Genomic DNA, 110,910 nt, shown 5'->3' on the forward strand with positions numbered 1-110,910 from the left:
GGGCGGCTCCTCCGAGGGGGCGGAGGAGCGCGGTCGCCGAGGCTGTCACTCAAGCTAGGGGGTCTGCTTATGTGAATCCTTTGAGGATATTGGAGAGCTGCGTGGAGGAGCAGTGCTGAACGGATACACCCCTCAGTGCTTGACATCCCTGGACGGGGGCGCGATCGGGGCCCCGCGTAGGCTCGGAGCATGACCTCGGACGAGAACCCGACCCCGGAGGGGCGCCCCCTCCGGCGCCGCGCACTGGTGATCGGGGGAGTCGCCGTGGCCGCCGGAGTCGCTGCTGTCGGCGTGAACGCGGCACTCGGCGCCGGCCGCGCGAGAACTCCCGCCGCGTCCGCGACTCCGAGTGCCGTCCCGGGCGCGTCGGCGAGTGCCTCCGCCACGGCGAGCGCGGTGCCGGTCGAGACCCCGACCGAGACGCCCACGCCGACGCCGACCGCGACGCCCGGGATCGACCTCTCCGCGCACTCGAACGACGACCCGGCCAGCATCTGGGTGGTCGTCAACAAGCTCCGCACCCTGAACCCGGTCGACTACGTCCCCGCCGACCTCGTCTACCCGGACGTGTCCTACGTCAATCGCCAGCCGATGCGCCAGGCGACCGCGGACGCACTCGTGCCGATGTTCGCCGCGGCCTCGAGCGAGGCCGGCCTCTCGCTCGCGGTGCAGAGCGCCTACCGCTCCTACGACACCCAGGTCAGCGTCTACGCCGGCTGGGTGTCCTCGCGCGGCCAGGCCGGAGCGGACGCGACCAGCGCGCGCCCGGGGCACAGCGAGCACCAGACCGGCTGGGCCGTCGACGTCGTCGGCTCCTCGGGGACCTGCGCCCTCGAGATCTGCTGGGGCGACACCCCCGAGGGCCAGTGGGTCGGCGCGAACGCGCACCGCTTCGGCTTCCTCGTCCGCTACAAGCCCGACACCACGCCGATCACCGGCTACGAGTCCGAGCCGTACCACCTCCGCTACATCGGCGTGGAGCTCGCGCAGCACCTGCACGACGCCGGCATTCCGACGCTCGAGCGCCTGTTCGGGCTGCCGGACGCCCCCGACTACGCGCCGGGCACGGTCTCCTAGCGGCGCCCCCGGTCGGCTGATCGGCGGCTCGAGATCACCCCCTCGCGCCTCCTGGCGCGCCCTGTCGGGCGTCCCACGCCACGCCTTCCGTTCGAACGAGCGCGTCCCTAACCTCTCCTTCAAAGCGAGGCAGGCTCGCTTTCGATCGAAGGAGATCTCATGACATTCCCGCTGCTCGCCTCCTCGAGGCGCTCGTCCGCACTGTCCTTCACGGCCCTCGTGGCCGTCTCCGCACTCCTCGCCCCGGCGGCCATCGCCGCCGAGGATCCGGGCCCGCCGACGCTTGCGTCGGCGACGGTCGCCGAGGCCCTCGAGAACGTCGAGAGGGTCGATCCGACTCTCCTCCACGACGCTGTTCTCGAGGGTGCCGGGACGGCCGCCCTGGGCTCCGGCTCGGTCGTCGTGCCGTCCGATCCGTCCGCCGGTGTCCGGATCGGCGACGGCGCTCGGACCGTGATCGTCGATCTCCCTGCCGCGGAGAGCGCTGGTCCGGCTGCCGCCCTCGCGGACGGGGGAGTCGTGTACCCCGCGGCTCACAGTGCGACCTCCGTCGTGGTCGGCGATCGAGGCGTGCAGATGCTGACGACGATCGCGGATGCCCAGGCTCCGGCCGACTACTCCTACGACGTGACCCTCGCCGAGGGGCAGCGGCTCGAGCTGCTCGGCGACGGAGCGGCGGTCGTCGATGCCGACGGCGGCATCGCGCTGCTCATCGGAGCAGCGTGGGCGATCGACGCGGACGGGGACCGGATCCCGACGCACTACTCGGTGTCCGGTTCGACCCTCACGCAGACGGTCGATCACTCGGCGCCCGGAGTGGCGTACCCGGTCGTAGCCGATCCGGCGTGGCTGGCGCCCTTCGTGTTCAAGTGCCTCATCGGACTCGGAATCAACGGACCGCAGATCGTGTCGATCATGGCGTCGGGCGGGCCGGGATCGATCGGTGGAGGGCTGGCCGTGTCGATCATGGTCTGCCTCAGGGGAAAGTAGGGCCGGAGCGTGTTCCGCCGACGCTCACCTGAGCGCTTATCGCGTGAGCTCCGCTCGATCGATGACGCCATCGAAGCCCATCCCTTCAGGTCCGAGCCGATCACGCGCGCCTTCGCCGTCATCGAGGACGGCGACGGGGACAAGGAGCTGATCAGCGCGCGACTCCGTGAGCAGGGCCTGCCGGAACTTCAGACGATCGGAGCTTCCACGCTGCGGTACTCGCTCAGCTGGTGGTGGCTGCACAACCGGCGGCGCGCGGCCGTGCGGAGGATCGAGCGGCATCGGGGTTGAACCCGCTCGTCGTCCGTCGGTGAGCCTGCCCAGTGCTCGAACGGACTGGGGAGCTGTCGGCGCATCCGTTGGAGGGGTGACAAGCCTGTTGAGACGCGGGCGGGAGGGGTTCCCGCCCGCGTGGCCGAAAGGCGGAAGGGAAGCACGGTGCTTCGGAGACCGACGCGGGAGAAGCTGCAGCGCGAGCTGGAGGCGATCGACGCCGCGATCGCCGGACATCCGTTCTCCTCCGACGTGCTCGTTCGCCTCCAATCGGTCTTCGCCGAGAGCGACGGCAGTGGGAGGGACGGGCAGCGGATCAACGCGCGCCTGGCGGAGGAGGGTCTGCCGACCATCCCGGGAATCTGGATCTTCTATGCCCGGAACTTCTCCAGCTGGGGGTGGCTGCACAATCGGCGGCGTGCGGCCGTGCGGAGGATCGAGCGGCTCGGGGGCTGAACGCGTGTCCGTTCGGACATCCGGATGTGTCCGGAAATCGGTCCGCAAGGGCTTGCGGAGACGGCCGCGATCAGAAGCGGACGTGACAGACGGGCGTTGTTACCGTACCGTTACTCGGAGTGCTTTCGGAGGTCACCCTTAGGGGACTCCGACTCCCGCGTGGTGACATGGCCGCTTCCCCCTGAAATCCCGCACGCCCCCGCCCCCGTGCGCACCGACCCGTGAGTTCCCCTGTGCCCCACAGTTCCACCCGTTCCACCGTGCCCGCTGCCGCCGAGGTCGCCCCCGCCGACGCTCAGCTCGCACCGCCGCTGACCCGCCGTGAGGCGCGCGAGCGCGAGGGCCGCGTCCGCTCGACCCCGCCCGTCGTGACGCCGGCAGCCCCCGCCGTCGAGCTCCCCGCCTCCGCTGCCCCGGCCCCGGTCGTCCTCGCCCCCGTCGCGCTCGCGCCGGCCGCCGAGGGCATCCGCCCCTCCGCCGCCGCCCCGCTGCACCCCGCGAGCGGCGACGTCTTCCCCTCCCGCCGCGACCGCCGGGCCGCCGAGGGGCACCGCCAGCGCGTCGAGCCCGCTCGTCGCGGCTCGTCCTTCTTCCGCCCCTCGCGCCGGCACCTCGTGCTGGCGATGTCCGGCGGGCTCGTCCTCGTGGCCGCCGCCTCCGGTGTGAGCCTCACCGTCGGCGCCTCCACGGACGCCGAGTCGGCGACCGCCTCCACCGCCGCCCCGACGGCGACGGCCGCGCCCGTCACCGTCCTGCCGGCCACCACGGCCGACTCCCGCGTCGTGCTCAGCAGCGTCTCGACCACCACCGGCACCGTCGCCGGCGGCACGAGCGTCACCCTCGCCGGCTCGAACCTCGACTCCGTGGCGACCGTCCGCTTCGGCGACGCCGAGGGCAGCGTCACCGTCGACAACCCCGACCAGATCACCGTCACCGCGCCGCCCGCGAGCGGCGAGGCCGAGGGAGTCGTCCCCGTCGCCTTCTTCGACGCCGGGGGAGCGCCGATCACCTTCGACGCCGTCACCGACGCCGCGGCCGCGGTGACCGTCGACGGCACGCCGGTCGAGACGGTGCAGCCCGCCGTCGACGCGTCGACCGCGACCCAGGAGCCGCTGACGGCGACCGCCGCCACTCCGGCGGCCACTCCGACCGCCGCCGACGCGACCGCCGCGCCGACCGCCGCCCCGGCCGCCGCCGCGACAGACGCGCAGCCCGCCGAGCTCGTCGCCCCCGCCGCGACGGCCTCGCCCAGCCCGGCCGCCACCGGCGTGCTCGCGACCACCAAGGTCGTCGCCTCCGCGATCACCTTCGCCTACACGCCCGATCCGGCGATCGAGGCCGCGAAGGCCGCCGCCGCGCTCGAGGCCAGCCGCCTCGCTTCGCAGCTCGACTACCTGCAGACCTACTGGTCCGACTACAACTCCGCGCAGTACGGCGTGATCGGCGGCAACGACTGCGTCAACTTCACCTCGCAGTCGCTGATCGCCCGCGGCTGGGAGATGGACGGCGAGTGGAGCTACTCGCGGACCGGCGGCTACAGCTCGGCCTGGGCCTCCTCGACCGCGTTCAACTCCTACCTCTCCGCGCACCCGGAGCGGGCGACGCCCCTCACGAACGCGCAGCGCGCGGACGTGAAGCCCGGCGACGTCGTGCAGTTCGACTGGGACGGCTCGGGCGACTGGGACCACACCGGCGTCGTCACGAGCGTGAAGGGGAGCACGATCCTGTACTCCTCGCACACCGCCGACAACCTCGACCAGAGCATCGACTCGGCCTCGGCCGGGCGCATCATGTTCTGGAGCGTCTGAGCCGGAGCCCCGAAGCCCGGAGAGACACGGAAAGAGGCCGCCGTCGCATCAGCGACAGGCGGCCTCTTCGTCGTTCGGGAGAAGCGTCAGTTCTTGAAGACGTCCTTGACGTCCTCGCCGACCTTCTTGGTGTGGGCCTTCGTCTGGTCGGCCTGGCCCTCGGCCTCGAGCTTCTCGTTGTCGGTCAGCTTGCCGACCGCTTCCTTGGCCTTGCCGAGCAGGTTCTCGGCAGCGTTGCGGATCTTGTCGTCAGCACCCATGAGGGGCTCCTTCCGTTCGATTCGGTTCGTCCTCCGGCGACGGCCGCTGGAGGAAGTGGTGGGTGAGCGCGGGCGCTCGCGGGTCAGGCGACCCGGTCCTCCTTGGAGAACCCGGCTCGGGCGCTGGAGGCGACCTCGAGCACGACGGGCAGTCGTGCGCCGAGCAGGCGATCGAGCTCCAGGACCTCCTGGCGCACCGCGTCCACGACCGTGCGGGGCGAGACCCCACCGCGGGGCAGGACCCGGACCTTGAGCGCCGTCGACGAGCCGTGGCGGTAGGCCGCGACGGTCACGTCGATCAGATCGGTGCGGCCGGCCAGAGCGTTCTCGAGGACGTCCTCGGCGAAGCCGGTGGCGATCTCGACCTCTCCGGCCACGCCGCTAGACGAGCCCGCGTCGGTGAGGACGGTGCTCGTGCGGCCGTGGCCGTGCGCGGAGATCAGGACGATCGCGAGCACGATGCCCAGCAGGCAGATCCCGACGATCGCGTAGAGCGGCCACAGCACGGCCGCGTCGCTCCAGGCGGTGCCGTCCTCCGGTGAGATGCGGGAGACGAGGGCCGCGCCCTGGCCGTCCGCGACGTCGGCGACCGCGTCGCGGACCGGCTGCGAGACGGCGATCAGGACCAGGCCTGCCGTGACGGCGGCGAGGACGAGGCCGACCAGGAGGAGGATCAGGCGGTTCACGAACCGGTTGCTCGTGGTCATCAGATCCTCCCGGAGTCGGAGATGCGGACGGTGGCGCGGGGGGCGGGCGTCGCCGCGATGCGGCTCAGCTCGTCGTCGACGGCGGACTGCACGGAGTCGCGGTCGACGGTGATCCCCGAGGAGGGGGTCACCTCGATCACGGCGGTGCGGCGGCCGATCGAGGCACGGGTGTCCTCGCGGCGGGAGCGGGCGGCCGTGCGGGCCGACCGGGCCAGGGAGGACGCGATCACGCCGTCGTCGAGGACCACGGCGAGCCGGTCGTCCGCCACGGTGTGGCGGGCTCGGGCCCCCGGGGCGAGGGCGAGGACCAGCAGGATCAGCGCCAGCACCGCGGTGCCGACGGCGATGCCGATGATCGCGCCGGAGGCGAGATCCGTCACGCCGACGATCGCTCCGAGGAGCGCGGACGGCGCGAGCAGCAGGGGAGCGGCTCCGACGATCGCGAGCACCGCCTCCGTCCCGACGTACGCGGCGATCAGGATGATCAGCACGAGCACGACGATCTGGGCCGCGGAGCGCGAGCTGTGCGTCTCGCGGCGCAGGTAGCGGCGGTACCGCGCGTCCGGGGCCGCGTCGCGGGGGGTGGCTGCGGGGCTCATGCGATCCTCCTCGGGGTGCTGCTGGCAGTGCGGGTGCCGCTGACCCGGAGGTCGACGCGGCTGACGGTGCGCCCGGTGAGCGCCCCCATGCGGGAGGCGACGGCGGCGCGCTGGCGGTGCAGGCGGTCGAGGAGGCTCTCCCCGGCCGGGCCGGAGCCGTCCGTCACCACCGGGGCGGTGACGGCGAGCGCGAGGCCGCCGCTGTCGTCCGACAGCCGGACGCGGATCGCGGAGACCTCGACCCCCAGCTCCTCGTGGACGATCGCCACCGCCGTCCGCTCGAGGGAGCGGACGGAGATCGTGACGGTCCCCGGCTCCGTCCGAGCGGTCCGCTCGGCGGGACGCTGGTCGAGTGCGGTCATGGCGACTCCTAGCGGGAGGTGGTGCGGCCGCGGAACACGTCCACGAGGCTGCGCACGTCGAGCGAGCCGTCGAGTATCCGCGCGATCAGGACGCCGAGCGCCATGAAGACGGCGGTGAGGACGAAGCCCCAGAAGCCGAAGAGCAGGGCGGCGAAGGCGAGGATCGCGCCGACGACGAGGCCGAGCGTGGTGCTGCGGCCGGCCGGGGCGGGGGCGGGGATGCGGGGGTCGCTCATCGGACGCGGCTCTCGGTCTCGGTGTCGCCCTTGTCCTCGCCGGGGATGTGCACGTCGACGATCGCGACGTTGATCTCCGCGACGGACATGCCGACGAGCTCGGTGACGGCCTCGGACACCGCGGCGCGGACCTGGTCGGCGACCGACTGCATCGGCACCGGGTACTCGACGACGAGCGTGACATCGGCGGCGACCTGGGTCTCGCCTACCTCGACGCTGACGCCCTGGGCGTGGTCGTTGCCGCCGACGGCCGACCGGATCGCGCCGAAGGCACGGGCGGCGTTGTTGCCGAGGGCGAAGACGCCGGGCACCTGGCGCGCGGCGATGCCGGCGACCTTGGCGATGACGGCGTCGTCGATGACGGTGCGGCCCTGGGCCGTGCCGGAGACCGTGCTGCCGCCGAGGCTGGTGACGGTGTCGACCGAGGCCTTGTCGACGCGGGGGGCGGTGGGGGTGGCGGGGGTGCGCGTGCTGTCGCTCATGGTGACTCCTGTGCGTGTCGTCGGCCGCTCGTGGTGCGCGGCCGGGGTCGGGGAGTCCGGCGGGTTTCCCGTCGGGCTGTGCTTTCATGAGTGAGACGGAGCCCGACGGGCGTTCGTCACGGTGAAGGTCAGAGTTTTTGCTGAGTGTCACCTGATAGTCCATCCGGCTCCCGCCGGTGAGCGCTGAGGAGCGTCATGCCCGGTCTGGAGACGGCGAGCGATGCGCTCCTCGCCGAGCGCTCCGCCGAGGGCGACGTCCGGGCGTTCGAGGTGCTGGTCAAGCGGCACCAGTCGATCCTCCGCGCCTACGCCTGGCGGCTGACCGGCTCGCAGGCCGACGCGTCGGACGCGGTGCAGAACGCGCTGATCACCGTCTGGGCCCAGCTCCCGCAGCTGAAGGAGCCGGCGAGCGTCCGGAGCTGGATGATGCGGATCGTCAGCCGGTCCAGCGTCGACCTCCTCCGCCAGCGCAGACCGGTCGACGACGTCGACGCCGTCGAGCACCCGCCGGCCCGCGAGCCCGGTCCGTTCGAGTCGGTCGAGCAGAGCGACGCCATGCGCGCTCTCGCCCGGGCACTGGCCGACCTGCCCGAGACCCAGCGGCAGTGCTGGCTGCTCCGCGAGGTCGGCGGCGAGTCGTACAGTGAGATCGCCGATCACCTCGGCATCACCGCCACCGCCGTCCGCGGCAAGCTCGCTCGAGCACGGGAGTCGCTGGTCGTGGCGATGGAGGACTGGCGATGAGGGCCTGCGATGAAGGAGTCGGCGCGATGAAGGGATCGGCGCGATGACCCCGGACGAGACGCCCGGACGCCCGGACTCCGGCGAGGACGTCGTGCTGCCGCCCCTGAGCGCGCCGCTGGTCGATCCGGTCGAGGAGACCGACGCGACCGATGCGGAGACCGACGCCGGCGACGCCGTCGGCCTCGACGAGCTCAGCGACTACCTCGACCGCGGCCGCCTGCCCTACGACCCCGCGATCGAGGAGTCGCCGGAGCACCGCCGCACGCTCCGCGCCCTCGAGCGCGTCCGCGCCCTGTCCGGTGCGCTGATCGACGACGACGCCGCGCACCTCCCCGTGCCCACCGAGAACTGGTTCGGCTCGATCCTCACCCAGGTGCGGCGCGAGGCCCGGGCCGGCCGCGACATCCCGCTCGCGAGCACCGACCCCGACGTCGAGCTGACGATCACCGAGGGCGCCGTCCGCGGCATCGTCCGCGAGGCGGGCGACAGCGTCTCCGGAGTCCTCGTCGGCCGCTGCCGGCTGCAGGGCGACGTCGCCGACCCCGGCGCCGACATCGCGGTCGAGGTGACGATCTCGGTGTTCTGGGGCGTCCCGATCGCCGACGCGGCGCAGCAGGTGCGCGAGCGGATCCACTCCCGGCTGCTCACCCAGACCGAGCTGCGCGTCTCGACGATCGACGTGCGCGTCGAGGACGTCTACGTCCCGAACGGGGAGGAGGCGTGACCGGGTCCGAGCCGCGGCCCGTCGCGCCGATCGTGCTGGTGCCCGCGGTCGCTCCCGGCGAGCCCGCGCCCAGCGCGGCCGCCGTGCTCACCGCCGAGATCCGCGCCCTTGCGGGAGTGGCCATGCTCGTGCCGGCGCGCGGGCAGGTGCGCGACGTCCTCGCGCACGCCGCGGGCGCGCTGACGCCCTCCACGGTCGACGCCGCGGACGGGCCGCTCGGCGCGGTCTCCGGCGGCACCTTCGCCGAGCCGGTGCTCGTGCGCGTCCTCGGCGACGAGGTGTCGGTGTCCGCGGAGGTCTGCGTCGCCGCGGAGTCGTCGGCGCCGGATGTCGCCCGGACGGTCGGCTCCGTCGTGCGCGAGTGGTGCCGGCGCGAGCACCCCGGTCGCCGGGCGCGCGTCGCGATCCGGATCGCCTCCGTCGACTGACGCGGGGGAGCGCCGCCCCCGGTCGACTGCCCGGAGGGCGAGCCGTCTAGGCGCCGTGCTCGGCGAGGAACGCCTCCGTCTCGGCCGCCGTCGGCGTCGAGACCGCCGCGCCGGCCCGGGTGACCGAGATCGCCGCGGCCGCCGTCGCCCAGCGGACGAGCTCGACCAGCGCCGCCGGGTCGTCGAGCCGGTGGCCGCCGCCCGCGAGCCGTGCCGCGAAGACGCCGCAGAAGGTGTCGCCGGCGCCGGTCGTGTCGACTACGGCGACGCGGAACGCCGGCGCGCGCACCGGCTCGCGGTCGCGGACGGCGACCACCACGCCGTCCGAGCCCAGGGTGACCAGCACCAGCGGGACGAGCGCCGTCAGGCCGACGGCGAGGGCCGTGTCATCCGCCGCCGCGATGCCGCGCTCGGCGCCGAGCTCGCGCGCCTCGTGCTCGTTGACGATCAGCACGTCCAGCTCGGCGAGCAGCTCCTCGGGCAGCGGGCCGATCGGCGCCGCGTTGAGGACGGTGGTGGTCCCTGACGCACGGCCGGCCCGTGCCGCCGCCAGCACGGTCGGGACCGGGATCTCGAGCTGCAGCAGGAGCGCCGAGGCGCCGGCGATCAGCGCCTCCTCCTCCGCGGTCAGGTCGGTGAAGGCGGCGTTCGCGCCGGAGTCGACGACGATCGCGTTCTCGCCCGCGTCGTCCACTGTGATCTGCGCGGTGCCGGTGCGCTCGTCTCCGCGGCGCGCGTGCAGCTCGAGCGGCTCCTCCGCCAGCAGTCCCGCGAGCTCGTCGCCCGCGGCGTCGCGCCCGAGGCTCGTGACGAAGGCGCTGCCCGCGACCGTGCGGGCGGCGGCCACCGCCTGGTTGAGCCCCTTGCCGCCGGGGAAGGTGCGGGAGTCGAGGGCGAGAACGGTCTCGCCGGGCGCGGGGATGCGGGCCACCCGGTGGACGTGATCGAGATTGGCGCTTCCGAGGACGACGAGGCTCATGCTCCGACGGTAGGGCACGCGCAAGGGGCTGCTCGCATCCTCCGGCCGCACCTACGGTGGAGGCATGGAAACTCGAATCTTCGGCCGCACCGGTGCGCCCGTCTCCGTCGTCGGCCTCGGAACCTGGCAGCTCGGTGCCGACTGGGGGGACGTCGCGGAGAGCGACGCCCTCGCCATCCTCGACGCCGCGGCGGAGTCCGGCGTCACCCTCTTCGACACCGCCGATGTCTACGGCGACGGCCGCAGCGAGCGGACCATCGGCGCCTGGCGCGCCGCCCACCCCGACGCGGAGGTCTTCGTCGCGACGAAGATGGGCCGCCGCGTGGAGCAGATCCCCGCCAACTACGTGCTCGACAACTTCCGCGCCTGGACCGACCGCTCGCGCTCGAACCTCGGCGTCGACACGCTCGACCTGGTGCAGCTGCACTGCCCGCCGACCTCGGTCTACTCCGACGACGCGGTCTTCGACGCGCTCGACACCCTGGTCGACGAGGGCGCCATCGCGCACTACGGCGTCTCGGTCGAGCGCACGGACGAGGCGCTCACCGCCATCGCGCGGCCGAACGTCGCGAGCGTCCAGATCATCCTCAACGCGTTCCGCCTCAAGCCGCTCGACGCGGTGCTGCCCGCGGCCCGCGAGGCCGGCGTCGGCGTCCTGGCGCGCGTCCCGCTCGCCTCCGGCCTGCTCAGCGGCCGCTACACGACCGAGACGACCTTCGCGCCGGACGACCACCGGAACTACAACCGCGACGGCTCCGCCTTCGACGTCGGCGAGACCTTCTCGGGCGTCGACTTCGCGACCGGCGTCGAGGCCGCCCAGGAGTTCTCCCTCCTGGCCGCCGACCACGGCCTCGCGCCCGCCGCCGCCGCGCTCGCCTGGATCATCCAGCAGGACGGCGTGACCGCCGTCATCCCCGGTGCCCGCTCCGTCGAGCAGGCGAAGGCGAACGCCACCGCCGCGGACGCCGCCCCCCTCGGCCCCGCCTTCATGGAGGCCGTCAACGCCCTCTACGACACCCACTTCCGCCCCACGGTCCACCCCCGCTGGTAGGTCGCTCCGCGACGCCCCGGCCTGCGCGTGCTGATCGAGCAGCCCGCGCAGCGCCGCGTCTGCATGCTGATCGAGTAGCCCGCGCAGCGGGCGTATCGAGATCCACCACCGTGAGAACGCGAGTCTGCAGACCCGCCCTGCTGGTGGTGGCGGGTCTCGATACGCCCCTGCGGGGCTACTCGACCAGCATGACGCGGCGGCGCCGCGTCCTTTCCCTCACCACCGAGACGCGAAGCGGCTTCGCCGCTCAATACGCCCCTGCGGGCTACTCGACCAGCATGTGTGCGGGCGTCTCTTCCCAGTAGATCCCCCTCCACCGGAGTCCCGTCCTCACTCGCCCGAGAAGGCTCGTTTTCCACCCCGAGAACGAGCCTTCTCGGGCGAGTGAGCGGCGCCTGTGGACAACTTCGCGCACGGAAGGGCTAGAGGCGCCAGCATGGCGCGGTGAGTGGCGACGAGCCGGAGGGCGTCTTCAGCGTGGCGGAGGGGAGCGCCGCGGGGCTGTCGCGGGCGCGGATGCGGTCGGCGGAGTTCTCGTCGCCGGCCTACGGAGTCAGATCGTCGGCGCCGGCCGTCACGCTCGCGGATCGCTGCGCGGCGGTGCTGCATCGCCTCGGAGACAGCGTCTTCGTCTGCGGGCCGACCGCGGCGCTGCTCTGGGGCGCTCCGCTCGACCGGCGCTGGGAGCAGCGCACCATCGTGGACGTCGCCGTCGTCGCACCGGCCCGGGCGCCGCACGCGCGCGGACTCGCGGGTCGCAGTCTCACTCTCGACCGCGCCGTCGACGTCGTGACGGGGCGGAGGCGCGCTCTCACCACTCCTGAGCGCACCTGGTGCGACCTCGGCGCCGTCCTCGAGCTCGCGGACCTCGTGGCGGTCGGCGACGACCTCCTCCACCGACGTCTCGTCACCGAGGAGTCACTGCGTGCCGCGCTCGCGCGGTATCCGGGACGACGGGGCGTCTCACGCCTGCGTCGAGCCCTCGGGCTGCTCGATGGCCGCGCGGAGTCGCGTCCCGAGTCGCAGGTCCGCGTGGCGCTGGTGCTCGCGGGGATCACCGGGGCCGAGGCGAACGTCGAGATCCACGACGAGGCCGGCACCTTCCTCGGCCGGGTCGACCTCTGCCTCGCCCGGGCCCGCCTGATCATCGAGTACCACGGCGACTACCACCGCTCCGAGCCCGGCCAGTGGCGCAGGGACGTCGCCCGCGCGCGCCGCCTCCGCGCGGCCGGCTGGACCGTGATCGAGCTCACCGGCGACGACCTCGCCGACCTCGACTCCGTCGTCGCCCAGGTGCGCGCGGCGCTGCGCCACTGACTCGCCCGAGAAGGCTCGCTCCCGGGGCGGAGAACGAGCCTTCTCGGGCGACTCGGCGGCGTGCCGCGCGGGCTAGGAGCCCAGGGCCGCGTCGACGATGGTGCGGGCCTCGGCCTGCACCTCGTGCAGGTGGTCGAGGCCGCGGAAGGACTCGGCGTAGATCTTGTAGACGTCCTCGGTGCCGGAGGGGCGCGCGGCGAACCAGGCGTTCTCGGTGACGACCTTGACGCCGCCGACGGCCGCGTCGTTGCCGGGAGCCTTCGAGAGCTTGGCGACGATCTCCTCGCCGGCGAGGGTGGTCGCCGAGATGGCGTCGCCGTCGAGCTTGCCGAGCGCCGCCTTCTGCGCCTTCGTGGCGACGGCGTCGACGCGCTCGTAGACCGGGTCGCCGAAGCGCTCGGTCAGCTCGCGGTACAGCGCCGACGGGCTCTTGCCCGTGACGGCCACGATCTCCGAGGCGAGCAGCGCCAGCAGGATGCCGTCCTTGTCGGTCGTCCAGACGGTGCCGTCGAAGCGGAGGAACGACGCACCCGCCGACTCCTCGCCGCCGAAGCCGACGGAGCCGTCGACCAGCCCGGGCACGAACCACTTGAAGCCGACCGGCACCTCCCAGAGGCGGCGGCCGAGCGACTCCGCGACCCGGTCGATGATCGAGGAGGAGACCAGCGTCTTGCCGATCGCCGCGTCCTCGCGCCAGCCGGAGCGGTGGCGGTAGAGGTAGTCGATCGCGACCGCGAGGTAGTGGTTGGGGTTCATCAGGCCGCCGTCGGGCGTGACGATGCCGTGGCGGTCGGCGTCGGCGTCGTTGCCGGTGAGGATGTCGTAGTCGCCGGCCCGGGCGACGACCGAGGCCATCGCGCTGGGGGACGACGGGTCCATCCGGATCTTCTCGTCCCAGTCCAGGGTCATGAAGCCCCAGGCCGGGTCGACCTCGCCGTTGACGACCGTGAGGTCGAGCTCGTACATCTCGGCGATCAGCTGCCAGTAGTGCACCGACGCACCGCCCAGCGGGTCGGCGCCGATCCTCACCCCGGCCTTCTTGATCGCGTCGATGTCGATGATGTTCTTCAGGTCGGCGACGTAGTGGGTGCGGTAGTCGTAGGTCTCGACGGCGCTCGGCTCGGCCGACTTCACGTCGCGGTTGCCGTCGGCGATCAGCTCGTTGGCGCGGTTCGCGATCCAGGAGGTGGCGTCGGAGTCGGCGGGGCCGCCGTGCGGCGGGTTGTACTTGAAGCCGCCGTCGCGGGGCGGGTTGTGCGAGGGCGTGACGACGATGCCGTCGGCGCGGTCGGTGTGCGATGGGTCGTTGTTGTAGCGGAGGATCGCGTGGCTGAGCGCGGGCGTCGGCACGAAGTCGTCGAACTCGTCGACGAGCACCCGCACCTCGTTGGCGACCAGCACCTCGAGCGCGGTCGTCAGCGCCGGACGCGAGAGGCCGTGGGTGTCGGCGCCGATGAAGAGCGGCCCGGTGATGCCCTCGTTCGTCCGGTACTCGACGATCGCCTGCGTCACCGCTGCGATGTGGTCCTCGTTGAAGGCGGTGTCGAACGACGAGCCGCGATGCCCGGAGGTGCCGAAGACCACCTTCTGCAAGGGGTCGGACACGTCCGGCTTCTTCTCGTAGTACGCCCTCACGAGGGCCTCGACGTCGATGAGATCGGAGGCCTCTGCCGGCTTCCCTGCGCGATCGGTCATGGGGTCCATAGTGGCAGTCGCGCCGGGGCCGCGATACCGGCTGGACAGGCGCTGGCTAGGCTGTCCGCCATGCCCGACCGCGCCTCCGACGGTGTCCCCGACACCGCCTCCGCCCCCCGCACCTACAGCTATCTCGGGCCGTCCGGCACGTTCACGGAGGCGGCGCTCGCGCAGGTGCCCGAGGCGCGCGGGCACGTCTGGCGGAGTGTCGGCAACGTCGGCGAGGCGCTCGACGACCTCGTCTCGGGGCGCAGCGACGGCGCGGTGATCGCGATCGAGAACTCGGTCGAGGGCGGGGTGACCGCGGCGCAGGACGCGCTGGCGAAGATCCCGGGCGTGCGGATCGTCGGCGAGTACCTCGTGCCGGTGTCGTTCATCCTGGTCGGCCGCCCGGGGGCGCGGCTCGAGGACGTGCGGATCGTCGCCGCCCACCCGGTCGCCTACGGCCAGTGCCGCGAGTGGCTCGACCGGACGATCCCGAGCCACGAGCACCTGCCCGCGTCGAGCAACGTGCAGGCCACGATCGACCTGCTCGCCGGCTCGCCCGCCCAGGCCGCGATCGCGCCGCCGGGCATCGTCCGCCACCACGGCGTCGAGGTGCTCGCGGAGCGGATCGGCGACAACCCGAACGCGGTCACCCGCTTCGTGCACGTCTCGCGCTCACGGGTGCTGCCCGAGCCGACGGGCGCCGACAAGACGAGCCTGATCGTCGAGCTGCCCTCCGACGCCCCCGGCGCGCTGCTGGACATGCTCGAGCAGTTCGCGACCCGCGGCGTGAACCTGAGCATGATCCAGTCGCGGCCGATCGGCGACGCCCTCGGCCGCTACCGCTTCGTCATCGACCTCGACGGCCACGTGCACGACGAGCGGGTCGCCGACGCCCTGCTGGGCCTCCGCCGCTTCAGTCCGCGGGTGATCTTCCTCGGCTCGTATCCCCGTGCGGATCGCCGTCCGGTCTCGTACGTGCGACGCTACGACGACGAGGTGTTCATCGAGGCCCGCGACTGGCTGCGCGGGATCCTGGGCAGCGAACCGGAGGTCGACGATGACTGAACGAGGCGGAGCCGAGCGCGAGCGCGTCGATCCGCGGTACGACGCCGCCTTCCAGCGGGGTTTCGCCGGGGGAGTGGACCGGGTGCGCGGCGACGAGCGCGCCTTCGCGCGGCCGAGCACGGCGCCGGAGGGGATCGCCCGCCGGCGGCCGCCCGCGCTCGCCGAGGTCGCGACCGACAGCCGGCGCTCGCGGCGGGCCGCCGAGAGTCCCGCCCCCGCCGGTCCGCCCGTGCGCCTGCCGTCCGACGCCGATGCGGCGCCCATCGTGCAGCCGTTCGCGGACGCCGCCCGAGAGGAGGCGCCCGCCCGCCGCGTCGACGCCGCCGTCGAGCCCTCTGCGCCGCTCTGGCGGAACCCCTGGCTGCTCGCCCTGCTGCTCGCGGGGCTCGCCGGCAGCGTGCTCGGCGTCGCGCTGCTCTACAGCGGCTACTCCTCGCCGCCCGCGTCGTACTACGGCGACTCCGACACCCCGTCACCGGAGTGGATCCAGCGGCAGATCACCTACTACGCCTCGATCCCGCTGCTGGGCAGCCTGCCCTTCGCCCTGCTGCTGGCGATGGGCGTCGCGGCGCTGCGCTGGCGTGCCCGGCCCGCGAAGCAGGCGCCCTCCGACGACGTCGAGACCGAGGCCGAGGCGACGACCCACTGACGCCGGCGCCTCCGGTTGAGGGGGATCTCGATACGCGCGCTGCGCGCGCTACTCGATCAGCATGGGCTGCTGTCGATGCGTCAGAGCGCGAGATCGCTCGAGCATGCTGGTCGAGCAGCCCCGCAGGGGCGTATCGAGACCCACCGTCGTCAGCACTTCCGGCGGAAGTGGGAGGAATGCCCCCTATACCCCCGACGCCCCGAACAGCAGCCCGAGCAGATAGGTGACGAGCGCTGCGCCGTAGCCGATGCCGAGCTGGCGCAGCGCGCGGGCGAGGGGCGGCGCGCCGGAGAGCAGGCCGACGATCGCGCCGGTCGCGAGCAGCGCCAGGCCGACCAGGACGGACGCGAGGACCACCGCGGCCAGCCCCGACATCCCGAGCAGGTAGGGCAGCACGGGGATGATCGCGCCCGAGGCGAAGAAGCAGAAGCTCGACAGCGCCGCGCCCATCCCCGTGCCGATCGACTCGTGCTCGTCGATCGACGGGTCGGCCTTCGGCCCGCCGATGGTGATCGGCGAGGTCGGCGCCGCGCCGCCCCGCAGTCCCGCGAAGACGCGGGCGGCGCGGGCGTCCGCGTCCTCCTGCGAGAGCCCGCGCGCGCGGTAGACCAGCGACAGCTCGTTGGCGTCGACGTCGAGGTCGGAGACGACGTGGTTGGTGTCGAGGTCGGGGGAGGAGGCGGAGAGCAGCTCGCGCTGCGAGCGCACCGAGACGAACTCCCCGGCCCCCATCGAGAGCGCGCCGGCCAGCAGCCCGGCGATGCCGGTGAAGAGCACGACCCCGGTGCCGACGCCGCTCGCGCCGACGCCGAGGACGAGGGCCAGGTTCGAGACCAGGCCGTCGTTGGCGCCGAACACCGCTGCGCGGAAGGTGCCCGAGAGCCGGTTGCGGCCGCGCTCGGCGAGCCCGCGGACGACCTCGCCGTGGATCCGCTCGTCGGCGGCCATCGCCTCCGTCGCGTCGTCGTCGTCGGCGTAGGGCGAGCGGGCCTCGGCGCGCTGGATCAGCGCGAGCACGAAGACCGAGCCGAACTGCCGGGTCAGGAAGCCGAGGAGGCGGGTGCGCAGGTCGGGCCGGGGCTGCGGCTCGGCGGCCGACCCGAGCAGCTCCCGCCAGTGCTCCTCGTGCCGCCCTTCGGCCGCGGCGAGGGCGAGCAGGATCTCGCGCTCCTCGCCGGTGCGGCGCTGTGCGAGATCGCGGTAGCTCGCGGCCTCGGCGAGCTCGTCGGCGAGGTAGCGCCGCCAGCGGCGGATCTGCACGGGGGTGGGGGAGGAAGGGGTGTCTCGGGCGGTGGTCGCCATGGGATCTCCTGGGTTCGGCACCCCGGCCGACCCGCGCGAGAGGACCGATCAGGACACGTGTCGACTGACCGAAGGTCTCGTTCGCCCGGTTCCGCGAGGATCTGGGTGGCGGGCCGGGTCCGGGACTCTCCGGACCAGCATGTCGACGCGCCTCGTCGTCCGCTCCGCGGACGGTGGGAACTACTCCCCTTCGCAGGGACCACCGTAGCCGACCCGGCGGCACCGCGCCCCTCCGATCGCGGCGCGACGGCCGCGGGTAGGGTCGAGCCGCGGCGGACCCTCCCGGCCCGCCCCCGCGCCGCACCGGCGCCCTCGAAGTGGAGGCCGCCCATGTCCGGCGACAGCGCACCGACCCGCCGACTCGTCGCCGAGCTGGAGGAGCGCGCCCGCGAGGTCCTGCCCTGGTTCGTCGCCGACTACTACGGCGCCGTCGCGGGCGGCCGGGGGGAGCGCGACGCCGACCTCGCGGCCTGGGACGCGATCCGGTTCCGGCCGGCGGCCCTGAACGGCGAGCTCGACGGCGACACCACGACCACTGTCCTCGGCACGGAGGTCCGCGGCCCGGTGCTGGTCGCGCCGATGGCGCAGCAGAACGCCGCGGACCCGCGGGGCGAGATCGCGATGGCGGAGGCGGCGGCGCGCGCCGGCACCCTGCTCGGCGTCTCCACGAACACGGCGCTGCCGTTCGAGCGGATCGCTGCGGCGGGTGCGCCGTGGTGGTTCCAGGTCTACCTGCTCGCGGACCGCGACGTGACGCACGCGCTCGTCGAGCGGGCCGCTGAGCACGGCGCCCGCGCTCTGATGCTCACGGTCGAGATGCCGGTGCTGCGCGGCGAGCGCCCCGGCATCGAGCCGCTGACCTGGCCGGAGATCCCAGGCAAGGCGAGGCTGGGCAACCTGACCGAGCAGGAACGCGCCCTGGTCCTCGGCCGTCCCGTGCCGAACCCGGGACTCGACGACATCGGCCGGCTCCGCTCGGTGAGCGGTCTGCCGGTCCTGGTGAAGGGCGTGCTGCGCGGCGAGGACGCGCGGCGCGCGGTCGACGCGGGCGCCTCCGGTGTCGTCGTCTCGACCCACGGCGGCCGGCGGATGGACGGCTCGATCACCGCCGTCGGGGCGCTCGCCGAGGTGGCCGCGGCGGTCGGTGCCGACGCCGAGGTCTACGTCGACAGCGGCGTCCGCTCGGGCCGGCACGTGCTCGCGGCGCTCGCGCTCGGGGCGCGGGCGGTCTTCGTCGGACGGCCGCTGATGTGGGCGCTCGCCGCGGGTGGCGCCGACGAGGTCGCCGCGCTGCTCGGCGTTCTCGACGCCGAGTTCCGGGTGCTGCTGCGGCAGTCGGGAGCGGCGTCGATCCGCGATCTGGCCGGGCTCGTCGCCCAGTCCTGACACCGCCCGTGATCAGCCGGCGGCGCCCGCGCCGGTCACACCGCGACGGTGCCGCGGGTCCGGCGGCGCTGCTGCCGCTCGTGCTCCGCGTCGAGCAGTGCGCGGGTGCGCTCGGTCGCCAGCAGCTCGATCAGGGTGCCGGTCTCCTCCTCGATCCGCTCGCGCAGGTCGAGCGGCTCGCTGTTCAGGAGGCGCTTGGCCGCGGCCGCCACGAGCGGCGGGCGGGCGGCGAGCGCCCGGACGCGCTCGTCGACGCGGGCTGCGAGCTCGGCGCGGGGCACGACCTCGGTGACGAGCTGCCACTCGAGCGCCTCGGCGGCCCGGACGGCGCGGCCCGACAGCACGAAGTCGAGCGCCCGGCGGCGGCCGATCGTCGCGGGCAGGGTCGCCGTGACGCCGCAGTCCGGGACGAGCCCGACGTCGCCGTAGGCGCTGACGAAGGTGGCGGCGGGCGTCGCGACGACGATGTCGGCGGCGAGGGCGAAGGCGATCCCCGCGCCGGCGACCACGCCGTCGATCGCGCAGACGACGACGGCGCTGCTCTCGCCGAGGAGGCGGAACGCCTCGCCGGCGGTCGTCGCCAGGTCGCGGAGGTACTCGTCGGGGCGATCGGCGCCCAGGATCGCCGAGACGTCGCCGCCGGTGCAGAAGGCGCGGCCGGCGGACTCCACGACGACGACGGTGCAGCTCGGGTCGGCGTTCAGCCGGATCAGGGCGCGCACCAGCTGCAGGGCCGTCTCGAGATCGAGGGCGTTGAGCGCGTCGGGCCGGTCGAGCACGAGGCGCGCGACGGGGCCGGTGCGCTCGAGGCGCACTGTCGGGGTCTGGAGGGTCATGGCGGGGCCTCTCGGGTGGAGGTCGGGGAGGCGCGGTCCTCGCGAGGGGACACGGAGGGGCGGCGCCGTCCTCGGGGTCGAGGGGCGCAGAAGTGGTTCGCAGCCCCGATCCCGCCGGATCGGTCCGCCCGGCCGATCCTCAGGCGCGCCTCCCGGCCCCTCTAAACTGCTCTGGTGATTGATCCCGTACTTCTCCGCGAGAACCCGGACGTCCTGAAGCGCTCGCAGGAGGCGCGCGGCGACTCCGTCGAGCTCGTCGACGAGGCCGTCGAGGCCGACCGCGTGCGCCGGTCCGCGATCACCGAGGCCGAGCGCCTCCGAGCCGAGCAGAACGCGTTCGGCAAGACCGTCGCGAAGGCACCGAAGGACGAGAAGGCGGCCCTGGTCGCCGAGGCGCAGCGCCTCGCCGCCGCAGCCAAGCAGGCGCAGCAGGAGGCCGCCGAGGCCGACGAGCGCTTCGGCTCGCTCGTGAAGCGGCTGGCCAATCCGATCATCGACGGCGTGCCCGCCGGCGGCGAGGACGAGTTCGAGCTCGTGCGCACCGTCGGCGAGCGCCCGGTCTTCGACTTCGCGCCCCGCGACCACCTCGAGATCGGCGAGCTGCTCGACGGCATCGACATGCAGCGCGGCGCGAAGGTCAGCGGCGCGCGCTTCTACTTCCTCAAGGGCCTCGTCGCCCGCCTCGAGATCGCGCTGATGAATCTCGGCCTGGAGCGCGCCCTCGAGGCCGGCTTCACCCCGCTGATCACGCCGACGCTCGTCCGCCCCGAGATCATGGACGGCACCGGCTTCCTCGGCGAGCACGACGACGAGGTGTACCGCCTCCGCGACGACGACCTCTACCTCACCGGCACCAGCGAGGTGGCGCTCGCCGGGTACCACGCCGACGAGATCCTCGACCTCGCGGGCGGCCCGAAGCGCTACGCCGGCTGGAGCACCTGCTACCGCCGCGAGGCCGGCTCGGGCGGGCGCGACACCCGCGGCATCATCCGGGTGCACCAGTTCAACAAGCTCGAGATGTTCGTCTACACGCTGCCCGAGGACGCGGAGGCGGAGCACGCGCGCCTGCTCGCGCACCAGGAGGGCGTGCTGCAGAGTCTCGGCCTGCACTACCGCGTCATCGACGTCGCCGCGGGCGATCTCGGCCAGAGCGCCGCGCGCAAGTTCGACGTCGAGGCCTGGGTGCCCACCCAGGACGCCTACCGCGAGCTGACCTCCACCTCGAACTGCACCACCTTCCAGGCCCGCCGCCTCGACACCCGCTACCGCACCGAGTCCGGCAAGACGGCGCCCGTCGCGACCCTGAACGGCACCCTGGCGACCACCCGCTGGATCGTCGCCCTGCTCGAGACGCACCAGCAGGCCGACGGCTCGGTGCTCGTCCCCGAGGCGCTGCGCCCGCACCTGGGCGGCCTCGAGGTCCTCGAGCCGGTCCGCACCGCATGAGCGCGGGTCGCGCCTCCGGTCGCCGCCTCGTCGCCCTCGACATCGACGGCACCGTCATGCACGAGGACGGCACCATCACCGACGCGGTCGTCGAGGCGATCACGCGAGTGGTCGCCCAGGGCGACGAGGTCATGCTCGCCACCGGCCGCTCGCCGTCGACGACGCTGCCCGTCGTGGCGCGGCTGGGCATCGCTCCAGAGTTCGTGATCTGCTGCAACGGCGCCGTCACCCTGCGCCGCGACCCCGAGGCGGAGGGCGGCTACCGCCCCGACGTCGTCGAGACCTTCGACCCCACCGAGGTCCTCGAGACCATCCGCCGGCACCTGCCCGACGCGCACTACGCCGTCGAGGACGCCGACGGCGCCTTCTCCTACACCGAGGCCTTCCCCGGCGGGGCGGTGATGGGCGCCGAGACGGTGCACGTCCCGTTCGAGGAGCTGCTCGGCGTGCAGTCCACCCGCGTGGTCGTCATCTCGCCCGGCACCGGCATCGAGGAGTTCACCGAGCTCGTCGAGCGGATGGGCCTGCACCAGGTCAGCTACGCCATCGGCTGGACCGCCTGGCTCGACATCGCCCCGCACGGCGTCAACAAGTCGACCGCGCTCGAGCTGGTCCGGAACCGCCTCGGCATCGAGCGGAGCGACGTGGTCGCGCTCGGCGACGGCCGGAACGACATCGAGATGCTCACCTGGGCCGCCGAGCACGGCGCCGGCCTGGCGATGGGCCAGGCGCCCGCCGAGGTCCTCGCCGTCGCCTCCGCGATCCTCCCCGGCGTGCACGAGGACGGCGTCGCCGTCGCCCTCGCCGACCTGCGCTGACCCGGCGGCCCCTGCCCCACCGGTCGCCGCCCGCCGCCGCGCGTCCGTCGGTTACCATCGACTGTCTCTCCCCGCGGGGAGCGGCAGGGAGGGCTGTCCGAGCGGCCGATGGAGCCAGTCTTGAAAACTGGTGGGCAGAAATGTCTCTAGGGTTCGAATCCCTAGCCCTCCGCCATCTGAGAGCCCGTCCTTCTCGCCGACGCGGCCGTGCGCCGCGGGAGGGCTCCGCTGCGCGGGCACCGGGCTCGTAGGGCCGACGTCTCCCTCTCCTGGCGCGCGATGTCCTCTCCCTCGGTGCCGTCGCTAGCCTGACGTTCTTCCGCAGGCGGACCTGTGCCTCTGCAGCGTGGTCGCCTCGGCGATGCGGGCTGCCCGGCGGTCGAGAAGGAGAGCTCGTGACCGACGAAGACGTCCCCGGACCCCGGACCGAGCGCCTTCGCGCGGGCGTGTACGCCTCGCACGACGGCACGGCCACGACCGTGATGGCGTGGCCCCGGTCCCTGGCGCTCGGGGACGGCGCGGCGGTCGACGAGCGGCTGCGGCAGCTCGTCGAGGGCGTGCCGGGCGGCGCCGACGACCCCGTGACCGCGCGGCTGCGCGAGGACGGCTGGCTCGTCCAGGAGTTCGGCGACGAGGACGGTGCCGGTTTCGTCATCCGACCGCTGCGGGCCGCGGCGGAACCCGCTCCGGCGCCTTCCGCGGACCTCGACCTCGACCTCTCGAGGTTCGCCGTGGTCCGCCGCGACGGCCCGGACCTGCTGGTGGAGTCGCCGCTCGCCAGTGCCGAGATCGTGCTGCACCGGCGGTCGCTCCTCGCCGAGGCGCTCTCGGGCGGCAGCGGGCTCGCCGCGGCCCTGCACCGCGAGCTGCGCCGGCACGGTTTCCTCACGGCACCGGGCGGTCCGGAGGACACGGAGCTCCGCTTCCGCCAGTGGGCACCCCACGAGCTGCTCTTCTGGGATCGGAGCCGACCGGGCCACCGCGGGGCGATCGGCGACTTCGGGGGCACGTGGTGGGGCGGGAAGGCGGGCTTCGCCCCGGAGGGCGCCGTCCCCACGCCGTTCGGCGGGCGCCGGGCCGCGCTCCCACCGGTCGACATCGCCGCCCTGAGGGCGGGCGACCCGCCCTACGCCGAGGTGGTCGAGCGAAGAGCGTCCCTGAGGCAGCACGACGAGTCCGCGCCGATCGATGTCGCCGAGCTCGGGGAGCTCCTCTTCCGGACGGACCGGGTCCGCGGGACCCGCGTCGACCACGGGACGGAGGTGGTCTGCTCGCCGCGACCGTCCGGCGGCTCGCTCGCCGAGCTCGAGCTGTACCTGGTCGTCTCGCGCTGCGCCGGGCTCGATCCGGCGTTCTACCACTACGACGCGCACCGCCACGAGCTCGAGGAGGTGTGCGGCATCGGCCGTCCCGCGGTGCGCAGGATGATCCGCGGCGCGAGCCGGGCGTCGGCGACGGACGCCGTCCCGCAGGTCCTGATCGTCGTCTCCGCCCGCGTCGGCCGCGTGATGTGGAAGTACGAGAAGATGGCGCTCGAGCTTGTCATGAAGGACACGGGGGTCCTCTACCAGGCGCTCGCCGGAGCGTGCAGCGCGATGGGGCTGGCGGGATGCCCGCTCGGCGTCGACGACCCCGTCGCCTTCGCCGAGGCGACCGGTCGCGATCCCCTCCTCGAGTGCAGCGTGGGCCAGTTCCTCGTCGGCTCGAGCCCGCGGTCGACCCCGGCGGTGGCGGCGTGAGCCTCGTCGTGGACACGAGCGCCTGCGTGGTCGACCGGGAGGGCTGCACCTACGGCATGACCGCCTCCGGCGACGTCGTCCTCACGGGCGAGATCGCCGGCTGGATCCGCCTCGTCGCCGCCTGGACCGAGGCGGGGATCGACGTCGACGAGCGCGCGCGGTCGCTCGATCCCGTCCGGGCCGATCAGCTCCGGCGCGTGCGGAGCGCGATGCTCTCCCTCGGCGTCCTCCGCGAGGCGCCCGTCGCCGGTCGCGTCAGCTTCCTCGGCGAGACGGCCCTCGCGGAACGGGCGGTGGTGCTCAACGGCCGCGCCCTGCCCGAGTCCTGCCTCGCCGTCGGCCCGGTCGCGGAGCGGTGGCTGATCGACGAGGTCCGACAGCATCGGGAGCGGACCTTCGGGGCGGTCCTGCTGCACGCGGGCGGGGCGCTCGTCGTCGGGCCGGCCTCCGGGTCGGACCTGCTCCCGGTGCTCGTCGCCGTGGCGGAGCGCGGCGTCGAGGCGGGCAGGCCCGTCGAGGGCGTCGTGCGACAGGCCGTCGCTCAGCTCGTCCGCCGCGTCGAGGCCGGCCGCACGGACCCGTGGCGGGCCAGGACGGTGACCGCGGCGGGATCGGTGCTCACCCGCATCAGCCCCCATCCGTGGCAGGCCGGGCAGCCGGAGGCGACCGGCCCGTTCGAGGAGCGGGCGACGACGGTCGTCGATCCCGACTTCGGGGTGCTCCGGCTGATCGAGGAGGCGGATCTGCCGCAGGTCCCGCGCCACCACTCCCGGGTCCGCGTCGCCTGCGACGCCGTCGTCGCGAGGCGCGACGTCGAGGTCGTCGGCGAGGGCGCCGACTTCGCGGCGGCGCGGTCCGACGCGGTCCGCCGGGCGCTCGCGGTCCGCGCGGAGTCGGTCCTCGATCCGCGCCGGGTGCTCGACGGGGCCGGTCGGGCGGTCGCCGCTCCCACCGCGAGCCTCGAGGAGCTGCGCGAGGCCGTCCGCCGCGTGGTCGCCGCGCACACGGCGTCCACCGTTCCGGGCCGGCTGCTGGCCGACGGTTCCACCCTCCGCGTGCCGGTCTCGCTCGCCTTCCGCTGCTCGGACGCGGCACCGGCGACCGGAGGTCTCGGAGTCGCCGAGACGGCGGAGGAGGCGCTGAGGTTCGCCCGGGAGACGGCTCCCGCCTCCGATCCGCGGGCCGTCGTCGTCGACCTGGACCACGACCCCGTCGTGGCGAGACTCGGACTCGTCGTCCGGAAGGTGGTGATCCTGCCGTGAGCGCGAACGAGACCGTGGTCGCCGGCCAGGAGGACGGACTGCTCCAGCGAGCGCTGGCCGGCATCGGCGCAGCGAGGGGCGTGACCGTCCGAGCGTCCGACACCTGGCGGATCCCCGACCCTCCCGCGAACGAGGTGCCGTGGCTGCCTGCGCACGTCGAGGTGAACCGCCTCGTGATCGGGCCCCTCGTGCGTCCCGGCGTCCCAGGGTGCCCGCGGTGCCTGGCGCTCCGGCGCGAGCGCCTGGGCGGCGCGGAACCCTGGCGGCGGCAGCTGCGGGAGGAGTGCGCGGAGCAGCTCGAGGGCCGGCGCCCGGAGGCGCTCGACGAGCTGGCGGCCGAGGTCGCGGCGATCGCGCTCGAGCGCCTGCTCGCTCAGGAGCGGGACGACGCGGGCGCCGCGCGGCGGGTCGCCGTGGTCCGCCTCGACACGCTGGAGGTGGAGTCGCACGCCTTCCTCCCCGAGCCCCTCTGCGAGCTCTGCGGCGACCTCCCGGACGACACCGCCGTGCTCGCCCAGCACGTCCTCACGCCGCAGCCCAAGACCGCTCCGTTCGGCGCGCGGATCCGCGACGTCGTCGGCGAGGCCGACGCCCTCCGCTCCCTCTACATCGACCCCTTCTGCGGGACGATCGCCGCCACACGCCGCGGGGACGAGGGCGGGCTGGTCATGGCGGCCGCGCCGATGCCGATGCGCCTGGACGGCTTGGTCGAGCCGGGCTACGGCCGCGGTCGCGACTACCGGTCCGCCGAGGTCACCGCGGTGCTGGAGGCGCTCGAGCGGTACGGGGGAGTCGCCCCGGGCGGGCGCCGGTCGACCGTGCGCGGAAGCTTCCGGGAGCTCGTTGCTGAGGCCGTGCACCCTGACGTCTTCGGTCGGCATCCGGACGAGTCCTACGACGACCCGGCCTTCCGGTACCGGCGGTTCGACGAGGACGTGCCGATCCAGTGGGTGTGGGCGCACTCCTTCGCCGAGGGGCGCGCGCGACTGGTCCCCGAGGCTCTCGCCTACTACTTCTCGCAGCGACTGCGCGGGGACGACCCGGTCTCGTACTACGAGGTCTCGAACGGCTGCGCGCTCGGCTCCTCCTGGGAGGAGGCCGCCCTGCACGGTCTGCTGGAGACGATCGAGCGCGACGCGTTCCTCTGCACCTGGTACACCCGCACCACGCCCGCCGCCATCGACCTGAGCAGCTGCCGCGATCCGCTCGTCCCCGCCCAGGCGGTGGCGATCACCGCGGCGACCGGCTTCGACGTCGCCGCCTTCGACGTCACGACGGACTGGGGGATTCCGGCGGTGTGGCTGCTGGCGACGCGGCAGGGCGGCTCCGGACCGGCCGCGCTCTGCACCGCCGGCGCGGCCCTCGACCCCGAGCGCGCGCTGCTCGGCGCGCTGAGCGAGCTCGGCCCGATCCTGGCGGACCTCCTCCGGCGCTACCCGGGCGAGGAGGCGCACGCCGCGGAGATGGTGCGCGATCCGCTCGCCGTGCGGACGATGCTCGACCACTCCGCCCTGTACGCGCATCCGGACGCCCTCCACCGCCTCGAGTTCCTGCGCGATGGTCCGACGATCGGCATCGACGACGTCGGGGGAGCGCACCGCGTCCGCCCGGACGCCGCGGATCTGGCGGTCGATCTCCGTGCCGTGGTGGAGCGGATCGGCGAGGTGCTCGTCGTCGACCAGACCACGCCGGAGCACCGCGCCGGCGGTTTCTCCTGCGTGAAGGTGCTCGTGCCGGGTGCCGTGCCGATGACGTTCGGCCACCGCAACCGCAGGACCGACGGGCTGCCCCGACTCCTCGAGCTGCCGCGGCGGCTCGGCAGGCTCGACCGCGACCTGCTCCCGGACGAGCTGAACCCCGACCCGCATCCGTTCCCGTGACGCCCTCGTCCGGGAGCGACGCAGATGCGCGGACCGACCCGGGTCTGCGCCGGGGCTCGGAGGTCGCCCATCCGCGCCGGCCCGAGACCGCCGATCCGCGGCGGCGGGAGCGCATCCTCGACGCGATGCGCGATCTCGTCCTCCGCTGGGGCTACCGCAAGGTCTGCATGCAGGACGTGGCCGACGCCGCGCACGTCGGCAAGGGCACGCTCTACCTGCACTGGAGCAGCAAGGACGAGCTCCTCGACGCGGTCCTCGTCCGCGAGGCGGGCCGGATCGACGCCGAGCTCGGAGCGGCCCTCCTGCGGCGGCCGGAGCTGGTCGCCTTCGGCCTCACCGCGGCGATGCTCTTCCACGGGACCATGGCGGTGCCGCTGCTCCGCGCCTACAACCGCGGTGACGCCGCGGTCCTCGGCTCGCGTGGAGCCCGGCCCGGCTCGTCCGACCGGCTCGGGCTCTCCCTCGTCTCCCGGCTCTCCGATCCGCACTACCTCGGGGCGCTCAGCCGGCACCACCTCGTGCTCGGCGACGCGCGCTCCGAGTCCGGGCGCCTGGCTGTCGGAGCGGTCGTCGGCGGCTTCGTCCTCCGCCCGGAGGGGGCCGCCGACGCGGATCGGCCGGGTGACTCCGATCGGTCTCGCGACGCCGAGCGGGCCGGCGACTGCGCCCGGCTCCTCGGGACGGTCCTGCAGCGGTCCTTCGGGCAGCCGCCTCACGACCGCCACGCCGAGTACGCGGCGGCGGTCGCTGAGACGGTCTCGCCGGCGGGCCGGTGGATCGTTCCGCCTCCCCCTCCGACGGCAGAAGGCTCCCGTCCCGACTGACGCGGGACGGGAGCCGGGGGCGGCACGCGGAGGGACGCGTGCTCGCGAGCCGTGCCGAGGGGCCGAGAGGCCGGCTCTCGGCGACGGCGGTCAGGCGGCGGGCCCGCCGCAGCAGATGTAGCAGACGCAGTTCGAGTCGGCGAGCTCCTTCATGCCGTGACCGGCGGTCAGGGACTCGACTGTCCCGCCCCGCTCCGCCACCTCGAACACGGTCATCGGCAGGTCCCGGACGTCCGTCGTGTGCTTCTCGTTCATGGTCTCTTCTCCTTCGCTCTGTGCGCGTCGTGCCCGGGACGGGCCCCGAGGCGATGACCCGACTCTGCGCCGGTGACCGGCGGGCTCCCTCCTCCGATGAACGGGTGACCGGGATCCGCGGTCGGTCACCCGTCGGCGCGGACGCCATGGTGGCGCTGCCATCCGCCAGATGGCGGGCGGATATGCGTCGGTGACCGGATGACTCCGGGGCCGCGCGTCGGCAGAGTGACGGGTGGCGCCGAACCCTCCCGGGGAGTCGCCCCACCCGCACTTCCTGTCGAAGGAGACACGATGCACGTCCACGGACCCACCACCCGACTGCGCCGCACGGCCGTCGCACTGGCCGCTGCCGCGGTCGTGCTGCTCCCGCTGAGCGGCTGCCAGAGCGCATCGACGACGCCGGCCGGTGAGCGCCCCGCCGAGTGCGACGGCGTCGACCTGACCCGCGTCGGCTACTCGCCCTACTCCAACACCGGCGGGTACTTCCCGCTGGTCGAGAAGGGGCTGGAGGGCATCCTGTCCGACTGCGGCATCGACGTCGTCACCTCCGATCCCGACGGCGAGTCCGGCGAGCAGGTGTCCGGAATCGAGAACCTCGTCGCGGCCGGTGCGAAGGCCGTGATCGTGTGCCCGACGGACCCGAAGGCGATCTCGCCGGTCGCGCGCCGCCTCACCGGGCAGGACGTCCTCGTGATCGGGCTGGCGACCGACATCCCCGAGGCCGACGTCGTCTTCAACCTCGACGACCGCGCCTTCGGCGAGCTCGAGGGCGAGAGCGCCGGCGGCTGGCTGGCGGCGAACCGCGCGGACGAGGTGCCCACCGTCGCGATCCTGCACCAGGACTCCGGCGGCGAGCCGCTGATCGCCCGGCACGAAGGCGTCATCGCCGGGATCGACGCCGTGCTCGGCGAGGGGAAGTGGACGCTCGTCAGCGAGGTCGAGGCGTACCAGGAGGACACCGGCAACGCGCAGACCTCGACCGTCCTGCAGGCGCACCCCGATCTCGACCTCATCGTCGGTCTGAACGACTCCAGCGCGCTCGGCGCGATCTCCGCGGTCAAGGCCTCCGGACGCACCCCCGGCGAGGACGTCGGGATCGTCACCGGCGGCGAGGACGCGCGCATCCTGCGGGGCGTCCTCTCCGGCGAGGTCGTCTCCACGGTGGGCCTCTTCCCGGTCCAGCAGGGGGAGATCATCGCGCGCGCGGTCCTCGAGCTCGCCTCGGGCGGCGAGGTCGAGCGCGAGCAGATCGTGCCCGTCGAGCTGGTGACGGCGGAGAACGCCCAGGGGATCCTGGACTCCCTCGGATGACGGCATCGCTCGAGCCCGCCGCCGTCCTCACCGTCCGCGGCGTGAGCAAGGCCTTCGGCGGGGTGGCCGCCCTCTCCGGCGTCGACCTGTCGGTCCACGCGGGACGGATCCTCGGCCTGGCCGGCGCCAACGGGGCCGGCAAGTCCACGCTCATCAACATCCTCACCGGCCAGCTCCCGCCCGACACCGGCGAGCTGCGAGTGGGCGGCGAGCCGGTCTCGTTCTCGAGCCCGCGCGAGGCGCAGCGCCACGGGATCGGCGTCGTGCGCCAGGAGCTCGACCTCGTGCCCGATCTCACAATCGCCGAGAACCTCTTCCTCGGGGACGAGCGCCCGTTCCAGCGGGCCCTGCAGCTCGACCGCCGGCGGATGCGGGAGGCCGCCCGCGCGCTGCTGCGCCGGATGGGGCTGGAGAACGACGTCGACGAGCTGGTGCGCGACGTGTCGATCGGCGACCGCCAGCTCGTGGCGGCGGCCCGTGCGCTGCGCAGCGCCGGATCCGTGCTGCTGCTGGACGAGCCGACCTCCTCGCTGACGCCGTTCGAGGCGGCACGCCTCTTCCGCGTCATGCGCTCGCTCAGCGACGAGGGCGTCGGCGTGGTCTTCATCTCGCACCGGCTCGACGAGGTCGTGCAGCTCTGCGACAGCATCGTCGTGCTGCGGGACGGCCGGGTCGCCGGCGAGTTCGCGGCCACGGCGGACGTGCTGCCGCAGGTCGTCGACGCCATGGTGCCGGGCTCCGCCGCCGTCGTCCGGGGCGACCGGGCCCCGTCGCTCGGCGAGCCCGCGTTCGTCGGCGGAGCGATGGTGATCAAGGGCCGCCCGCCCGTCGACCTCGCGATCCGGCGGGGCGAGGTGCTCGGCGTCTTCGGCCTCGTCGGCGCGGGGAAGTCCTCGATCGGCCGCTCGATCGCCGGCCTCGAGACCCTGCAGTCCGGCTCGATGCAGCTCGGCGGCCGGCCCTACAGTCCGCGCTCCGCGGCCGCCGGCTTCGCCCGGGGCGTCGCCTACCTCTCCGAGGACCGCCGCACCGAGGGGATCCTGCCGCACCTCAGCGTGCGGCAGAACATGATCGTCCGGGCCCCGCGGGACGTCGCTCGCGGCGGCGTCTTCGACCGGCGCGCGGTGACCGCCCTGATCCGCGAGATGACGTCCCGCCTGCGGATCAAGGCAGCGAGCGACGCCCTCGACATCCGCTCGCTCTCGGGGGGCAACCAGCAGAAGGTGCTCGTCGGGCGCCTGCTCGCCGAGGACCTGTCCCTGCTCGTCCTCGACGAGCCCACCCACGGCATCGACGTCCGGGCCAAGGCCGACCTGATCGACACGGTCTGGGACCTCACCGGCAAGGGCGTCGCCGTCCTGCTGATCAGCTCGGAGATCGCCGAGCTGCGCGCCGCCTGCGACCGGATCATCGTCGTCCGCAACGGCGCCGTCGTCCGGGAGCTCCCGGCCACCACCGCCACCGAAGGAGAACTGATGTCCGCAGCGACCGGAGGCGTCTCGTGACCCGCCTCGACACTCCCGCTTCTGAGCTCGCCCGCGCTCCGCGCCGCGGCCTCGATCAGGAGCGCCTCGCCACGATCGTCCTCCCGGTGGCGCTGGCCGTGATGATCGTCGTCTTCGCCGTCAGCTCGTCGACCTTCTTCACCGTCGACAACCTGTTCGTCGTGCTCCGGCAGTCGGCGGTGCTCGGCGTCGCGGCGATCGGGGCGACGATCATCCTGATCGCCGGCCGGCTCGACATCAGCCAGGGCGCGCTGATCGCGGCGTCCGGGATCACCTGCGTGTCGCTGCTGCAGGTCGGGCTGCCGCCGCTCGTCGCCGTCCTCGGCGCGATCGCGCTCGGGGCCCTGCTCGGGCTCGTCAACGGCGTGCTGACCGAGACGCTCCGGATCCCCGGCTTCATCTCCACGCTCGCCGTGGCGCTGGTCGTCCGCGGTGCCGCGCAGGTCTGGACCAGCGGGCAGTCGATCGCGGCCCCGGTCGTCGAGGGCTTCGATCTCCTGCTCTGGGTCGGCACCGGGTCGATCGGCCCGCTCCCGGTCGCGGTGGTGCTGGTGACCGTGCTCTACATCGTCGCGTGGCTCGTGATGCGCACGACGACCTGGGGGCTGCGCTCGTACGCCATCGGCTCCTCCGGCCGGGCCTCGAGGGTGGCAGGGCTCCGGGTGAACGTGCACGCGATGCAGGTCTTCGTGGTCGCCGGGGCGCTCTCGGCAGTGGCGGGCGTGCTGCTCGCGGGGCGGCTCGGCTCCGGCTCCGCGAACAACGGGCAGGGCGCCGAGTTCGACATCTTCGCCGCGGTCGTCCTCGGCGGGACCTCGCTCTTCGGCGGCCGCGGCAGCATTCCGCGCACCGCGCTCGGCATCGTCTTCCTCTCGACGCTGAGCAACGGCCTCGTGATCCTGAATGTATCGTCCTACTGGCAGGGCATCGCGACGGGGACCGTGCTGGTGCTCGCCCTGGCGATCGACCGGTTGCGAGCACGCGATGACGAGTGAGGCTGTGACGCATGGAGGGTCTTCTCCGGCGGTTGTCCGAGGGCGGCGAGAGCGGTGCGGACGCGCTGCGCGTCGTCAGCTTCTTCGACAAGCTCCAGCAGTTCCGGGCCGGGATCGACGAGCTGGTGCGGTCGACGGCGATGCTGATCGGGACCGAGGCGGGCTTCGCCGGTCCGGGCGGCGGCTGCGGCTTCGACAGCCTCGGTCGCGCGCGGCCGCAGGATCCGCCGGCCGGAGCGATCAGCACCGGGATCGGCGGCGGCACCGCGGACGCCGGCCTGGTCTGGGTGGTGCCCTCGAGCAGCGACGCGGACATGGCGCAGCTGATCCTCGAGCGCATGTCGCTGACCGCGGCCACGATCCTCATCCGGCAGGCCGACGCGGCCCGGCTGGGCGACGGCGAGCCGCTGCGGATGCTGATCGAGGCGCTGCCCTCGATCACCGAGCACCGGGAGGAGGCGCTGCGGCGGCTGGGCTTCCGGCCGGACTGGCGGGTCCGCGTCGTCCTCGCCCGAGGCTCGGGCGGATCTCTCTCGGACCCGCGCACTTGGCGGGAGTGGTGCGGGCCGGAGCACCGCTGCACGGCTCCGGTGCGGTTCGGGACGGTGCACGCGGTGCTGGTGCACGGCTCCGGGACCCTGCCCGGTGCGCTCCCCGAGGGCGCCGAGACCGTCGCCGTCGGAGCGAGCGCCTCGGCGCTGTCGCCGCGGGACTCCTACCTCTCCGCGCTGCGGACGCTGCGGCTGTGCTCGCCGACGCTCGGTCCGCGCGCTCTCGCGCACGATGCGCTCGGCTCCCTGCGCTGCCTCGCCCGGGTCTCCCCGGCGGAGGCCGCCGGCTCGGAGCTCGTGCAGCGGATGCGGCTCCTGGTGCGGACGCCCGTCGGCCTGGGCGAGATCCTCGCCCTGGACGCGTACTGCCGCCACGCGAACGTCCGCGCGGCGGCGGCGGAGCTCCTGCTGCATCACAGCTCCCTGGGGCACCGGCTGAAGAACGTGGGCGCGAAGCTGGGGATCGACGTGTTCGAGGCCGCGCAGCGCAACGACGTGTGGCTCGCGCTGCAGCTGCTGCGGATCGCCGAGGCGGAGCCGGACGAGGCGTGAGCCCCCTCGGCGCGGCAGGCGGTGGCCGCCGTGGACGCTGAGCTCGCCGCCGCCACCGAGCTGATGGTGCGGCCGGACCTGAACGACGTCGAGGGGACCCGGCTGCTGATGGGCTCGTCGACGATGCAGCCGTCCTCCGCCGAGGTGGAGTTCGGCGGGTCGGTCGTGATCGAGTCGCGCTCGGTGCGCCTCGACGGTCACGACATCGCCCTGCGGCTCTACCGGCCGTCGGCGTCGGTCGGGTCCGCCCTGCTGTTCCTGCACGGCGGTGCGTTCGTCGCGGGGGACCTCCTCTCCGAGAACGCCCGCTGCCTGCGCTACGCCGGCGACGCGGGCTGCCTCGTCGTCTCCGTCGACTACCGCCTCGCGCCCGAGCACCCCTACCCGCAGGGCCTGCACGACTGCCGTGCGGTGCTGCGGTGGATCGTCGAGCGGGCGGCGGAGCTCGGGATCGATCCCGCGCGGATCGCCGTCGCCGGAGTCAGTGCCGGCGGCGCGCTGGCGGCGGGGGTGAGCATGCTCGCGCTCGACGAGGGCGAGCGGGTGCCGCGCGCGCAGCTGCTGCTGTTCCCCGTGCTCGACGACCGCCTCCGGACGACGTCGATGCGGGAGTTCGACGCCACGCCGGTCTGGGACAACCGCAACGCCGAGGTGATGTGGCGGCTCTACCTCGGCGGGCGGGAGGCCGACGCGTACGCGGCACCGGCTCGCCGCGAGTCGCTTCTCGGGCTGCCGGAGACGTACCTCCTCGTCGCGGAGCTCGATCCGCTGCGGGACGAGGCGCTCCACTTCGGCGCACGGCTCCTGGAGCAGGGGGTGCCCGTCGATCTGCGGCTCTGGGCGGGGACGTACCACGTGTTCGATCAGCTCGTACCCGACGCCGCGGTCTCGCGCGCCAGCCTCGAGGATCAGGTGCGGTTCCTCCGGCGGACCCTGCGCCCCTGAGCGGGGAGAGCCCTCAGCAGGCGCCGGCCGCGGACCGCGCCGCGCGCGCCGACCGCTCCGCGAGGCGCGCGAACGCCTCGCGCAGCTCCCGCGGCTCGACGTCGCTGATCGGCGCGTCGAAGCGGGCGATCGTTGCGGCGAGGCCGGGCCAGGACCAGGAGCCGACGCGGATCCGGCAGCGGCCGTCCGGCTCGACGGTCAGCGTGCCGTCGCCGAGGTACGGGGCGATCCGCGCGGCGTCGGCGTCGAGCGTCGCCGAGCCCCAGTGCGGCCAGGTGTCCGCTCCGGTCGAGCCCTTGAAGCGGGCGGAGAGGAACGCCGCGGGGTCGCCGCCGGGCACGGTCCGCGGGGTGAAGGCGGCGCCGGTATGGCTGCGGAGCCGGATCCGGTCGACCCGGTAGGTGCGCCAGTCGTCGCGCTCGGCGGTCCAGCCGATCAGATACCAGCTGCCGCCGGCGAGGACGAGGTGGTGCGGCTCGGTGGCGCGCACGGCGTCGGTCGGTCCTGCGGGGGAGTCGTAGTCGAACCGCAGGGTCAGCGCGTCGCGGATCGCGTCGCCGATCCGCAGCAGCACCCCGGAGTCGGCGCGCGCCCCGGCCGGGCGGGTCGCGGTGCCGGCGCTCGCCGCGAGTCCGTCGATCCGGTGCGCCAGGCGGCTCGGCAGCAGTCGTCGGATCGTCCGAAGCGCCCGCTCGGCCGCCTCGTCGAGGTCGGTGCCGAGGGCGCCGGCGGTCCGCAGCGCCAGGGCGATCACGACGGCCTGCTCGTCGTCGAAGAGCAGCGGCGGCAGCTCCGTGCCGGCGGCCAGGCGGTAGCCGCCGTCGGGGCCGCGCGTGGTCTCGATCACGTAGTCGAGCTCGCGCAGCCGCTCGACGTCGCGCCGGACGGTGCGCTCGCTCACCTCCAGCCGCTCCGCCAGCACCGGCGCCGACCAGTCGCGGCGCGACTGCAGCAGCGACAGGAGGGCGAGCAGCCGCTTCGAGGTGGAGGGCGAGGAGGCGATGGGCACGGATCGATCATCGCGCGCGAAGCGGACGTTCCCTGGCCGGTACCGACGAGATGGTGGAGTCAGCCCCGGGAAACGGGGAGAACCGCGGCCCACCCGCCGCGCACTGAAGGAGCACACCCATGACCGCAGCAGTCGTCGCACACCTCAACTTCACCGGCCGGGCCCGCGCGGCCCTCGAGTACTACGCCGCCGCGTTCGGCGGTCAGGCGGTCGTCCGCACCTACGGCGACTTCGGGATGCCGGCGGGCCTGCCCGACGCCGAGCGGGTCGTCCACGGCCAGGTCGTCGGCGCGGAGGGCTTCAGCGTGATGGCGTACGACGTCCCCTCGAGCGAGGCGGATCTGCAGGCGGGAGCCACGCGCCGCGAGAACGGCACGACGATCACCGACCGTCCCTTCTTCCTGGCGCTGCAGGCCGCGACCCTCGAGGAGGCGACCGGCCACTGGGACGCGCTCGTGGACGGAGCGAGCATCGTCGAGCCGCTCGCGGCGTCGGCCTGGTCGGCCGGGTTCGGCATGCTCACCGACCGTTTCGGGGTCGTCTGGGCGATCAGCGTCGTCGAGCAGCAGGGCTGAGCGCGGGCGGGTGGCCGTGCGGCGCGGCCGCCCGGACCCTCCGGCGCGAATTCCGGGCGACGGATGGCTTTCCGGAGCGCTCTGGGTACTATGTCCCGACGCGGTGGGAGTCCCCTCCTCCGCGCCCGCGGGTCCCGGACCCGCCCTCAGCTCCACACCCCCGGCCCCACCAGCCCCAGCCCTCAGACGAACGGGAGACGGATGCGCACGACGCGCCCTTCGACGGACCACTCCGCCGCGGACGAGTCGGCGCGCACGCCGCGACCCCACGTCCGGCACGGACGGCAGAAGCGGCACAGCCTGCCGCGGACCCTCGTCAAGGCCGCTGCGACCGTCTCGGGAGTGGGCATCGTCGCCTCGATCTCGATCGTCGCGATCGCCGCGACCCTGCTCGTGCAGTCCGCGCAGCCGTCGGTCAGCCTGCACCCGGTCGCCGCGGGCTCCGAGGTCGCAGCCGGCTCGGTCCCCGAGATCGGCGCCCTCGAGGGCGGCTTCAACGTCCTCGTCGTCGGCAGCGATTCGCGCCAGGGTCAGGGCGACGCCTACGGCGACCCGGACGAGGAGACCAGCGTCCTCAACGACGTGAACATGCTGATGCACGTCTCCGCCGACCACAGCAACGCGACCGTCGTCAGCTTCCCCCGCGACATGTACGTCGACATCCCGTCCTGCGTCAACGCTGTGACGGGGGAGACCATCCCCGCCCGCTCCGACACCAAGATCAACGAGGCGATGGGCAAGGACGTCAGCCTCGGCTGCGTCGCCGGCGTCGCCGAGGAGCTCCTCGGGGTCCGGGTCGACTACGGCGCGGTCGTGCAGTTCAACGGCGTCATCGAGATGTCGAACGCGATCGGCGGCGTCGACGTCTGCGTCGCCACCGAGATCGCGGACCCGTACACCAACACCTACCTCGAGCCGGGTGTGCACTCGCTCGAGGGCATGGCCGCGCTGCAGTTCCTGCGCAGCCGGCACGGCATCGGCGACGGCAGCGACCTCACCCGCATCAGCAACCAGCAGGTCTTCCTCTCCTCGCTGGTCCGCCAGGTCAAGAGCGCCGACACGCTGCTCAACCCGGTCGCGCTCTACGGACTCGCCAAGGCCGCGCTGGGCAACATGACGCTCTCGACCGAGCTCAACAACGTGAACACCCTCGTGCAGATGGGCCTCGCGCTGAAGGACGTCGACATCGCGAACGTGGTGTTCGCCCAGTACCCCACCGGCGCGACCTCCGGCGGCGTCGTCCCCGACCGCACGGCGGGCGACGTGCTCGCCACCGCCCTGCAGACCGACCAGCCGATCGCCCTCACCGGCGGGACCGGTGCCGGCGCGACGACCACCGGCGAGCCCGAGGCGCCGACGGCGACCGAGGCCCCCGCCGCGGGCCCCGCGACCACCGACCCGCTCGCGACCGCGGAGGCCACCCCCGGCGCCCCGGCCGATCCCGCCACGCCCGCCGCCGGCACCCCGGTCGAGCTGCCCGAGGCGATCACCGGCCAGCCGGCCGACCAGCAGACCTGCTCGGTCGGATTCTTCGGCTGACGCCGAGGCGGAACCGATGAGCGAACCCGTCGTCTCGCGCAGGACCGCGGCCCGCCACGGGCGGCTCCGGCCCCAGAGCGGGCTCCGCTTCGCCGGCCGGATCCTCGCGGCCTGCGTCGGCGTCGGGGTGCTCAGCGCGGTGTCGATCGTGGTGATCGCGCTCTCGATGATCGCGGGCAGCGCGCGGCCGTCCGTCGACCTCGGCATCGGATCGACCGACGCCGGCTCCGCGATCCCGGAGATCGGCGCGATCGAGGGCGGCGTCAACATCCTGCTCGCGGGCAGCGACAGCGCCGAGGGCTCCGCGGCGGGCGCGTACGGCGACCGCTCCGAGAACCTCAACGACGTCACGATGCTGATGCACATCTCGGAGGACCACTCGACGGTCGAGGTGATCAGCTTCCCCCGTGACATGTACGTGCCGATCCCGTCCTGCACCGACCCGGTGACCGGCGCCGTCTCGGATCCGCTGCGCTCCGCCAAGATCAACACCTCGCTCGGCTACGGCGGACTCGCCTGCACCGTGCAGACCGTCGAGCAGCTCACCGGCCTCGACATCCCCTACGCCGCGCTGATCCAGTTCGACGGCGTGATCGAGATGTCGAACGCGGTCGGCGGGGTCGACGTCTGCGTCGCCACCCCGATCGAGGACGAGTACACCGGTCTGAACCTCAGTGCCGGCACGCACACGCTCGTCGGCGCGGAGGCGCTCGCGTTCCTGCGCACCCGCCACGGCGTCGGCGACGGCAGCGACCTGACCCGCATCTCCAGCCAGCAGGTCTACCTGTCCTCGCTGGTGCGCAAGGTGAAGGACGCGTCGACCCTCTCGAACCCCGTCGCCCTCTACGGCCTCGGCAAGGCCGCCGTCTCCAACATGCAGCTCTCGACCTCGCTCGAGAACGTCAACACCCTCGTCTCCATCGGCCTCGCGGTGAAGGACGTCGACCTCGCCAGCGTCGTCTTCGTCCAGTACCCGACCTTCATCGACGGCGACGGCGTCTACCCGAGCGAGGAGGCGGCGGCGACGCTCAACGCCGCGCTGCTCGCCGACCAGCCGATCGCCCTCACCGGGACCACCGGCGGCGGCTCGGAGTCGACGGACGGCTCGACGCCCGCCGCGACCGATCCCGCGGCGACGGCGGATCCGGCGGCGACCGGCGACGCGGCCGCGACGACCGACCCGGGGACACCGGCCCCCGGCGAGACCGCGGTCGCCCTCCCGAGCGACGTCTCCGGCCAGACCGCCGACCAGCAGACCTGCACCGTCGGCCGCACCCTCGACGAGCAGTAGCGCCGCCGCGCCGGGTGTCACGCCCGGCTCCCGGGTGCGGTTATAGTGGTCGTCGTGCGTTCGCCTGGCGGGCGCTCAGGAGACGTCGCATAGTCCGGTCGAGTGCACCACCCTGCTAAGGTGGAGAACCCTTTATTGGGTTCCGTGGGTTCAAATCCCACCGTCTCCGCACTCCGTTCTTCGAGCCCGCTGGCGGTATCAGAACGACCCGCGCCTCTGCTTCCGACCACGGTCTGCGGTGCTGCAGATTCTTCTCGCGGACGTGCGCTCGCCAGCCGTCCGTGCGCAGCCGCCGGGGCGACCGGCTAGCCTGGCGGGATGTCCAGTGCGATCCTCGAGGCCCTGTCCGCAGCTCCCGCCCGGCGGGACGTCGCGTCGATCCGCGGGGCCCTCGCCGAGGTCGCGATCGGCGACACGGTGCGGGTGCTCGTCCGCTCGGCGCGCTACGGGCTCTACGGCATCGAGGGCGTCGTCCGGCAGGCGGTCGGCGGGGAGCTCGTCGTCGCCGACGTGTTCCTCAACACCGGGACCGAGATCCAGAGCATCGCGCTCGCGCCCGAGCCCGACGCGGGCGCCGACGGCGACCGCTCCGTCGACGGGCTCGCGCACGGCGATCCGGTGCGGGTGACCTTCTCGACGCCGACGATCGGCTCCTTCACCGTGACCGGGCCGCTCACCGCCGGCGGCCGCGACCCCTACCTGCTCGTCGGCAGCTGGATCGTCGCCGAGGACGCGAGCGCCGCCCGCCACGTCGACCGGATCGAGCGGCTCAGTGACGTCGCCCTGCACGTCAAGCACGTCCCCGGGCACCGCTCGGCCGCCGTCGAGGAGTAGCGCCTGCTGAGCGCCCCGGCGCCCGGCCTCAGGTCTGGCAGCGCGGACACCAGTAGGTGACGCGCAGCTGCAGCTCGTCGTCGCCGAGCTCGCCGCGGCGGATCGCCGTGCCGCAGCGCCGGCACGGCTTGCGGTCGCGGCCGTAGACCCAGAGCTGCTGGCCGGGGCGGAGGTTGCCGGTGGTCGTGCGCTCGATGCGCTCGCGGTTGACGGTGATCAGCTTCTTCGCCAGGGCGATGGTGCGCACGAGATCTCCGCTCTCGCCGACCGGGCGGGTGGGTAGCACGCCGCGGAGGAAGCAGAGCTCGGCCCGGTAGACGTTGCCCAGCCCGGCCATGATCCGCTGATCGAGGAGAGCCAGGCCGATCGGCCGCTCGGGGTCGGCGGTGAGGCGGCGGAGCGCCTCGTCGGCGTCCCAGTCCGCGCCGAGCAGGTCGGGACCGAGGTAGCCGACCACATCCTCCTCCGCGGTCCGCGGCACGATCTCGAGCAGGCCGAGCTCGAAGCCGACGGCCTGCCACTCGTCCGTCTCGAGGACGATGCGGGCCTGGAAGGCGGGGCGGTGCCACTTCGGCCGGTCACCGGTCAGCGAGTAGAGATGCCAGCTGCCCTCCATCTTGAGGTGGGAGTGGATCAGCGTGTCGCCGATGCGCATCAGCAGGTGCTTGCCGCGGGGAACGACCGAGTCGATGGTCTCGCCCGTGAGGTCGACCGTCGCGAACTTCGGCACCCGGACGTCGCAGCGGGTCAGCACCTGCCCGTCGAGCGCGTCGGCGAGGTTGTGGGCGGAGCGGTAGACGGTGTCACCCTCGGGCACGGGCGCTCCTCTCCTCGCGGCCGGCGCTCACGCGCGCAGCCTCAGGCCGCGCGGGTTCGCGACGAACCCGGCGACGGTCAGGGCGTCGCCGAACGGCGTGCCCAGGGCGAAGACGCCGTCGATCTTCTCGACGGTCAGCTTCTCCACTCCTCGGGAGCGGACCAGCTGCGCGAGCGCTCCGGCCGCGTCCGCGAGGACGGTCTCGTCGGAGGAGAAGGTCAGCGCCGTCTTCCCGCCGCGCTCGAGGTAGACGGCCAGCTCGCCGTCCACGACGGCGACCAGGGCGCCCGCCTTGCGCCCGGGCCGGTGGCCCTCGCCCTGCGGCCACGGCAGCGCCGCACCGAACGGGTTCGCCGGGTCGGTGGCGGCCAGCGCGAAGACGGGCCGGGCGCGCTGCTGGGCCTCGTCCTGCGGCGCGAAGGTGCGGAGCCGGTCGACGCTGCCTGCGGTGCCGAACTGCGCAGCACCGAGCTTCTCGATGAAGTAGCCGCGGCGGGCGCGGCCCTGCTGCTCGAAGCCGCTGAGCACCTTGTAGGCGAGCGCGAAGCCGCCGAGCACCCCCTCGGCCTGGACGGAGCCGCGGGTGACGATGCCGTAGCGCTCGAGCAGCGTCTCGCCGAGCGCGTGCCCGCGGATCGTCGCGTCCGACTCCGCCAGCGGCACGATCGACCAGCGGCCGCCGGCGGTGGGCGGGCCGACGCGGGTCGCCATGGTGGGCCGGGCGGTCATCCGGCCGCGGGGTGCCCTGGCGCGGGCCGGGGCGCGCGGCTGCCGGTGCGCGCCGCCGGTCGAGCCGACGAGGGTGCGCAGCGGAGCGAGGGTGTCGTTCGTGAGCAGGCCCGCCCAGACCAGTTCCCACAGCGCCTCGACGAGGGTCTTGTCGTCGGTGGAGCCGACTGCGTCGGAGAGCTGGCGGAAGAAGTAGCCGCCGCCGGAGCCGAGCACGCCGACGATCTCCTGCTGCAGCTCGCCGAGCGGCACCGCCTCGGCCGCGGGGACGGGCAGCGTGAGTCCGGCGGTGTCGGCGAGGTGCAGGCTCACCCAGCCGTCGTTGCCGGGGAGGGTGCCGGCGCCGGCCCAGAGGACCTCTCCGGTCGCGGTCAGCTCGTCGAGCATGGCGGGGGAGTAGTCGCGCACCCGCGCGGGGAGGATCAGCGACTCCCAGGCCGAGGCGGGGATGGGCGCGCCCGCGAGCTGGTCGATGACGGAGGCGACGCCGTCGATGCCGCGCAGCGAGCCGCCGAGGTGCTGCCAGGCCGGCAGGAAGCGGCCGTAGGCGGCGGCGTCGACCGGCTCGACCTCCTTCCGCAGCGCGGCGAGCGAGCGGCTGCGTAGGCGGCGCAGCACCTCGCTGTCGCACCACTCGGAGCCGGTGCCGTTCGGGCGGAACTCGCCCTCGGAGACGCGCCGCTCGCCCGAGAGCCGGCGGAGGGTGTCGTTGACGACCGCGACACCGAGGCCGAGCCGGGCGGCGACGGCGACGGCGGTGAACGGGCCGTGGGTGCGCGCGTAGCGGGCGACCAGGTCGCCGAGCGGGTCGCGCACCGGGTCGATGAAGGCGACGGGGACGCCGATGGGCAAGGGGACGCCGAGGGCGTCGCGCAGGCGCGAGGCGTCCTCCATCGCGGCGTAGCGCTGCTCGCCGGCGAGGCCGACCGGCAGGACGCGCTTCGCGCGGACCAGCTCGGCGACGATCGCGTCCAGCGTCTCCCGGGCGATCGGCTCGGCCTTCGCGACGTCGGCCGACGTCACCGACTCGTCCACCAGTCGCTCGCCCAGCTCGTCGATCGTCAGCGGGCCGAGCAGGCGGAGCAGGTCCGCCGCGCCCTCGAGGCCGCGCAGGCGCCGCTCCGGCTCGACGCGCTGCAGCTCGCGCTCGATCTGCGCGAGCACGAGCGGGTCGAGCAGCTCGCGCAGCTCGGCGCGGCCCAGCAGCTCGCCGAGGAGCGTCGCGTCGACCGAGAGAGCGGCCGCGCGGCGCTCCGCGAGCGGGCTGTCGCCCTCGTACATGAAGGCCGCGACGTAGCCGAACAGCATCGAGCGGGCGAACGGGCTCGCCGTCGGCGTCTCGACCTCGAGGATCTGCAGCTCGCGGCCGTCGAGCCGTGCGGCGAGGCGCAGCAGGGCGGGCAGGTCGTAGACGTCCTGGAGGCACTCGCGCACCGTCTCGAGGATGATCGGGAAGGTCGGGTAGGTGCGGGCCACGTCGAGCAGCTGGGCGGCGCGCTGGCGCTGCTGCCAGAGCGGCGAGCGCTTGCCGGGGTTGTAGCGGGGGAGCAGCAGCGCCCGCGCCGCGCACTCGCGGAACCGGGCGGCGAAGAGCGCGGAGCCGCCGACCTCGCTGGTCACCAGCTGCTCCAGCTCGTCGCGGTCGAAGAGGAAGAGCTCGGCCCCGGGCGGCTCGGACTCGGTGTCGGGGATGCGCACGACGATGCCGTCGTCGCCCGCCATCGCCGCTCCGTCGACGCCGTGCCGCTCGCGGACCCGCGCGCCGATGGCGAGAGCCCAGGGGGAGTGCACCTGCATCCCGTAGGGCGAGTGCAGCACCAGCCGCCAGTCGCCGAGCTCGTCGCGGAAGCGCTCGAGCACGAGCGTGCGGTCGTCCGGGATGCGGCCGGTGGCCAGGCGCTGCTCGTCGAGGAAGGAGAGCAGGTTGTTGGTCGCGTACTCGTCCAGGCCCGCGGCGGTGCAGCGCTCGCGCGCGGTCTCGACGGCGGCGCCGCCGATCTCGCGGGTGAAGGCTCCGATCGCCTCGCCGAGCTCGGCCGGCCGGCCCTGCGAGTCGCCCTTCCAGAACGGGAGGCGCCCGGGCTCGCCGAACGCGGGCGTCACGATCACGCGGTCGTAGGTGATCTCCTGGATCCGCCAGCTGGTCGCTCCGAGGGCGAAGACGTCGCCGACGCGCGACTCGTAGACCATCTCCTCGTCCAGCTCGCCGACCCGGTTGCCGGTCGAGCCGGGCTCGCCGACCATGAAGACGCCGAACAGCCCGCGGTCGGGGATCGTCCCGCCGCTGGTCACCGCCAGGCGCTGCGCGCCCGGCCGACCGGTGAGGGTGTTCTCGTCGCGGTCCCAGACGACGCGGGGCCGCAGCTCCGCGAACTGGTCGGAGGGGTAGCGGCCGGAGAGCAGGTCGAGCGTCGCCTCGTAGGCCGAGCGCGGCAGGGCGACGAAGGGGGCGCTGCGGCGGACGGTGTCGAACCACTCGTCGACGTCGAGCGACTCCAGTGCCGTGGCCGCGACCGTCTGCTGGGCGAGGATGTCGAGCGGGTTGGCGGGCACCATGATCGCCTCGATCAGGCCGGCGCGCATCCGCTCGGTGGTGACGGCGGAGTGCAGCAGGTCGGCCCGGTGCTTGGGGTAGAACGAGCCGCGCGAGACCTCGCCCACCTGGTGCCCCGCCCGGCCGACGCGCTGGAGCGCACTCGCGACCGACGGCGGCGTCTCGACCTGCACGACGAGGTCGACGGCGCCCATGTCGATGCCGAGCTCGAGGCTCGAGGTGGCGACCACGCAGCGCAGCCGGCCCGACTTCAGGTCGTCCTCGATGATCGCCCGCTGCTCCTTGCTGACCGAGCCGTGGTGCGCACGGGCGAGGAGCGGCTCGTCCTCGGGAGCGGCCTGGCCGGTGCCGCTGGTCGCTCCGGCGGCGCCCATCGACGCGGCGGGGGTGCGGCGGGCGGAGGCGCCGACCGCCTCGCCGAGGAGCGCGCCGACCGCGACCGGCTCGCCGGCCTCCCGGACGCGCTCGGCCTCGGCCTCGCGCCGCTCCGCGTAGATCTCGTTGAGCCGGGCGGTCAGCCGCTCGGCCAGCCGCCGCGAGTTCGCGAAGACGATCGAGGAGGTGTGCGCGAGCACCCGGTCGACGATCGACTCCTCCACATGCGGCCAGATCGAGCCGCTCTGCGGGCCGGTGGCGCCCATCGTCGAGCCGTCCTGCGACGCGGTGGAGCCCAGCTCCGACATGTCCTCGACGGGGACGACGACGCTGAGGTCCCACTGCTTCTCGGAGACGGGGGCGACGATCGTGACGGGGGAGCGGCCGGCCAGGAAGCGCGCGACCTCCTCGCGCGGGCGGACCGTCGCCGATAGGCCGATGCGCTGCACGGGCTTCGGCAGCAGCGCGTCGAGCCGCTCGAGCGAGACCGCGAGGTGCGCACCGCGCTTGGTCGAGGCGACCGCGTGCACCTCGTCGACGATGACCGTCTCGACACCGCGCAGCGACTCCCGCGCGGCCGAGGTGAGCATCAGGTAGAGCGACTCGGGGGTGGTGATCAGGATGTCCGGCGGCGTCTTCTGCAGCACCCGCCGTTCGGCCGCCGGGGTGTCGCCGGAGCGGACGCCCACGGTCACCGTCGACGGCGCGCTGCCGATGCCCTCGGCGCTCAGCCGCAGCGCGGTCTGCGTGACGCCGACCAGCGGCGAGCGGAGGTTGCGCTCGACGTCGACACCCAGAGCCTTCAGCGGCGACACGTAGAGCACGCGGGTGCGGTGCTGAGGGTCCTCCGGCGGCGGGCCCTGCACGAGCCGGTCGATCGCCCAGAGGAACGCCGACAGCGTCTTGCCCGAGCCCGTGGGAGCGACGACGAGCGCGTGCGCGCCGCTCGAGATCGCCGACCACGCGCCCTCCTGGGCGGCCGTCGGCGCGGGGAACGCGCCCTCGAACCAGGCCCGGGTGGCGGGGCTGAAGCGATCGAGGACGTGCGGCATGCGTGAATCCTCCCTGCCACCACCGACATTGCCGTGTGCGCGACCCGCGGGCGAGCCCTTGACGAGCGGACGCGGCGCCCGGTGATCGCCGGGCGGCACCGGAGTCAGGCGAAGCCGAGCCGCACGAAGGTGCCGATGTCGGCGAGCTCCGCCTGGCTCACACCGTGCGCCACGCCCTCGTAGACCCGCGCGTCGAGCGCCGTGTGCGCCGGGAACCACTCCCCGGCCGCAGCGACCAGCTCCGGCGGGATCACCGCGTCGAGCGTGCCCCGGCCCCAGAACACCGGCGGACGCTCGGCGGCCAGGACCTCGTCGGCCGTGTCGCCCTCCGCCAGCGGCACCACGAACCCCGAGAGGGCGACCGCGAACGCGAACCGGCCGGGCGCGCGCCGCAGCAGCTGCACGGCCAGCGCCGCGCCCTGCGAGAAGCCGAGCAGCCCGACGGGACCGTCGTGATCGAGCGCGTCCAGCCAGTCGAGGACGCCCTGCGCCGCCGCCTCGACCGCGATCGGGTCCGCCCGCGGCTGATCCGGGTCCAGCGGCACCCGCAGCGGCCACCAGGCGTTCGCGCCGCCGTCCAGCGCCAGCGGCGCGCGGAGCGAGGCGAGGACCGGCTCCAGCGGCAGGTAGGCGCCGAGCGAGAAGAGGTCGCCCTCGTGCGAGCCGTAGCCGTGCAGGAGCACCAGGAGGGGCCGCCCGGCCCGGTCCTTCGCGGAGGAGGACCACAGCACTGCGTTCGCGTCGATACCCATCCGACCATCATCGCCGAGCCCGCCGGATGCGAGCCGAAACCGGACTGACATGAACGTCGGGTAAGAATGGCCCTATGAGCGTGCGTACCCCTGATCCCAACTCCGGGTGGCTGTCCGACGATGAACTCGCCGAGATCCGCCGTCGGCTCCCGCTGCTGTACGTCGAGGCGGTGCCCGTCCGCGTCGACGGACTCGGCCAGGTGACCGAGGTCGGGGTGCTCCTCCGGGCGACCGCCTCGGGGCAGATCACGCGCACGATCGTCTCCGGCCGGGTGATGTACGGCGAGACCCTCCGCGACGCGCTGTTCCGCCACCTCGAGAAGGACCTCGGCCCGATGGCGTTCCCGCTGCTGCCGGCCAGCCCGCTGCCCTTCCACGTCGCCGAGTACTTCCCGATGCCCGGCATGGGCCCCTTCACCGACGATCGGCAGCACGCCGTCTCGCTCGCCTACGTCGTCCCCGTCACCGGCACCTGCGACCCCCGCCAGGACGCCCTCGAGCTCACCTGGATGACGCCCGACGAGGCCTGCTCCGACGCCGTCTCCGTCGAGATGGAGGGCGGGCGCGGCGCGTTGCTGCGCGCCGCACTGGCTTCGGTGGGGAAGCTCCGATAGCGCGCAGCGTGCCTTCTCGCGCGCCGCGGGGCGGCGCGCCGCGGTCGGCTCTCGCAGGTGGTCGGGCTCTGTAGAGCGTCCGACGTCCGCCTGGCGGAATTCGCTGGCACGCGAATTCCGCCTCCGGCTCGAAGCGCGCTCTCGTGCCGAGACTTCGGCGGAGGGGGCTCCGCAGCTGGTGGGTCGGGAACGGACTGCGATCCGATGCGCGGGACGTCCGGGGCGTGCCGCGCTCGCGCGCGAGCATCCCGACGAGAGGTGCGCCTCAAGCGGGCGACCTCTACACAGCTGAGGCTGGAAGGCGTTCTCGCGTCCTTTTTCGGGCGAAACGGGCGGTCCAGCCTTCTCTGCGCACGCCGCTGACGACGGAGGGAGCGTCTCACCTCCAAAGACGACGAAGGCCGGGAGCCCGACCCGCGACTCCGTCGCGGGAGGACTCCCGGCCTTCTTCATGTCGTGCAGTCGTCGCGGCGCGCGCACGTCGTCAGACGTTGCGTACCCGGACCAGCCGCCCCTCACGAGGCGGAGCGGCGATTCGCGTGCCAAGCGAATCGCCGTAGCCGTTCGCGACACGCTCTGCAGAACGCGACCGTCCATCCAGCCGACTGCGGCACGCCGCCACGCGGCGTGCAAAACGGCTCAGCCCTGCGCGCGGCGCGACGGGCGACGCTCGGCGCCGGCCGGGGCGGAGCTGCTGCTGCCGCTGCCGGTGCTGTAGTACGAGCGCGAGCCGCCCGAGGTCGTCGCGGGGGCGGCGGAGCGGCCGCGGCCGCCGCGCTGTCCGCCGCGAGGGGCGCCGTCGGTCGCGCCGCCGCCGCGGCGGGGACGGTCGGAGCCGGCGCCGGCGGGGGCCGCCGAGCGCTCTCCGCGTCCGCCGCGGGGGGCGGAGGTGCCGTCGGTGCGCGCGGCGCGCTTGCGCTGCGCGTTGGCACCCTGCGAGCGGCCGCCCTGCGACTGACCGCGGACGGGCTCGACGACGGCCGAGGGGGTGACGTAGGGCGCGACGTCGCCGACGAGCTTCGACACGGCGGCCGAGTCGGCGGTGACGAGCTGCGGGGTGACCTGGATGGCGGCCTTGCGCAGGAGCGTCTTCACGTCGCCGCGCTGGGTCGGCAGGACGACGGTGACGACGTCGCCCTCGCTGCCGGCGCGGGCGGTGCGGCCCGAGCGGTGCAGGTACGCCTTGTGCTCCATGGGCGGGTCGACGTGGATGACCAGCTCGACGTCGTCGACGTGCACGCCGCGGGCGGCGACGTCGGTGGCGACGAGCACCTTCACGGTGCCGGCGCCGAAGGCGGCGAGGTTGCGGTCGCGGGCGACCTGCGAGAGGTTGCCGTGCAGGTCGACGGCGGGGATGCCCTGGCCGGTGAGCTGCTTGGCGAGCTTCTTCGCGTGGTGCTTGGTGCGCATGAAGAGGATGCGGCGGCCGGTGCCGGACGCGAGGGTCTTCACGAGGGCGTTCTTGGCGTCGAGGCCGTCGACCTCGAAGACGTGGTGGGTCATCAGCGCGACGGGCGAGTTCGCCTCGTCGACCGAGTGCAGCACCTCGTTCTGCAGGTACTTCTTGACCAGCTTGTCCACGCCGTTGTCGAGCGTGGCCGAGAACAGCAGGCGCTGTCCGCCGCGAGGGGTCTTGTCGAGGATGCGCGTGACGACGGGCAGGAAGCCCAGGTCGGCCATGTGGTCGGCCTCGTCGAGCACGGTGATCTCGACGGCGTCGAGGTTGACGAAGCCCTGCTTCATCAGGTCCTCGAGGCGGCCGGGGCAAGCCACGACGATGTCGACGCCCTGCTTGAGCGCGGCGACCTGGCGCTGCTGCGAGACGCCGCCGAAGATCGTGGTGGTGACGATGCCGTAGGCGTCGGCGAGGGGCTGCATGGCCGCGGTGATCTGCGTCGCGAGCTCGCGGGTCGGCGCGAGGATCAGGCCGAGCGGGCGGCCGGGGCGGCGGCGTCCGCCGGCGAGGGCGCCGCCGAGGCGGGCGACCATCGGGATGGCGAAGGCGAGGGTCTTGCCCGAGCCGGTCTTGCCGCGGCCGAGCACGTCGCGGCCGTTCAGGGTGTCGGGGAGGGTGTCCACCTGGATCGGGAACGGCTCGGTGATGCCGTTCGCGGTCAGGGCGGTGACGAGGGGTGCGGGGACGCCGAGGGCGGCGAAGGTGGGGATGGTCGACATGGATGGTGCCTTTCGGGGCATCATGCCGATCTGACAGCGCAGGCCGGTGGGCGGGCGCGGGTGATCGGCTGTTCGGGCGAAGGTGACGGTGGTCACATCCGTTCGCCGTCAGAAGCGGTGCGCGCGGCCGGAGGCCTCATGCACGTGCGCCAGATGGTCGGGATCCGAAGGATCCCTGACGATCGCGGTCCGAGGACCAGGGGCGTTCTACGACGCGGGGGAGCGCAGTCGTCGCGCTCGCACCCTCCCACCCTAGTGGGTGCCGATCCATCCCCGCATGGTCGTCTGCACGCGGGAGCCGTCGAGGTCGGCCAGCTTCAGGCCGACGAAGTCGCGCGCCCAGTCCGAGGTCTGCACGCGGAAGGGCGGCTCGGGGTCGCGCAGGGTCTGCAGGATCACCGCGGCGACGTCGGCCGGCTCCTGGGCGTGGGTGGAGGAGAACGCCGAGGCCGTGCGGTCGAGGTAGGCGCCGAGCGCGCCGGCGTAGGGGCCGGCCTCGGCCATCAGGGCGGAGGCGTCGATGCCGACGTTCTCGACGAAGCTGCTGCGGACGGCACCCGGCTCGATCAGCGAGACGTGCACGCCGACCGCCGCGGCGACGGGTGCGAGCGCCTCGAAGAAGCCCTCGACCGCGAACTTCGCGGCGCAGTAGTCCTCGTTGAACGGCTGGCCGATCGCGCCGCCGACGCTCGAGACGGTCACGATGCGTCCGCGCGAGGAGCGCAGCAGCGGCAGCGCGGCGCGGGTCACGGCCACGGTGCCGAAGAAGTTCACCTCCATGACGCGGCGCAGCTCGGCCGGGTCCTCGAGCTCGCTGATGCCGATGTGGCCCGCGCCGGCGTTGTTGACCAGCACGTCGAGCCCGCCGTGGACGCTCTGGATCCGCTCGAGGCAGGCGGCCACGGAGTCGGCGTCGGTGACGTCCAGCTGCTGCACGTCGAGCTCGACCCCGGCCCCGCCGATCGCCTCGCGGAGGCCGTCGGCGTGCTCCACATCGCGGACCGTGGCGACCACCTGCCAGCCCGAGCGGGCCGCCTCGATCGCGGTCGCGCGGCCGATGCCGGTCGAGGTGCCGGTGACGAGGAGGACGGATCGGGGCATGCTGGTTCCTGCTTTCCGGCGCGGAGGCGCGCCGCCCGGAGGCTATCGGCGGAGCCTCCGAGAACGGTCAGCATCGAGCGCCCGTGGCAGTCGAGCAGCCGCGCAGCGGCGGCCCATGCTGGTCGAGCAGCCGTGGAGCGGCGTATCGAGACCCGGCCTGCTGAGCACGGTGGATCTCGATACGCCCTCTGCGAGGGCTACTCGATCGACATGTCGCCGCCGAGTCAGCCCTTGTAGCGCTCGCCCACCGGCACTTCGACCGGCAGGGTGTTGCCGGGCTGCGCGAGCGGGCAGGCCCAGGCCGGGTCGTACGCGCAGGAGGGGTTGTAGGCGAAGTTGAAGTCGAGCACGAGCGTCGACGGCGTCGCTCCGGTGCCGAGGTCGGCGCCCTTCACGGTGTCGAGCAGGTAGCGGCCGCCGCCGTACGTGCCGCCCGGCGTGCCGGCCAGCGCGTCCTTGACGGGGACGAAGAGCCCGCCGCCGTAGGAGCCGAGCTTCCAGACGTCGAGCGTCCCCGCCCGGGGCACCTCGACGGTCCCGACGAGCTCGAACGGCACCGTGCCGTCGGTGCCCGTCTCGACGTCCATCCGCCGCGCCTCCTCGGCCGGGGCGACCTCGAGCTCGAACCGCCAGGCGGCGTCGTACGGCGCGATCGGCAGCGAGCGGAAGTGCGCCCGGTCGGCGGGCAGCAGGGGAGTGGCGGGGTGGCGGTCGAACAGCGCGTTGCGCGCCCGGATCCACGACGCGTGCGCGGCCAGCAGGTCGACGTTGGACAGCCGGCGGACCTCGGCGTACATCGCCTGGACGTGGCGGCGCCAGTCGGCGACCTCGATGGCGGAGGCGAGCCGGCGCCGCGGCGACACGGCGTCCTCGTCCTCGGTGCCGTCCTCCTCGCCGGAGGGCCAGCGGAAGCGCAGCAGGTCCGCGCGGGACAGCTCGACGGCCTCCTCGGCCGATCCGTCGGGGCTCACGGCGCGTCCTCCCCTCGGGGGCGGGTATCGGCGCCGACGTCGTGCCGCCAGGTCGGAGCCAGGGCGCGGATGCGGATCCCGCGCCACTGCCAGAACGCCCACATCGACGGCCAGATCGCCGGCGAGGCGAGCCCGGCGCTGAACTCGAGCCGGTCGCGGAAGAGGGTCCGCCCGTCGGGGAGCGGGGCGACGGCCATCCGGTGGTCCCACGCCGTGATCAGCCGGAGCGCGCCGGAGAGCGGAGCGCCGTTGTCCCGGAGGATCCGCACGTCGGGCATCGACGGCACGCGGCGGTAGGAGAGGTCGATCTCCTGGGCCCCCATCGGCACGACGCCGAGGGCGTCCATCGCGACGTCGTGCGGCCCGAGGCCCCAGGTCGGCCGGAAGCCGCCCTCGTCCAGGGACGCGGCGGTCAGGAACGGGGACATCACCTCGCGGAACACGGCCGGACTCTGCAGGGCGCGCCAGGCGGAGTCGGGGTCGGTGTCGAGCACGTGCTTGAGCATCACCTTCACGGACACCATCCTCCTCCGGGTTCTCCCGGGCGGGAACCGGGTGCGCGCCGAGCCGCGGGCGTGTAGGCACCGGGAGCGGTCGCTACCGTGGAGGCGTGAACGCCGCGCTCCCCGACTCCGACCGCTCCGCCGCCGACCCGGCCGCCGCCCTCGACCAGGGGTCGTACCAGATCCGCTTCGACTGGGGAGCCCGCGGCGTCCGCGCCCTGGCCCCCGCGCACATCACCGTGCTGGTCGACGCGCTCCCCGGCGCTGCGCCCGGCGCAGTCGACCTCGGCGCGATCGACCCCGGCACGATCGACGGCCACGTCGTGCGCGCCGGCCTGGCCGACCGGACCGCGGTGGCCCGCTGGATCCTCGAGCGCCAGCACGAGAACGGCGGCCGCACCAGCGTCAACGTCGTCGCGGTCGGCGAGGTCGACGCGGCGGGCGAGCAGCGCTTCGCCGTCGAGGACCAGCTGGCCGCCGGTGCGCTGATCGACGCCCTGATCGGGCTCGGCATCGACCACGTCTCGCCCGACGCGGCGGTGGCCTCCGCCTCCTACGAGCGACTCCGCCGCGCCTGCGTTCATCTGCTGACCGCCTCCGCCACGGGCCGCCTGCTCGCCGCGCACGGCCGCGGGGCGGAGATCTCCGCGGCCGCTCGCGTGGACACGGTCGACACCGTGACGGTCCTGCGCTCCCCGCGCTGAGGGACCGGGCCTGAGCGTCTCCGCAAGGGGCCCGGTCGCGCTCGACCGGTGGGGGCGGAGCGGCGTAGCGTTCCCCGGGAGCGGAGGACCGCCTCCGCCGACCGTCTCCGCGACAGGAAAGCTGGCCCGAATGAAAGCCGTCCTCAACGACGTCGTCATCGCCGACGCCCCCGACTCCGATCTCATCTCCATCGAGGGCAACTGGTACTTCCCGCCCACGAGCGTGAATCCCGACTACCTCGTCCCCAGCAGCACGCCCTACACCTGCCCGTGGAAGGGCGAGGCGCAGTACTACGACGTCAAGTCCGCCGACGGGATGCTGAAGGACCGCGCCTGGTCCTACCCGACGCCCTACCCGACCGCGTTCGACCGCGTCGGCAAGGACTTCTCGGGCTACGTCGCGTTCTGGAAGGACGTGAAGGTCGTCGACTAGTCGTCGGCCGAGTCCGCGCGCTCGGCGCTGCGGCGCCGGTGCGCGCGGACCTTCGCCCGGTTGCCGCAGCGCTGCATCGAGCACCAGCGCCGCGAGCCGGCCCGGGAGGTGTCGAGGTAGAGGATCCGGCAGTCCTCCGCGTCGCAGCGGCGCAGCCGCCCCGGAGTGCCGCCGCCCAGCAGGTCGACCGCCTCGCGGGCGAGGGTCGAGAGGGCCTGCCGCGCCGCCGCGTGCGAGCGCCCGGCCTGCCGCGAGCCCCCGGAGAGCGACGGCGGGACGTCCGGCATCGCGGCGAAGAGGTTGACGACGTCGACGTCCGCAGGATCCCCCACGGCACCGCGCTCAGCGGCGACGGCCAGCCGCGAGACAGTTCCGCGGAGCATCAGCGCGTCGTCGAGCCGCGCGTCGCGGGCGGTGGCATCGACGGCGTCGAAGCGCTCGGCGAGCCAGGCGGCCAGGGCCTCGTCGGAGCCGAGGCGCTCGCCGGGGATCCCGCGCAGCGGCCCCGTGCAGGCGAAGTCGAGCGCCAGGCTCCCGGAGTCGAACCACCAGCGGAGCCCGCCTGCGTCGACCAGCCACTGCCCGGTGCTCGGCACCCGGCCGCGCACGACGCGATGCGGTGCGCCCTCGCTCACGCCGAGCGCCCGCTCGCGGCCGGTCGGGCCGGCACCTCGCGGCGCCGCCACTCGATCGCGTTCGCGGGCTCGAAGCGCCGCGCGCACTTGCCGCAGGCCAGCGGGCGGCTCGGCCGGCGGTGCCGGTAGAAGAGGTGGCCGCTCGGGCAGGTGCCGACCCAGGGCGCGAGCTCGTCCGCGGTCGGATTGCTGTGCGTGCGGTCGCCGGTGTAGCCGAGAGCGGTCGCCGCGCGCCGCCACGAGGGCCCGTGCCCGGCCTTCGGACCGGCGAGGGCGTGCGCGACCTCGTGCAGCAGCGTCTGCCGCACCTCCTCGTCGCTCCACCGCGCGGCGAGGTGCCGCGAGACGGTGATGCGCCGGTCGGTCCAGTGGCAGGCGCCGCCGCGGGTGCGGGCGTGGTCGAAGCCGAAGCTCCAGGAGTCGTCCAGGTGCTCGCGCAGCAGCTCGTCGGCCCAGCGGGCGACCTGGTCGAGCTCAGCCATCGATCGCGTCGGCTCCGGGGCTCAGGCCTCGTCGCCCTCGGCGCGGCGGCGGCCGCGCACGGCACCGTCCGCCCGGGGGCCGCGGGTCGACTCGTCCTGGAACTCGGAGGCGGCGGCGAAGCCGAGGCGCGCGACCTCGAGCTCCTCCTCTTCCACGCCGACGCGCTCGCCGAGCGCGGTCGCCGCGTCGAAGTCGCGCGCCGCCTGGCTGTACTCGCCGCTCTCGAAGAGCGCGAGCCCGCGGTGCTTGAGCGCGAAGGAGTGCTCGAGGTGCCACTCGTGGGTGCGCGCCTCCTCGACGCAGAGCGTCAGCTCCGAGAGCGCCTCGTCGGAGCGGTCGCGCAGCTGCATCAGGCGGGCGCGGCGGACGCGCGCGGTCAGCAGCTCGGCGCGGTCGCCGGAGAAGCGGGTGCGGCGGACGGCCTCGGTGGCGATGTCCCACGCCTCGTCGAGCCGTCCGAGCAGGCGGAGCAGCTCGGCCTTCTCAGTGAGCGCGGCGAGGGAGCGCAGCGCGCCGATCTCCTCCAGGCGCTCCTGGGCGGCGTCGGCGTCGATCTCCTCGCGGAGCGTCGAGGGGTCATGGCGGATGATGATGCTCAGGGCGGTTCTTCCTCGTGGATGCGGATCCGGATCGGCGCACGCGGCGGCGAGAGGACGGAGGGGGCGCTGGCCCCCGTCCACTGTACGGGCAACCGGGCCGGGCCGTCCGGCCGGGGCGTGCACGACCGCCGCCGGCCTCGGCGACGGTCCTCGCCCCGGCGACGGTCCTCAGCCCCGGCGGACCTGGAAGATGCTGCGGGCCGGCAGCGGCGACGGCGTGGCGGTGTCGTCGGTCACGACCGAGGCGCCGCCGAGGAAGTTCTCCAGCTCGCGCCCCTGCACCAGCTTCGCGGGCGCCGGATCGGAGGCGAGCCGCCGCGGCAGCCCGTCCACCGGCAGCGGCGACGGCGAGGCGAGCATCACGACGTTGCCGAAGCGCTTGGCCTTGAGCATCTGCGTGTCGGTCATGATCGCCGTGTGCGCGAAGACCGCCGCGAGCGTGGCGGCCTGGGCCCGGGCGAAGGCGAGCGCGCCGCCGTCGGCCACGTTCACCGCGACGATCCCGCCCGGAGCGAGCAGCGGCGCGATCTCCCGGTAGAACTCCGCGCTCGTGACGTGCGCCGGCGTCCTCGCGCCCGAGAAGATGTCGACCACGACGACGTCGACCGTGCCGAGCAGTCCCGGCGGCAGCTTGCCGAGCACCTCGCGGGCGTCGCCCTGGCGGATCCGGATCTGCGCCCCGCGAGGCAGCGGGAGCACCTCGCGCACGAGGTCGACCAGCGCCGCCTCGATCTCGACGACCTGCTGGCGCGAGCCCGGCCGGGTCGCGGCGACGTAGCGGGGGAGGGTGAGCGCGCCGGCGCCGAGGTGCAGCGCCGTCACCGCCTCGCCCTCCGGCGCGAGCAGGTCGATCGCGTGGCCGATCCGCCGCACGTACTCGAAGGAGAGGTGCGCCGGGTCGGCGAGGTCGACGTGCGACTGCGGGGTCCCGTCGACGACGAGGGTCGCCGCGTCGGCGGAGTGGCGGTCGGGCTCGATCTGCGCGAGGAACCCGCTGGCGAGCACGGCGCGGGGGTGCTCGGAGTCGTCGCCGCGTCGGCGACCGGTGCGTTCGGCCATCCGACCAGTGTGCCGTGCCGCGTGCGCAGGAGGGAGACGGGGAGGGGGAGGCCCTCGACCCGGCCGTATACCCGAGCCCCGAGCCGGACGCAAGCACCTGCACTTGCGCGGCGTGGCGCAGGACATCTATAGTTGTACTTTGCGCTCCCGAGTGCCGAGTCGTCATATTGCGGTCGACCAGCCATCGGAACCCGGCATCAGATGGTGGATGCCGATGCCACACTCTAGCCCCCGCCCCGAAGGCCGCGTCAAACCGGTCGCTTCGTCGCTGCGGCCGCGTCACCGCGGTCACGGCACAGGGGAGCAGGACGTGTCGGCCCGCCCGGCGGGAGCCCACTCCACACATCCCACAGATTGAGACCCGCGAGGGTCTACGGAGGTTCCTTCCTTGGCTGCTGCGCCCAACGCAACCACCACCTCACCCAAGAACGGACGCGGAGCTTCGCGTCTCTCGTTCGCCAAGATCAGCGACACCCTGACGGTTCCGGATCTGCTCGCGCTGCAGACCGAGAGCTTCGACTGGCTCGTCGGCTCGGAGGCGTGGAAGACCCGCGTCGCCGAGGCGAAGGCCGTCGGCCGGGAGGATCTCCCCGCCAACTCCGGACTCGACGAGATCTTCGAGGAGATCTCCCCGATCGAGGACCTCAGCGAGACGATGCAGCTGAGCTTCACGAACCCGTACCTCGAGCCCGAGAAGTACACGATCGAGGAGTGCAAGGAGCGCGGCAAGACCTACGCCGCTCCGCTGTACGTCGAGGCCGAGTTCATGAACCACCTCACGGGTGAGATCAAGACCCAGACGGTCTTCATGGGCGACTTCCCCCTGATGACCGAGAAGGGCACGTTCATCATCAACGGCACCGAGCGTGTCGTCGTGTCCCAGCTCGTCCGCAGCCCGGGCGTGTACTTCGAGCGCCAGCAGGAGAAGACGTCCGACAAGGACATCTACTCCGCGCGCGTCATCCCCAGCCGCGGTGCCTGGCTCGAGTTCGAGATCGACAAGCGCGACCAGGTCGGCGTGCGAATCGACCGCAAGCGCAAGCAGTCGGTCACGGTCTTCCTCAAGGCCCTCGGCCTGACGAGCGAGGAGATCCTCGAGCAGTTCGCCGGCTACGAGTCGATCGAGCTGACCCTCGAGAAGGACAACATCCTCACCAAGGAGGACGCCCTCCGCGACATCTACCGCAAGCTCCGTCCGGGCGAGCAGGTCGCCGCCGAGGCCGCCCGCGCGCTGCTGGACAACTTCTACTTCAACAGCAAGCGCTACGACCTCGCGAAGGTCGGCCGCTACAAGATCAACCGCAAGCTCGGCATCGACAAGGCGCTGTCCGACTCGGTGCTCACGGTCGAGGACATCATCGCGACCATCAAGTACCTGGTCGCGCTGCACGACGGCCGCACCAACCTCCCCGGTGTGCGCGACGGCGCCGCGGTCGACCTCCGCCTCGACGTGGACGACATCGACCACTTCGGCAACCGCCGCATCCGCGCGGTCGGCGAGCTCATCCAGAACCAGGTCCGCACCGGCCTGTCGCGCATGGAGCGCGTCGTCCGCGAGCGCATGACCACGCAGGACATCGAGGCGATCACCCCGCAGACCCTGATCAACGTCCGCCCCGTGGTGGCCGCGATCAAGGAGTTCTTCGGCACCTCGCAGCTGTCGCAGTTCATGGACCAGAACAACCCGCTCGCGGGTCTGACCCACAAGCGCCGCCTGTCGGCGCTCGGCCCCGGCGGTCTCTCCCGTGAGCGCGCCGGCGTCGAGGTCCGCGACGTCCACCCGTCGCACTACGGCCGCATGTGCCCGATCGAGACCCCGGAAGGCCCGAACATCGGCCTGATCGGCTCGCTCGCGTCCTTCGCGCGCATCAACTCGTTCGGCTTCATCGAGACCCCGTACCGCAAGGTCGTCGACGGCGTCGTCACCGCGCAGATCGACTACCTCACCGCGTCCGAGGAGGACGAGTACCTGGTCGCCCAGGCGAACGCCCCCCTCACCGCCGACATGCGCTTCGCCGAGGGCAAGGTCCTGGTCCGCCCCAAGGGCGGAGAGGTCGAGCTCGTCGACGCCGAGCGCGTGCACTACATGGACGTCTCGCCCCGCCAGATGGTCTCGGTCGCGACCTCGCTGATCCCGTTCCTCGAGCACGACGACGCGAACCGCGCGCTCATGGGCGCGAACATGCAGCGTCAGGCCGTCCCGCTGCTGCGCAGCGAGTCGCCCGTCGTCGGAACCGGCATGGAGGGCTTCGCGGCCATCGACGCCGGCGACGTCATCACGGCCGACAAGGCCGGCGTGGTCCAGGAGGTCTCCGCCGACTCCGTCACCGTCCAGCTGGACGAGGGCGGCACGCAGACCTACTTCCTGCGCAAGTTCGACCGCTCGAACCAGGGCACCTCGTACAACAACCGCGTGGTCGTCTCCGCCGGTGAGCGCATCGAGGTCGGCGAGATCGTCGCCGACGGTCCCGCGACCGAGAACGGCGAGCTCGCGCTGGGCAAGAACCTGCTCGTCGCGTTCATGCCGTGGGAGGGTCACAACTTCGAGGACGCGATCATCCTCAGCCAGAACCTGGTGAAGGACGACGTCCTCTCCTCGATCCACATCGAGGAGTACGAGGTCGACGCCCGCGACACCAAGCTCGGCAAGGAGGAGATCACCCGCGACCTCCCCAACGTCAGCCCGGAGCTCCTGGCCGACCTGGACGAGCGCGGCATCATCCGCATCGGCGCCGAGGTCCGCCCCGGCGACATCCTCGTCGGCAAGGTCACGCCCAAGGGCGAGACCGAGCTCTCGGCCGAGGAGCGCCTGCTCCGCGCGATCTTCAACGAGAAGAGCCGCGAGGTCCGCGACACGTCGCTGAAGGTCCCCCACGGCGAGCAGGGTACGATCATCGGCGTCAAGGTGTTCGACGCGCAGGACGGCGACGACGAGCTCGGCTCGGGCGTCAACCAGCGCGTGGTCGTCTACATCGCCCAGAAGCGCAAGATCACCGAGGGCGACAAGCTCGCCGGCCGCCACGGCAACAAGGGCGTCATCTCGAAGATCCTGCCGGTCGAGGACATGCCGTTCCTCGCCGACGGCACCCCGGTCGACATCGTGCTCAACCCGCTCGGCGTCCCCGGCCGGATGAACTTCGGCCAGGTCCTCGAGATCCACCTCGGCTGGATCGCGAAGCAGGGCTGGAAGGTCGAGGGCAAGCCCGAGTGGGCCAAGCGCCTGCCCGAGCACGCCCGCGAGGCCGCTCCCGGCACCAAGGTCGCCACCCCGGTGTTCGACGGTGCGGCGGAGGAGGAGCTCGCAGGGCTCCTCGACTCCACCACCCCGACTCGCGACGGCGAGCGCCTGATCGGCTCGTCCGGCAAGACGCAGCTGTTCGACGGCCGCTCGGGAGAGCCCTTCCCGGACCCGGTCTCGGTCGGCTACATGTACATCCTGAAGCTGCACCACCTCGTCGACGACAAGATCCACGCGCGCTCGACGGGCCCGTACTCGATGATCACCCAGCAGCCGCTCGGTGGTAAGGCGCAGTTCGGCGGCCAGCGCTTCGGCGAGATGGAGGTGTGGGCCCTCGAGGCCTACGGTGCCGCCTACGCGCTGCAGGAGCTCCTCACCATCAAGTCGGACGACATCCTCGGCCGCGTGAAGGTGTACGAGGCCATCGTCAAGGGTGAGAACATCCAGGAGCCGGGCATCCCGGAGTCCTTCAAGGTCCTCATCAAGGAGATGCAGTCCCTGTGCCTGAACGTCGAGGTCCTCTCGGCCGACGGCACCGCGGTCAGCCTGCGCGACACGGATGACGAGGTCTACCGCGCCGCGGAGGAGCTCGGCATCAACATCTCCTCCCGGTTCGAGTCGTCCTCCGTCGACGACATCTGATCCCGCGCCAGCATCTGACGACTCCCCGTCTCTGACGAGACACCCTGTTTTCCGACAAGGAGAAAACATTGCTCGACGTAACAACTTTTGACGAGCTGCGCATCGGCCTCGCGACGGCCGATGACATCCGTCGCTGGTCGCACGGTGAAGTGAAGAAGCCCGAGACCATCAACTACCGCACCCTCAAGCCCGAGAAGGACGGTCTGTTCGGCGAGCAGATCTTCGGACCCTCGCGCGACTGGGAGTGCTCCTGCGGCAAGTACAAGCGGGTCCGCTTCAAGGGCATCGTCTGCGAGCGCTGCGGCGTCGAGGTCACCAAGTCCTCGGTCCGCCGCGAGCGGATGGGCCACATCGAGCTCGCCGCCCCCGTCACCCACATCTGGTACTTCAAGGGCGTCCCCTCGCGCCTCGGATACCTGCTGGACATGGCGCCGAAGGACCTCGAGAAGGTCATCTACTTCGCGGCGTACATGATCATCGACGTGGACGACGACGGCCGTCACGCCGACATGCCCGGCCTCGAGAACGAGCTCCGGCTCGAGATCAAGACCCTCTCGGACCAGCGCGACTCCCGCATCGCGGACCGCCTGGCGCGCCTCGAGACCGACCTCGCCGCCCTGGAGGCGGAGGGCGCGAAGAGCGACCAGAAGCGCCGCACCAAGGACGGCGCCGAGAAGGAGATGGGCCAGATCCGCAAGTCCTTCGACGAGGACATCGCGCGACTGGAGAGCGTGTGGGAGCAGTTCCGCACCCTGAAGGTCGGCGACCTCAAGCCCGAGGACGCCGTCTTCAACGAGCTCGTCGACCGCTACGGCGTCTACTTCGAGGCCTACATGGGCGCGGAGGCGATCAAGAAGCGCCTCGAGCAGTTCGACCTCCAGGCCGAGGCCGAGACGCTGCACCTGCAGATCGCCGAGGGCAAGGGTCAGAAGAAGATCCGCGCCATCAAGCGCCTGCGCGTCGTCAACTCGTTCCTCGCCACCGGCAACTCGCCGGCCGCGATGGTCCTCGACGTGGTCCCGGTCATTCCGCCGGAGCTGCGCCCGATGGTCCAGCTCGACGGTGGCCGCTTCGCCACCTCCGACCTGAACGACCTCTACCGCCGCGTCATCAACCGCAACAACCGCCTCCGCCGCCTGCTCGACCTCGGTGCCCCCGAGATCATCGTGAACAACGAGAAGCGCATGCTCCAGGAGGCGGTCGACGCCCTCTTCGACAACGGCCGCCGCGGCCGTCCCGTCACCGGTACCGGCAACCGCGCCCTGAAGTCCCTGAGCGACATGCTCAAGGGAAAGCAGGGTCGCTTCCGCCAGAACCTGCTGGGCAAGCGCGTCGACTACTCGGGCCGCTCGGTCATCATCGTCGGACCGCAGCTCAAGCTGCACCAGTGCGGTCTGCCCAAGCAGATGGCGCTCGAGCTGTTCAAGCCGTTCGTCATCAAGCGCCTGATCGACCTCTCCCACGCGCAGAACATCAAGGCCGCCAAGCGCATGGTCGAGCGCTCGCGTCCGCAGGTCTGGGACGTGCTCGAGGAGATCATCCGCGAGCGCCCCGTCCTGCTCAACCGCGCGCCCACCCTGCACCGACTCGGCATCCAGGCCTTCGAGCCCCAGCTGGTCGAGGGCAAGGCGATCCAGCTGCACCCGCTCGTCTGCGCCGCGTTCAACGCGGACTTCGACGGCGACCAGATGGCCGTCCACCTGCCCCTGTCGGTCGAGGCCCAGGCCGAGGCGCGCATCCTGATGCTCGCCTCGAACAACATCCTCAAGCCCTCGGACGGCCGTCCGGTCACCCTGCCCACGCAGGACATGATCATCGGCCTGCACCACCTGACGACCATCCGCGAGGGTGGCGCCGGTGAGGGCCGCGCGTTCTCCTCCGTCTCGGAGGCGATCCTCGCGAAGGACCAGGGCTCGCTGCACCTGAACTCGAAGGTCCGCATCCGAATGTCGGACGTGTACTTCGCGCAGGGTCAGGCTCCCGAGGGCGTCGAGATCGACGACAAGGGCAAGGTCACCGCGCCCGTCCTCCTCGACACGACGCTCGGCCGCGCCCTCTTCAACGAGGCGCTGCCGGTCGACTACCCCTACTTCGAGCAGGTCGCCGACAAGACGACCATCTCCGGGATCGTCAACGACCTCGCGGAGCGCTACCCGAAGGTGGAGGTCGCCGCCTCGCTCGACCGCATCAAGGACGCCGGCTTCTACTGGGCCACCCGGTCCGGTGTGACCGTCGCCCTCTCGGACATCCTCACCCCGCCCTCGAAGCCCGTCATCATCGCGGGCTACGAGAAGAAGGCGGCCAAGGTCGAGTCGGAGTACGACAAGGGTCTGACCACCCAGGCGGAGCGCCGCCAGGAGCTCGTGAAGATCTGGACCGAGGCGACCGACGAGGTCGCCAAGGCGATGCGCGCGAACTTCCCGATCGACAACACGATCAACCGCATGGTCACCTCCGGTGCCCGTGGAAACTGGCTGCAGGTGCGCAACATCGCCGGCATGCGCGGTCTGGTGAACAACCCGAAGGGCGAGATCATCGCCCGACCGATCATCTCCTCGTACCGCGAGGGCCTGTCGGTCGCCGAGTACTTCATCGCCACGCACGGTGCCCGCAAGGGCCTGGCCGACACCGCGCTCCGCACCGCGGACTCGGGCTACCTGACGCGTCGACTCGTCGACGTCTCGCAGGACGTCATCATCCGCGAGGACGACTGCGGCACGACCAAGGGCCTCGACCTGCCGATCATGCTCCAGGACGCCACCGGCGCCTGGATCCAGGACTCCAACGTCGAGAACTCCGTCTACGCCCGCTCGCTCGCCACCGCGGCGACGAACGAGGCCGGCGAGGTCGTGGCCGAGGCCGGGGAGGACGTCGGCGACGTCCTCATCGAGAAGCTGGTCGGCGCCGAGGTGCGCCACATCAAGGTCCGCTCCGTCCTGACCTGCGAGTCGGCCGTCGGCGTCTGCGCGGCCTGCTACGGCCGCTCGCTCGCCACCGGCAAGCTCGTCGACATCGGAGAGGCCGTCGGCATCATCGCGGCCCAGTCGATCGGCGAGCCCGGCACGCAGCTCACGATGCGCACCTTCCACACCGGTGGATCGGCCTCGGCCGACGACATCACGCAGGGTCTTCCCCGCGTGCAGGAGCTCTTCGAGGCCCGCACCCCCAAGGGTGCGTCGCCGATCGCGGAGGCCGCCGGTCGCATCACGATCGAGGACACCGACCGGGCCCGCCGGGTCATCCTCCAGCCGGACAACGGCGACGAGGCGGTCATCTACCCGGTGCTCAAGCGCTCGCAGCTCCTCGTCGAGGACGGCCAGTCGGTCGTGCTCGGTCAGCAGCTGCACGTGGGAACGGTCGACCCCAAGGAGGTCCTGCGCGTGCTGGGCGTCCGCGAGGTCCAGAAGCACCTCGTCGGCGGCGTCCAGGGCGTCTACCGCTCGCAGGGCGTCCCGATCCACGACAAGCACATCGAGGTCATCGTCCGGCAGATGCTCCGCAAGGTCACCGTCGTCGACCACGGCGACACCGACCTGCTGCCGGGTGAGCTCGTCGACCGCTCGCGCTACAGCGAGGTCAACCGTGCGGCTCTGACCGAGGGCAAGCGGACCGCGTCCGCCCGCCAGGAGGTCATGGGCATCACCAAGGCCTCGCTCGCGACCGAGTCGTGGCTGTCGGCCGCGTCCTTCCAGGAGACGACCCGCGTCCTGACGCAGGCGGCCATGGAGGGCAAGCGCGACCCGCTGATGGGCCTCAAGGAGAACGTGATCATCGGAAAGCTGATCCCGGCCGGAACGGGTCTGCCCCGCTACCGGAACGTGTCGGTCGAGGCGACGGAGGAGGCGAAGGCCGAGCGGTACCCCAACCGCATCTTCGCCGACGACGCCGCGTTCAGCGACGCGGACCTCTCGTTCGTCGACTTCGACTCGTTCTCGAGCGACGGCTACGAGCCCGGCAACTACAGCTGAGCACAGTCCGACTGACGAAGGGCCCCGCCGGGAGACCGGCGGGGCCCTTCGTCGTCCGCGGGCGGGTGAGGGCACCCTCACCCTGACTGGGGGTCCGTCGATTCCCGACAGAGAGCCCGAACGGGGGCGCCAGGGTGATTGACTTCGGGGACGTTCGTCCGGTCGATCCCCTGAACCCGCTCAGCAGGGGTCGCGGCGGTGAGGAAACGTGCGGATGAGAGTCCTGATCGTCGTGCTGTCCGCCCTTCTCGTGGCGGTCGGTGCCGTCGTCGTCCCCGCCGGCAGCGCGGTCGCGGCGGTCGCGGCCGCTCCGCCCGCCACCTGCGGGATCGCCGAGCTCGCGCCCGTGCTCGAGGGGGACGACGTGACGACGACGGCCGCCGCCTCGCTCGTGCCGATCCTGGTGCTGCACGGCTGGCTGGGCACCGCGACGCACGACGAGTCGCGCACGGGCGCCTTCTCGCACCTGGTCGACCTGATCGCCACGAACGGCGTGGACCAGCCGGTCACCACCTCGCAGCGCTCCCTCATCGGCGCGTTCCAGGACACCGAGGGGGCCGTCGTCTACACCTTCGACTACCGCGACCTCGCGGCGCGCTGGGTGACCGATCCCGGGATCGCCGACGCCCTCGCCTCCTCGATCGCCTGCCTCACGGCGGCGACCGGCCACCGCGCGGTCGTCGTGGCGCACTCGATGGGCGGCCTCGCCGCTCGGCAGGCGCTCAGCCAGAGCGTCGACGGCGTGCCGGTGGAGTCGATGGTGCGCGAGGTCGTCACCTTCGGCACGCCCAACACGGGCTCCGACCTCGCCCTCCGCCTGGGGCAGATCATCGACTCGACGGGGACGGTCAGCCCCGCGGTGGTCGGCGGCCTCGAGCCGCAGTCGCGGCTGGGAATCTCCGCGCTGCTCGCCTCCTGCGGCGAGGCCGCCTCCGAGGACGCGGCCAACGCGGGGGAGTGCACGGGGATGCCGATGATCGACGCGCTGTCCTCGCAGGCGGGGATCGCGATGCGCACCGGATCCACGGAGCTGGCGGCGCTCCCGCCGTGGCCGGCGGGTGTGCGCGTCGTCTCGCTCGCCGGCGACATCCGGGTCACGATCGCGTCCGTCCTCGGGTCGAGCACGGGCTCGGTCTCCCTCGGCGACATCATCGTCGCGCCGCCGTCGGCCGAGTCGGGCGTCGACGAGTACGTGGTCTCGACCTGCTACTACACGATGCTGTCCATGCCCGACGTCCCGTCCGTGCTGGCGGAGCTCAGCCCGATGGCGCGCCTGGGCGACGCGCTGCGCTTCTCCGCGATGGTGGTCGCCATCGACGCCAGCCCCTGCCACCACGCCAAGCTGATGCGCAACGTCGAGCTGGCGGGGCACGCCGAGGCGGAGATCGCCGACGCCGTGGCCGGCGAGCTCGGCCTGCCGCACACCGACTCGGCTCGCGCGGGGCAGCGCCACCTCCCGCCGTCGGACGAGCCCCGCCGTCCGTTCCGCCGCTGATCGGCGAGACATGATGTCTGGAGTTTTGACGCGGGCATGATCGAGCGCCTACGGTCGGAACCGGCCGATGGGGCGGCCGCCTGGGGGACAGGCAGCGCGGCTCGCGCGGCTTCCGAGCCGAGCGCGAGCCGCGCCCGTCCGCGCGGTCCGGCTCCGTGTGTGACCTCCCGCGCAGCCGATGTGCACGACGACTGTCGGCGATCGTCTACGCTCGGGTGCACCGGGGACCCCGAAGCCACCCCGCTCACCCGCCTCCGGAGGCACGATGGGCAACGACACCCCGCCCGAGGTCCCGCCTCGTCCGGGCCGACTCAGTCGCGAGCAGGTCAGGACCAGGCTCCTCGACGCGGCCCTCGCCGTCGTGAGGGTGGAGGGCCTGCGCGTCGGCGTCTCGCACCTGCCGCTCGAGGAGGTCATCCGCTCGGCGGGAGTGCCTCGCAGCACCGTCTACCGGATCTGGCCTACCCGTCAGGCGTTCTACGACGAACTGGTCGCGGCGATCCCCGAGCGGATCCTCACGGCGCGGCTCGATCCCGCCTCGCTCTCCGCGGGGGACTCCTACCTGCACCGTCGCCTCGCCGAGCCGCGGAGCCCCGAGCAGATGCGCGAGATCCTCGTCGCCTCGCTCACCGTCGCGATCGAGGCCAACTACGACAACGTCTTCGCCTCGCAGCACTGGCGCAACTTCGTCGCCCTGATCGGCGCGGTCGACTCGCACTCGGAGCCGGCGAGTGCGGCGATCCGCGAGGCCCTGCACTCCCGCCAGGTGCACTTCATCGAGAACATGGCGAAGTACTACCGGCACACCCTGGCCGAGGCGGGTCTGCGCCTGCGCTCAGGGCGGGACGAGGAGTACGCCGTGCTCGCCTCCGCCATCTCCTCGTTCGTCGAGGGGCTCTGCATCGCCAGGATCGCCGCTCCCGAGCTGGTGACCGGTCCGATCGACCCCGGCCGCCCCGGCTCGCCCTCGCTCGTGGTCGCCGGAGCCCTGATGCTCATCGACGGGTTCTGCGAGCCCGCGCCCGCCGGACCGGCGGCACCGGCCGGCGCGGGTCCCGGGAACTCCGCTCCGCGCTAGTCGCCGGCGGGCGGGTCGTCCTGCGCGACCGGCACCAGCATCCCGTCCACGATCGAGCGGATCGTCCAGGCGGTGAGGGTCCACTCCACCGGCTCGCCGTCCAGCCCGGGCGCCTCGATCACGGCGTCGAGCTCGTCGTCGAGCAGGCGCCCGCGATGCACGAGACCGTCGGTCACGATCGCGGTCAAGTGCGCGAGCTGCAGCGTCGTGAAGCCGGGCTTCAGCGAGGAGCCGAAGCGATCGAGGACGTCCTGGTAGTAGTCGCGCATCCGCTGGGTCAGCATGGTCTCCAGCCGCAGGGCGGTCGCCCGGACCGCCTCCCGCGCCGGGCCCTCCTCCATCGAGAAGGTGCAGGCGAGCAGGGCGTTGTAGGAGGACCAGTCGACGGAGGCGCGCAGCGTCTCGACGCTCGAGTTGGCGCCGATGCGGATCATCTCCCAGGCCACCTCCCGGCGGCCGGCCGCCGTGCTGAGGTGGGCGGAGGAGCGCTCGTACACCTCCGTCATCGCCCGCGACGCGTCGGGGTCGGCGCCGTCGGCGAAGCGGTCGGCGACGAAGATCTCGCCGATCAGGTCGGCGACGAACTCCTCGCGCGTGCTCCAGATCCGGTACACCGAGCTCCGCGGCACGGCCGCCAGGCGGATGTACTCCTCCATCGGCAGGTGGGCGAATCCGACCGTGAGGCCGTTGACCGAGATGACCTCGCGCGCGGCGGCGAGCATCCGGGCCCGCACCTGGTCGGCGGGGATCCGGATCGAGCGGGTCGTGGTCTCGTCGGAGTCGTTCATCGCCTCGGAGACTAGCCCTCCTGGGCCGGGAGCGGGCGGCGATCGTCCCTGGAGCGCGTCGTCGCCCGCAAGATGACGAGACGGAATGTCCCGTCCGTCGCCTGCGCAGCCGCCCTTTCGCTACGGTTCGATCGAGGACGGACCCGACCGTCCTCGCAAGGGGTTTCCGTGGCGGAATTCGAGAAGTTCGCTGTGTCCGTGGTGAGCGGTCCGACCATCGAGCGCGCAGCGCTCCTGGCTCTGCTCGCCCACGTCCTCCCGCGCCTGCGCGCCGCGGACGCCGAGACGGCCGAGGCGGAGACGATCGCCGTGCTCGACCTCGACCGGGTCGCGCCCGACTCGCTCGCGAGCACGCTCGCGACCCTCAGCGCGCGCTATCACGGCCTGGTCGTGCTGTCCGCGTCGGACTCGCTCGAGGCCGTGCGCGCCGTGCTGCGCCTCGAGCGCACCGCGTTCGTCTGGAAGGGCGACGAGCCGGGCGAGCTCGTCGCGGCCGTGGTGTCGATCGCTTCGGGCCGCTCCTGGATCTCGGAGGCGGCACGGCACCGCTTCCTCGCCGCGGGAGAGCACCACCGTCCCGTGCTCAGCCGGCAGGAGAGCCGGGTGATGCGCTCGTACGGCTCCGGGACCGCGGTCAAGGACGTCGCCCTCGACATGCGGATCGCGGAGCACACCGTGCGGACCTACATCAAGCGGATCAAGGCGAAGTATCTCGAGGCGGGCATCGCCCTGCAGTCACGGGTCGACTTCTACCGCCACCTCGACGGGCACGACGTCGCCATCCGCAACGGCCGCGACCGGGTGCGGGCCGGCCTGCAGGAGGCCGACGGCGGCGCGCGCAGCGGCATCGCCTCGTGAGGCGAGCAGGATCGCGTTCCCGCTGCCGCGCCCCTCGGCGAACGACAGCGAGCCGACCGCGGCGGTGACCGGCAGCGCCTCCCGCAGACCCTGCCGCAGGCGGCGCAGCCGGCGGTGATCGGCGTCGTCGGCCACGTTGACCGCCAGCAGCCCGTCCCCGTCGACCAGGCGCGCCAGACGGGCGAGCACCTCGGAGCGGTAGAAGGACTCGGGGATCTCGTCGCCGTCGTAGACGTCCAGCACGACGAGGTCGGCCGGCGGCACGGCGAGAGGACCGGCGGCGTCCGCGGTGACACGGCGCAGCCGGGTACCGGCGGGCAGCGGCGCGTGCGCCAGGACGAACTCCACCAGGCCCGCCGCTCGCTCGACGACCGTCTGCTCGGAGCCCGGCCGGGTCGCCGCGACGTAGCGCGCGAGCGCCAGCGCCCCCGCGCCGAGGTGGAGCACGGTGACGGGAGCGCCCGCGGGGGCGAGAGCATCGACCGCGGCGCCGAGCCGGGCCAGGTACTCCAGACCGAGCTGCTCCGGGGCGAGGAGATCGATCAGCGACTGCTCGGAGCCGTCGATCTCGAGGACGAGCGATCCCTCGCGGATCGGGTCGGGCTCGAGCGAGACCACCGCGCCGTCGGGGAGGCGGACCGAGGGCGGCATCCGCTCACGCTAGCGCGCGCCCGAGCCTCGCGCCGGGCCCCGGCCGCGGCTACGGTTGCAGCCATGGCCGCCCTCATCCTGCTCGACGTCGACGGCGTCCTGAACCCGTCCGTCTCGAGCGACCGCGCCGCCGGCAGTCACCGGCTGATGCTCGAGCCCGAGCGCGAGGAGCTCGTCCGCCGCCTCGCTTCCGTCGGCACGATCGTCTGGGCGACCACCTGGCCGCCGAAGCTCACGTCGGTCCTCGCGGGCGACCTCGGGCTGCCGGCCGGGACCGAGGCGATCGTCTTCGGCGGCGGGCTGCCGCGCGACCCGCGCTTCCCCGGGCAGACCGGCAAGCTGCAGCCCGTCGCCGTCTGGCTCGAGCAGGCCCGCGAGCACGCGACGATCGACGCCGTGGTGTGGATCGACGACAACCTCCGCGGCGACGCGGTCGACTGGGCGCGCGAGCAGGAGACCCCCTTCCATCTGATCGTGCCCGACGCGGCGACCGGTCTGACGGCCGACGAGGTCGCCGGGGCGGAGTCGTTCCTCGCGGAGGTCGGGGTGTCCTCGGCGTCACACGGAGACATCCGGGAATAGCGGTCCCCCTCCTCCTGGTTGGCTGAGAGAGGGCGGGCGTGCGCGATCCAGCGCCGTCGGCTCCACTCCTCCCCACCGAACCGTGCGCGGCTCCGGCCGCGATCCGGTCGTGAGACTCCGCGATGCACCGAAGGAAAGACACCGTGACGCTCCTCCCCGCCCGCACCTCGCTGCGCGTCCTGCTCGGCACGACCGCGGCCGCCGCCGCCCTCGTCCTCGCCGGCTGCGCGCCCGCCTCCACCGACGACGTGGTCTCCGGCTCCAGCGACGACAGCACCGCCTCGACCTCCTCCGGGCTCACGCTCGCCGAGGTCGAGGAGTCCGGGAAGCTGACCATCGGCACCGAGGGCACCTACTCGCCGTTCTCGTTCCACGCCGACGGCGGCACCGGCGACCTCACCGGCTACGACGTCGAGGTCATCACCGCGGTCGCCGAGAAGCTCGGAGTCGAGCCGGAGTTCGAGGAGACCCAGTGGGACGCGATGTTCGCGGGTCTCGACGGCGGTCGCTTCGACGTGATCGCCAACCAGGTCTCGATCAACGACGAGCGCAGCGCGAAGTACGACTTCTCCGAGCCGTACTCGGTCAGCCCCGGCGTCGTCGTCGTCCCGACCGCGGACACCGAGATCACCTCGCTCGACTCGCTCTCGGGCAAGACCACCGCGCAGTCGCTCTCGAGCAACTGGTACACGCTCGCGCAGGACTCCGGCGCGACCGTCGAGGGCGTCGAGGGCTGGGCGCAGGCCGTCGCCCTCGTCGAGCAGGGCCGGGTCGACGCGACCATCAACGACCGCCTCACCTGGCTGGACTGGTCGACGACCTACCCCGACCAGGCCGCGGGCCTCAAGGTCGCGGTGACCACCGACGACAGCTCCTCGAGCGCCTTCACCTTCCCGAAGGGCTCGGACGACCTCGTCGCCGCGGTCGACGGCGCCCTCGACGAGCTGCGCGCCGACGGCACCCTCGCCTCCATCTCCGAGCGCTACTTCGGAGCCGACGTCTCCCAGTAGCACCGCCTCCGGCGGCGGGTCTCGATCCGCCCCTGCGGGGCTACTCGACCAGCAGGAAGGACGCCTGCGGCGATGGTCGCCGCTTCCGACTGCCTGCTGCGACATGCTGATCGAGTAGCCCGCGCAGCGGGTGTATCGAGATCCACCGTCACCGAGACGCGAGTCCGCAGACCACCGTGCCGGACGCGGTGGGTCTCGATACGCCCCTCCGGGGCTACTCGACCAGCATGGGTCGACCGACACCCCCGCTTCGCAAGGCCGAGCGGTCCCGGGAAATGCGTGCCAGCATTTCCCGGGAGCGGACGCACGACGCTCTACGATTCGTGACCACCTCGAAATGCCGACTGCGGTCTTCTCCCGCCTCCGGCGGGAGAAGACAAGATGGAACTCTTCGTCAGGTCGTTCTGGCCGATCCTGTCGGGCGGCATCGTCGGCACGATCCCGCTCGCGCTGTCGAGCTTCGTGCTCGGCCTCGCGCTCGCTCTCGCCGTCGCGCTGATGCGCCTGTCGCGGGTGAAGGTCCTGGCGTGGATCGCCCGCGCGTACATCTCCGTCATCCGCGGCACCCCGCTCCTGGTGCAGCTGTTCGTGATCTTCTACGGGCTGCCGAGCCTGGGTGTGAAGATCGACCCGTGGCCGAGCGCGATCATCGCCTTCGCGCTCAACGTCGGCGGCTACGCGGCCGAGGTCATCCGCGCCGCCATCCTCAGCGTGCCGAAGGGGCAGTGGGAGGCCGCGCACACCATCGGCATGGGCCGCGGGCTCGCGCTGCGGCGGATCATCCTGCCGCAGGCCGCCCGCGTCTCGGTGCCGCCGCTCTCGAACACCTTCATCTCGCTGGTGAAGGACACCTCGCTCGCCTCGCTGATCCTGGTGACCGAGCTCTTCCGCCAGGCGCAGAAGATCGCCACCGCCTCGAGCGAGTTCATGCTGCTCTACCTCGAGGCCGCCCTCATCTACTGGCTCATCTGCCTCGTCCTCTCCAGCGGCCAGAGCCTCCTCGAGAAGCGATTGGACCGCTATGTCGCCCGTTGACGCACCTTCCGGCACCGCAGGCCGCCCGGCTGACGGCGACCGCCCCGTCCTCCGCGCGACCGGGCTGCGCAAGTCCTTCGGCGGCGTCGAGGTCCTGCGCGGCATCGACCTCGAGATCCGGCGCGGCGAGGTCATCGCGCTGATCGGCCCGTCCGGCTCGGGCAAGACCACCGTGCTGCGCTCGCTGAACAGCCTCGAGGTCCCCGACGGCGGCGTCCTCGAGCTGGCGGACGGCGCCGTGCTCGACTTCGGCGGCGCGGTGGGCAAGCGCGCCCTCACGGCGCTGCGCGACCGCTCGGCGATGGTCTTCCAGCACTTCAACCTCTTCCCGCACCTCACCGTCCTGCAGAACGTCACGGAGGGTCCGCTGCGCGTCCAGCGCCGCCCGGCGTCCGAGGTGGTCCCGGAGGCGGAGGCGCTGCTCGAGCGCGTCGGCCTCGGCGGCCGCGGCGGCGCCTACCCCTTCGAGCTGTCCGGCGGTCAGCAGCAGCGCGTCGGCATCGTCCGCGCCCTCGCGCTCCGGCCCGACCTGCTGCTCTTCGACGAGCCGACCTCGGCGCTGGATCCCGAGCTCGTCGGCGACGTCCTCTCGCTGATGCGCGAGCTGGCGAGCGAGGGCTGGACGATGCTGGTCGTCACGCACGAGCTGGAGTTCGCCCGCCAGGTCGCCTCCGAGGTCGTCTTCATGGCCGACGGCGTGGTCGTCGAGCGCGGCGCTCCCGCGCGGATCCTCCGCGACCCGCAGGAGCCGCGCACGCGGCAGTTCCTGCACCGCCTGCTGCACCCGCTCGAGTAGCGCGCCTCCGGGTGGATCCGTCCCCCGTCCCGGGGTGGGCGCGGCGGTCGCTCGCCCCGCGCGGACCCGTGCCTAAGCTGTTCGAGTGACGGGGAACAGCGAAGCCGAGACCACGCGGATGCCGACGACCGGCGACGGCACCGAGCCGACCCGGGAGTACGTCTGGCCCGAGCCGGAGCCGGGCGGCCGCCGCCCCGCGACCGGAGCCACCGCGGTGCAGGAGCGGCAGCCCGTGTCCCCCTCCCCGCTCGGCTCCGTCGAGCCGGAGCCCGAGCCCGTCCGCCGGAAGGGCAACCGCCTCGCCGGACTCGCGATCGCCCTGCTCACGACCGCTGTCTTCGCGTTCCTGCACCTGGTCGCCCTCACCGCGATCCGCCTGCTGATTGACGGCGTCGAGGGCGATCCCGTGACCGTCGCGCTCGCGCAGGGCCCCACGGCCGTCTTCCTCCTGCCGGTCGCCGCCTTCTTCGCCGGACTCGCCCTGATCGTCCTCGCCGTCAACCGCGCCGGCTGGTGGGCCTACGTCCTCGGCGGCTTCTTCGTCGCCCTGCTCGCCGGTGCGGCGGCCCTGGTCGGCGCCTGGTCCGCGGTCGGCGGCTTCGCCGTGCCGCAGGACCGTGCCGCCGTCGTCGACGTCCTCCGCGACCCTGCGACGCTGGCCGCCGTCGCCGCGGCCGCGGTGCTGGCCCGCGAGGTCAGTGTCTGGGGCGGGAGCCTCATCGCCGGCCGGGCGCGCCGAGTGAAGCGCCGCAACGCCGAACGCGACGCCGCCGCGCAGTCGTGACGCCCGCCGGCCCGGGGGAGCAGGGCCGCGGCGCCGGGCTCGGCTACGGCATCGCCCTCGCCGCGTTCGTGTCCTTCCTCTACCTCGCGCTCGTGGTCTGCGCGTTCGGCGTGCTCAGCCTGCTGCTGGACCAGGACGTCGTCCCCGAGCGCGACGCCGGCCCGATCCTCGGCCCGGTCGTGGTGGCGGTCTGCGTCGTCGCCGTCCTCGTCTCGATGATCACGCTGGCGGCCCGGCCCGGCGTGACGCGGCTCGTCGGCCCCTCCGTCCTCACCGGTGCCGTCGTCTACGCGCTCTTCCTGCTGGTCGGCGGCGCGATCTACGGCCTGGGGCTGGGGGAGCCGGGGGCGATCCTCCGCTTCGTGCTCGACCACGCGGCCACGCCCTTCGCGATCGCCGCCGGAGTGCTCGCGGCCGGGGTGCAGATCCTCTTCCTCGCGATGCTCGCCCGCCGCGACGCCGGCGGCGGGACTCCGCGCTGGGGCTGGGAGGGCGACGAGCGCGAGTGAGGCTCCGGGGCGCCGTTCTCTCCCAGGGCGAACGCCCTCCGGTTGACCGCCCCCGTCACTCCCCGTAATATTCTTCGGGTGTGCGCTTTGTCGTGCGCTTGTGTCGTGCCTCCGGGTCGGCGCAGTGCCGCGCTTCGCTCCACCGGGTCCGCGAGGACCCGCGGGTTCGTCCGATCGGGCGGCCCCCACGGCATACCCCTCCTCCTCCAGGTCTCCGCTCGTCGGCGCCGAGAGGGAGTCGGGTCCAGATGAACTCGGCCGTCCCGGAGACGGGCAGGCCGAATGTCGACCATCGATCCGCTGTCACCGTGCAGCATTCAAGGAGCAAATCAGTGCCAACGATTCAGCAGTTGGTCCGAAAGGGACGCACGCCGAAGGTCACCAAGACCAAGGCGCCCGCCCTGAAGGCCAACCCCCAGCAGCGCGGCGTCTGCACGCGCGTCTACACGACCACGCCCAAGAAGCCGAACTCGGCCCTCCGCAAGGTGGCCCGCGTCAAGCTCTCCAACGGCACCGAGGTCACGGCCTACATCCCCGGTGAGGGCCACAACCTCCAGGAGCACTCGATGGTGCTCGTCCGCGGCGGTCGTGTGAAGGACCTCCCCGGTGTCCGCTACAAGATCGTTCGCGGCGCCCTGGACACCCAGGCCGTCAAGAACCGCAAGCAGGCTCGCAGCCGGTACGGCGCGAAGATGGAGAAGAAGTAATGCCTCGTAAGGGACCCGCTCCTAAGCGCCCCGTCGTCGCAGACCCCGTCTACGGCGCCCCGGTCGTCAGCCAGCTCGTGAACAAGATCCTCCTGGACGGCAAGAAGGGCCTCGCCGAGCGCATCGTCTACGGCGCGCTCGAGGGGGTCTCGACCAAGAACGGCCAGGACGCCGTCGTCACGCTCAAGAAGGCGCTCGACAACGTCCGTCCGACCCTCGAGGTCCGCAGCCGCCGCGTCGGCGGCTCGACCTACCAGGTCCCCGTCGAGGTCAAGCCGCACCGCGCCAACACCCTCGCCCTCCGCTGGCTCACCAGCTACGCGAAGGCCCGTCGCGAGAAGACGATGACCGAGCGTCTCATGAACGAGATCCTCGACGCGTCGAACGGTCTGGGCGCCGCTGTCAAGCGTCGCGAGGACACCCACAAGATGGCCGAGTCGAACAAGGCCTTCGCGCACTACCGCTGGTAGCGCACCCCGCGCCCGCCCTCGGCGAGCGCGACCCCCGGTCCCGCGGCGCGCGCCTCAGTGCGTGCGCCGCGGTCCCGGACCCGGCGGCGGATCCTCGGATCCGGCGTGGACGGGCGACCGCCACCATCACGATCCCAGCCGATCGGCCATGAACCCGTTGCGCTGGCTCCATCACCTATCGGAGGAACTCCGTGGCACAAGATGTGCTCACCGACCTGAACAAGGTCCGCAACATCGGCATCATGGCCCACATCGATGCCGGCAAGACCACCACCACCGAGCGCATCCTGTTCTACACGGGTATCACGCACAAGATCGGTGAGGTCCACGACGGCGCCGCCACGATGGACTGGATGGCGCAGGAGCAGGAGCGCGGCATCACGATCACGTCCGCCGCGACGACGTGCTTCTGGAACAAGAACCAGATCAACATCATCGACACCCCCGGTCACGTCGACTTCACGGTCGAGGTCGAGCGCTCGCTGCGCGTCCTCGACGGCGCCGTCGCCGTCTTCGACGGCAAGGAGGGCGTCGAGCCCCAGTCCGAGACCGTCTGGCGTCAGGCCGACAAGTACGACGTCCCGCGCATCTGCTTCGTCAACAAGATGGACAAGCTCGGCGCCGACTTCTACTTCACGGTCGACACGATCATCAACCGCCTCGGCGCCAAGCCGCTGGTCATCCAGCTGCCCATCGGCGCGGAGTCCAGCTTCGAGGGCGTCGTCGACCTCGTCGAGATGCGCGCGCTCACGTGGCGCGGCGACTCGAAGGGTGACGTCGCGCTGGGCGCGAAGTACGAGATCGAGGAGATCCCCGCGGATCTGGCCGACAAGGCCGCCGAGTACCGCGAGAAGCTGCTCGAGACCGTCGCGGAGACCTCCGACGAGCTGCTCGAGAAGTACTTCGGCGGTGAGGAGCTCACGGTCGCCGAGATCAAGGGCGCCATCCGCAAGCTGACCGTCAACTCGGACATCTACCCCGTGCTCTGCGGCTCCGCGTTCAAGAACCGCGGCGTCCAGCCGATGCTCGACGCGGTCGTCGACTACCTTCCCTCCCCGCTCGACGTCCCCGCCATCGAGGCGCACGACGTCCGCGACGAGGAGAAGGTCATCATGCGCCACGCGGACTCGACCGAGCCCTTCTCGGCGCTCGCGTTCAAGGTCGCGGTGCACCCGTTCTTCGGTCGCCTCACCTACGTCCGCGTCTACTCGGGCAAGCTCGACTCCGGCGCCCAGGTCATCAACTCGACCAAGGGCAAGAAGGAGCGCATCGGCAAGATCTTCCAGATGCACTCCAACAAGGAGAACCCGGTCGACTCGGTCACCGCCGGCCACATCTACGCCGTCATCGGCCTCAAGGACACCACCACCGGTGACACCCTGAGCGACCCGACCGCGCAGGTCGTGCTCGAGTCGATGACCTTCCCGGAGCCCGTCATCGAGGTCGCCATCGAGCCCAAGACGAAGGCCGACCAGGAGAAGCTGGGCACCGCGATCCAGAAGCTCGCGGAGGAGGACCCCACCTTCCGCACCGAGCAGAACCAGGAGACCGGTCAGACGGTCATCAAGGGAATGGGCGAGCTGCACCTCGACATCCTGGTGGACCGCATGAAGCGCGAGTTCAACGTCGAGGCCAACGTCGGCAAGCCGCAGGTGGCCTACCGCGAGACGATCCGCCGCACGGTCGAGAAGTACGACTACACCCACAAGAAGCAGACGGGTGGCTCGGGTCAGTTCGCGAAGGTCCAGATCTCCATCGAGCCGATGGAGGTCGAGGCCGACAAGACCTACGAGTTCGTCAACGGCGTCACCGGTGGTCGCGTCCCCCGCGAGTACATCCCCTCGGTCGACGCGGGCATCCGCGACGCCATGCTGGTAGGCGTCCTCGCCGGCTACCCCATGGTGGGCATCAAGGCCACGCTGACCGACGGTGCTGCGCACGACGTCGACTCCTCGGAGATGGCGTTCAAGATCGCCGGCTCCATCGCGTTCAAGGAGGCCTCGCGCAAGGCGCAGCCGGTCCTCCTCGAGCCGCTGATGGCCGTCGAGGTCCGCACGCCCGAGGAGTACATGGGCGACGTCATCGGCGACCTCAACTCGCGTCGCGGGATGATCCAGTCGATGGAGGACGCCGCGGGCGTCAAGGTCATCAAGGCCAACGTCCCGCTGTCCGAGATGTTCGGCTACATCGGCGACCTGCGCTCGAAGACCTCGGGCCGCGCGGTCTACTCGATGACGTTCGAGACCTACGCCGAGGTCCCCAAGGCCGTGGCCGAGGAGATCGTCCAGAAGAACAAGGGCGAGTAGCACCGTCCCCACCCCGCCGCGGTTCTGCGGAACCGCGGCGGGACTGGTAGTGTCGTGCGGGTTTGCTGCCGCGTTCTGCGCGCCTCGGATCCTCATCGGATGGCCCGCGCGACCACTGCCGGTAACATACGTACACAAAACCCCCGCAAGTCCTCCTGTCCTCGTGCCGCCCCGTGCGGCGTCGGATGCGGATGCTTGCACCTAAGTCCTGAGGAGGACCCACAGTGGCTAAGGCCAAGTTCGAGCGGACCAAGCCGCACGTCAACATCGGAACCATCGGTCACGTCGACCACGGAAAGACCACCCTCACCGCGGCGATCTCGAAGGTTCTGGCGGACAAGTACCCGTCCGCGACCAACGTCCAGCGTGACTTCGCGTCGATCGACTCCGCTCCCGAGGAGCGCCAGCGCGGCATCACGATCAACATCTCGCACGTCGAGTACGAGACGCCGAAGCGCCACTACGCGCACGTCGACGCCCCCGGTCACGCCGACTACATCAAGAACATGATCACCGGCGCGGCGCAGATGGACGGCGCGATCCTCGTGGTCGCCGCCACCGACGGCCCGATGGCTCAGACCCGTGAGCACGTCCTCCTCGCCAAGCAGGTCGGCGTGCCGTACCTCCTCGTCGCCCTGAACAAGGCCGACATGGTGGACGACGAGGAGATCCTCGAGCTCGTCGAGCTCGAGGTCCGCGAGCTGCTGTCCTCGCAGGGCTTCCCCGGCGACGACGCCCCCGTGGTCCGCGTCTCCGGCCTCAAGGCCCTCGAGGGCGACGAGGCGTGGACCCAGTCCATCCTCGACCTCATGGACGCCGTCGACGCCTCCGTCCCGGACCCGATCCGCGACAAGGACAAGCCGTTCCTCATGCCGATCGAGGACGTCTTCACGATCACCGGTCGTGGAACCGTCGTCACCGGTCGCGCCGAGCGCGGCACCCTCTCGCTGAACTCCGAGGTCGAGATCGTCGGCATCCGCCCGACGCAGAAGACCACGGTCACCGGCATCGAGATGTTCCACAAGCAGCTCGACGAGGCCTGGGCCGGCGAGAACTGCGGTCTGCTCCTCCGCGGCACCAAGCGCGAGGACGTCGAGCGCGGCCAGGTCGTCGTCAAGCCGGGTTCGGTCACGCCGCACACCGACTTCGAGGGCACCGCGTACATCCTGTCCAAGGACGAGGGTGGGCGTCACAACCCGTTCTACGGGAACTACCGCCCGCAGTTCTACTTCCGCACCACCGACGTCACCGGCGTCATCACGCTGCCCGAGGGCACCGAGATGGTCATGCCCGGCGACACCACCGACATGACGGTCGCGCTGATCCAGCCGATCGCCATGGAGGAGGGCCTCGGCTTCGCCATCCGTGAGGGTGGCCGCACCGTGGGTGCCGGAACGGTCACCAAGATCGTCAAGTAGGTTCTCCTACTGATCTCTCGAGAGGGGTCGTCCGCTTCGGCGGGCGGCCCCTCTCGTCGTTCCCGCCGCGGTCCCGTGCTCCTGATCGCAGCGCGGGTGGCCGACTAGCGTGGCAGGCATGCCCTTCGTCAAGACGAACCCCTCCGCCCCCGCGCAGTTCTTCGAGTGGGAGGCGGCGGGTCTGCGCTGGCTGGCCGAGGCGGAGCAGGCCGGGGGAGCGCGCTGCGTCGAGGTGCTGCGGGTCGAGCGCGGCCGCATCGAGCTCGAGGAGATCCGGCCCGCCCGCGCCTCGCGCGAGGCCGCTCGGCGGTTCGGCGCTGCCCTCGCTCGCAGCCACGACTCGGGTGCCGACGACTTCGGAGCGCCGCCGAGTGGATGGACGGGCTCCGCCTACATCGGCCGACGCGCGATGCCCTGCACTCCGGAGGCGTCCTGGGGCCGCTTCTACGCGGACCAGCGCGTCCGGCCCTTCCTGCGCCCGGCCGCGGATGCGGGGAGCCTGTCGGCAGCGGACGCCCGCACCGTCGAGAGCGCGCTCGAGCTCGTGGCGGCGGGCGCGTTCGACGACGACGACACCCCCGCCCGCCTGCACGGCGACCTCTGGAACGGCAACGTGCTGTGGTCGGACGAGGGCGCGGTCCTGATCGACCCGGCCGCGCACGGCGGACACCGCGAGACGGACCTCGCCATGCTCGCGCTGTTCGGCCTGCCTCACCTCGACGACGTCCTCGCGGGCTACGAGGAGGTGCACCCGCTGCGCGACGGAGCCGCCGAGCGCGTGCCGCTGCACCAGCTGCACCCGCTCGCGGTGCACGCCGCCGGCCACGGCCCCTCCTACGGACGCGCGCTCGCCGACGCCGCGGCCCGCGTCCTCGAGCTCGGTCGCTGACCGCCCCGGCGGGTCCTGCACCGATCGTCCAGGCGGTGTCGCCACACTGAGGCGCGCGCGGCCCTCGCCCGCACCGATGAAGGAGGAACCATGGTGGATCTCGGCAAGCTCGGACGACAGGCCGGCGAGCTGTTCAACAGCAAGAAGGTCCAGGACACGCTCCGCAGCGAGAAGGCGGAGGGCGTCTCGGATCAGGTTCTCGAGAAGACCGGCGACATCGCCAGCCGTCTGACCAAGGGCAAGTACGACGACCGCATCGAGGACCTCAAGCGCCAGGCCGACAAGCGCCTCGGCAACGAGTAGCGCAGGGCGCGGGGGCGCCCGTCAACCCGGTGCCGGTTCCGGCGCCCCCGCCCTATCGTCGGGTCGATGGCTGATTCGCTCACGCAACGACTCCGCAGGACCGATTCGAGCGGACGCGGCTACACGCGGGTCCGCTCCGGCTCCGGCTTCAGCTACCGCGACCCCAAGGGGGCGACGGTCACCGATCCGGAGCTGCGCGAGCGATTCGAGCATCTCGGCATCCCGCCCGCCTGGCAGGACGTCTGGATTGCGCCGTACCCCAACGGGCACATCCAGGCGACGGGTGTCGACGGCGCCGGCCGCCGGCAGTACATCTACCACCCGACCTGGCGCGAGCAGAAGGACCGGATCAAGTTCGACCGGGCGCTCCGGCTCGCGGAGGCGCTCCCCGCCGCGCGCCGGCGGGTCACGGTCGCCCTCCGCGAGGACGGTCCGACCCGCGAGCGCGCCCTCGCGACCGGGTTCCGGATGCTGGACACCGGCTCGCTGCGGGTCGGCAGCGAGCAGTACGCGAAGGAGCACGGCAGCATCGGACTCACCACGCTGCTCTGCTCGCACGCGACGACGCACGGCGACCGCGTCGCCCTCGCCTTCCCCGGCAAGAGCCACCAGGCCTGGACGAGCGAGATCCTCGACCACGACCTCGCCCGCGTGGTCCGCGCGCTCAAGCGCCGCGGCCCCAACGCGCGGCTCCTGGCCTGGAAGGACGGCCGGCAGTGGCGCCCCGTCTCGGCCGGCGACATCAACGACTACGTGCGCGAGCGCGCCGGGGACGACTTCACGGCGAAGGACTTCCGCACTCTGCACGGCACCGTCGCCGCGGCGCTGAGCCTGGCGAAGGCGGGACCGCAGCCCACCCAGCGGCTGCGCACGAAGGCGATCTCGCAGGCGATGAAGGACGCGTCGGAGGTGCTCGGGAACACGCCGACCGTGGCGCGCGCGAGCTACGTCGACCCCCGCGTCCTCGACCACTTCCGGGCCGGGGAGACGATCGATCCCTCGCGGCCGTCCTCCGCGGAGACGACCCTCCGGGCCCTGCTCTTCGAGTGAGCGGCGATCGTCGCCCCGGGCTCCTCAGTGCCCGGGATTCCGCGGCGGAGGGCCGGCGTCGACGGAGCTGCACGACGCGACACGCCCGGGTTGCAAGGCCCGCTCATCCGTGAGAGACTCTTCTAGTTCAAAATTTCCGCCTGCGCAGCGTGCTGCGAGGGGGTGGAACACTGCCAGGCAGTGCCGAGACGGCGCCCCAGCGGCTCGACCCGAGAGGGCGGCCCCGCGAGTGCGACGTCGAGGCGGCGGGTAGCAGAACGACAACAACCGACAACTCAACGGGCTCTCCGTGCGTCGTGCGTTCTGCACGGCTCTCAGGGCGCCTCGAGCGCGGTGCTTTTGACAGAAGAACACTGGTGCACTTCTCCGGTTCTCCGGATGTTCCTTCGCGAGCGCGTCCTATGCGACACGAGTCCGGCTCTGGCCGGGGGAGTGGCGTACGACGCAATAACAAGAGAGTGAGAGATCACACATGGCGGGACAGAAGATCCGCATCCGACTGAAGTCGTACGACCACGAGGTCATCGACACGTCGGCGCGCAAGATCGTCGACACGGTGACCCGTGCCGGTGCAACGGTCGTCGGCCCCGTGCCGCTTCCGACGGAGAAGAACGTGGTCTGCGTGATCCGTTCTCCCCACAAGTACAAGGACAGCCGCGAGCACTTCGAGATGCGCACCCACAAGCGCCTCATCGACATCATCGACCCGACGCCCAAGGCCGTCGACTCGCTGATGCGCCTCGACCTCCCGGCCGACGTCAACATCGAGATCAAGCTCTAAGGAGGAGTGCCACCATGTCTGTCACTGTTTCCCCCACGCTGAAGACCAGCAAGGGCCTCCTCGGCACGAAGCTCGGAATGACCCAGGTCTGGGACGAGAACAACAAGCTCGTCCCCGTCACGGTCATCGAGATCAGCCCCAACGTCGTGACCCAGGTCCGCACGGAGGAGAAGGACGGCTACACCGCCGTCCAGCTCGCCGCCGGTGCGATCGACCCGCGCAAGGTGAACAAGCCCGCCGCCGGTCACTTCGACGCCGCGGGCGTCACCCCCCGCCGCCACCTCACCGAGGTCCGCACCTCCGACGCCGCCGACTACTCGGCCGGCCAGGAGCTGACCGTGGACGCCGTCTTCGAAGCCGGCACCAAGGTCGACGTCGTCGGCACCTCCAAGGGCAAGGGCTTCGCCGGTGTCATGAAGCGTCACAACTTCAAGGGCGTCTCGGCTTCGCACGGTTCGCACCGCAACCACCGCAAGCCCGGCTCCATCGGCGCCTCCTCGACCCCCAGCCGTGTCTTCAAGGGCATGCGCATGGCCGGTCGCATGGGTGGCGAGCGCGTCACCGTGCTCAACCTCAAGGTGCACTCCGTCGACGCCGAGAAGGGTCTGCTGCTCGTCAAGGGCGCCGTCCCCGGTGCGCGCGGTCGCCTCGTGTTCGTTCGCAACGCCGTGAAGGGAGCGTAGTTCCATGGCTACCTCTGTCGACATCATCGACGTCCAGGGCAACAAGTCGGGCGCGTTCGAGCTCCCCGCCGAGCTCTTCGACGTCCAGACCAACATCCCCCTGATCCACCAGGTCGTCGTGGCGCAGCTCGCCGCGGCGCGCCAGGGCACCCACTCCACGAAGAACCGTGGCGAGGTCTCCGGAGCCGGCCGCAAGCCGTTCAAGCAGAAGGGAACCGGTCGCGCTCGTCAGGGCTCGATCCGCGCCCCGCACATGACCGGCGGTGGCGTGGTCCACGGACCCACCCCCCGCAGCTACGCGCAGCGCACCCCCAAGAAGATGATCGCCGCGGCTCTGCTCGGCGCTCTCTCGGACCGCGCTCGAGGCGCCCGCATCCACGTGGTCGAGTCCCTCGCCCTCGGCGACACCCCGAAGACGAAGGACGTCCTCGTCCTGCTCGACGCCCTCTCGGTTTCGCGCAACGTCCTCGTGGTCCTCGAGCGCGACGACTTCGTCGCCGAGCTCTCGCTGCGCAACGTGCCCTTCGTGCACATCCTGCCGTCCGACCAGCTCAACGCGTACGACGTGCTCGTCTCCGACGACATCGTCTTCACGAAGGCCGCACTCGACGCGTTCGTCGCCTCGAAGTCCGGCGCCAAGAAGGAAGAGGTGAACGCATGAGCCAGTCCGCCGCGTTCAACAAGGACCCCCGCGACGTCATCATCTCCCCGGTGGTGTCCGAGAAGTCCTACGGCCTGATCGACGAGGGCAAGTACACCTTCGTCGTCGACCCGCGCTCCAACAAGACCGAGATCAAGCTCGCGATCGAGAAGATCTTCGGTGTCCAGGTCGCGTCGATCAACACGCTGAACCGCCAGGGCAAGACCCGCCGCACGAAGTTCGGTGCAGGCAAGCGCAAGGACACGAAGCGCGCGATCGTCACGCTGAAGTCCGGCACCATCGACATCTTCACGAGCGTCGGCTGAGCCGAAGAAGCGTAGAGGAAACAGACAATGGCTATTCGTAAGTACAAGCCCACGACCCCCGGTCGCCGCGGCTCCAGCGTTGCCGACTTCGCCGAGATCACCCGATCGACGCCCGAGAAGTCGCTCCTTCGCCCGCTGTCCAAGACCGGTGGCCGCAACAACTCCGGCCGCATCACGACGCGTCACATCGGTGGTGGCCACAAGCGCCAGTACCGCCTGATCGACTTCCGTCGCAACGACAAGGACGGCATCAACGCCAAGGTCGCTCACATCGAGTACGACCCCAACCGCACGGCGCGCATCGCGCTGCTCCACTTCGTGGACGGCACCAAGCGCTACATCCTGGCTCCGAACAAGCTCTCGCAGGGCGACGTCGTGGAGTCGGGCTCGGGCGCCGACATCAAGCCCGGCAACAACCTGCCGCTGCGCAACATCCCGACCGGTACGGTCATCCACGCCATCGAGATCAAGCCGGGCGGCGGCGCCAAGCTCGCCCGCTCGGCCGGCACCTCGGTCCGCCTCGTCGCCAAGGACGGCCCCTACGCGCAGCTCCGCCTGCCGTCGGGCGAGATCCGCAACGTCGACGCGCGCTGCCGCGCCACGATCGGCGAGGTCGGCAACGCCGAGCAGTCGAACATCAACTGGGGCAAGGCCGGCCGCATGCGCTGGAAGGGCGTCCGCCCGACCGTCCGCGGTGTCGCGATGAACCCGGTCGACCACCCCCACGGTGGTGGAGAGGGCAAGACCTCCGGTGGACGCCACCCGGTCAGCCCCTGGGGCCAGTCCGAGGGACGCACCCGTCGCCCCAACAAGGAGAGCGACAAGCTCATCGTTCGCCGCCGCACCGCCGGTAAGAAGCGCAAGTAGGAGTTGTAGAAGATGCCTCGCAGTCTCAAGAAGGGCCCCTTCGTTGACGACCACCTGCTCCGCAAGGTGTTCACGGCCAACGAAGCCGGCAACAAGAACGTCATCAAGACCTGGTCGCGCCGTTCGATGATCATCCCGGCGATGCTGGGACACACCATCGCGGTCCACGACGGACGCAAGCACATCCCCGTGTTCGTGACCGAGACCATGGTCGGCCACAAGCTCGGCGAGTTCGCCCCCACTCGGACCTTCCGCGGTCACGAGAAGGACGACAAGAAGGGCCGTCGCCGCTGACGCGGCGACGAGAAGGAGGAGAGAAATGGTGGAGTCGATCGCACGCGTGCGACACATCCGCGTCACCCCCCAGAAGGCTCGCCGTGTCGTGAACCTGATCCGCGGGAAGCAGGCGGAGGAGGCCCTGGCCATCCTCAAGTTCGCCCCGCAGGGTGCGTCCGAGCCCGTCTACAAGCTCGTCGCCTCGGCGATGGCCAACGCTCGCGTCAAGGCCGATGCCTCGAACGAGTACCTCGACGACCAGGACCTGTTCGTGTCCCGCGCCTTCGTCGATGAGGGAACCACCCTCAAGCGATTCCAGCCCCGTGCTCAGGGTCGTGCCTTCCGCATCAACAAGCGCACCAGCCACATCACCGTCGTGCTGGCCACTCCTGAGGAGGGGACCAAGTAATGGGTCAGAAAGTAAACCCCTACGGTTTCCGTCTGGGAATCACCACCGACCACGTGTCGCGCTGGTTCTCCGACAGCACCAAGAAGGGCCAGCGGTACAGCGACTTCCTCGCTGAGGACGTCAAGATCCGCCGGCTCCTCGCCACGCAGCTCGACCGCGCGGGCGTCGCCCGCATCGAGATCGAGCGCACCCGCGACCGCGTCCGCGTCGACATCCACACCGCCCGCCCGGGCATCGTGATCGGCCGCCGCGGCGCCGAGGCCGAGCGTATCCGCGCCGACCTCGAGAAGCTCACCGCCAAGCAGATCCAGCTGAACATCCTCGAGGTGAAGAACCCCGAGGCCGAGGCTCAGCTGGTCGCGCAGGGCATCGCCGAGCAGCTCTCCGCCCGCGTGGCCTTCCGCCGCGCGATGCGCAAGGGTCTGCAGGGCGCGCAGCGCGCCGGCGCCAAGGGCGTCCGCATCCAGGTCTCCGGCCGCCTCGGCGGCGCCGAGATGAGCCGCTCGGAGTTCTACCGCGAGGGACGCGTGCCGCTGCACACCCTCCGCGCGAACATCGACTACGGCTTCTACGAGGCGAAGACCACCTTCGGCCGCATCGGCGTGAAGGTCTGGATCTACAAGGGCGACATCACCAACAAGGAGCTCGCTCGGGAGCAGGCGAACAGCAAGTCGTCGCGCCCCGAGCGCAGCGACCGTCCGCGTCGCGCCCCCCGCCAGCAGAGCGAGGCGCCCGTCGCAGCAGGAGTTGAGGCATAACCATGTTGATTCCGCGTCGAGTCAAGCACCGCAAGCAGCACCACCCGGGCCGTTCCGGCCAGGCCACCGGTGGCACCAAGGTGTCGTTCGGTGAGTACGGCATCCAGGCCCTCACCCCGGCCTACGTGACCAACCGTCAGATCGAGTCCGCTCGTATCGCCATGACGCGCCACATCAAGCGCGGTGGAAAGGTGTGGATCAACATCTACCCCGACCGCCCGCTGACCAAGAAGCCCGCCGAGACCCGCATGGGTTCCGGAAAGGGCTCGCCGGAGTGGTGGGTCGCGAACGTCAAGCCGGGTCGCGTCCTTTTCGAGGTCGCCGGCGTCGACGAGCAGCTCGCTCGTGAGGCCATGACCCGTGCCATCCACAAGCTGCCCCTCAAGGCACGCATCATCAAGCGCGAGGAGGGAGACGCATAATGGCGATCGGATCCAAGGAGCTCGTTCCCACCGAGCTCGACACCTTCGAGGACGAGCGTCTCGTCACGGAGCTGAAGAAGGCCAAGGAGGAGCTGTTCAACCTCCGCTTCCAGTCGGCCACCGGCCAGCTGGACACCAACGGCCGCCTGCGTGCCGTCAAGCGCGACATCGCCCGCATCTACACGGTCATCCGTGAGCGCGAGCTGGGCATCCGCGCCACCCCCGCACCCGTCGAGGCCCCGGCCAAGGCGGAGAAGAAGCCGAAGACCAAGAAGGCCGCCAAGGCCGAGGTCGAGGCGACCGAGTCGAACGAGGAGGCCAAGTAATGGCAACCGTCACTGACAGCGCCGGCCACGAGTCGGCCGCCCACGACATCAAGGAGGCGGGCGCTCGCGGTTACCGCAAGACCCGTCGCGGCTACGTGACCAGCGACAAGATGGACAAGACCATCGTCGTCGAGGTCGAGGACCGGGTGAAGCACCCGCTGTACGGCAAGGTCATCCGCCGCACGTCCAAGGTCAAGGTCCACGACGAGCTGAACTCCGCCGGCATCGGCGACTCCGTCGTCATCAGCGAGACCCGTCCCCTCAGCGCCACCAAGCGCTGGCGCCTGGTCGAGATCCTCGAGAAGGCCAAGTAGGCCCCGGCCCGCTTGAGTTAGCAGGAGAGACACATGCTTCAGCAAGAATCCCGAGTCAAGGTCGCCGACAACACCGGCGCCAAGATGCTCCTCACCATCCGCGTGCTCGGTGGCTCCGGCCGCCGCTACGCCGGCCTCGGTGATGTCATCGTCGCGACCGTCAAGGACGCGATCCCCGGCGGAAACGTCAAGAAGGGCGATGTGGTCAAGGCCGTCATCGTCCGGACCATCAAGCAGACCCGTCGTCCCGACGGCTCGTACATCAAGTTCGACGAGAACGCCGCCGTGATCCTGAAGAACGACGGGGACCCCCGCGGCACCCGCATCTTCGGACCGGTCGGTCGCGAGCTCCGCGACAAGAAGTTCATGAAGATCGTCTCGCTGGCACCGGAGGTTATCTAGTCATGGCCAAGATCAAGAAGGGTGACCTCGTGCAGGTCATCTCGGGCGCGACGCAGGCTCGCGGCGGAGACCGCGGCAAGCAGGGCAAGGTTCTCGAGGTCCTGGTCGAGAAGAACCGCGTCGTCGTCGAGGGTGTGAACTTCGTCAAGAAGCACAACCGCGTCGGCCAGTCGCAGCGCGGCTCGAAGGAGGGCGGCATCGAGACCATCGAGGCCCCGCTCCACATCTCGAACGTCGCGGTCGTCGACCCGAAGACCAAGAAGCCGACCCGGGTCGGCCACCGCAACGTGGCCGTCACCAAGGACGGCGTGACCAAGACGGTTCGCGTGCGCTACGCGAAGGCGTCGGGTGAGGAACTGTAATGACTGACACCACCGCAGTGGCTGCGAAGGTTCAGCCGCGGCTCAAGGCCAAGTACCAGGCCGACATCATCCCCGCTCTCAAGGAGCAGTTCGGCTTCTCGAACGTCCACCAGGTCCCCGGACTGGTCAAGGTCGTCGTGAACACCGGAGTCGGCGAGGCTGCCCGCGACGGCAAGATCATCGACGGCGCCATCAAGGACCTCACCGCGATCACGGGCCAGAAGCCCCAGGTCACGAAGGCCCGCAAGTCCATCGCGCAGTTCAAGCTGCGCGAGGGCCAGGCCATCGGCGCGCACGTCACCCTCCGCGGTGACCGCGCGTGGGAGTTCCTGGACCGCCTGCTCTCGGTGGCGCTGCCGCGCATCCGCGACTTCCGCGGTCTCTCGGACCGCCAGTTCGACGGCAACGGCAACTACACCTTCGGCATCACGGAGCAGTCGATCTTCCACGAGATCGACCAGGACCGCATCGACCGCGTCCGCGGCTTCGACGTGACCGTGGTCACCACCGCGAAGACCGACGACGAGGGTCGCGCGCTGCTCAAGCAGCTCGGCTTCCCGTTCAAGTCGGCGGACAACGCGTAGCACGACCCCCGAGGCCGGAGGGCGGATCACCCGCCCTCCGGCCTCGCTGTGCACCCGGCCGCCCCGCTGTCCGGGTGCACTCCCAGAGCTCCGGTCCTCCTCCGGGAGGATCGGCCGTCGGCCCTCGACCGCCGGCCCTCAGCCGTGTACCATGGCTCGTTGGCCTGCGCTCGCGCGGCCGCATGGGCGTCGACGTCGTCGGCGCCGTCCCACACCACAGGTCGTCACTCTTGTAAAGGGTGCCGAAACCAGGCGAGAAAGGCACCATCAGCCATGACCATGACTGATCCGGTCGCAGATCTGCTGACCAGAATCCGCAACGCGAACTCCGCGCACCACGACTCCATCGCCCTCCCCGGCTCGAAGCTCAAGGCGAACATCGCCGAGATCCTCAAGCGCGAGGGCTACATCTCCGACTGGAAGGTCGAGGAGGCGCGCGTCGGCACGACGCTCTCCATCTCCCTCAAGTACGGACCGAACCGCGAGCGCTCCATCGCCGGCATCAAGCGCGTCTCGAAGCCGGGACTGCGCGTCTACGCGAAGTCGACCGAGATCCCCACCGTCCTCGGTGGCCTCGGCGTCGCCATCCTGTCCACGTCGAGCGGTCTGCTGACCGATCGTCAGGCCGAGAAGAAGGGCGTGGGTGGGGAGATCCTCGCCTACGTGTGGTAACCCCATGTCGCGAATCGGAAGACTCCCCATCGAGATCCCGGCGGGCGTCGACGTCTCCGTCGCCGGATCCCTCGTCACCGTCAAGGGCCCCAAGGGCGAGCTGACCGTCCCGGTCGCCAGCCCCATCCAGGTCGCCGTCGAAGGCGGCCAGGTCCTGGTCTCCCGCCCCGACGACGAGCGCGAGTCGCGCTCGCTGCACGGCCTCACCCGGACGCTCATCGCGAACGACATCATCGGTGTCACGCAGGGCTACTCCAAGGGCCTCGAGGTCGTCGGAACCGGTTACCGCGTGCTGGTGAAGGGCTCGGACATCGAGTTCGCCCTCGGCTTCTCGCACCCGGTCGTCGTCACCCCTCCCGCGGGCATCTCGTTCACGGTCGAGGGCAACAACAAGGTCACCGTGCACGGCATCTCCAAGCAGGCCGTCGGCGAAGTGGCCGCCAACATTCGTAAGATCCGCAAGCCCGAGCCCTACAAGGGCAAGGGCGTGCGCTACGCCGGCGAGGTCGTTCGCCGCAAGGCCGGAAAGAGCGGTAAGTGATCATGGGACTCGGAACCAGAGGAAAGAGCAAGTCCGCTGCGCGCGGTCGTCGTCACGACCGTCTGCGCAAGAAGGTCGTCGGCTCCGCCGAGCGCCCCCGTCTCGTCGTCAACCGATCGGCCCGTCACGTCTTCGTGCAGATCGTCGACGACTCGCAGGGCCGCACCCTCGCGTCCGCGTCGACCCTCGAGGCCGACCTCCGCGTGTTCGACGGTGACAAGACCGCCAAGGCCCGCCGGGTCGGCGAGCTTCTCGCCGAGCGCGCGAAGACCGCAGGAGTCGAGGCGGTCGTCTTCGACCGCGGAGGCAACAAGTACGCCGGTCGCGTCGCCGCGATCGCCGATGGAGCACGAGAGGCAGGGCTCAACCTGTGACCGCCGCAGAGAGCAAGGAACCCGAGGTCGCCGCCGTGTCGGAGGCCCCCGTCGAGACCGCTGCGTCCACGCAGCCCCAGCAGGAGGCCCGCGAGCCCCGTCGTGGCGGCCGTGACCGCAACCAGGGTGGCCGCGACCGCGGTGGCCGCGACTCCGAGAAGAGCCAGTTCCTCGAGCGCGTCGTGACCATCAACCGCGTGTCGAAGGTCGTCAAGGGCGGTCGTCGCTTCAGCTTCACCGCGCTGGTCGTCGTCGGCGACGGCAACGGACTCGTCGGAGTCGGCTACGGCAAGGCCCGCGAGGTCCCCACCGCCATCTCCAAGGGCGTCGAGGAGGCGAAGAAGAACTTCTTCCGCGTCCCGCGCGTCGGCTCGACCATCCCGCACCCCGTCCAGGGTGAGGCCGCTGCCGGTGTGGTGCTCCTGCGCCCCGCCGCCGCGGGTACCGGTGTCATCGCCGGCGGTCCCGTCCGCGCCGTGCTCGAGTGCGCCGGCATCCACGACGTCCTGAGCAAGTCGCTCGGCTCGTCGAACACCATCAACATCGTCCACGCGACGGTGACGGCCCTGCAGCAGCTCGAGGAGCCGCGCGCCGTCGCCGCTCGTCGCGGGCTCGACTTCGACCAGGTCGCGCCGCCCCGGCTCGTCCGTGCCGAGGCCGACGCCCTCGCCGCCGCGTCCAAGTCGAAGGCAGGTGCCTGATGGCCCAGCTCAAGGTGACCCAGATCAAGTCGAAGGTCAGTGAGAAGCAGTACCAGCGCGACACGCTGCGCTCGCTCGGCCTCAGGAAGATCGGTCAGAGCGTCGTCCGCGAGGACAACTCTCAGAACCGCGGATACGTGAAGACCGTCGCCCACCTGGTGAAGGTCGAGGAGATTGACTAATGGCTGAGAAGAACCAGGCCGTCGCGGAGTCCACGACTCCCGAGCAGGCCTCGACCAAGGAGCACGTGCTCAAGGTCCACCACCTCCGTCCCGCGGTCGGCGCCAAGAAGGCGAAGACCCGCGTCGGTCGCGGTGAGGGATCCAAGGGAAAGACCGCCGGTCGCGGCACCAAGGGCACCAAGGCCCGCTACCAGGTGCGCGTCGGCTTCGAGGGTGGGCAGATGCCGCTGCACATGCGCACCCCGAAGCTCCGCGGCTTCAAGAACCCGTTCCGCGTCGAGTACCAGGTCGTGAACCTGTCCGCTCTCGCGGAGCTCTACCCTCAGGGCGGCGACGTCACCATCAGCGACCTGGTCGCGAAGGGTGCCGTTCGCAAGAACGAGAAGGTGAAGGTTCTCGGCGACGGGGACATTGCGGTTACGCTGAACGTCGCGGTCGACAAGGTCTCCAGCTCTGCCGAGCAGAAGATCGTCGCCGCGGGCGGATCCATCAAGTAGCACCAGCAGCTTGTCGGTCGAGCTTGTCGCGTCGACTCCCCACGGGGAGCGCGCGGCAAGCTCGACCTGTATCCCGCACCCAGAACTGAGCAGGAGACCCTAGGTAGATGTTTGGCGCCGTAGCGCGGATCTTCCGCACCCCCGACCTCCGCCGCAAGATCGGCTTCACCCTCGCGATCGTGGCGATCTTCCGGCTGGGATCCTTCATCCCTGCTCCGTTCGTCGACTTCGAGGCCGTCCAGGCCTGCCTCGCCGGCAACCAGGGCACCTCCGGTCTGTACGAGCTCGTGAACCTCTTCAGCGGTGGAGCCCTGCTCCAGCTGTCGATCTTCGCGCTCGGCATCATGCCGTACATCACGGCGTCGATCATCGTGCAGCTGCTGCGCGTGGTCATCCCGCACTTCGAGACCCTCTACAAGGAGGGCCAGTCGGGCCAGGGCCGTCTGACGCAGTACACCCGCTATCTCACGATCGCGCTGGGCGTCCTGCAGTCGACCACCCTCATCACCGTCGCCCGCTCGGGCGCGCTGTTCGGCAACTCCGGTGTCCCGGAGTGCTCGGCGCTCATCATCACCGACGAGTGGTACTCCATCCTGCTCATGGTCATCACCATGACCGCGGGCACCGGCATCATCATGTGGATGGGCGAGCTCATCACCGAGCGCGGCATCGGCAACGGCATGTCGCTCCTGATCTTCACCTCGATCGCCGCCCAGTTCCCCACCTCGCTCTGGTCGATCGCGCAGTCGCGCGGCTTCGAGACCTTCCTCCTCGTCCTCGCGGTCGGGCTCGTGCTCGTCGTCGCGGTCGTCTTCGTCGAGCAGTCGCAGCGGCGGATCCCCGTGCAGTACGCCAAGCGGATGGTCGGGCGCAGAACGTACGGCGGCAACAACACCTACATCCCGATCAAGGTCAACATGGCCGGCGTCGTGCCCGTCATCTTCGCCTCGTCGCTGCTGTACCTGCCCGCGCTCATCGCGCAGTTCAACCAGCCCGCAGCCGGCCAGGAGGCGCCCTTCTGGGTGACCTGGATCACGAACTACCTCACCAAGGGCGATCACCCGCTCTACATGGCGCTGTACTTCCTGCTGATCGTCGGCTTCACCTACTTCTACGTCGCGATCACCTTCAACCCGGACGAGGTCGCCGACAACATGAAGCGCTACGGCGGCTTCATCCCCGGCATCCGCGCCGGTCGTCCGACCGCCGAGTACCTGAACTACGTCCTGACCCGCGTGACGCTGCCCGGCTCGGTCTACCTCGGTCTGATCGCGCTCGTGCCGCTCGTGGCGCTCGCGCTCGTCGGCGCGAACCAGAACTTCCCGTTCGGCGGCACGTCCATCCTGATCATCGTCGGAGTCGGACTCGAGACGGTGAAGCAGATCGACTCCCAGCTGCAGCAGCGCCACTACGAAGGGCTCCTCCGATGACCTCGACCCCGGTCGGCTTCCGTCTGCTGCTGATCGGCCCTCCGGGCGCCGGCAAGGGGACTCAGGCCGCTCGGCTCAGCGAGGTCCTGAAGGTACCCGCGATCTCGACGGGTGACATCTTCCGCGCGAACGTGGCGAACGAGACCGAGCTCGGCCTGCAGGCCAAGTCCTACCTCGACGCCGGCCGCTACGTGCCCGACGAGCTGACCAATGCGATCGTGCACGACCGGCTGCAGGAGGCCGACGTCTCGACGGGCTTCCTCCTCGACGGCTACCCGCGCACGACGGAGCAGGTCGACGAGCTCGACCGCATCGTCGCGGCGGACGGCAATCGGCTCGACGCGGTCGTGCAGCTGACGGCCGACCCCGACGAGGTCGTCGCCCGCCTGCTCAAGCGCTCCGCGGAGCAGGGTCGCAGCGACGACACCGAGGAAGTCATCCGGCACCGTCTCGCCCTCTACGAGGAGCAGACCGCGCCGCTGATCGACATCTACGCCGCGCGCGGGCTCGTCATCGTCGTCGACGGCCTCGGCCCGGTCGACGAGGTCACCGAGCGCATCGTCGTCGCCCTCGAGGGCCACCGCGTCGGTCGCCTCGTCGGCGACTCGCCGGCCGCCTGACCCGTGGCGCTGCGCTCCTCCCTCTACAAGACGCCGGCCCAGCTGCGATCGATGATCGCGCCGGGGCTGGCGACCGCCGCCTCCCTCGACGCCGTGCGCGCCGCGGTCCGACCCGGGGTCAGCACGCTCGAGCTCGACGCGATCGCCGAGGCGGCGATCGTCGCGCTCGGCGGTCACTCGAACTTCCAGCTCGTGCCGGGCTACCGGCACACGATCTGCGCGTCGGTGAACGACGAGGTCGTGCACGGGATCCCCGGCGGCCGCGTCCTCGAGGCCGGTGACATCGTCTCGATCGACAGCGGCGCCGAGATCGACGGCTGGAACGGTGACTCGGCGATGACGCTCGTGCTGCCCGACGACGAGCGGCCCGACGAGGTCGCGCGCCGGGAGGCGCTGTCCCGCGTCACCGAGGGCTCGCTCTGGCGCGGCATCGCGGCTCTCGCGGCGGCGCGGCACCTCAACGAGGTGGGCGCGGCGATCGAGGAGTACATCGAGGACGAGGCCGAGGCCTCGGGCCGCGTCTACGGGATCCTCACCGACTACATCGGCCACGGCATCGGCCGCACGATGCACGAGGCGCCGCCGGTCTTCAACTACCGGGTCCGCCAGCGCGGCCCGGAGGTGAAGCCGGGCCTCGTCGTCGCCATCGAGCCCATGGTCACGGCCGGCAGCGCCGAGACCGTCGTGCGCGAGGACGACTGGACGGTCGCCACCGTCGACGGCAGCATGTCCGCGCACTGGGAGCACTCCGTCGCGGTGCACCGCGACGGCATCTGGGTGACGACCCTCGCCGACGGCGGGGCCGCGGGCCTGGCGCAGTACGGGATCGTGCCGACGCCGATCGTCTGAGGCGCTCCGACGTCCGGCCGCGCCTCGGCGAGGTCACACCGGGGGAGCGCCTGCCGCCGCGCGGACGGCGGCGACGCTCGTGGCGACATCGGCGGCATCGGTCGACCAGTTGCTCACCGAGATCCGCAGCACGTCCCGCCCGCGCCAGTGGGAGCCCGACATCCAGACGGTCCCGTCCTCGATGAGCCGGCGAGTCACCTCCCGGGTCCGTTCGTCGGACTCGAAGGCCAGGCAGACCTGGGTGAAGACGACCTCGTTCAGCACGCTGACACCCGGGATCGCCGAGAGTCGATCCGCCAGATCCCGCGCGGTGGCGGCCAGTCCGTCGACGAGGGAGACGAGGCCGGTCCGGCCCAGCTGTCGCAGGGCCGCCCATACCGGGACACCGCGTGCTCGGCGGGACATCTCCGGTGTCAGGTCCATGGGGTCCGGCTCGTCGCCGTCGGCGCGGATCAGGTAGGCCGTCCGGGTCCCCAGAGCCGCACCCGCGGCCCCGCTCCGCGCCACGACGGCGACTCCGCAGTCGTACGGCACGTTGAGCGTCTTGTGTGCGTCGGTCGCCCAGGAGTCCGCCGTCTCGATCCCGCGCAGCAGCGGACGGAGCGCGGGGCTGGCGCCCGCCCACAAGCCGAAGGCGCCGTCGACGTGCACCCACGCGCCGTGCTCGTGCGCGATCGCGATCGCGTCGGCCATCGGATCGAAGGCGCCGGAGTGCAGGTTCCCGGCCTGGAGGCAGACGATCACGGGGCCGTCCGCACGCTCGAGCGCGACGCGGAGGGCGTCGACGAGGAGGCGGCCCTGGTCGTCGGTGTCGACGACAGCGGGTGCCCCGAGCCCCAGGTAGCGCAGGGCGAGATCGACAGAGGTGTGCCGCTCCCTGCCGGCCAGAACAGTGAGCCGCGGTGCTCCCTGCAGGCCGTGGGCGTTCACGTCCCAGCCCACCCGATCCAGTACGAAGGCGCGGGCGGCGGCCAGCCCGACGACGTTCGCCATCGTCGCCCCGGTGGTGAAGCCGACGTCCGCCGTCGCCGGGAGCCCGAGCGCCGTGAGCAGCCACTCGCCGGCGACCTGCTCGACGGCGGCCGTCGCCGGTGAGGCGTAGCGCATGGCGGCGTTCTGATCCCAGGCGCTGACCAGCCAGTCCGCGCCGAGCGCGGCGGGCAGGGTGCCGCCGATCACCCAGCCGAAGAAGCGCCCGGAGGGCATCGCCATCAGCCCGGGCTCGGCGAGCGTCGCGAGCTCCTCCACCACGACGGCGGGATCGAGCGGGCCCTCCTGCCACGGCCCGCCGAACGTCTCCGCCATCTGCTCGACGTCCCTGGACGGCGGTATCGGCCGACCCGGAAGGGACTCGATCCACCGCATCGCGGCGGCGGACGATCGATCCAGCGCAGAACGGTAGACCTCGGGATCGACAGACATGGGATGCTCCTTCGTCGCAGCGATCGGGGGCGCCCCCTGCCGAGTCTGACCGCCCACCCGCGCCAGGGACAGGGGCACGCCCTGATCGGGTTCCGCGGGGCGGCGTATCGAGACCCGCGTCAGCTGTCGATGACGCGGACGAGCTCCTCGATGAAGCCGCCGAAGTCCGTGGAGCGGCGGATCAGCCGCTGCACCTCGGCACGGTCGGCGAAGACCTCGACGAACTGGTCGAAGACGGACTGGAAGCTGCTGCGCCCGGCGGAGGCGAAGGCGATCATCGCGATCACGTTCACCCGCTGCTCGCCCCACGCCATCGGCACGTCGTTCACGACGATGGCGATCGCGGTCCGGCGCGCGCTCATCGCCATGGCGTGCGGGACGGCGAGGTTGTCGGTGAACGCGGTGGAGCTCATCCGCTCGCGCTCGATCGCCCCGTCGACGTAGTCGTCGTCGATGATGCCGCCGGCGATCATCCGCTCGCCGAGCAGCCGGATCATCGCGGCCTCATCGCGGGCGTGCACGTTCCGGAAGAAGAGCGACTCGTCGAAGAACTGCAGCAGCTCGTCCTTGATCCGCGCCCGGCGGCGGTGCCGGCGCACGCGCGCGATCGCGCGCCGCACGGCGTCCACGTCGTGGTCGGTGAGGAACGGCTGCACCACGACGACGTCCTCGGAGGCGGGCCGCTCGTCGATCGTCGTGATCACCAGGTCGGCGGTGAGGCGGTCCCAGTCGACGTCGCTCCGGGTGATCAGGGAGCGGACCTCGACCTCGGTGCCGAGCGAGCGCTCGACCCGCAGCCGCAGCATGTGCGCGAGGTCGTAGTAGTTGGGGCAGACGATGACGCAGGAGAGCCGCTCCTCGCGCCGGGACACGCGCTCGAGGAACGAGCCGACGTGCAGGGCGATGTAGGCGATCTCGTCCTCGTTGACCGTGATGCCGCGGAGCCGCTGCAGCCCGCTCGCGAGGAAGACCGCGATCTCGTAGGTCATCGGGAAGCTCGTCTTGATCGAGCGCGTGAGCGGATTGCGCGAGTAGCCGCCTTCCGCCGCCCGCGCGACGAGGTTCCGCACGTGCAGCGCGAGGCGGACGATGAAGCCCTCGTCGTCCAGGTCGACCAGGTAGGCCTCGTTGACGTCGGCGACGAGCTCGCGGACGACCGCGACGTCCTCGGGGTCGAGGTAGTTCTCGACGACGGCCGCGACGGGCTCGTTCTGTCCTGGAGTCGCCACCCTCGTCGTCATCAGGATCGCCAGCTGGGCCAGCTCCGCGTCGGTCAGCCTCGTGGCGAAGTGGCGCGCGACGAGCTCGGCGAGCAGTGCGGCCAGCTCGCCGTGGACCGCGGGGGAGGGGCGCGAGCCGGACGGGTCGCCGATGCCCCGCGAGACGCGGTCGACGGCGATCGCGATGTGCAGCAGCACGCTGTTCACGCCGTAGTCGTTGATGTAGTAGCCGCGGGTCTCGAGCTCGGCGAGCAGCTCGGTCTTGAACGCGCCGAGACCGGGGGAGGCGAACTCGCGCTGCACGTCGTCGAGCGTGAAGACGCCCTGTGCGCTCTCGTCGCGGAACATCCGCGAGATCAGCCGGCGTCGCGCCTCCTCGCTGCCCTCGAGCCGCACGGCCGGGCCGCGGCGCACGAGGGCCAGCCCCGCCTCGTCCGCCAGCGCCTTGACCCGCCGCAGATCCGCGTCGATCGTCGATTCGCTGACGGAGAGCGTCTCGGCGAGAACGGCGACGTCGAGCCCGTCGTCGGAGTCGACCAGGCGCCGGACGATGCTGTACAGCCGGTCGCGCGGGGTGTCCGGCTCGACGTCGCGGAGCAGCCGGGTCTCGAGGAACGCCGAGTACGCGTCCCGCGCGAGCCGGTAGCCGTTGGCCGACGACTCCACGGGCTCGAGCGGAGCCGCCTGGGCCTTGACCGCGGTCACGTAGCTGCGGACGCTCCGGGTGGTGACCCCGAGCCGGTCGGCGAGCTCGTGCGCCGTCACCCAGCCGTCGGCGCGGGAGAGGTACTCCAGCAGTCGTTCGCGGTTGTCAGGCATCGGTCTTCCAGTCAACCATCTCCGGGTCGGCGGGGGCGGACCCGCGCCGACACCGCCGGGAGCGCTCTTCCGCCCCCGCGGAAGATTGTCTGCCGCAGCGGACGCGGGGCCCGGCGAGATGCTTGGATGAGGCAAGACCCGGACGCGAGGAGGCGAACGAGGTGCGCACGATCCTGATCGTCTGCGGTGCAGGCGCGTCGAGCACGTTCCTGGCCCACCGGCTGCGAGCGGGCGCGAAGCAGCGCGGCATCGATGCCGTGTTCCGATCCGAGACCCTCACGGGTGTCGCGGACGCCCTGCCCCTGGCGGACGTCCTCCTGGTCGGACCGCATCTCGAGTCGCAGTTCGACGAGCTCCGCCAGCGCGCGGTGCACGTCGGCGCCGCGGCAGCCCTCCTCCCTCACGACGTCTTCGGGGCGCACGGTGCCGATGCCGTGCTCGACACCCTGCCCGTCCTCTTCGCCGCTCGCGCGGTCGTCGCAGGATCGGACGGGGACGCCCCACCTCCCGCCACGGGCGCCGCGCCCGGCACCGGGAACCACTGACGCAGTTCCGACTGCAGGATCAAGGAGAAACGTTCATGGTCGAGCGCACCGTGCAGGTTGCATCGTCGAAGGGCCTCCACGCCCGTCCCGCCTCGCTCTTCAGCCAGGCCGCGGCGAAGTCGGGTCAGAAGGTCCTGGTCAAGAAGGGCGAGGGCACCGCGGTCAACGCGGCCTCCATCCTCGGCATCATCTCGCTCGGCATCGAGCACGGCGACTCGCTGACCCTCTCGGTCGAGGGCGACAACGAGCAGGCCGTCCTCGAGGAGCTCAGCGAGTTCCTCAGCACTGACCACGACGCCTAAGACCCCTCGCCCCCACCGCCCTCTCACCGCCGAGACGCACACAGGAACCGAGATCTCATGACGCTGTCCACTCCTTCGACCGCCTACGCCTCCGCGAAGCTCCAGGGCACCGGTGTCGGCCGCGGGCTGGCCCTCGGGCCGGTCCTGCGCATGCCCGATCCGCTGCCCGAGCCCGAGGACACCGCCAGCACGCGGTCCGTCGCTCAGGAGGAGGAGCGCGCGGTGTCGTCGCTGTCGGCGACCGCCGCGACCATCCGCCACCGCGGTGAGCGCGCCGGCGGCTCGGCGAAGGACGTGCTCGACGCGCAGGCGCTGATGGCGGAGGACCCCTCGCTCGCGGACGACGTCAAGGCGCGCCTCGCGACCGGCAAGACCGCCGAGCGCGCGGTGCACGAGGCGTTCGCCGGCTTCCGCGACCTGCTGGTCGCGATGGGCGGCTACATGGCCGAGCGGGCGACCGACCTCGACGACGTCTCGCAGCGGGTCGTGGCGCACCTGCGCGGCGTCCCGGCGCCCGGCGTCCCGGAGTCGGACGAGCCGTTCGTGCTCGTCGCCCGCGACCTCGCGCCGGCCGACACCGCGCTGCTCGACCTCGAGAAGGTCCTCGGCCTGATCACGAGCGACGGCGGCCCGACCTCGCACACGGCGATCCTCGCCCGGGAGAAGTCGATCACCGCCATCGTCGGCACCACCGGAGCGCTCGACCTGCGCGACGGCCAGCTCGTCATCCTCGACGCGTCCTCCGGTGTGGTGACGGTGAACCCGTCCGACGTCGAGATCGGCGACGCGAAGTCCTCGATCGCCGAGCGCGCCGAGATGCTCGCGGCCCCGGTCGTCCCCGGTGCCCTCGCCGACGGCCACGCCGTGCCGCTGCTGGCGAACCTCGGCTCCGCCGACGGCGCCGCGAACGCGGTCGAGCTCGGAGCGGAGGGCGTGGGCCTGTTCCGCACCGAGTTCCTCTTCCTCGACGCGAAGGAGGCGCCGACCGTCGCCGAGCAGGCGGAGCAGTACACCCGCCTGCTGGCCGCCTTCCCCGGCCGCAAGGTCGTGGTGCGCGCGCTCGACGCCGGCGCCGACAAGCCGCTCGCCTTCCTCAACGACGACCACGAGGAGAACCCGGCGCTCGGCCTCCGCGGCCTCCGCGCCCTGCGCGCGAGCGAGCAGATCCTCCGCGACCAGCTCACCGCGCTCGCCCAGGCCGACGCCGCGACCGACGCCGACCTCTGGGTCATGGCGCCGATGGTCGCGACCGTCGACGAGACCCGCTACTTCACCTCCATGGCCAAGGAGCTCGGGATCCGCACGGCCGGCGTGATGGTGGAGGTCCCCTCCTCCGCCCTGCTCGCCGACCGGATCCTCGGAGTCGCCGACTTCGCCTCCATCGGCACCAACGACCTGACCCAGTACACCCTCGCCGCCGACCGGATGCTCGGCACCGTGTCGGCGTTCCAGGACCCGTGGCACCCCGCCGTCCTCCGCCTCGTCGGCGAGGTCGGGCGCGCGGGCGCCGCACTGGGCAAGCCCGTCGGCATCTGCGGCGAGGCCGCCGCGGATCCGCTGCTCGCCGTGGTCCTCGTGGGCCTCGGCGCGACGACCCTCTCGATGTCGCCGTCGGCTCTCGCCGACGTCCGCGCCGAGCTGGCCGAGCACACCCTCGAGGACGCGAAGCGCTACGCCGAGCTCGCCCTCGCGGCCGACAGCGCGGCGGACGCCCGGTCCGCCGTCACCGAGGCGATCGCCGCCTCCTGATCCCGGGGATCGCGCGGCCCGCATCCGCGCGATCCTCCGCAGCACCACCCCGCCCCACCGCACCATCCGCACCACCCCTGCACCACCCCGTCTCGTCCCGCCCCGCGGGAGCCCGGCCCGCCTCAGGAGCGACCGGATCTCCCACCCTCAGAATCGGAGAACACACCACATGACAACGACGTCAGCGACGTCGACGCGCGGAGGTACGCGCGTCCACGTCCAGCGATTCGGCACCTTCCTCTCGGGGATGGTCATGCCGAACATCGCGGCCTTCATCGCGTGGGGTCTCATCACCTCGCTCTTCATCGCCGCGGGCTGGCTGCCCAACGGCATCCTCGGCGGCTTCGGCGACGCAGCCCAGATCGGCTGGGAGGGTGCCCGCACCCAGCTCGCCGCCGGTGAGGACGGCGCGACCTTCCAGCAGTACGTGGGTCTCGTCGCCCCGATGATCACCTACCTGCTGCCCCTGCTCATCGCGAACACCGGTGGCCGCATGGTCTACGGCCAGCGCGGTGGCGTGGTCGCCTCGATCGCCACCATGGGCGTCATCGTCGGCGCCACCATCCCGATGTTCCTCGGCGCCATGATCATCGGCCCGCTGGCCGCGTGGCTGATGAAGAAGGTCGACTCGATCTGGGACGGCAAGATCAAGCCCGGCTTCGAGATGCTGGTCAACAACTTCTCCGCCGGAATCCTCGGCATGCTGCTCTCGCTCGGCGCGTTCTTCGGCATCGCCCCGATCATCTCGTTCCTCACCAAGATCCTCGGCGACGGCGTCGACCTCCTGGTGAACGCGGGCCTGCTGCCGCTGACCTCGATCTTCATCGAGCCGGCCAAGATCCTGTTCCTCAACAACGCCATCAACCAGGGCGTCCTCACCCCGCTCGGCACCGTCATGGCGCAGGAGCAGGGCAAGTCGTACCTGTTCCTGCTCGAGGCCAACCCCGGCCCCGGCATGGGCGTGCTGCTCGCCTTCGCGATCTTCGGTGTGGGCATCGCCCGCGGCTCCGCTCCCGGCGCCGCGCTGATCCACTTCGTCGGCGGCATCCACGAGATCTACTTCCCCTACGTGCTGATGAAGCCCGCGCTCGTCGCGGCCGTCATCCTCGGCGGCATGACCGGCGTCGCGACCAACGTCGCGTTCGACTCCGGCCTCGTCGCCCCGGCATCGCCGGGATCGATCATCGCGGTGCTCCTGCAGACCTCGCGGGACAGCTACCTCGGCGTGATCCTCTCGGTCCTGCTCTCGATGGCCGTGTCGTTCGTCGTCGCGTCGTTCATCATCCGCGGCAGCCGCAAGCGCGACCTCGACGCGATGGCCGCCGGTGACGACAAGCTCGCCGCCGCCGTCGCCGCCAACTCGTCCAACAAGGGCAAGGAGAGCGCCGTCGGCTCGCTCCTCAACGCGAGCGGCGCCTCCAACCAGGACGGCGCCTCGGCGACCGCCACCGCCACCCAGGTCCGCAACATCGTCTTCGCCTGCGACGCCGGGATGGGATCGTCCGCCATGGGCGCGTCCGTCCTGCGGAACAAGATGAAGAAGGCGGGCTTCGAGGACGTCACGGTCACCAACAAGGCGATCGCGGCCCTCGAGGACGACGTCGACCTGGTCATCACCCAGGCCGAGCTGACCGAGCGGGCGCGCCAGCGCACGCCGGGCGCGATCCACGTCTCCGTCGACAACTTCATGAACAGCCCGAAGTACGACGAGGTCGTCTCGCTCGTCGCGGAGCAGCACGGCAAGTAATCGGGAACACCCCTGAGGGAGCCCGTAGGGTGCGACGTGGCGGAGACGCTCCGCTCGCCCCTGCGGGTTCCCTCCTTCGTTCACCACTCCACGGAAAGGACGCACGCCATGAGCGATGTGCTCACCATCGGACAGATCAACGCCTCCGGCACCGCCACGTCGAAGGAGACCGCCATCAAGGAGGCCGCCGACATGCTGGTCGGCGTCGGCGCCGTCACCCCCGCGTACCACGAGGCGATGCTCGCCCGCGAGGCGACCGTCTCCACCTACATGGGCAACCTGCTCGCCATCCCGCACGGCACGAACGACGCGAAGGACGAGATCCGCTCCTCGGCGCTGTCCTTCGTCCGCTACGCGCAGCCGATCGACTGGGACGGCAACGAGGTCCGCTTCGTCGTCGGCATCGCCGGCGTGAACAACGAGCACCTCGAGATCCTCTCCAAGATCGCGATCATCTTCTCCGAGGAGGACGAGGTGCAGAAGCTCCTCGACGCCCCGGACGCGCAGGCGCTCTACGCGCTGCTGGGCGAGGTCAACTCCTGATGCCCACCGCCGTCCACTTCGGCGCCGGCAACATCGGCCGCGGCTTCGTCGGACTGATCCTGCACGGCGCCGGCTACGAGCTCGTCTTCGCCGACGTCAACGCGGCGCTGATCGACCAGCTCGCCGCCGCCGACAGCTACGAGGTGCACGAGGTGGGGGAGTCGCCCGCGACCCACGTCGTCGACGGCTTCCGCGCGATCAACTCGAGCAGCGACGAGGAGGCGCTCGTCCGCGAGATCGCCGCCGCCGACATCGTCACCACCGCGGTGGGCCCGAACATCCTGCGCTTCGTCGCTCCGGTCATCGCGAAGGGCCTCGCGGCCCGAGCGGAGTCGGCGCCCCGCCTGGCCGTGATGGCCTGCGAGAACGCGATCAACGCGACCCGCCTCCTGCAGACCGAGGTCGCCGCCAGCCTGGGCGCGGACGAGTGGGAGCGCCTGCGCACCCGCGCGGTCTTCGCCGACACGGCGGTCGACCGCATCGTGCCGAACCAGGACGCCGGCCAGGGCCTCGACGTCACGGTCGAGAGCTTCTTCGAGTGGGTCGTCAACCGCACGCCCTTCGAGGGCTCCGAGCCCGAGATCCCCGGTGCGACCTGGGTCGACGACCTCGAGCCGTTCATCGAGCGCAAGCTCTTCACGGTGAACACCGGCCACGCGACCGCCGCCTACGTCGGCTTCGCGGCCGGCGCGCACAAGCTGTCGGACGCGCTCGCGCTGCCCGAGGTGCACGACGCGGTGAAGACCGCGCTCGAGGACACCAAGACGCTGATCGTCGAGAAGCACGGCTTCAGCGACGAGGAGCAGGAGGCGTACCTGCAGAAGACGCTGAAGCGCTTCGCCAACCCGCACCTGACCGACACGGTCGACCGGGTCGGTCGCCAGCCGCTGCGCAAGCTCTCGCGGCACGAGCGCTTCATCGGCCCGGCGGCCGAGCTCGCCGAGCGCGGCCACGTGCCGAGCGGTCTGCTCACGGCGATCGGCGCGGCTCTCCGCTTCGACGTGCCGGAGGACCCGCAGAGCGTCGAGCTGAAGGAGAAGCTGGCCGCGCTGTCGCCGGAGGACTTCGTCGCCGAGGTGACCGGGCTCGGCGCGGACCACCCGCTGTTCGCGCAGGTCGTCGCGGTCGTCCGCGGCTGATCCTGACGGATCCGCGCCGAGGGGCGGGATCGGGTGCTCCGGCGCTCGATCCCGCCCCTCCGCCGTTCCCCGCTCGATCCGGGCTAGAAGAGGCGCCAGCGGGTGAGCGGCCAGGCGACCGCGAAGACGCGGCCGACCACCCGCTCGATCGGCACCGTCTTCACGCAGGAGTCGATCGGGCCCGGCGCTCCGCGGCAGTCGCCGAGCGAGTCGTTGGAGTTGGAGCGGTGGTCGCCGAGGACGAAGAGCGTGTCCTCGGGCACCGTGTACTCCTGGAAGCAGCGGGCGGAGGCCGGCTGCGAGTCGCAGTCCTGGGTGCCAGGGGTGAACGGGAAGTCCTCGAAGACGTAGTCGCCCACGAGCGGCTGCCCGTCGACGAGCACGTGCCCCTCGGCGTCGCAGCAGGAGACCGTCTGGCCGCCGACGGCGATCACGCGCTTCACGAGGAACTCCTCGTGCGACGGGCCGATGCTCGTCACGTCGCCGAAGTACTTGACCGCCTCGGAGAGCGGGTTGCCGACCGCATCGGCCGCACCCCAGCGCGCGTCCCGCGAGAAGACGACGATCTGCTCCGACTCCGGCTCGCCCTGGAGGGCCGCGGTGCGGTCGACCAGGATGCGGTCGCCGAAGAAGCCGCCGCCCTGCAGCGTGTTCTCCATCGAGCCGGTCGGCACGGTGTACACCTTCACGAAGAACGTCTGCACGAGGGCGATGACGACGATCGCGACCAGCACGGTGACCAGCGGGTGGGAGTACCAGCTCCGCCGGCTCCTCGCCGGGGTGCCGTCCGTCGTCTTCTCCGTGCGCGCCATCCGCGGTCCCTTCGACGTGGGAGAGCCTAGGCGGCGGCCGCCGTGCCCGTCGCCCGCGGCGCGCAGCGCGCCGCCCACCGGCGACACGCCCGCGCTGGCGGAGAAGCGGGGATTCGCGTAGTATCGACCCTTGGTGTTTGCGCGTGCTCCGGCACGCCCGCGCACCGCCTTCCGGGCTCCGCCCGGGGGAGGATCGTCGCGGAAGCATTCGCACGACCAGTACACACACTACTTCCGAACGACAGTGAGGCTATGGCCAAAAAAGACGGTGTCATCGAAATCGAAGGTGCGGTTGTCGAGGCGCTCCCCAACGCGATGTTCCGCGTGGAGCTCACCAACGGACACAAGGTTCTCGCCCACATCTCGGGCAAGATGCGTCAGCACTACATCCGCATCCTCCCCGAGGACCGCGTGATCGTGGAGCTCAGCCCCTACGACCTGACCCGCGGCCGGATCGTCTACCGCTACAAGTAGACGTTCGCTCCGCTCAGTTCGCGACGTGCGTGTCCTGTAAGGAACGGCCCCGGCATCCGCCGGGAGCACGACGCCAGCGAAAACAAGGAACAGAACAATGAAGGTCAACCCCAGCGTCAAGCGCATCTGCGACCACTGCAAGATCATCCGCCGCCACGGCAACGTGATGGTCATCTGCAGCAGCAACCCCCGCCACAAGCAGCGCCAGGGCTAGTCCTCCGGGACTCCCGGCGCTCCTGCGAGGAGCGCGGGCGGGAAACCGCCCAGCAGCACGGCAACACACCACCCCGCAACGTCAGAAATCGCGCAGCGCCCCGGGTCTCCCGGGGTGAACGGCGAGGACACCTTCGGTCGGAGGCCGAGGCACCGACGTTGCTTCACACCTCCACTCACTCACAGGAGAAGCCACCATGGCACGTCTGGCAGGAGTAGACATCCCGCGCGAGAAGCGCGTGGAGGTCGCACTGACCTACATCTACGGAGTCGGCCGCACCAGCGCGCTGAAGACGCTGAGCGACACGGGGATCGACGGCAACATCCGCGTCAAGGACCTCACCGACGACCAGCTCGTCGCGCTCCGCGACTACATCGAGGGCAACTACAAGGTGGAGGGAGACCTCCGCCGCGAGGTCGCCGCCGACATCCGCCGCAAGGTCGAGATCGGGTCCTACGAGGGCATCCGCCACCGTCGCGGCCTCCCGGTCCGTGGACAGCGCACCAAGACGAACGCTCGCACCCGCAAGGGCCCGAAGCGCACCGTCGCCGGCAAGAAGAAGGCCGGCCGCAAGTAACGCGGGCGACACGGACCTAGAGGAGATAACAAGTGGCTACCCCCAAGTCGGCCGCGCGCAAGCCGCGCCGCAAGGAGAAGAAGAACATCGCTGTGGGCCAGGCCCACATCAAGTCGACGTTCAACAACACCATCGTGTCGATCACCGACCCCGCCGGGGCCGTCATCAGCTGGGCCTCGTCCGGTGGAGTCGGCTTCAAGGGCTCGCGCAAGTCGACGCCGTTCGCCGCCCAGCTCGCTGCCGAGTCGGCCGCGCGTCAGGCGCAGGAGCACGGCATGAAGAAGGTCGACGTCTTCGTGAAGGGCCCGGGCTCGGGTCGCGAGACCGCGATCCGCTCGCTCCAGGCCGCCGGCCTCGAGGTCGGCTCGATCAACGACGTCACCCCGCAGGCGCACAACGGCTGCCGCCCGCCGAAGCGCCGTCGCGTCTAACGCAGCACTCGCAGCCGTCGGCCGGCCGCACCCCGCGCTCTCCAGCGCGGCGTGAGGCCGGCCGGCGGATCGCGCATTTCTTTCACAACTTCAGACTCGCAAACGCACGTGTCATATAGCGGACACGTGATCGAAAGGAATCAACAGTGCTTATCGCACAGCGTCCGACGCTCACCGAGGAGAACATCTCGGAGTTCCGTTCCCGCTTCGTCATCGAGCCCCTCGAGCCCGGCTTCGGCTACACGCTCGGCAACTCGCTGCGTCGCACCCTGCTGTCCTCCATCCCCGGCGCCGCTGTCACCAGCATCCGGATCGACGGAGTCCTGCACGAGTTCACGACCGTCCCGGGCGTCCGCGAGGACGTCACCGAGATCATCCTGAACATCAAGGGACTCGTCGTCTCCTCCGAGCACGACGAGCCGATCACCGCCTACCTGCGCAAGCAGGGCGCCGGCCAGGTCACCGCCGCCGACATCTCGGCTCCGGCCGGTGTCGAGATCCACAACCCGGACCTCGTCATCGCGACCCTGAACGACAAGGCGAAGTTCGAGCTCGAGCTCACCATCGAGCGCGGCCGCGGCTACGTCTCGGCGACCCAGAACCGCAGCGAGTTCTCCGAGGCCGGCCAGATCCCGGTCGACTCGATCTACTCGCCCGTGCTCAAGGTCACCTACCGCGTCGAGGCCACCCGTGCCGGCGAGCGCACCGACTTCGACCGCCTGGTCGTCGACGTCGAGTCGAAGCCGGCCATCACGCCGCGCGACGCCATCGCGTCGGCCGGTCGCACCCTGACCGAGCTGTTCGGACTCGCCCGCGAGCTGAACAACGCGGCCGAGGGCATCGAGATCGGCCCCGCGCCGGTCGACGCCGTCCTCTCGACCGAGCTGTCCATGCCCATCGAGGACCTCGACCTCTCGGTGCGCAGCTACAACTGCCTCAAGCGCGAGGGCATCAACAACGTCAACGAGCTCGTCGCCCTCTCGGAGACGCAGCTCATGAACATCCGCAACTTCGGTCAGAAGTCGGTGGATGAGGTCAAGGAGAAGCTGACGGAGCTGGGCCTGTCGCTGAAGGACTCGGTCCCCGGGTTCGACGGCGCCCACTTCTACAGCTACGACGACGAGAGCATCTAGGTCTCCGCTCCGGCGTTCGACCTTCTGACACCCCTTTAGTACTGGAGTAAAGCCATGCCCAAGCCCACGAAGGGCCCCCGCCTCGGAGGCGGTCCCGCACACGAGCGTCTGCTGCTCGCGAACCTGGCCGCGGCCCTGTTCACGCACAAGAGCATCAAGACGACCGAGACCAAGGCCAAGCGCCTGCGTCCCCTCGCCGAGCGTCTGGTGACGTTCGCGAAGCGCGGCGACCTGCACGCCCGCCGCCGCGTCCTCGCGACCATCGGCGACAAGAGCGTCGTGCACGAGCTCTTCACCGAGATCGCGCCGCTCGTCGCCGAGCGTGAGGGCGGCTACACCCGCATCACGAAGATCGGCCCCCGCAAGGGCGACAACGCGCCCATGGCCGTCATCGAGCTCGTCCTCGAGCCCGTGACGCCGAAGGTCAAGAAGTCGCGCACCGCCGCCGCTCCCGTCTCGGCTCCGGTCGAGGACGAGACCGTCGTCGAGGACGCCCCCGTCGAGGAGGCGCCCGTCGCCGACACGACCGAGGCCGACGCGACCGTCCAGGACGCGCCCGTCGAGGACGCCCCGGTCGAGACGGCCGACGAGACCAAGTAGTCCCGCGCACGTCTCGAGAGCCCTCCGCCCCTCCGGGGACGGGGGGCTCTCGTCGTCCCGAGCGGCGGTTCCTGGCGTGCTCGGTGGCGCGGAACGTCGCTTACGATGGCGGAATCGTTCCCACGGCAGGGCGCGGCGCGACCGGATCCCGGACCCCGCCCCCGCCGCCCAGCAGGAGGTGCCCCGTGCGTCCGCACCACCCGCTCCTCGTCGTCGCGGCGACGATCCTGCTGGCCGGCTGCTCCTCCGCCCCGGTCCTCGACGTGCCGGAGTCGGCACGCACCGCCGCTCCGAGCTCCCTCGCCGCACCCGAGGCGGCACCGACGGCGACCGCCACGGCCGACCTCCCCGCGTCGCCCGAGCTGGACTGCTCGACCGCGCTGCCGCCCGCCGCCGTGGAGAGCGCCGTGGGGCTGCCCGCGGGCACGGCCGCTCTGCAGCAGTCGGGCGACACCTGCTCCTACGCCGTCGCCGGCAATCCGTCCGCCGTCGTCGTCCGCGTCGGACCCGCGCGCCTCGCGGAGACGTTCATCGGGGCGGGCGAGGCGGTCGGCGCCGTCTCCGCCCCGCTGGGCGAGGCGGCCTACCGGCTCGAGGGCTCGCCGACGACGCCGTCCGAGCTCGCCGTGCTCGCGGGCGGCTACGAGGTGCACGTCGAGTCGTACGTGGGGGATCAGGACGTGCTCGCGGACTGGGCGGTCGCCGTCCTCGACCCGCTCGGTGTGCGGCTGTCCGCGGGCTGATCCGCCGCTGCCGATCGCTCCGGGCCGTTCTCGCGGACGATCTAGACTCGTCGGGTGCTCCGCCGTGTCCGCCTCGATCTGGCCTACGAGGGCACCCACTTCGCGGGCTGGGCGCTGCAGCCCGGTCTCCGCACCGTCCAGGGCGTCCTGGAGGACGCGCTCGGGCTCCTGCTGCGCTCCGAGGAGCGGACGGTCGTCACGGTCGCCGGCCGGACGGATGCGGGTGTCCACGCGAGCGCCCAGGTGGCGCACCTCGATCTCACTCCGCAGCAGTGGTCACGCCTGAACGGCCGGCCCCGCGCCGGGACCGAGGCCGTCGAGCCGGAGGTCGTGCTCCAGCGCAAGCTGCAGGGGATCCTCGGCCAGTACTCCGACCTGTCCGTGCACCGGGTCTCGCGGGCGCCCGAGGGCTTCGACGCCCGCTTCTCGGCGCGCTGGCGGCGCTACGAGTACCGGCTCGCGGACCGGTCCTCGCTCCGCCGGCCACTCGAGCGCGCCTACACGACCTGGATCAACGAGGCGGTCGACGAGACTCTGATGGCGGGCGCCGCGGAATCCCTGCTCGGCCTGCACGACTACGCCTCGTTCTGCCGGGCGCGCGTCGGGGCGACCACCATCCGCAGCCTGCTCGACTTCACCTGGGAGCGGGACGCGGACGGTGTCCTGCACGCGCACCTGCGCGCCGACGCCTTCTGCCACAGCATGGTGCGAGCGCTCGTCGGCTCCTGCGTGGCCGTGGGGATCGGCAAGCTGGACGCGGGGGAGCTCCCGCTGCTGCGGGACGCCGCGCGGCGCACCAACGCCTTCGCCGTCATGCCGGCGCGCGGTCTCGTCCTGCGCGAGGTCGACTACCCTGAGGACTCCGAACTGGCCGAGCGGGCCGTGCTCACCCGGGTGAAGCGCACCCTGCCGGGCGGGAACGCCGAGGGGGAGGACGACGCGTGATCCTGGGGAACCGCCGCGCGGCCGCTCTCGCCGCCGCGCTCGTCCTGCCGGCGGCGCTGCTGCTCGGCGGATGCTCCTCGTCGACGATCGACGTGCCGGACGAGGCGCCGCCGACCGCCGTCCCGTCCACCGCGCCGAGTGCCGGGCCCACCGCGGAGCCGACCGCGCCGGCGCCGTCCGCCGCCGCGAGCGTCGAGGAGCTCGACTGCGCGGCGGTGCTGCCGGTGGAGACGATCGAGGCCGTGCTCGAGCTGCCCGAGGGGTTCGTGACGAGCTCCGATCAGGGCTCCGGCTGCACCTGGGCGATGGCGGGGAACCCCGCCGCGCTGGTCCTGCAGACGGCGACCGGCGCCGGCACGAGCGCGTTCGCCGCACAGGAGTCCGCCGGTCCGGTCGAGCCGAGCGGGCTCGGCGACGTCGCCTTCTTCCGCGCCGGCGATCCGGCGGCCGACCCGGCCGCGGCGGTCGTCGTGCTCATGGGCGACCGGCTGCTCTCGCTCCGGTCGTACGTCGGCGGGCAGGCCGCGCTGGAGGAGCTCGCGACGGACGCCCTCACCACGCTGGGGCAGGGGCCCTCCTGAGCCGGGCCGCCCCTCGGCGGGCGGCGGCGGGCGAGCGCGAGCTTCCGCTCCGGTGCGGATTGCTGTACTGTCGACCCTTGGTGTTCTCGGCCGCGTGCCGGCACCCGAAGTTGAGCCCTCCACCGGATCGGTTCGGCCCCCTCGCGGGTCGAACGGCCACGGAGCGGGATTCACGAACTCCTCACTCCGATCAGAAAGCAGCACTCACGTGACTCGCACTTTTTCTCCGAAGCCGGCTGACGTCCAGCACGACTGGATCGTCATCGACGCGTCCGACGTCGTGCTCGGCCGTCTGGCCACCCACGCCGCTGCGCTCCTGCGCGGCAAGCACAAGGCGACGTTCGCGCCGCACATGGACATGGGCGACTTCGTCATCATCGTCAACGCCGAGAAGGTGGCCCTCACCGGCCAGAAGCTCCTCCAGAAGAAGGCGTACCGCCACTCCGGCTACCCGGGCGGCCTCACGGCCACCACGTACGCCGAGCTCCTCGAGAAGAACCCGATCCGCGCCGTCGAGAAGGCCATCCGCGGAATGCTCCCCAAGAACTCCCTCGGTCGTGCGCAGCTGCGCAAGCTGAAGGTCTACACGGGCACCGAGCACCCTCACGCGGCTCAGCAGCCCAAGGCGTACGCCTTCACCCAGGTCGCCCAGTAGGCTCCGGCCCTCCCCGACACCCCAGACTTCGAAGACAAAGGATCACCTACACCGTGGCGAAGATCGCAGACCAGATCGACGTGGCTCCCGAGAGCTACTCCACCGAAAGCCCGGCCACCGAGGCGTCCACGACGCCCCGCGCCGTCCTCAACGTCTCCGGCGCAGCCGTGGGCCGTCGCAAGCAGGCCATCGCCCGCGTGCGCCTGGTCCCGGGCTCCGGCAGCCTGACCGTGAACGCCCGCGAGTTCGCGGAGTACTTCCCCAACAAGCTGCACCAGCAGCTGATCAACGACCCGTTCAAGGTCCTCGACCTCCTCGGCTCCTACGACGTGGTCGCGAAGATCACCGGCGGCGGCCCCTCCGGCCAGGCCGGTGCGCTCCGCCTCGCGATCGCCCGTGCGCTGAACGAGATCGACCGCGAGAACAACCGCGCCGTCCTCAAGAAGGCCGGCTTCCTCACCCGCGACGCTCGCGTCATCGAGCGCAAGAAGGCCGGTCTCAAGAAGGCCCGCAAGGCGTCCCAGTTCTCGAAGCGCTAATCGCTGCGGCCCCCGCGGCCGCCGATCAGCAGCTTCAGAAGGGGACTGGCATCATGCCGCGCCTGTTCGGAACAGATGGCGTCCGTGGCCTCGCGAATCGCGATGTCACGGCCGACCTGGCCCTCGGCCTCGCCCAGGCGGCCGCCCGTGTACTCGGTGCGGCCGCCCGGGCGGAGGGCCGTCGGCCCCTCGCCGTCCTGGCCCGCGATCCTCGGATCTCGGGTCAGTTCATCGGTGCCGCCGTCGCGGCCGGGCTCGCGAGCGCCGGCGTCGACGTGCTGGACGCGGGAGTGATCCCGACGCCCGCCGCCGCGTACCTCATCGCCGACGAGAGCGCCGACTTCGGCGTGATGATCTCGGCGTCGCACAACCCCGCCGCCGACAACGGCATCAAGTTCTTCGCGGCCGGCGGTCGCAAGCTGCCGGACGAGCTGGAGAACCGCATCGAGGCGGCTCTGGGCGTCCCGCCGCTCACGCCGCTCGGCCCGGACGTGGGCCGGATCCGCCGCTTCGCGGACGCCGAGGACCGCTACGTCCTCCACCTGCTCGGCTCGCTCGGCAGCACCCGCCTCGACGGACTGCACGTGGTCATCGACTGCGCGCACGGTGCCGCCGCAGGGATCTCGCCCGAGGTGTTCACCGACGCCGGCGCGACCGTCACCGTGATCGGCAACGATCCGGACGGCATCAACATCAACGACGGAGTGGGCTCGACCCATCTCGACCACGTCGCCGAGGCGGTCCGCGAAGCGGGCGCCGACGTGGGCATCGCGCACGACGGCGACGCGGACCGCTGCCTGGCGGTCGACGCCGAGGGGCGCGTCGTCGACGGCGACCAGATCATGGCGATCCTCGCGACCTCGATGGCGCGGCGCGGCGTCCTGCGTGACAACGTGCTCGTCGCCACGGTGATGAGCAACCTCGGCCTCAAGACCGCGATGGCCGACGCCGGCATCCGGGTGATCGAGACGGGTGTGGGCGACCGCTACGTGCTCGAGGCCATGAACGACGGCGGCTACTCGCTCGGCGGCGAGCAGTCCGGCCATGTCATCATGAGCCGCTTCGCCACGACCGGCGACGGCGTCCTCACCGGCCTGCAGCTGGCGGCCGAGATGGCGCGCAGCGGCAAGACGCTCGCCGAGCTCGCCTCGGTGATGCGCGTGTTCCCGCAGACGCTCGTCAACGTCCGCGGCGTCGACCGCGAGGGCGTGCACGACGACACCGTGATCGCGGCGGCCATCGCCGCGGCCGAGGCGGAGCTGGGCACCGGCGGGCGCGTCCTGCTGCGACCCTCGGGCACGGAGCCGATGGTGCGCGTCATGGTCGAGGCCTCCACGAAGGAGACCGCGGACCGGCTGGCGGAGTCGCTGGCGGCGGTCGTGCTCGAGCAGCTGCGCGTCGCGTCCTAGTGGCCGGAGCCGCTGATCGGGGATCTCGATACGCCCCTGCGGGGCTACTCGGTCAGCATGCTTCCGCCTGCTCGCTGTGTGCTGGTCGACGACGCACGGCATGACTCGGCCTGCTCGCCGCATGCTGGTGGAGTAGCGCCGGAGGCGTGCATCGAGACCCGCCGTCGTCGGCAGGTGAGCCGTCGGCGATCCGTCGTCAGATCTTGCGGAGGAGCACCGAGGAGACGGTGTGGTCGGCCTGCTTGCGCAGGACGAGGCTCGCGCGGGAGCGGGTCGGCCGCACGTTCTGCAGCAGGTTCGGCTCGTTGATCGAGGACCAGATGCTGCGGGCCTGCGCGCGCGCCTCGTCCGGCGTCAGCGAGGCGTAGCGGTGGAAGTACGAGGTCGGGCTGGCGAAGGCGCCCTGCTGGAGGGCGA

At 71.8% G+C, this 110,910-nt stretch carries 118 protein-coding genes and 2 tRNA genes (1 of these 120 cut by a window edge); 92 read left to right on the top strand and 28 right to left on the bottom strand.

Annotated elements, in window-relative coordinates; all coding sequences use genetic code 11:
- Positions 1 to 189: 189 nt before the first annotated feature.
- The 5 genes from GTU73_RS04935 (at position 190) to GTU73_RS04955 (ending at position 4,604) form a co-directional block, all read left to right on the top strand.
- A complete protein-coding gene (locus tag GTU73_RS04935) occupies positions 190 to 1,077 on the top strand; it encodes a M15 family metallopeptidase (RefSeq protein WP_160087499.1) in 888 nt (295 codons plus the stop codon).
- Between the two features lie 159 nt (positions 1,078 to 1,236).
- On the top strand, positions 1,237 to 2,067 hold the full coding sequence (locus tag GTU73_RS04940; protein ID WP_160087501.1) for a hypothetical protein: 831 nt from the start codon (positions 1,237 to 1,239) through the stop codon (positions 2,065 to 2,067).
- Between the two features lie 9 nt (positions 2,068 to 2,076).
- A complete protein-coding gene (locus GTU73_RS04945) occupies positions 2,077 to 2,358 on the top strand; it encodes a hypothetical protein (protein ID WP_160087503.1) in 282 nt (93 codons plus the stop codon).
- 147 nt (positions 2,359 to 2,505) lie between these two features.
- Positions 2,506 to 2,796, top strand: a complete 291-nt coding sequence (locus GTU73_RS04950) for a hypothetical protein (RefSeq protein WP_160087505.1) — start codon at positions 2,506 to 2,508, stop codon at positions 2,794 to 2,796.
- Between the two features lie 233 nt (positions 2,797 to 3,029).
- Complete coding sequence (locus GTU73_RS04955; protein WP_160087507.1) at positions 3,030 to 4,604, top strand: amidase domain-containing protein; 1,575 nt, start codon at positions 3,030 to 3,032, stop codon at positions 4,602 to 4,604.
- An 86-nt stretch (positions 4,605 to 4,690) separates the two neighbouring features.
- Here the strand turns inward: GTU73_RS04955 and GTU73_RS04960 are convergent, their stop codons facing one another.
- The 6 genes from GTU73_RS04960 to GTU73_RS04985 all read right to left on the bottom strand — a co-directional run bounded on the left by GTU73_RS04960 (position 4,691) and on the right by GTU73_RS04985 (position 7,250).
- Complete coding sequence (locus tag GTU73_RS04960) at positions 4,691 to 4,864, bottom strand: CsbD family protein (protein WP_160087509.1); 174 nt, start codon at positions 4,862 to 4,864, stop codon at positions 4,691 to 4,693.
- Positions 4,865 to 4,947: 83 nt separating this feature from the next.
- Positions 4,948 to 5,571 carry a hypothetical protein gene (locus GTU73_RS04965; protein ID WP_160087511.1) on the bottom strand — a complete coding sequence of 208 codons (624 nt, stop codon included), beginning with the start codon at positions 5,569 to 5,571 and terminating at the stop codon, positions 4,948 to 4,950.
- Entirely contained in the window at positions 5,571 to 6,170 is a 600-nt protein-coding gene (locus tag GTU73_RS04970) for a hypothetical protein (RefSeq protein WP_160087513.1), read from the bottom strand. Before GTU73_RS04970 ends, GTU73_RS04965 begins: the two co-directional genes overlap by 1 nt.
- The gene (locus GTU73_RS04975; protein WP_160087515.1) at positions 6,167 to 6,532 is read right to left on the bottom strand and encodes a hypothetical protein; all 366 of its coding nucleotides are present in this window, start codon (positions 6,530 to 6,532) and stop codon (positions 6,167 to 6,169) included. Before GTU73_RS04975 ends, GTU73_RS04970 begins: the two co-directional genes overlap by 4 nt.
- Positions 6,533 to 6,540: 8 nt before the next feature.
- The gene (locus GTU73_RS04980) at positions 6,541 to 6,768 is read right to left on the bottom strand and encodes a DUF2273 domain-containing protein (RefSeq protein ID WP_160087517.1); all 228 of its coding nucleotides are present in this window, start codon (positions 6,766 to 6,768) and stop codon (positions 6,541 to 6,543) included.
- Positions 6,765 to 7,250: an Asp23/Gls24 family envelope stress response protein gene (locus tag GTU73_RS04985; protein WP_160087519.1), complete on the bottom strand. Its 486-nt coding sequence runs from the start codon at positions 7,248 to 7,250 to the stop codon at positions 6,765 to 6,767. The genes GTU73_RS04980 and GTU73_RS04985 overlap by 4 nt, the downstream gene beginning before the upstream one ends.
- 195 nt (positions 7,251 to 7,445) lie before the next feature.
- Between GTU73_RS04985 and GTU73_RS04990 the strand changes: the two genes are divergently transcribed.
- Genes GTU73_RS04990 through GTU73_RS05000 form a run of 3 tightly spaced genes read left to right on the top strand, consistent with a single transcriptional unit; the run spans position 7,446 to position 9,146 of the window.
- Complete coding sequence (locus tag GTU73_RS04990) at positions 7,446 to 7,994, top strand: sigma-70 family RNA polymerase sigma factor (RefSeq protein WP_160087521.1); 549 nt, start codon at positions 7,446 to 7,448, stop codon at positions 7,992 to 7,994.
- Positions 7,995 to 8,037: 43 nt separating this feature from the next.
- Positions 8,038 to 8,718, top strand: a complete 681-nt coding sequence (locus GTU73_RS04995) for an Asp23/Gls24 family envelope stress response protein (protein ID WP_160087523.1) — start codon at positions 8,038 to 8,040, stop codon at positions 8,716 to 8,718.
- Positions 8,715 to 9,146: a hypothetical protein gene (locus GTU73_RS05000; protein WP_160087525.1), complete on the top strand. Its 432-nt coding sequence runs from the start codon at positions 8,715 to 8,717 to the stop codon at positions 9,144 to 9,146. The genes GTU73_RS04995 and GTU73_RS05000 overlap by 4 nt, the downstream gene beginning before the upstream one ends.
- 46 nt (positions 9,147 to 9,192) lie before the next feature.
- Here the strand turns inward: GTU73_RS05000 and GTU73_RS05005 are convergent, their stop codons facing one another.
- Positions 9,193 to 10,125, bottom strand: a complete 933-nt coding sequence (locus tag GTU73_RS05005) for a ribokinase (protein WP_160087527.1) — start codon at positions 10,123 to 10,125, stop codon at positions 9,193 to 9,195.
- Between the two features lie 64 nt (positions 10,126 to 10,189).
- On the opposite strand from GTU73_RS05005, the gene GTU73_RS05010 reads away from it, so the two are divergent.
- Entirely contained in the window at positions 10,190 to 11,176 is a 987-nt protein-coding gene (locus GTU73_RS05010; protein WP_160087529.1) for an aldo/keto reductase, read from the top strand.
- Between the two features lie 444 nt (positions 11,177 to 11,620).
- Positions 11,621 to 12,493 (top strand): DUF559 domain-containing protein, encoded by an 873-nt coding sequence (locus tag GTU73_RS05015; RefSeq protein WP_160087531.1) that lies wholly within the window; start codon positions 11,621 to 11,623, stop codon positions 12,491 to 12,493.
- Between the two features lie 72 nt (positions 12,494 to 12,565).
- Here GTU73_RS05015 and pgm read toward each other — a convergent pair whose 3' ends face one another.
- Positions 12,566 to 14,188 carry a phosphoglucomutase (alpha-D-glucose-1,6-bisphosphate-dependent) gene (gene pgm, locus GTU73_RS05020; protein ID WP_160087533.1) on the bottom strand — a complete coding sequence of 541 codons (1,623 nt, stop codon included), beginning with the start codon at positions 14,186 to 14,188 and terminating at the stop codon, positions 12,566 to 12,568.
- A gap of 69 nt (positions 14,189 to 14,257) precedes the next feature.
- On the opposite strand from pgm, the gene pheA reads away from it, so the two are divergent.
- Both pheA and GTU73_RS05030 read left to right on the top strand, forming a co-directional pair.
- Complete coding sequence (gene pheA, locus GTU73_RS05025; protein WP_160087535.1) at positions 14,258 to 15,241, top strand: prephenate dehydratase; 984 nt, start codon at positions 14,258 to 14,260, stop codon at positions 15,239 to 15,241.
- On the top strand, positions 15,234 to 15,890 hold the full coding sequence (locus GTU73_RS05030) for a hypothetical protein (protein ID WP_160087537.1): 657 nt from the start codon (positions 15,234 to 15,236) through the stop codon (positions 15,888 to 15,890). Before pheA ends, GTU73_RS05030 begins: the two co-directional genes overlap by 8 nt.
- 183 nt (positions 15,891 to 16,073) lie before the next feature.
- Here GTU73_RS05030 and GTU73_RS05035 read toward each other — a convergent pair whose 3' ends face one another.
- A complete protein-coding gene (locus GTU73_RS05035) occupies positions 16,074 to 17,192 on the bottom strand; it encodes a VIT1/CCC1 transporter family protein (RefSeq protein WP_160087539.1) in 1,119 nt (372 codons plus the stop codon).
- A 330-nt stretch (positions 17,193 to 17,522) separates the two neighbouring features.
- On the opposite strand from GTU73_RS05035, the gene GTU73_RS05040 reads away from it, so the two are divergent.
- A complete protein-coding gene (locus tag GTU73_RS05040; RefSeq protein WP_160087541.1) occupies positions 17,523 to 18,578 on the top strand; it encodes an alpha-hydroxy-acid oxidizing protein in 1,056 nt (351 codons plus the stop codon).
- 35 nt (positions 18,579 to 18,613) lie between these two features.
- Here GTU73_RS05040 and GTU73_RS05045 read toward each other — a convergent pair whose 3' ends face one another.
- Positions 18,614 to 19,414: an enoyl-CoA hydratase/isomerase family protein gene (locus GTU73_RS05045; protein ID WP_160087543.1), complete on the bottom strand. Its 801-nt coding sequence runs from the start codon at positions 19,412 to 19,414 to the stop codon at positions 18,614 to 18,616.
- A gap of 174 nt (positions 19,415 to 19,588) precedes the next feature.
- On the opposite strand from GTU73_RS05045, the gene serS reads away from it, so the two are divergent.
- The 7 genes from serS to GTU73_RS05080 all read left to right on the top strand — a co-directional run bounded on the left by serS (position 19,589) and on the right by GTU73_RS05080 (position 27,383).
- A complete protein-coding gene (gene serS / locus GTU73_RS05050; RefSeq protein WP_160087545.1) occupies positions 19,589 to 20,860 on the top strand; it encodes a serine--tRNA ligase in 1,272 nt (423 codons plus the stop codon).
- Positions 20,857 to 21,678: an HAD family hydrolase gene (locus tag GTU73_RS05055; RefSeq protein WP_160087547.1), complete on the top strand. Its 822-nt coding sequence runs from the start codon at positions 20,857 to 20,859 to the stop codon at positions 21,676 to 21,678. The genes serS and GTU73_RS05055 overlap by 4 nt, the downstream gene beginning before the upstream one ends.
- Positions 21,679 to 21,765: 87 nt before the next feature.
- A tRNA-Ser gene (locus tag GTU73_RS05060) sits at positions 21,766 to 21,853 on the top strand.
- Positions 21,854 to 22,073: 220 nt separating this feature from the next.
- A complete protein-coding gene (locus GTU73_RS05065) occupies positions 22,074 to 23,417 on the top strand; it encodes a SagB family peptide dehydrogenase (RefSeq protein WP_160087549.1) in 1,344 nt (447 codons plus the stop codon).
- Positions 23,414 to 24,679: a hypothetical protein gene (locus GTU73_RS05070; protein ID WP_160087551.1), complete on the top strand. Its 1,266-nt coding sequence runs from the start codon at positions 23,414 to 23,416 to the stop codon at positions 24,677 to 24,679. The genes GTU73_RS05065 and GTU73_RS05070 overlap by 4 nt, the downstream gene beginning before the upstream one ends.
- Positions 24,676 to 26,559, top strand: coding sequence for a TOMM precursor leader peptide-binding protein (locus GTU73_RS05075; protein WP_160087553.1), 1,884 nt, complete (start codon positions 24,676 to 24,678; stop codon positions 26,557 to 26,559). Before GTU73_RS05070 ends, GTU73_RS05075 begins: the two co-directional genes overlap by 4 nt.
- A gap of 125 nt (positions 26,560 to 26,684) precedes the next feature.
- Positions 26,685 to 27,383, top strand: coding sequence for a TetR/AcrR family transcriptional regulator (locus tag GTU73_RS05080; RefSeq protein ID WP_160087554.1), 699 nt, complete (start codon positions 26,685 to 26,687; stop codon positions 27,381 to 27,383).
- A gap of 90 nt (positions 27,384 to 27,473) precedes the next feature.
- Here GTU73_RS05080 and GTU73_RS05085 read toward each other — a convergent pair whose 3' ends face one another.
- Positions 27,474 to 27,638 (bottom strand): thiomuracin/GE37468 family thiazolyl RiPP peptide, encoded by a 165-nt coding sequence (locus GTU73_RS05085; protein WP_160087556.1) that lies wholly within the window; start codon positions 27,636 to 27,638, stop codon positions 27,474 to 27,476.
- Positions 27,639 to 27,929: 291 nt separating this feature from the next.
- Here GTU73_RS05085 and GTU73_RS05090 point away from each other — a divergent pair, with 291 nt between their 5' ends.
- From GTU73_RS05090 to GTU73_RS05110, 5 genes are read left to right on the top strand one after another with little or no spacing between them, the layout of a single operon-like run.
- On the top strand, positions 27,930 to 28,949 hold the full coding sequence (locus GTU73_RS05090) for a sugar ABC transporter substrate-binding protein (RefSeq protein ID WP_160087558.1): 1,020 nt from the start codon (positions 27,930 to 27,932) through the stop codon (positions 28,947 to 28,949).
- On the top strand, positions 28,946 to 30,454 hold the full coding sequence (locus GTU73_RS05095) for a sugar ABC transporter ATP-binding protein (RefSeq protein WP_160087560.1): 1,509 nt from the start codon (positions 28,946 to 28,948) through the stop codon (positions 30,452 to 30,454). The genes GTU73_RS05090 and GTU73_RS05095 overlap by 4 nt, the downstream gene beginning before the upstream one ends.
- A complete protein-coding gene (locus GTU73_RS05100) occupies positions 30,451 to 31,449 on the top strand; it encodes an ABC transporter permease (protein WP_160087562.1) in 999 nt (332 codons plus the stop codon). The genes GTU73_RS05095 and GTU73_RS05100 overlap by 4 nt, the downstream gene beginning before the upstream one ends.
- An 11-nt stretch (positions 31,450 to 31,460) precedes the next feature.
- A complete protein-coding gene (locus tag GTU73_RS05105) occupies positions 31,461 to 32,552 on the top strand; it encodes a helix-turn-helix domain-containing protein (protein WP_160087564.1) in 1,092 nt (363 codons plus the stop codon).
- A 30-nt stretch (positions 32,553 to 32,582) separates the two neighbouring features.
- Entirely contained in the window at positions 32,583 to 33,497 is a 915-nt protein-coding gene (locus tag GTU73_RS05110; RefSeq protein WP_160087566.1) for an alpha/beta hydrolase, read from the top strand.
- Between the two features lie 13 nt (positions 33,498 to 33,510).
- Here GTU73_RS05110 and GTU73_RS05115 read toward each other — a convergent pair whose 3' ends face one another.
- On the bottom strand, positions 33,511 to 34,506 hold the full coding sequence (locus GTU73_RS05115; protein WP_160087568.1) for a WYL domain-containing protein: 996 nt from the start codon (positions 34,504 to 34,506) through the stop codon (positions 33,511 to 33,513).
- 119 nt (positions 34,507 to 34,625) lie between these two features.
- On the opposite strand from GTU73_RS05115, the gene GTU73_RS05120 reads away from it, so the two are divergent.
- The 5 genes from GTU73_RS05120 (at position 34,626) to GTU73_RS05140 (ending at position 38,745) form a co-directional block, all read left to right on the top strand.
- The gene (locus tag GTU73_RS05120) at positions 34,626 to 35,081 is read left to right on the top strand and encodes a VOC family protein (protein ID WP_160087570.1); all 456 of its coding nucleotides are present in this window, start codon (positions 34,626 to 34,628) and stop codon (positions 35,079 to 35,081) included.
- A gap of 201 nt (positions 35,082 to 35,282) precedes the next feature.
- Positions 35,283 to 36,620, top strand: a complete 1,338-nt coding sequence (locus tag GTU73_RS05125) for an LCP family protein (RefSeq protein WP_160087572.1) — start codon at positions 35,283 to 35,285, stop codon at positions 36,618 to 36,620.
- Between the two features lie 16 nt (positions 36,621 to 36,636).
- Positions 36,637 to 37,911: an LCP family protein gene (locus GTU73_RS05130; protein WP_160087574.1), complete on the top strand. Its 1,275-nt coding sequence runs from the start codon at positions 36,637 to 36,639 to the stop codon at positions 37,909 to 37,911.
- Between the two features lie 78 nt (positions 37,912 to 37,989).
- Positions 37,990 to 38,080: transfer RNA gene (locus tag GTU73_RS05135), tRNA-Ser, on the top strand.
- Positions 38,081 to 38,229: 149 nt separating this feature from the next.
- Positions 38,230 to 38,745: a hypothetical protein gene (locus tag GTU73_RS05140; protein WP_160087576.1), complete on the top strand. Its 516-nt coding sequence runs from the start codon at positions 38,230 to 38,232 to the stop codon at positions 38,743 to 38,745.
- A 28-nt stretch (positions 38,746 to 38,773) separates the two neighbouring features.
- On the opposite strand, the gene GTU73_RS05145 is transcribed toward GTU73_RS05140, so the two are convergent.
- The 3 genes from GTU73_RS05145 to GTU73_RS05155 all read right to left on the bottom strand — a co-directional run bounded on the left by GTU73_RS05145 (position 38,774) and on the right by GTU73_RS05155 (position 45,024).
- The gene (locus GTU73_RS05145) at positions 38,774 to 39,562 is read right to left on the bottom strand and encodes a DNA-formamidopyrimidine glycosylase family protein (protein ID WP_160087578.1); all 789 of its coding nucleotides are present in this window, start codon (positions 39,560 to 39,562) and stop codon (positions 38,774 to 38,776) included.
- Between the two features lie 27 nt (positions 39,563 to 39,589).
- Complete coding sequence (locus tag GTU73_RS05150) at positions 39,590 to 44,272, bottom strand: ATP-dependent helicase (RefSeq protein ID WP_160087580.1); 4,683 nt, start codon at positions 44,270 to 44,272, stop codon at positions 39,590 to 39,592.
- Between the two features lie 104 nt (positions 44,273 to 44,376).
- On the bottom strand, positions 44,377 to 45,024 hold the full coding sequence (locus tag GTU73_RS05155) for an alpha/beta hydrolase-fold protein (RefSeq protein WP_160087582.1): 648 nt from the start codon (positions 45,022 to 45,024) through the stop codon (positions 44,377 to 44,379).
- 74 nt (positions 45,025 to 45,098) lie between these two features.
- Here GTU73_RS05155 and GTU73_RS05160 point away from each other — a divergent pair, with 74 nt between their 5' ends.
- On the top strand, positions 45,099 to 45,638 hold the full coding sequence (locus GTU73_RS05160; RefSeq protein ID WP_160087584.1) for an NUDIX hydrolase family protein: 540 nt from the start codon (positions 45,099 to 45,101) through the stop codon (positions 45,636 to 45,638).
- Positions 45,639 to 46,277: 639 nt separating this feature from the next.
- On the opposite strand, the gene GTU73_RS05165 is transcribed toward GTU73_RS05160, so the two are convergent.
- The 4 genes from GTU73_RS05165 to GTU73_RS05180 all read right to left on the bottom strand — a co-directional run bounded on the left by GTU73_RS05165 (position 46,278) and on the right by GTU73_RS05180 (position 50,409).
- The gene (locus GTU73_RS05165; RefSeq protein ID WP_160087586.1) at positions 46,278 to 47,813 is read right to left on the bottom strand and encodes a DEAD/DEAH box helicase; all 1,536 of its coding nucleotides are present in this window, start codon (positions 47,811 to 47,813) and stop codon (positions 46,278 to 46,280) included.
- A gap of 252 nt (positions 47,814 to 48,065) precedes the next feature.
- Positions 48,066 to 48,914, bottom strand: a complete 849-nt coding sequence (locus tag GTU73_RS05170) for an SDR family oxidoreductase (protein ID WP_160087588.1) — start codon at positions 48,912 to 48,914, stop codon at positions 48,066 to 48,068.
- Between the two features lie 224 nt (positions 48,915 to 49,138).
- Positions 49,139 to 49,711 carry a DUF1684 domain-containing protein gene (locus GTU73_RS05175; protein WP_160091226.1) on the bottom strand — a complete coding sequence of 191 codons (573 nt, stop codon included), beginning with the start codon at positions 49,709 to 49,711 and terminating at the stop codon, positions 49,139 to 49,141.
- A gap of 170 nt (positions 49,712 to 49,881) precedes the next feature.
- A complete protein-coding gene (locus GTU73_RS05180; protein ID WP_244231778.1) occupies positions 49,882 to 50,409 on the bottom strand; it encodes a hypothetical protein in 528 nt (175 codons plus the stop codon).
- An 86-nt stretch (positions 50,410 to 50,495) separates the two neighbouring features.
- Here GTU73_RS05180 and GTU73_RS05185 point away from each other — a divergent pair, with 86 nt between their 5' ends.
- Positions 50,496 to 51,092: a 2-phosphosulfolactate phosphatase gene (locus GTU73_RS05185; protein ID WP_160087590.1), complete on the top strand. Its 597-nt coding sequence runs from the start codon at positions 50,496 to 50,498 to the stop codon at positions 51,090 to 51,092.
- A 130-nt stretch (positions 51,093 to 51,222) separates the two neighbouring features.
- Complete coding sequence (locus GTU73_RS05190) at positions 51,223 to 51,525, top strand: DUF427 domain-containing protein (RefSeq protein WP_160087592.1); 303 nt, start codon at positions 51,223 to 51,225, stop codon at positions 51,523 to 51,525.
- On the opposite strand, the gene GTU73_RS05195 is transcribed toward GTU73_RS05190, so the two are convergent.
- From GTU73_RS05195 to GTU73_RS05210, 4 genes are all read right to left on the bottom strand, one after another.
- Positions 51,522 to 52,160: a CGNR zinc finger domain-containing protein gene (locus GTU73_RS05195; RefSeq protein WP_244231779.1), complete on the bottom strand. Its 639-nt coding sequence runs from the start codon at positions 52,158 to 52,160 to the stop codon at positions 51,522 to 51,524. The genes GTU73_RS05190 and GTU73_RS05195 overlap by 4 nt on opposite strands.
- The gene (locus GTU73_RS05200; RefSeq protein WP_160087594.1) at positions 52,157 to 52,642 is read right to left on the bottom strand and encodes a SprT-like domain-containing protein; all 486 of its coding nucleotides are present in this window, start codon (positions 52,640 to 52,642) and stop codon (positions 52,157 to 52,159) included. Before GTU73_RS05200 ends, GTU73_RS05195 begins: the two co-directional genes overlap by 4 nt.
- Before the next feature lie 21 nt (positions 52,643 to 52,663).
- Positions 52,664 to 53,323 carry a hypothetical protein gene (locus tag GTU73_RS05205; RefSeq protein WP_173250619.1) on the bottom strand — a complete coding sequence of 220 codons (660 nt, stop codon included), beginning with the start codon at positions 53,321 to 53,323 and terminating at the stop codon, positions 52,664 to 52,666.
- A gap of 87 nt (positions 53,324 to 53,410) precedes the next feature.
- The gene (locus GTU73_RS05210) at positions 53,411 to 54,301 is read right to left on the bottom strand and encodes a fused MFS/spermidine synthase (protein ID WP_160087596.1); all 891 of its coding nucleotides are present in this window, start codon (positions 54,299 to 54,301) and stop codon (positions 53,411 to 53,413) included.
- A 388-nt stretch (positions 54,302 to 54,689) separates the two neighbouring features.
- Between GTU73_RS05210 and rpoB the strand changes: the two genes are divergently transcribed.
- From rpoB to GTU73_RS05230, 4 genes are all read left to right on the top strand, one after another.
- Positions 54,690 to 58,181 carry a DNA-directed RNA polymerase subunit beta gene (rpoB, locus tag GTU73_RS05215; protein WP_160087598.1) on the top strand — a complete coding sequence of 1,164 codons (3,492 nt, stop codon included), beginning with the start codon at positions 54,690 to 54,692 and terminating at the stop codon, positions 58,179 to 58,181.
- Positions 58,182 to 58,249: 68 nt separating this feature from the next.
- The gene (locus GTU73_RS05220; protein WP_159985828.1) at positions 58,250 to 62,149 is read left to right on the top strand and encodes a DNA-directed RNA polymerase subunit beta'; all 3,900 of its coding nucleotides are present in this window, start codon (positions 58,250 to 58,252) and stop codon (positions 62,147 to 62,149) included.
- A 214-nt stretch (positions 62,150 to 62,363) separates the two neighbouring features.
- On the top strand, positions 62,364 to 63,644 hold the full coding sequence (locus tag GTU73_RS05225; protein WP_160087600.1) for a hypothetical protein: 1,281 nt from the start codon (positions 62,364 to 62,366) through the stop codon (positions 63,642 to 63,644).
- A 265-nt stretch (positions 63,645 to 63,909) separates the two neighbouring features.
- The gene (locus tag GTU73_RS05230; protein ID WP_160087602.1) at positions 63,910 to 64,722 is read left to right on the top strand and encodes a TetR/AcrR family transcriptional regulator; all 813 of its coding nucleotides are present in this window, start codon (positions 63,910 to 63,912) and stop codon (positions 64,720 to 64,722) included.
- On the opposite strand, the gene GTU73_RS05235 is transcribed toward GTU73_RS05230, so the two are convergent.
- A complete protein-coding gene (locus GTU73_RS05235) occupies positions 64,719 to 65,510 on the bottom strand; it encodes a hypothetical protein (protein WP_160087604.1) in 792 nt (263 codons plus the stop codon). The two genes, GTU73_RS05230 and GTU73_RS05235, sit on opposite strands and share 4 nt — an antisense overlap.
- Before the next feature lie 168 nt (positions 65,511 to 65,678).
- On the opposite strand from GTU73_RS05235, the gene GTU73_RS05240 reads away from it, so the two are divergent.
- From GTU73_RS05240 to map, 37 genes are all read left to right on the top strand, one after another.
- Positions 65,679 to 66,368: a LuxR C-terminal-related transcriptional regulator gene (locus GTU73_RS05240; RefSeq protein WP_160087606.1), complete on the top strand. Its 690-nt coding sequence runs from the start codon at positions 65,679 to 65,681 to the stop codon at positions 66,366 to 66,368.
- 714 nt (positions 66,369 to 67,082) lie between these two features.
- The gene (locus tag GTU73_RS05245; RefSeq protein WP_160087608.1) at positions 67,083 to 67,601 is read left to right on the top strand and encodes an HAD domain-containing protein; all 519 of its coding nucleotides are present in this window, start codon (positions 67,083 to 67,085) and stop codon (positions 67,599 to 67,601) included.
- Positions 67,602 to 67,744: 143 nt separating this feature from the next.
- Entirely contained in the window at positions 67,745 to 68,611 is an 867-nt protein-coding gene (locus tag GTU73_RS05250; protein ID WP_244231780.1) for an amino acid ABC transporter substrate-binding protein, read from the top strand.
- 381 nt (positions 68,612 to 68,992) lie between these two features.
- Positions 68,993 to 69,646: an amino acid ABC transporter permease gene (locus GTU73_RS05255; RefSeq protein ID WP_123702092.1), complete on the top strand. Its 654-nt coding sequence runs from the start codon at positions 68,993 to 68,995 to the stop codon at positions 69,644 to 69,646.
- A complete protein-coding gene (locus GTU73_RS05260; protein WP_160087612.1) occupies positions 69,633 to 70,442 on the top strand; it encodes an amino acid ABC transporter ATP-binding protein in 810 nt (269 codons plus the stop codon). Before GTU73_RS05255 ends, GTU73_RS05260 begins: the two co-directional genes overlap by 14 nt.
- A gap of 85 nt (positions 70,443 to 70,527) precedes the next feature.
- The gene (locus GTU73_RS05265; RefSeq protein WP_160087614.1) at positions 70,528 to 71,226 is read left to right on the top strand and encodes a hypothetical protein; all 699 of its coding nucleotides are present in this window, start codon (positions 70,528 to 70,530) and stop codon (positions 71,224 to 71,226) included.
- Entirely contained in the window at positions 71,223 to 71,735 is a 513-nt protein-coding gene (locus tag GTU73_RS05270; RefSeq protein WP_160087616.1) for a DUF6121 family protein, read from the top strand. The genes GTU73_RS05265 and GTU73_RS05270 overlap by 4 nt, the downstream gene beginning before the upstream one ends.
- 332 nt (positions 71,736 to 72,067) lie before the next feature.
- Entirely contained in the window at positions 72,068 to 72,442 is a 375-nt protein-coding gene (rpsL, locus tag GTU73_RS05275) for a 30S ribosomal protein S12 (RefSeq protein WP_011186743.1), read from the top strand.
- Positions 72,442 to 72,912: a 30S ribosomal protein S7 gene (rpsG, locus tag GTU73_RS05280; protein ID WP_056037355.1), complete on the top strand. Its 471-nt coding sequence runs from the start codon at positions 72,442 to 72,444 to the stop codon at positions 72,910 to 72,912. The genes rpsL and rpsG overlap by 1 nt, the downstream gene beginning before the upstream one ends.
- 191 nt (positions 72,913 to 73,103) lie before the next feature.
- On the top strand, positions 73,104 to 75,218 hold the full coding sequence (gene fusA, locus GTU73_RS05285; protein WP_123445036.1) for an elongation factor G: 2,115 nt from the start codon (positions 73,104 to 73,106) through the stop codon (positions 75,216 to 75,218).
- A 224-nt stretch (positions 75,219 to 75,442) separates the two neighbouring features.
- Positions 75,443 to 76,636 (top strand): elongation factor Tu, encoded by a 1,194-nt coding sequence (tuf, locus tag GTU73_RS05290; protein ID WP_123445037.1) that lies wholly within the window; start codon positions 75,443 to 75,445, stop codon positions 76,634 to 76,636.
- 118 nt (positions 76,637 to 76,754) lie between these two features.
- Complete coding sequence (locus tag GTU73_RS05295) at positions 76,755 to 77,525, top strand: fructosamine kinase family protein (RefSeq protein ID WP_160087618.1); 771 nt, start codon at positions 76,755 to 76,757, stop codon at positions 77,523 to 77,525.
- A 90-nt stretch (positions 77,526 to 77,615) separates the two neighbouring features.
- Complete coding sequence (locus tag GTU73_RS05300) at positions 77,616 to 77,828, top strand: Rv0909 family putative TA system antitoxin (protein ID WP_133960597.1); 213 nt, start codon at positions 77,616 to 77,618, stop codon at positions 77,826 to 77,828.
- Between the two features lie 66 nt (positions 77,829 to 77,894).
- Positions 77,895 to 78,878, top strand: a complete 984-nt coding sequence (locus GTU73_RS05305) for a DNA topoisomerase IB (protein ID WP_160087620.1) — start codon at positions 77,895 to 77,897, stop codon at positions 78,876 to 78,878.
- A gap of 472 nt (positions 78,879 to 79,350) precedes the next feature.
- Positions 79,351 to 79,659, top strand: a complete 309-nt coding sequence (gene rpsJ, locus GTU73_RS05310) for a 30S ribosomal protein S10 (protein WP_005050520.1) — start codon at positions 79,351 to 79,353, stop codon at positions 79,657 to 79,659.
- Positions 79,660 to 79,673: 14 nt separating this feature from the next.
- The gene (rplC, locus tag GTU73_RS05315; protein WP_104224566.1) at positions 79,674 to 80,342 is read left to right on the top strand and encodes a 50S ribosomal protein L3; all 669 of its coding nucleotides are present in this window, start codon (positions 79,674 to 79,676) and stop codon (positions 80,340 to 80,342) included.
- 4 nt (positions 80,343 to 80,346) lie between these two features.
- Positions 80,347 to 81,003 (top strand): 50S ribosomal protein L4, encoded by a 657-nt coding sequence (gene rplD, locus GTU73_RS05320; protein ID WP_160087622.1) that lies wholly within the window; start codon positions 80,347 to 80,349, stop codon positions 81,001 to 81,003.
- Positions 81,000 to 81,308, top strand: coding sequence for a 50S ribosomal protein L23 (rplW, locus tag GTU73_RS05325; RefSeq protein WP_160087624.1), 309 nt, complete (start codon positions 81,000 to 81,002; stop codon positions 81,306 to 81,308). Before rplD ends, rplW begins: the two co-directional genes overlap by 4 nt.
- 27 nt (positions 81,309 to 81,335) lie before the next feature.
- Positions 81,336 to 82,175: a 50S ribosomal protein L2 gene (gene rplB / locus GTU73_RS05330; RefSeq protein ID WP_123445043.1), complete on the top strand. Its 840-nt coding sequence runs from the start codon at positions 81,336 to 81,338 to the stop codon at positions 82,173 to 82,175.
- Positions 82,176 to 82,187: 12 nt separating this feature from the next.
- Complete coding sequence (gene rpsS / locus GTU73_RS05335) at positions 82,188 to 82,469, top strand: 30S ribosomal protein S19 (RefSeq protein WP_055787078.1); 282 nt, start codon at positions 82,188 to 82,190, stop codon at positions 82,467 to 82,469.
- A gap of 25 nt (positions 82,470 to 82,494) precedes the next feature.
- Positions 82,495 to 82,860 carry a 50S ribosomal protein L22 gene (rplV, locus tag GTU73_RS05340; RefSeq protein WP_123445044.1) on the top strand — a complete coding sequence of 122 codons (366 nt, stop codon included), beginning with the start codon at positions 82,495 to 82,497 and terminating at the stop codon, positions 82,858 to 82,860.
- A complete protein-coding gene (gene rpsC / locus GTU73_RS05345) occupies positions 82,860 to 83,618 on the top strand; it encodes a 30S ribosomal protein S3 (RefSeq protein WP_056037327.1) in 759 nt (252 codons plus the stop codon). The genes rplV and rpsC overlap by 1 nt, the downstream gene beginning before the upstream one ends.
- Positions 83,619 to 83,620: 2 nt before the next feature.
- Complete coding sequence (rplP, locus tag GTU73_RS05350) at positions 83,621 to 84,040, top strand: 50S ribosomal protein L16 (protein WP_123445045.1); 420 nt, start codon at positions 83,621 to 83,623, stop codon at positions 84,038 to 84,040.
- Positions 84,040 to 84,366, top strand: coding sequence for a 50S ribosomal protein L29 (rpmC, locus tag GTU73_RS05355; RefSeq protein ID WP_056037322.1), 327 nt, complete (start codon positions 84,040 to 84,042; stop codon positions 84,364 to 84,366). The genes rplP and rpmC overlap by 1 nt, the downstream gene beginning before the upstream one ends.
- On the top strand, positions 84,366 to 84,680 hold the full coding sequence (rpsQ, locus tag GTU73_RS05360; protein WP_123445047.1) for a 30S ribosomal protein S17: 315 nt from the start codon (positions 84,366 to 84,368) through the stop codon (positions 84,678 to 84,680). Before rpmC ends, rpsQ begins: the two co-directional genes overlap by 1 nt.
- 33 nt (positions 84,681 to 84,713) lie before the next feature.
- Complete coding sequence (rplN, locus tag GTU73_RS05365) at positions 84,714 to 85,082, top strand: 50S ribosomal protein L14 (RefSeq protein WP_123445048.1); 369 nt, start codon at positions 84,714 to 84,716, stop codon at positions 85,080 to 85,082.
- Between the two features lie 2 nt (positions 85,083 to 85,084).
- Positions 85,085 to 85,444 (top strand): 50S ribosomal protein L24, encoded by a 360-nt coding sequence (gene rplX / locus GTU73_RS05370; protein ID WP_123445049.1) that lies wholly within the window; start codon positions 85,085 to 85,087, stop codon positions 85,442 to 85,444.
- Complete coding sequence (rplE, locus tag GTU73_RS05375) at positions 85,444 to 86,028, top strand: 50S ribosomal protein L5 (RefSeq protein ID WP_160087626.1); 585 nt, start codon at positions 85,444 to 85,446, stop codon at positions 86,026 to 86,028. Before rplX ends, rplE begins: the two co-directional genes overlap by 1 nt.
- Positions 86,029 to 86,301: 273 nt before the next feature.
- A complete protein-coding gene (rpsH, locus tag GTU73_RS05380; RefSeq protein ID WP_123445051.1) occupies positions 86,302 to 86,700 on the top strand; it encodes a 30S ribosomal protein S8 in 399 nt (132 codons plus the stop codon).
- A gap of 4 nt (positions 86,701 to 86,704) precedes the next feature.
- The gene (gene rplF / locus GTU73_RS05385) at positions 86,705 to 87,241 is read left to right on the top strand and encodes a 50S ribosomal protein L6 (protein ID WP_123445052.1); all 537 of its coding nucleotides are present in this window, start codon (positions 86,705 to 86,707) and stop codon (positions 87,239 to 87,241) included.
- Positions 87,242 to 87,243: 2 nt separating this feature from the next.
- Positions 87,244 to 87,615 (top strand): 50S ribosomal protein L18, encoded by a 372-nt coding sequence (gene rplR / locus GTU73_RS05390; protein ID WP_160091229.1) that lies wholly within the window; start codon positions 87,244 to 87,246, stop codon positions 87,613 to 87,615.
- Positions 87,616 to 87,650: 35 nt separating this feature from the next.
- Positions 87,651 to 88,316 carry a 30S ribosomal protein S5 gene (gene rpsE / locus GTU73_RS05395; RefSeq protein ID WP_173250993.1) on the top strand — a complete coding sequence of 222 codons (666 nt, stop codon included), beginning with the start codon at positions 87,651 to 87,653 and terminating at the stop codon, positions 88,314 to 88,316.
- On the top strand, positions 88,316 to 88,498 hold the full coding sequence (rpmD, locus tag GTU73_RS05400; protein WP_173232138.1) for a 50S ribosomal protein L30: 183 nt from the start codon (positions 88,316 to 88,318) through the stop codon (positions 88,496 to 88,498). Before rpsE ends, rpmD begins: the two co-directional genes overlap by 1 nt.
- Positions 88,498 to 88,995 carry a 50S ribosomal protein L15 gene (gene rplO, locus GTU73_RS05405; protein WP_160087630.1) on the top strand — a complete coding sequence of 166 codons (498 nt, stop codon included), beginning with the start codon at positions 88,498 to 88,500 and terminating at the stop codon, positions 88,993 to 88,995. Before rpmD ends, rplO begins: the two co-directional genes overlap by 1 nt.
- A 107-nt stretch (positions 88,996 to 89,102) precedes the next feature.
- Positions 89,103 to 90,425: a preprotein translocase subunit SecY gene (gene secY / locus GTU73_RS05410; RefSeq protein WP_123445056.1), complete on the top strand. Its 1,323-nt coding sequence runs from the start codon at positions 89,103 to 89,105 to the stop codon at positions 90,423 to 90,425.
- Positions 90,422 to 91,045, top strand: coding sequence for an adenylate kinase (locus GTU73_RS05415; RefSeq protein WP_123445057.1), 624 nt, complete (start codon positions 90,422 to 90,424; stop codon positions 91,043 to 91,045). Before secY ends, GTU73_RS05415 begins: the two co-directional genes overlap by 4 nt.
- Positions 91,046 to 91,048: 3 nt before the next feature.
- A complete protein-coding gene (map, locus tag GTU73_RS05420; RefSeq protein WP_160087631.1) occupies positions 91,049 to 91,894 on the top strand; it encodes a type I methionyl aminopeptidase in 846 nt (281 codons plus the stop codon).
- A 33-nt stretch (positions 91,895 to 91,927) separates the two neighbouring features.
- Here map and GTU73_RS05425 read toward each other — a convergent pair whose 3' ends face one another.
- On the bottom strand, positions 91,928 to 93,316 hold the full coding sequence (locus tag GTU73_RS05425) for an aminotransferase class V-fold PLP-dependent enzyme (protein ID WP_160087632.1): 1,389 nt from the start codon (positions 93,314 to 93,316) through the stop codon (positions 91,928 to 91,930).
- Positions 93,317 to 93,435: 119 nt separating this feature from the next.
- On the bottom strand, positions 93,436 to 95,355 hold the full coding sequence (locus GTU73_RS05430; RefSeq protein WP_160087633.1) for a PTS sugar transporter subunit IIA: 1,920 nt from the start codon (positions 95,353 to 95,355) through the stop codon (positions 93,436 to 93,438).
- A 161-nt stretch (positions 95,356 to 95,516) separates the two neighbouring features.
- Between GTU73_RS05430 and GTU73_RS05435 the strand changes: the two genes are divergently transcribed.
- The 6 genes from GTU73_RS05435 (at position 95,517) to GTU73_RS05460 (ending at position 101,380) form a co-directional block, all read left to right on the top strand.
- A complete protein-coding gene (locus tag GTU73_RS05435; protein WP_160087634.1) occupies positions 95,517 to 95,900 on the top strand; it encodes a PTS sugar transporter subunit IIC in 384 nt (127 codons plus the stop codon).
- Between the two features lie 35 nt (positions 95,901 to 95,935).
- Positions 95,936 to 96,202: an HPr family phosphocarrier protein gene (locus GTU73_RS05440; protein ID WP_160087635.1), complete on the top strand. Its 267-nt coding sequence runs from the start codon at positions 95,936 to 95,938 to the stop codon at positions 96,200 to 96,202.
- Between the two features lie 57 nt (positions 96,203 to 96,259).
- On the top strand, positions 96,260 to 97,951 hold the full coding sequence (gene ptsP, locus GTU73_RS05445; protein WP_160087636.1) for a phosphoenolpyruvate--protein phosphotransferase: 1,692 nt from the start codon (positions 96,260 to 96,262) through the stop codon (positions 97,949 to 97,951).
- A gap of 169 nt (positions 97,952 to 98,120) precedes the next feature.
- Positions 98,121 to 99,698, top strand: coding sequence for a PTS mannitol transporter subunit IICB (locus tag GTU73_RS05450; protein WP_123702120.1), 1,578 nt, complete (start codon positions 98,121 to 98,123; stop codon positions 99,696 to 99,698).
- A 108-nt stretch (positions 99,699 to 99,806) separates the two neighbouring features.
- Entirely contained in the window at positions 99,807 to 100,241 is a 435-nt protein-coding gene (locus tag GTU73_RS05455) for a PTS sugar transporter subunit IIA (RefSeq protein ID WP_160087637.1), read from the top strand.
- Positions 100,241 to 101,380, top strand: coding sequence for a mannitol-1-phosphate 5-dehydrogenase (locus GTU73_RS05460; RefSeq protein WP_160087638.1), 1,140 nt, complete (start codon positions 100,241 to 100,243; stop codon positions 101,378 to 101,380). Before GTU73_RS05455 ends, GTU73_RS05460 begins: the two co-directional genes overlap by 1 nt.
- 83 nt (positions 101,381 to 101,463) lie before the next feature.
- Here GTU73_RS05460 and lepB read toward each other — a convergent pair whose 3' ends face one another.
- Positions 101,464 to 102,192 (bottom strand): signal peptidase I, encoded by a 729-nt coding sequence (gene lepB, locus GTU73_RS05465; RefSeq protein ID WP_160087639.1) that lies wholly within the window; start codon positions 102,190 to 102,192, stop codon positions 101,464 to 101,466.
- Positions 102,193 to 102,444: 252 nt separating this feature from the next.
- Here lepB and infA point away from each other — a divergent pair, with 252 nt between their 5' ends.
- The 12 genes from infA (at position 102,445) to glmM (ending at position 110,493) form a co-directional block, all read left to right on the top strand.
- Positions 102,445 to 102,666, top strand: a complete 222-nt coding sequence (gene infA / locus GTU73_RS05470) for a translation initiation factor IF-1 (RefSeq protein ID WP_022883252.1) — start codon at positions 102,445 to 102,447, stop codon at positions 102,664 to 102,666.
- 97 nt (positions 102,667 to 102,763) lie between these two features.
- On the top strand, positions 102,764 to 102,880 hold the full coding sequence (gene rpmJ / locus GTU73_RS05475; protein ID WP_055787164.1) for a 50S ribosomal protein L36: 117 nt from the start codon (positions 102,764 to 102,766) through the stop codon (positions 102,878 to 102,880).
- Between the two features lie 196 nt (positions 102,881 to 103,076).
- Positions 103,077 to 103,457, top strand: a complete 381-nt coding sequence (gene rpsM / locus GTU73_RS05480; protein WP_056037260.1) for a 30S ribosomal protein S13 — start codon at positions 103,077 to 103,079, stop codon at positions 103,455 to 103,457.
- 32 nt (positions 103,458 to 103,489) lie between these two features.
- The gene (gene rpsK / locus GTU73_RS05485) at positions 103,490 to 103,888 is read left to right on the top strand and encodes a 30S ribosomal protein S11 (RefSeq protein WP_056037257.1); all 399 of its coding nucleotides are present in this window, start codon (positions 103,490 to 103,492) and stop codon (positions 103,886 to 103,888) included.
- Between the two features lie 146 nt (positions 103,889 to 104,034).
- Positions 104,035 to 105,021 (top strand): DNA-directed RNA polymerase subunit alpha, encoded by a 987-nt coding sequence (locus tag GTU73_RS05490; protein WP_123445069.1) that lies wholly within the window; start codon positions 104,035 to 104,037, stop codon positions 105,019 to 105,021.
- Between the two features lie 54 nt (positions 105,022 to 105,075).
- A complete protein-coding gene (gene rplQ, locus GTU73_RS05495) occupies positions 105,076 to 105,621 on the top strand; it encodes a 50S ribosomal protein L17 (RefSeq protein ID WP_160087640.1) in 546 nt (181 codons plus the stop codon).
- A 185-nt stretch (positions 105,622 to 105,806) separates the two neighbouring features.
- Positions 105,807 to 106,364: a hypothetical protein gene (locus GTU73_RS05500; RefSeq protein ID WP_160087641.1), complete on the top strand. Its 558-nt coding sequence runs from the start codon at positions 105,807 to 105,809 to the stop codon at positions 106,362 to 106,364.
- A gap of 54 nt (positions 106,365 to 106,418) precedes the next feature.
- Positions 106,419 to 107,309 carry a tRNA pseudouridine synthase A gene (locus tag GTU73_RS05505; RefSeq protein ID WP_160087642.1) on the top strand — a complete coding sequence of 297 codons (891 nt, stop codon included), beginning with the start codon at positions 106,419 to 106,421 and terminating at the stop codon, positions 107,307 to 107,309.
- Complete coding sequence (locus GTU73_RS05510) at positions 107,306 to 107,890, top strand: hypothetical protein (RefSeq protein ID WP_160087643.1); 585 nt, start codon at positions 107,306 to 107,308, stop codon at positions 107,888 to 107,890. The genes GTU73_RS05505 and GTU73_RS05510 overlap by 4 nt, the downstream gene beginning before the upstream one ends.
- A 208-nt stretch (positions 107,891 to 108,098) precedes the next feature.
- Positions 108,099 to 108,545: a 50S ribosomal protein L13 gene (gene rplM, locus GTU73_RS05515; RefSeq protein ID WP_160087644.1), complete on the top strand. Its 447-nt coding sequence runs from the start codon at positions 108,099 to 108,101 to the stop codon at positions 108,543 to 108,545.
- Positions 108,546 to 108,598: 53 nt separating this feature from the next.
- Positions 108,599 to 109,084, top strand: coding sequence for a 30S ribosomal protein S9 (rpsI, locus tag GTU73_RS05520; RefSeq protein WP_160087645.1), 486 nt, complete (start codon positions 108,599 to 108,601; stop codon positions 109,082 to 109,084).
- Between the two features lie 53 nt (positions 109,085 to 109,137).
- Positions 109,138 to 110,493: a phosphoglucosamine mutase gene (gene glmM, locus GTU73_RS05525; RefSeq protein ID WP_160087646.1), complete on the top strand. Its 1,356-nt coding sequence runs from the start codon at positions 109,138 to 109,140 to the stop codon at positions 110,491 to 110,493.
- 196 nt (positions 110,494 to 110,689) lie between these two features.
- On the opposite strand, the gene coaA is transcribed toward glmM, so the two are convergent.
- Positions 110,690 to 110,910: the 3' end of a type I pantothenate kinase gene (gene coaA / locus GTU73_RS05530; RefSeq protein ID WP_160087647.1), read on the bottom strand. It continues 736 nt past the right edge of the window; only the last 221 of its 957 coding nucleotides appear in the window; its start codon lies off the right edge, out of view — the gene reads right to left on this strand; its stop codon occupies positions 110,690 to 110,692.

Source organism: Rathayibacter sp. VKM Ac-2804, assembly GCF_009866655.1.
GTDB lineage: Bacteria > Actinomycetota > Actinomycetes > Actinomycetales > Microbacteriaceae > Rathayibacter.

Coding starts and splice junctions, on each gene's coding strand:
- rplP (WP_123445045.1), top strand. CDS start 83,621: ATGTTGATTCCGCGTCGAGTCAAGCACCGCAAGCAGCACCACCCGGGC.
- rplE (WP_160087626.1), top strand. CDS start 85,444: ATGACTGACACCACCGCAGTGGCTGCGAAGGTTCAGCCGCGGCTCAAG.
- rpsG (WP_056037355.1), top strand. CDS start 72,442: ATGCCTCGTAAGGGACCCGCTCCTAAGCGCCCCGTCGTCGCAGACCCC.
- rpmD (WP_173232138.1), top strand. CDS start 88,316: ATGGCCCAGCTCAAGGTGACCCAGATCAAGTCGAAGGTCAGTGAGAAG.
- rpsM (WP_056037260.1), top strand. CDS start 103,077: ATGGCACGTCTGGCAGGAGTAGACATCCCGCGCGAGAAGCGCGTGGAG.
- GTU73_RS05415 (WP_123445057.1), top strand. CDS start 90,422: ATGACCTCGACCCCGGTCGGCTTCCGTCTGCTGCTGATCGGCCCTCCG.
- rplW (WP_160087624.1), top strand. CDS start 81,000: ATGAGCCAGTCCGCCGCGTTCAACAAGGACCCCCGCGACGTCATCATC.
- GTU73_RS05105 (WP_160087564.1), top strand. CDS start 31,461: ATGGAGGGTCTTCTCCGGCGGTTGTCCGAGGGCGGCGAGAGCGGTGCG.
- GTU73_RS05190 (WP_160087592.1), top strand. CDS start 51,223: ATGAAAGCCGTCCTCAACGACGTCGTCATCGCCGACGCCCCCGACTCC.
- GTU73_RS04990 (WP_160087521.1), top strand. CDS start 7,446: ATGCCCGGTCTGGAGACGGCGAGCGATGCGCTCCTCGCCGAGCGCTCC.
- rplD (WP_160087622.1), top strand. CDS start 80,347: ATGGCTACCTCTGTCGACATCATCGACGTCCAGGGCAACAAGTCGGGC.
- GTU73_RS05055 (WP_160087547.1), top strand. CDS start 20,857: ATGAGCGCGGGTCGCGCCTCCGGTCGCCGCCTCGTCGCCCTCGACATC.
- GTU73_RS05140 (WP_160087576.1), top strand. CDS start 38,230: ATGTCCAGTGCGATCCTCGAGGCCCTGTCCGCAGCTCCCGCCCGGCGG.
- rplB (WP_123445043.1), top strand. CDS start 81,336: ATGGCTATTCGTAAGTACAAGCCCACGACCCCCGGTCGCCGCGGCTCC.
- rplO (WP_160087630.1), top strand. CDS start 88,498: ATGGCTGAGAAGAACCAGGCCGTCGCGGAGTCCACGACTCCCGAGCAG.
- GTU73_RS04980 (WP_160087517.1), bottom strand. CDS start 6,768: ATGAGCGACCCCCGCATCCCCGCCCCCGCCCCGGCCGGCCGCAGCACC.
- GTU73_RS05230 (WP_160087602.1), top strand. CDS start 63,910: ATGGGCAACGACACCCCGCCCGAGGTCCCGCCTCGTCCGGGCCGACTC.
- GTU73_RS05440 (WP_160087635.1), top strand. CDS start 95,936: ATGGTCGAGCGCACCGTGCAGGTTGCATCGTCGAAGGGCCTCCACGCC.
- GTU73_RS05160 (WP_160087584.1), top strand. CDS start 45,099: ATGAGCGTGCGTACCCCTGATCCCAACTCCGGGTGGCTGTCCGACGAT.
- GTU73_RS04935 (WP_160087499.1), top strand. CDS start 190: ATGACCTCGGACGAGAACCCGACCCCGGAGGGGCGCCCCCTCCGGCGC.
- GTU73_RS05235 (WP_160087604.1), bottom strand. CDS start 65,510: ATGAACGACTCCGACGAGACCACGACCCGCTCGATCCGGATCCCCGCC.
- GTU73_RS04965 (WP_160087511.1), bottom strand. CDS start 5,571: ATGACCACGAGCAACCGGTTCGTGAACCGCCTGATCCTCCTCCTGGTC.
- GTU73_RS05225 (WP_160087600.1), top strand. CDS start 62,364: ATGAGAGTCCTGATCGTCGTGCTGTCCGCCCTTCTCGTGGCGGTCGGT.
- rpmC (WP_056037322.1), top strand. CDS start 84,040: ATGGCGATCGGATCCAAGGAGCTCGTTCCCACCGAGCTCGACACCTTC.
- GTU73_RS05035 (WP_160087539.1), bottom strand. CDS start 17,192: ATGGCGACCACCGCCCGAGACACCCCTTCCTCCCCCACCCCCGTGCAG.
- pgm (WP_160087533.1), bottom strand. CDS start 14,188: ATGACCGATCGCGCAGGGAAGCCGGCAGAGGCCTCCGATCTCATCGAC.
- rplC (WP_104224566.1), top strand. CDS start 79,674: ATGTCTGTCACTGTTTCCCCCACGCTGAAGACCAGCAAGGGCCTCCTC.
- rplF (WP_123445052.1), top strand. CDS start 86,705: ATGTCGCGAATCGGAAGACTCCCCATCGAGATCCCGGCGGGCGTCGAC.
- GTU73_RS05150 (WP_160087580.1), bottom strand. CDS start 44,272: ATGCCGCACGTCCTCGATCGCTTCAGCCCCGCCACCCGGGCCTGGTTC.
- lepB (WP_160087639.1), bottom strand. CDS start 102,192: ATGGCGCGCACGGAGAAGACGACGGACGGCACCCCGGCGAGGAGCCGG.
- rpsC (WP_056037327.1), top strand. CDS start 82,860: ATGGGTCAGAAAGTAAACCCCTACGGTTTCCGTCTGGGAATCACCACC.
- GTU73_RS05200 (WP_160087594.1), bottom strand. CDS start 52,642: ATGGCTGAGCTCGACCAGGTCGCCCGCTGGGCCGACGAGCTGCTGCGC.
- rplX (WP_123445049.1), top strand. CDS start 85,085: ATGGCCAAGATCAAGAAGGGTGACCTCGTGCAGGTCATCTCGGGCGCG.
- GTU73_RS05080 (WP_160087554.1), top strand. CDS start 26,685: ATGCGCGATCTCGTCCTCCGCTGGGGCTACCGCAAGGTCTGCATGCAG.
- rplQ (WP_160087640.1), top strand. CDS start 105,076: ATGCCCAAGCCCACGAAGGGCCCCCGCCTCGGAGGCGGTCCCGCACAC.
- GTU73_RS04970 (WP_160087513.1), bottom strand. CDS start 6,170: ATGAGCCCCGCAGCCACCCCCCGCGACGCGGCCCCGGACGCGCGGTAC.
- GTU73_RS04960 (WP_160087509.1), bottom strand. CDS start 4,864: ATGGGTGCTGACGACAAGATCCGCAACGCTGCCGAGAACCTGCTCGGC.
- GTU73_RS05460 (WP_160087638.1), top strand. CDS start 100,241: ATGCCCACCGCCGTCCACTTCGGCGCCGGCAACATCGGCCGCGGCTTC.
- GTU73_RS05170 (WP_160087588.1), bottom strand. CDS start 48,914: ATGCCCCGATCCGTCCTCCTCGTCACCGGCACCTCGACCGGCATCGGC.
- rpsS (WP_055787078.1), top strand. CDS start 82,188: ATGCCTCGCAGTCTCAAGAAGGGCCCCTTCGTTGACGACCACCTGCTC.
- GTU73_RS05430 (WP_160087633.1), bottom strand. CDS start 95,355: ATGCCTGACAACCGCGAACGACTGCTGGAGTACCTCTCCCGCGCCGAC.
- rpmJ (WP_055787164.1), top strand. CDS start 102,764: ATGAAGGTCAACCCCAGCGTCAAGCGCATCTGCGACCACTGCAAGATC.
- rpsJ (WP_005050520.1), top strand. CDS start 79,351: ATGGCGGGACAGAAGATCCGCATCCGACTGAAGTCGTACGACCACGAG.
- GTU73_RS04995 (WP_160087523.1), top strand. CDS start 8,038: ATGACCCCGGACGAGACGCCCGGACGCCCGGACTCCGGCGAGGACGTC.
- GTU73_RS05165 (WP_160087586.1), bottom strand. CDS start 47,813: ATGTCGACCATCCCCACCTTCGCCGCCCTCGGCGTCCCCGCACCCCTC.
- rplN (WP_123445048.1), top strand. CDS start 84,714: ATGCTTCAGCAAGAATCCCGAGTCAAGGTCGCCGACAACACCGGCGCC.
- GTU73_RS05255 (WP_123702092.1), top strand. CDS start 68,993: ATGGAACTCTTCGTCAGGTCGTTCTGGCCGATCCTGTCGGGCGGCATC.
- GTU73_RS05005 (WP_160087527.1), bottom strand. CDS start 10,125: ATGAGCCTCGTCGTCCTCGGAAGCGCCAATCTCGATCACGTCCACCGG.
- secY (WP_123445056.1), top strand. CDS start 89,103: ATGTTTGGCGCCGTAGCGCGGATCTTCCGCACCCCCGACCTCCGCCGC.
- glmM (WP_160087646.1), top strand. CDS start 109,138: ATGCCGCGCCTGTTCGGAACAGATGGCGTCCGTGGCCTCGCGAATCGC.
- GTU73_RS04985 (WP_160087519.1), bottom strand. CDS start 7,250: ATGAGCGACAGCACGCGCACCCCCGCCACCCCCACCGCCCCCCGCGTC.
- GTU73_RS05175 (WP_160091226.1), bottom strand. CDS start 49,711: ATGTACGCCGAGGTCCGCCGGCTGTCCAACGTCGACCTGCTGGCCGCG.
- GTU73_RS05090 (WP_160087558.1), top strand. CDS start 27,930: ATGCACGTCCACGGACCCACCACCCGACTGCGCCGCACGGCCGTCGCA.
- rpsQ (WP_123445047.1), top strand. CDS start 84,366: ATGGCAACCGTCACTGACAGCGCCGGCCACGAGTCGGCCGCCCACGAC.
- GTU73_RS05155 (WP_160087582.1), bottom strand. CDS start 45,024: ATGGGTATCGACGCGAACGCAGTGCTGTGGTCCTCCTCCGCGAAGGAC.
- GTU73_RS05120 (WP_160087570.1), top strand. CDS start 34,626: ATGACCGCAGCAGTCGTCGCACACCTCAACTTCACCGGCCGGGCCCGC.
- GTU73_RS05245 (WP_160087608.1), top strand. CDS start 67,083: ATGGCCGCCCTCATCCTGCTCGACGTCGACGGCGTCCTGAACCCGTCC.
- GTU73_RS05180 (WP_244231778.1), bottom strand. CDS start 50,409: ATGGTGTCCGTGAAGGTGATGCTCAAGCACGTGCTCGACACCGACCCC.
- GTU73_RS05450 (WP_123702120.1), top strand. CDS start 98,121: ATGACAACGACGTCAGCGACGTCGACGCGCGGAGGTACGCGCGTCCAC.
- GTU73_RS05030 (WP_160087537.1), top strand. CDS start 15,234: ATGACTGAACGAGGCGGAGCCGAGCGCGAGCGCGTCGATCCGCGGTAC.
- rplV (WP_123445044.1), top strand. CDS start 82,495: ATGGTGGAGTCGATCGCACGCGTGCGACACATCCGCGTCACCCCCCAG.
- GTU73_RS05130 (WP_160087574.1), top strand. CDS start 36,637: ATGAGCGAACCCGTCGTCTCGCGCAGGACCGCGGCCCGCCACGGGCGG.
- GTU73_RS05210 (WP_160087596.1), bottom strand. CDS start 54,301: ATGGCCGAACGCACCGGTCGCCGACGCGGCGACGACTCCGAGCACCCC.
- GTU73_RS04940 (WP_160087501.1), top strand. CDS start 1,237: ATGACATTCCCGCTGCTCGCCTCCTCGAGGCGCTCGTCCGCACTGTCC.
- rplR (WP_160091229.1), top strand. CDS start 87,244: ATGGGACTCGGAACCAGAGGAAAGAGCAAGTCCGCTGCGCGCGGTCGT.
- pheA (WP_160087535.1), top strand. CDS start 14,258: ATGCCCGACCGCGCCTCCGACGGTGTCCCCGACACCGCCTCCGCCCCC.
- ptsP (WP_160087636.1), top strand. CDS start 96,260: ATGACGCTGTCCACTCCTTCGACCGCCTACGCCTCCGCGAAGCTCCAG.
- GTU73_RS05010 (WP_160087529.1), top strand. CDS start 10,190: ATGGAAACTCGAATCTTCGGCCGCACCGGTGCGCCCGTCTCCGTCGTC.
- GTU73_RS05260 (WP_160087612.1), top strand. CDS start 69,633: ATGTCGCCCGTTGACGCACCTTCCGGCACCGCAGGCCGCCCGGCTGAC.
- GTU73_RS05300 (WP_133960597.1), top strand. CDS start 77,616: ATGGTGGATCTCGGCAAGCTCGGACGACAGGCCGGCGAGCTGTTCAAC.
- GTU73_RS05125 (WP_160087572.1), top strand. CDS start 35,283: ATGCGCACGACGCGCCCTTCGACGGACCACTCCGCCGCGGACGAGTCG.
- rpsH (WP_123445051.1), top strand. CDS start 86,302: ATGACCATGACTGATCCGGTCGCAGATCTGCTGACCAGAATCCGCAAC.
- GTU73_RS04975 (WP_160087515.1), bottom strand. CDS start 6,532: ATGACCGCACTCGACCAGCGTCCCGCCGAGCGGACCGCTCGGACGGAG.
- GTU73_RS05295 (WP_160087618.1), top strand. CDS start 76,755: ATGCCCTTCGTCAAGACGAACCCCTCCGCCCCCGCGCAGTTCTTCGAG.
- GTU73_RS05095 (WP_160087560.1), top strand. CDS start 28,946: ATGACGGCATCGCTCGAGCCCGCCGCCGTCCTCACCGTCCGCGGCGTG.
- infA (WP_022883252.1), top strand. CDS start 102,445: ATGGCCAAAAAAGACGGTGTCATCGAAATCGAAGGTGCGGTTGTCGAG.
- GTU73_RS05085 (WP_160087556.1), bottom strand. CDS start 27,638: ATGAACGAGAAGCACACGACGGACGTCCGGGACCTGCCGATGACCGTG.
- GTU73_RS05045 (WP_160087543.1), bottom strand. CDS start 19,414: ATGACCCTCCAGACCCCGACAGTGCGCCTCGAGCGCACCGGCCCCGTC.
- GTU73_RS05305 (WP_160087620.1), top strand. CDS start 77,895: ATGGCTGATTCGCTCACGCAACGACTCCGCAGGACCGATTCGAGCGGA.
- GTU73_RS05425 (WP_160087632.1), bottom strand. CDS start 93,316: ATGTCTGTCGATCCCGAGGTCTACCGTTCTGCGCTGGATCGATCGTCC.
- GTU73_RS05455 (WP_160087637.1), top strand. CDS start 99,807: ATGAGCGATGTGCTCACCATCGGACAGATCAACGCCTCCGGCACCGCC.
- GTU73_RS05040 (WP_160087541.1), top strand. CDS start 17,523: ATGTCCGGCGACAGCGCACCGACCCGCCGACTCGTCGCCGAGCTGGAG.